General features: G+C 64.3%; 103 protein-coding genes, 1 tRNA gene and 1 pseudogene (2 of these 105 cut by a window edge). 42 read left to right on the forward strand and 63 right to left on the reverse strand.

The window, feature by feature from the left end; all coding sequences use genetic code 11:
• Positions 1-732, forward strand: partial view of a methyl-accepting chemotaxis protein gene (locus MIN45_RS03105; protein ID WP_286293313.1) — the 3' portion only. The gene continues 789 nt to the left of window position 1, outside the view; 732 of the gene's 1,521 nt are visible here — the last part of the coding sequence; the start codon falls outside the window, past its left edge; its stop codon occupies positions 730-732.
• 34 nt (positions 733-766) lie between these two features.
• On the opposite strand, the gene cobO is transcribed toward MIN45_RS03105, so the two are convergent.
• From cobO to rpsB, 10 genes are read right to left on the reverse strand one after another with little or no spacing between them, the layout of a single operon-like run.
• Positions 767-1,303 (reverse strand): cob(I)yrinic acid a,c-diamide adenosyltransferase, encoded by a 537-nt coding sequence (gene cobO, locus MIN45_RS03110; protein ID WP_286293315.1) that lies wholly within the window; start codon positions 1,301-1,303, stop codon positions 767-769.
• Positions 1,300-2,010, reverse strand: coding sequence for a DsbC family protein (locus MIN45_RS03115; protein WP_286293316.1), 711 nt, complete (start codon positions 2,008-2,010; stop codon positions 1,300-1,302). Before MIN45_RS03115 ends, cobO begins: the two co-directional genes overlap by 4 nt.
• A 7-nt stretch (positions 2,011-2,017) precedes the next feature.
• Complete coding sequence (gene rseP, locus MIN45_RS03120; protein ID WP_286293317.1) at positions 2,018-3,379, reverse strand: RIP metalloprotease RseP; 1,362 nt, start codon at positions 3,377-3,379, stop codon at positions 2,018-2,020.
• 21 nt (positions 3,380-3,400) lie between these two features.
• Positions 3,401-4,573, reverse strand: a complete 1,173-nt coding sequence (gene ispC / locus MIN45_RS03125) for a 1-deoxy-D-xylulose-5-phosphate reductoisomerase (protein WP_286293318.1) — start codon at positions 4,571-4,573, stop codon at positions 3,401-3,403.
• Positions 4,570-5,484 carry a phosphatidate cytidylyltransferase gene (locus MIN45_RS03130; protein ID WP_286293319.1) on the reverse strand — a complete coding sequence of 305 codons (915 nt, stop codon included), beginning with the start codon at positions 5,482-5,484 and terminating at the stop codon, positions 4,570-4,572. Before MIN45_RS03130 ends, ispC begins: the two co-directional genes overlap by 4 nt.
• A 34-nt stretch (positions 5,485-5,518) precedes the next feature.
• On the reverse strand, positions 5,519-6,280 hold the full coding sequence (uppS, locus tag MIN45_RS03135; RefSeq protein ID WP_286293321.1) for a polyprenyl diphosphate synthase: 762 nt from the start codon (positions 6,278-6,280) through the stop codon (positions 5,519-5,521).
• 9 nt (positions 6,281-6,289) lie between these two features.
• Positions 6,290-6,847, reverse strand: a complete 558-nt coding sequence (frr, locus tag MIN45_RS03140) for a ribosome recycling factor (protein WP_337250354.1) — start codon at positions 6,845-6,847, stop codon at positions 6,290-6,292.
• Positions 6,847-7,569 carry a UMP kinase gene (gene pyrH / locus MIN45_RS03145; protein ID WP_286293324.1) on the reverse strand — a complete coding sequence of 241 codons (723 nt, stop codon included), beginning with the start codon at positions 7,567-7,569 and terminating at the stop codon, positions 6,847-6,849. The genes frr and pyrH overlap by 1 nt, the downstream gene beginning before the upstream one ends.
• 1 nt (position 7,570) lies before the next feature.
• A complete protein-coding gene (tsf, locus tag MIN45_RS03150; protein ID WP_286293325.1) occupies positions 7,571-8,458 on the reverse strand; it encodes a translation elongation factor Ts in 888 nt (295 codons plus the stop codon).
• Between the two features lie 27 nt (positions 8,459-8,485).
• Positions 8,486-9,247, reverse strand: coding sequence for a 30S ribosomal protein S2 (rpsB, locus tag MIN45_RS03155; RefSeq protein ID WP_286293327.1), 762 nt, complete (start codon positions 9,245-9,247; stop codon positions 8,486-8,488).
• Positions 9,248-9,414: 167 nt separating this feature from the next.
• On the opposite strand from rpsB, the gene map reads away from it, so the two are divergent.
• Both map and glnD read left to right on the forward strand, forming a co-directional pair.
• Positions 9,415-10,233, forward strand: a complete 819-nt coding sequence (gene map, locus MIN45_RS03160; RefSeq protein ID WP_286293328.1) for a type I methionyl aminopeptidase — start codon at positions 9,415-9,417, stop codon at positions 10,231-10,233.
• A complete protein-coding gene (gene glnD, locus MIN45_RS03165) occupies positions 10,230-12,803 on the forward strand; it encodes a [protein-PII] uridylyltransferase (RefSeq protein ID WP_286293330.1) in 2,574 nt (857 codons plus the stop codon). The genes map and glnD overlap by 4 nt, the downstream gene beginning before the upstream one ends.
• Here glnD and MIN45_RS03170 read toward each other — a convergent pair.
• Genes MIN45_RS03170 through MIN45_RS03185 form a run of 4 tightly spaced genes read right to left on the reverse strand, consistent with a single transcriptional unit; the run spans position 12,789 to position 16,312 of the window.
• Positions 12,789-13,166: a PilZ domain-containing protein gene (locus MIN45_RS03170; protein ID WP_286293331.1), complete on the reverse strand. Its 378-nt coding sequence runs from the start codon at positions 13,164-13,166 to the stop codon at positions 12,789-12,791. The two genes, glnD and MIN45_RS03170, sit on opposite strands and share 15 nt — an antisense overlap.
• Before the next feature lie 6 nt (positions 13,167-13,172).
• The gene (locus tag MIN45_RS03175; protein ID WP_286293332.1) at positions 13,173-14,090 is read right to left on the reverse strand and encodes a LysR family transcriptional regulator; all 918 of its coding nucleotides are present in this window, start codon (positions 14,088-14,090) and stop codon (positions 13,173-13,175) included.
• The gene (locus MIN45_RS03180; protein ID WP_422732670.1) at positions 14,083-14,748 is read right to left on the reverse strand and encodes a uracil-DNA glycosylase; all 666 of its coding nucleotides are present in this window, start codon (positions 14,746-14,748) and stop codon (positions 14,083-14,085) included. The genes MIN45_RS03175 and MIN45_RS03180 overlap by 8 nt, the downstream gene beginning before the upstream one ends.
• A 16-nt stretch (positions 14,749-14,764) precedes the next feature.
• Positions 14,765-16,312, reverse strand: a complete 1,548-nt coding sequence (locus tag MIN45_RS03185) for a 2-isopropylmalate synthase (RefSeq protein ID WP_286293333.1) — start codon at positions 16,310-16,312, stop codon at positions 14,765-14,767.
• A 384-nt stretch (positions 16,313-16,696) separates the two neighbouring features.
• Here MIN45_RS03185 and MIN45_RS03190 point away from each other — a divergent pair.
• Positions 16,697-16,852 (forward strand): annotated as a pseudogene (locus MIN45_RS03190) (transposase); the annotation flags it as partial.
• A 164-nt stretch (positions 16,853-17,016) separates the two neighbouring features.
• Here the strand turns inward: MIN45_RS03190 and ruvB are convergent.
• From ruvB to MIN45_RS03220, 6 genes are all read right to left on the reverse strand, one after another.
• Positions 17,017-18,048, reverse strand: a complete 1,032-nt coding sequence (gene ruvB, locus MIN45_RS03195; RefSeq protein WP_286293335.1) for a Holliday junction branch migration DNA helicase RuvB — start codon at positions 18,046-18,048, stop codon at positions 17,017-17,019.
• On the reverse strand, positions 18,045-18,635 hold the full coding sequence (gene ruvA / locus MIN45_RS03200; RefSeq protein WP_286293338.1) for a Holliday junction branch migration protein RuvA: 591 nt from the start codon (positions 18,633-18,635) through the stop codon (positions 18,045-18,047). Before ruvA ends, ruvB begins: the two co-directional genes overlap by 4 nt.
• A 130-nt stretch (positions 18,636-18,765) precedes the next feature.
• Positions 18,766-19,263 (reverse strand): crossover junction endodeoxyribonuclease RuvC, encoded by a 498-nt coding sequence (gene ruvC, locus MIN45_RS03205; RefSeq protein ID WP_286293339.1) that lies wholly within the window; start codon positions 19,261-19,263, stop codon positions 18,766-18,768.
• Entirely contained in the window at positions 19,264-20,010 is a 747-nt protein-coding gene (locus MIN45_RS03210) for a YebC/PmpR family DNA-binding transcriptional regulator (RefSeq protein WP_286293340.1), read from the reverse strand.
• A gap of 42 nt (positions 20,011-20,052) precedes the next feature.
• The gene (locus MIN45_RS03215) at positions 20,053-21,132 is read right to left on the reverse strand and encodes a hypothetical protein (RefSeq protein WP_286293341.1); all 1,080 of its coding nucleotides are present in this window, start codon (positions 21,130-21,132) and stop codon (positions 20,053-20,055) included.
• A complete protein-coding gene (locus MIN45_RS03220) occupies positions 21,129-22,355 on the reverse strand; it encodes a hypothetical protein (protein ID WP_286293342.1) in 1,227 nt (408 codons plus the stop codon). The genes MIN45_RS03215 and MIN45_RS03220 overlap by 4 nt, the downstream gene beginning before the upstream one ends.
• Before the next feature lie 124 nt (positions 22,356-22,479).
• Here MIN45_RS03220 and MIN45_RS03225 point away from each other — a divergent pair, with 124 nt between their 5' ends.
• On the forward strand, positions 22,480-23,247 hold the full coding sequence (locus MIN45_RS03225; RefSeq protein ID WP_286293343.1) for a pentapeptide repeat-containing protein: 768 nt from the start codon (positions 22,480-22,482) through the stop codon (positions 23,245-23,247).
• On the opposite strand, the gene ppk1 is transcribed toward MIN45_RS03225, so the two are convergent.
• From ppk1 to MIN45_RS03240, 3 genes are all read right to left on the reverse strand, one after another.
• Positions 23,241-25,295: a polyphosphate kinase 1 gene (gene ppk1, locus MIN45_RS03230; RefSeq protein WP_286293344.1), complete on the reverse strand. Its 2,055-nt coding sequence runs from the start codon at positions 25,293-25,295 to the stop codon at positions 23,241-23,243. The genes MIN45_RS03225 and ppk1 overlap by 7 nt on opposite strands.
• A 158-nt stretch (positions 25,296-25,453) precedes the next feature.
• Positions 25,454-26,113, reverse strand: coding sequence for a hypothetical protein (locus MIN45_RS03235; protein WP_286293345.1), 660 nt, complete (start codon positions 26,111-26,113; stop codon positions 25,454-25,456).
• Positions 26,114-26,160: 47 nt separating this feature from the next.
• On the reverse strand, positions 26,161-26,784 hold the full coding sequence (locus MIN45_RS03240; RefSeq protein WP_286293347.1) for a hypothetical protein: 624 nt from the start codon (positions 26,782-26,784) through the stop codon (positions 26,161-26,163).
• Positions 26,785-27,047: 263 nt separating this feature from the next.
• Here MIN45_RS03240 and MIN45_RS03245 point away from each other — a divergent pair, with 263 nt between their 5' ends.
• Complete coding sequence (locus MIN45_RS03245; protein WP_286293349.1) at positions 27,048-28,055, forward strand: IS481 family transposase; 1,008 nt, start codon at positions 27,048-27,050, stop codon at positions 28,053-28,055.
• A 3-nt stretch (positions 28,056-28,058) separates the two neighbouring features.
• On the opposite strand, the gene MIN45_RS03250 is transcribed toward MIN45_RS03245, so the two are convergent.
• From MIN45_RS03250 to MIN45_RS03275, 6 genes are all read right to left on the reverse strand, one after another.
• Positions 28,059-29,225 (reverse strand): Wadjet anti-phage system protein JetD domain-containing protein, encoded by a 1,167-nt coding sequence (locus MIN45_RS03250; RefSeq protein WP_286293351.1) that lies wholly within the window; start codon positions 29,223-29,225, stop codon positions 28,059-28,061.
• Entirely contained in the window at positions 29,222-32,602 is a 3,381-nt protein-coding gene (locus tag MIN45_RS03255; protein WP_286293354.1) for an ATP-binding protein, read from the reverse strand. The genes MIN45_RS03250 and MIN45_RS03255 overlap by 4 nt, the downstream gene beginning before the upstream one ends.
• Before the next feature lie 260 nt (positions 32,603-32,862).
• A complete protein-coding gene (locus MIN45_RS03260) occupies positions 32,863-35,361 on the reverse strand; it encodes a S8 family peptidase (protein WP_286293355.1) in 2,499 nt (832 codons plus the stop codon).
• A 6-nt stretch (positions 35,362-35,367) separates the two neighbouring features.
• Complete coding sequence (locus tag MIN45_RS03265) at positions 35,368-36,378, reverse strand: AAA family ATPase (RefSeq protein ID WP_286293356.1); 1,011 nt, start codon at positions 36,376-36,378, stop codon at positions 35,368-35,370.
• A gap of 21 nt (positions 36,379-36,399) precedes the next feature.
• Positions 36,400-39,273 (reverse strand): site-specific DNA-methyltransferase, encoded by a 2,874-nt coding sequence (locus tag MIN45_RS03270; protein WP_286293357.1) that lies wholly within the window; start codon positions 39,271-39,273, stop codon positions 36,400-36,402.
• Complete coding sequence (locus tag MIN45_RS03275) at positions 39,266-42,340, reverse strand: BPTD_3080 family restriction endonuclease (RefSeq protein ID WP_286293359.1); 3,075 nt, start codon at positions 42,338-42,340, stop codon at positions 39,266-39,268. Before MIN45_RS03275 ends, MIN45_RS03270 begins: the two co-directional genes overlap by 8 nt.
• Before the next feature lie 68 nt (positions 42,341-42,408).
• On the opposite strand from MIN45_RS03275, the gene MIN45_RS03280 reads away from it, so the two are divergent.
• Both MIN45_RS03280 and MIN45_RS03285 read left to right on the forward strand, forming a co-directional pair.
• Complete coding sequence (locus MIN45_RS03280) at positions 42,409-42,630, forward strand: hypothetical protein (RefSeq protein ID WP_286293360.1); 222 nt, start codon at positions 42,409-42,411, stop codon at positions 42,628-42,630.
• Positions 42,617-43,234, forward strand: coding sequence for a hypothetical protein (locus tag MIN45_RS03285; RefSeq protein WP_286293361.1), 618 nt, complete (start codon positions 42,617-42,619; stop codon positions 43,232-43,234). The genes MIN45_RS03280 and MIN45_RS03285 overlap by 14 nt, the downstream gene beginning before the upstream one ends.
• A 179-nt stretch (positions 43,235-43,413) precedes the next feature.
• Here MIN45_RS03285 and MIN45_RS03290 read toward each other — a convergent pair whose 3' ends face one another.
• A complete protein-coding gene (locus MIN45_RS03290; RefSeq protein WP_286293362.1) occupies positions 43,414-43,992 on the reverse strand; it encodes a DUF4194 domain-containing protein in 579 nt (192 codons plus the stop codon).
• A gap of 8 nt (positions 43,993-44,000) precedes the next feature.
• A complete protein-coding gene (locus MIN45_RS03295; RefSeq protein WP_286293364.1) occupies positions 44,001-45,461 on the reverse strand; it encodes a DUF3375 domain-containing protein in 1,461 nt (486 codons plus the stop codon).
• A gap of 114 nt (positions 45,462-45,575) precedes the next feature.
• Here MIN45_RS03295 and MIN45_RS03300 point away from each other — a divergent pair, with 114 nt between their 5' ends.
• The 4 genes from MIN45_RS03300 to MIN45_RS03315 are packed head-to-tail and all read left to right on the forward strand — an operon-like array spanning position 45,576 to position 49,034.
• Positions 45,576-46,166, forward strand: coding sequence for a hypothetical protein (locus tag MIN45_RS03300; protein ID WP_286293366.1), 591 nt, complete (start codon positions 45,576-45,578; stop codon positions 46,164-46,166).
• The gene (locus tag MIN45_RS03305) at positions 46,163-46,738 is read left to right on the forward strand and encodes a glycine cleavage system transcriptional repressor (protein ID WP_286293368.1); all 576 of its coding nucleotides are present in this window, start codon (positions 46,163-46,165) and stop codon (positions 46,736-46,738) included. Before MIN45_RS03300 ends, MIN45_RS03305 begins: the two co-directional genes overlap by 4 nt.
• A complete protein-coding gene (locus MIN45_RS03310) occupies positions 46,735-48,102 on the forward strand; it encodes a PFL family protein (protein WP_286293369.1) in 1,368 nt (455 codons plus the stop codon). Before MIN45_RS03305 ends, MIN45_RS03310 begins: the two co-directional genes overlap by 4 nt.
• The gene (locus MIN45_RS03315; protein WP_286293371.1) at positions 48,102-49,034 is read left to right on the forward strand and encodes a CobW family GTP-binding protein; all 933 of its coding nucleotides are present in this window, start codon (positions 48,102-48,104) and stop codon (positions 49,032-49,034) included. The genes MIN45_RS03310 and MIN45_RS03315 overlap by 1 nt, the downstream gene beginning before the upstream one ends.
• Here MIN45_RS03315 and MIN45_RS03320 read toward each other — a convergent pair.
• Positions 49,031-50,215, reverse strand: a complete 1,185-nt coding sequence (locus MIN45_RS03320; RefSeq protein ID WP_286293372.1) for a pyridoxal phosphate-dependent aminotransferase — start codon at positions 50,213-50,215, stop codon at positions 49,031-49,033. The two genes, MIN45_RS03315 and MIN45_RS03320, sit on opposite strands and share 4 nt — an antisense overlap.
• A 113-nt stretch (positions 50,216-50,328) precedes the next feature.
• Here MIN45_RS03320 and uvrB point away from each other — a divergent pair, with 113 nt between their 5' ends.
• The 4 genes from uvrB (at position 50,329) to galU (ending at position 54,343) form a co-directional block, all read left to right on the forward strand.
• Positions 50,329-52,371, forward strand: a complete 2,043-nt coding sequence (uvrB, locus tag MIN45_RS03325) for an excinuclease ABC subunit UvrB (RefSeq protein ID WP_286294111.1) — start codon at positions 50,329-50,331, stop codon at positions 52,369-52,371.
• A gap of 63 nt (positions 52,372-52,434) precedes the next feature.
• Entirely contained in the window at positions 52,435-52,773 is a 339-nt protein-coding gene (locus tag MIN45_RS03330; protein WP_286293373.1) for a hypothetical protein, read from the forward strand.
• Between the two features lie 65 nt (positions 52,774-52,838).
• Positions 52,839-53,474 (forward strand): adenylyl-sulfate kinase, encoded by a 636-nt coding sequence (gene cysC, locus MIN45_RS03335; RefSeq protein WP_286293374.1) that lies wholly within the window; start codon positions 52,839-52,841, stop codon positions 53,472-53,474.
• Positions 53,465-54,343 (forward strand): UTP--glucose-1-phosphate uridylyltransferase GalU, encoded by an 879-nt coding sequence (gene galU / locus MIN45_RS03340; protein WP_286293375.1) that lies wholly within the window; start codon positions 53,465-53,467, stop codon positions 54,341-54,343. Before cysC ends, galU begins: the two co-directional genes overlap by 10 nt.
• 72 nt (positions 54,344-54,415) lie before the next feature.
• Here the strand turns inward: galU and MIN45_RS03345 are convergent, their stop codons facing one another.
• The 8 genes from MIN45_RS03345 to MIN45_RS03380 all read right to left on the reverse strand — a co-directional run bounded on the left by MIN45_RS03345 (position 54,416) and on the right by MIN45_RS03380 (position 64,822).
• On the reverse strand, positions 54,416-54,775 hold the full coding sequence (locus MIN45_RS03345) for a nuclear transport factor 2 family protein (RefSeq protein ID WP_286293376.1): 360 nt from the start codon (positions 54,773-54,775) through the stop codon (positions 54,416-54,418).
• Positions 54,759-55,943 carry a cation diffusion facilitator family transporter gene (locus tag MIN45_RS03350; protein ID WP_286293377.1) on the reverse strand — a complete coding sequence of 395 codons (1,185 nt, stop codon included), beginning with the start codon at positions 55,941-55,943 and terminating at the stop codon, positions 54,759-54,761. Before MIN45_RS03350 ends, MIN45_RS03345 begins: the two co-directional genes overlap by 17 nt.
• Before the next feature lie 146 nt (positions 55,944-56,089).
• Positions 56,090-58,177 (reverse strand): heavy metal translocating P-type ATPase, encoded by a 2,088-nt coding sequence (locus MIN45_RS03355; RefSeq protein WP_286293378.1) that lies wholly within the window; start codon positions 58,175-58,177, stop codon positions 56,090-56,092.
• Positions 58,178-58,283: 106 nt separating this feature from the next.
• Positions 58,284-61,475 carry an efflux RND transporter permease subunit gene (locus MIN45_RS03360; RefSeq protein WP_286293379.1) on the reverse strand — a complete coding sequence of 1,064 codons (3,192 nt, stop codon included), beginning with the start codon at positions 61,473-61,475 and terminating at the stop codon, positions 58,284-58,286.
• Positions 61,476-61,486: 11 nt separating this feature from the next.
• Positions 61,487-62,647 carry an efflux RND transporter periplasmic adaptor subunit gene (locus tag MIN45_RS03365; protein WP_286293380.1) on the reverse strand — a complete coding sequence of 387 codons (1,161 nt, stop codon included), beginning with the start codon at positions 62,645-62,647 and terminating at the stop codon, positions 61,487-61,489.
• A complete protein-coding gene (locus tag MIN45_RS03370; protein ID WP_286293381.1) occupies positions 62,644-63,996 on the reverse strand; it encodes a TolC family protein in 1,353 nt (450 codons plus the stop codon). The genes MIN45_RS03365 and MIN45_RS03370 overlap by 4 nt, the downstream gene beginning before the upstream one ends.
• Before the next feature lie 75 nt (positions 63,997-64,071).
• Positions 64,072-64,410: a hypothetical protein gene (locus tag MIN45_RS03375; RefSeq protein ID WP_286293382.1), complete on the reverse strand. Its 339-nt coding sequence runs from the start codon at positions 64,408-64,410 to the stop codon at positions 64,072-64,074.
• Between the two features lie 25 nt (positions 64,411-64,435).
• Entirely contained in the window at positions 64,436-64,822 is a 387-nt protein-coding gene (locus MIN45_RS03380; RefSeq protein WP_286293383.1) for a hypothetical protein, read from the reverse strand.
• 315 nt (positions 64,823-65,137) lie between these two features.
• On the opposite strand from MIN45_RS03380, the gene MIN45_RS03385 reads away from it, so the two are divergent.
• Positions 65,138-65,548, forward strand: coding sequence for a cupin domain-containing protein (locus MIN45_RS03385; RefSeq protein ID WP_286293384.1), 411 nt, complete (start codon positions 65,138-65,140; stop codon positions 65,546-65,548).
• A 20-nt stretch (positions 65,549-65,568) separates the two neighbouring features.
• Positions 65,569-66,147 carry a beta-class carbonic anhydrase gene (locus MIN45_RS03390; protein ID WP_286293385.1) on the forward strand — a complete coding sequence of 193 codons (579 nt, stop codon included), beginning with the start codon at positions 65,569-65,571 and terminating at the stop codon, positions 66,145-66,147.
• 298 nt (positions 66,148-66,445) lie between these two features.
• On the opposite strand, the gene MIN45_RS03395 is transcribed toward MIN45_RS03390, so the two are convergent.
• Entirely contained in the window at positions 66,446-67,003 is a 558-nt protein-coding gene (locus tag MIN45_RS03395; protein WP_286293386.1) for a hypothetical protein, read from the reverse strand.
• Positions 67,004-67,559: 556 nt separating this feature from the next.
• On the opposite strand from MIN45_RS03395, the gene MIN45_RS03400 reads away from it, so the two are divergent.
• The 6 genes from MIN45_RS03400 (at position 67,560) to MIN45_RS03425 (ending at position 75,625) form a co-directional block, all read left to right on the forward strand.
• Positions 67,560-68,843: a TolC family protein gene (locus tag MIN45_RS03400; RefSeq protein ID WP_286293387.1), complete on the forward strand. Its 1,284-nt coding sequence runs from the start codon at positions 67,560-67,562 to the stop codon at positions 68,841-68,843.
• Complete coding sequence (locus MIN45_RS03405; RefSeq protein ID WP_286293388.1) at positions 68,840-70,174, forward strand: efflux RND transporter periplasmic adaptor subunit; 1,335 nt, start codon at positions 68,840-68,842, stop codon at positions 70,172-70,174. The genes MIN45_RS03400 and MIN45_RS03405 overlap by 4 nt, the downstream gene beginning before the upstream one ends.
• Positions 70,167-73,325 (forward strand): efflux RND transporter permease subunit, encoded by a 3,159-nt coding sequence (locus tag MIN45_RS03410; RefSeq protein ID WP_286293389.1) that lies wholly within the window; start codon positions 70,167-70,169, stop codon positions 73,323-73,325. Before MIN45_RS03405 ends, MIN45_RS03410 begins: the two co-directional genes overlap by 8 nt.
• Before the next feature lie 33 nt (positions 73,326-73,358).
• On the forward strand, positions 73,359-73,721 hold the full coding sequence (locus MIN45_RS03415) for a hypothetical protein (protein WP_286293390.1): 363 nt from the start codon (positions 73,359-73,361) through the stop codon (positions 73,719-73,721).
• A 63-nt stretch (positions 73,722-73,784) separates the two neighbouring features.
• The gene (locus tag MIN45_RS03420; RefSeq protein WP_286293391.1) at positions 73,785-75,059 is read left to right on the forward strand and encodes a TolC family protein; all 1,275 of its coding nucleotides are present in this window, start codon (positions 73,785-73,787) and stop codon (positions 75,057-75,059) included.
• Between the two features lie 110 nt (positions 75,060-75,169).
• The gene (locus tag MIN45_RS03425) at positions 75,170-75,625 is read left to right on the forward strand and encodes an efflux RND transporter permease subunit (RefSeq protein WP_286293392.1); all 456 of its coding nucleotides are present in this window, start codon (positions 75,170-75,172) and stop codon (positions 75,623-75,625) included.
• Between the two features lie 92 nt (positions 75,626-75,717).
• Here the strand turns inward: MIN45_RS03425 and pssA are convergent, their stop codons facing one another.
• From pssA to MIN45_RS03450, 5 genes are all read right to left on the reverse strand, one after another.
• Positions 75,718-76,485, reverse strand: coding sequence for a CDP-diacylglycerol--serine O-phosphatidyltransferase (pssA, locus tag MIN45_RS03430; RefSeq protein WP_286293393.1), 768 nt, complete (start codon positions 76,483-76,485; stop codon positions 75,718-75,720).
• Positions 76,486-76,590: 105 nt separating this feature from the next.
• Positions 76,591-77,607: a ketol-acid reductoisomerase gene (gene ilvC / locus MIN45_RS03435; RefSeq protein ID WP_286293394.1), complete on the reverse strand. Its 1,017-nt coding sequence runs from the start codon at positions 77,605-77,607 to the stop codon at positions 76,591-76,593.
• A gap of 25 nt (positions 77,608-77,632) precedes the next feature.
• On the reverse strand, positions 77,633-78,127 hold the full coding sequence (gene ilvN, locus MIN45_RS03440) for an acetolactate synthase small subunit (RefSeq protein WP_286293395.1): 495 nt from the start codon (positions 78,125-78,127) through the stop codon (positions 77,633-77,635).
• Positions 78,127-79,857, reverse strand: a complete 1,731-nt coding sequence (locus MIN45_RS03445; RefSeq protein WP_286294112.1) for an acetolactate synthase 3 large subunit — start codon at positions 79,855-79,857, stop codon at positions 78,127-78,129. The genes ilvN and MIN45_RS03445 overlap by 1 nt, the downstream gene beginning before the upstream one ends.
• 63 nt (positions 79,858-79,920) lie before the next feature.
• Positions 79,921-81,150, reverse strand: a complete 1,230-nt coding sequence (locus tag MIN45_RS03450; RefSeq protein ID WP_286293396.1) for a YihY family inner membrane protein — start codon at positions 81,148-81,150, stop codon at positions 79,921-79,923.
• Positions 81,151-81,185: 35 nt separating this feature from the next.
• Between MIN45_RS03450 and infA the strand changes: the two genes are divergently transcribed.
• Positions 81,186-81,404 (forward strand): translation initiation factor IF-1, encoded by a 219-nt coding sequence (gene infA, locus MIN45_RS03455; protein ID WP_286293397.1) that lies wholly within the window; start codon positions 81,186-81,188, stop codon positions 81,402-81,404.
• 15 nt (positions 81,405-81,419) lie between these two features.
• Here the strand turns inward: infA and clpA are convergent, their stop codons facing one another.
• The 3 genes from clpA to MIN45_RS03470 all read right to left on the reverse strand — a co-directional run bounded on the left by clpA (position 81,420) and on the right by MIN45_RS03470 (position 84,909).
• Positions 81,420-83,696 carry an ATP-dependent Clp protease ATP-binding subunit ClpA gene (clpA, locus tag MIN45_RS03460; RefSeq protein WP_286293398.1) on the reverse strand — a complete coding sequence of 759 codons (2,277 nt, stop codon included), beginning with the start codon at positions 83,694-83,696 and terminating at the stop codon, positions 81,420-81,422.
• 28 nt (positions 83,697-83,724) lie between these two features.
• The gene (clpS, locus tag MIN45_RS03465; RefSeq protein ID WP_286293399.1) at positions 83,725-84,054 is read right to left on the reverse strand and encodes an ATP-dependent Clp protease adapter ClpS; all 330 of its coding nucleotides are present in this window, start codon (positions 84,052-84,054) and stop codon (positions 83,725-83,727) included.
• 87 nt (positions 84,055-84,141) lie between these two features.
• Complete coding sequence (locus MIN45_RS03470; RefSeq protein WP_286293401.1) at positions 84,142-84,909, reverse strand: elongation factor-1 alpha; 768 nt, start codon at positions 84,907-84,909, stop codon at positions 84,142-84,144.
• A 110-nt stretch (positions 84,910-85,019) separates the two neighbouring features.
• Between MIN45_RS03470 and MIN45_RS03475 the strand changes: the two genes are divergently transcribed.
• From MIN45_RS03475 to mtaB, 4 genes are all read left to right on the forward strand, one after another.
• Complete coding sequence (locus tag MIN45_RS03475) at positions 85,020-85,463, forward strand: NUDIX hydrolase (protein ID WP_286293402.1); 444 nt, start codon at positions 85,020-85,022, stop codon at positions 85,461-85,463.
• Positions 85,460-86,554 (forward strand): tRNA 2-thiouridine(34) synthase MnmA, encoded by a 1,095-nt coding sequence (gene mnmA / locus MIN45_RS03480; protein ID WP_286293403.1) that lies wholly within the window; start codon positions 85,460-85,462, stop codon positions 86,552-86,554. The genes MIN45_RS03475 and mnmA overlap by 4 nt, the downstream gene beginning before the upstream one ends.
• 1 nt (position 86,555) lies before the next feature.
• Positions 86,556-87,920, forward strand: a complete 1,365-nt coding sequence (gene purB, locus MIN45_RS03485) for an adenylosuccinate lyase (protein ID WP_286293404.1) — start codon at positions 86,556-86,558, stop codon at positions 87,918-87,920.
• A gap of 215 nt (positions 87,921-88,135) precedes the next feature.
• Positions 88,136-89,404 carry a tRNA (N(6)-L-threonylcarbamoyladenosine(37)-C(2))-methylthiotransferase MtaB gene (gene mtaB / locus MIN45_RS03490; protein WP_286293405.1) on the forward strand — a complete coding sequence of 423 codons (1,269 nt, stop codon included), beginning with the start codon at positions 88,136-88,138 and terminating at the stop codon, positions 89,402-89,404.
• Position 89,405: 1 nt separating this feature from the next.
• Here mtaB and cysZ read toward each other — a convergent pair whose 3' ends face one another.
• A complete protein-coding gene (gene cysZ / locus MIN45_RS03495) occupies positions 89,406-90,155 on the reverse strand; it encodes a sulfate transporter CysZ (protein WP_286293407.1) in 750 nt (249 codons plus the stop codon).
• 56 nt (positions 90,156-90,211) lie between these two features.
• Complete coding sequence (locus tag MIN45_RS03500) at positions 90,212-90,889, reverse strand: PEP-CTERM/exosortase system-associated acyltransferase (protein WP_286293409.1); 678 nt, start codon at positions 90,887-90,889, stop codon at positions 90,212-90,214.
• Positions 90,890-91,189: 300 nt separating this feature from the next.
• Here MIN45_RS03500 and MIN45_RS03505 point away from each other — a divergent pair, with 300 nt between their 5' ends.
• The 7 genes from MIN45_RS03505 to MIN45_RS03535 all read left to right on the forward strand — a co-directional run bounded on the left by MIN45_RS03505 (position 91,190) and on the right by MIN45_RS03535 (position 99,244).
• On the forward strand, positions 91,190-92,170 hold the full coding sequence (locus MIN45_RS03505; RefSeq protein ID WP_286293410.1) for an NAD(P)H-quinone oxidoreductase: 981 nt from the start codon (positions 91,190-91,192) through the stop codon (positions 92,168-92,170).
• Between the two features lie 77 nt (positions 92,171-92,247).
• Positions 92,248-93,609 carry a hypothetical protein gene (locus tag MIN45_RS03510; protein ID WP_286293411.1) on the forward strand — a complete coding sequence of 454 codons (1,362 nt, stop codon included), beginning with the start codon at positions 92,248-92,250 and terminating at the stop codon, positions 93,607-93,609.
• Between the two features lie 27 nt (positions 93,610-93,636).
• Positions 93,637-94,701, forward strand: a complete 1,065-nt coding sequence (recF, locus tag MIN45_RS03515) for a DNA replication/repair protein RecF (RefSeq protein WP_286293412.1) — start codon at positions 93,637-93,639, stop codon at positions 94,699-94,701.
• A 16-nt stretch (positions 94,702-94,717) separates the two neighbouring features.
• Complete coding sequence (gyrB, locus tag MIN45_RS03520; RefSeq protein WP_286293414.1) at positions 94,718-97,144, forward strand: DNA topoisomerase (ATP-hydrolyzing) subunit B; 2,427 nt, start codon at positions 94,718-94,720, stop codon at positions 97,142-97,144.
• Positions 97,145-97,147: 3 nt separating this feature from the next.
• Positions 97,148-97,942, forward strand: coding sequence for a prolipoprotein diacylglyceryl transferase (gene lgt / locus MIN45_RS03525; protein ID WP_286293415.1), 795 nt, complete (start codon positions 97,148-97,150; stop codon positions 97,940-97,942).
• Positions 97,926-98,720 (forward strand): thymidylate synthase, encoded by a 795-nt coding sequence (thyA, locus tag MIN45_RS03530; RefSeq protein WP_286293416.1) that lies wholly within the window; start codon positions 97,926-97,928, stop codon positions 98,718-98,720. The genes lgt and thyA overlap by 17 nt, the downstream gene beginning before the upstream one ends.
• Positions 98,717-99,244, forward strand: a complete 528-nt coding sequence (locus MIN45_RS03535; RefSeq protein ID WP_286293417.1) for a dihydrofolate reductase — start codon at positions 98,717-98,719, stop codon at positions 99,242-99,244. Before thyA ends, MIN45_RS03535 begins: the two co-directional genes overlap by 4 nt.
• Here the strand turns inward: MIN45_RS03535 and MIN45_RS03540 are convergent.
• Positions 99,207-100,025: a symmetrical bis(5'-nucleosyl)-tetraphosphatase gene (locus MIN45_RS03540; protein WP_286293418.1), complete on the reverse strand. Its 819-nt coding sequence runs from the start codon at positions 100,023-100,025 to the stop codon at positions 99,207-99,209. The two genes, MIN45_RS03535 and MIN45_RS03540, sit on opposite strands and share 38 nt — an antisense overlap.
• Positions 100,026-100,353: 328 nt before the next feature.
• Between MIN45_RS03540 and MIN45_RS03545 the strand changes: the two genes are divergently transcribed.
• From MIN45_RS03545 to mpl, 3 genes are all read left to right on the forward strand, one after another.
• Positions 100,354-100,509 carry a hypothetical protein gene (locus MIN45_RS03545; RefSeq protein WP_286293419.1) on the forward strand — a complete coding sequence of 52 codons (156 nt, stop codon included), beginning with the start codon at positions 100,354-100,356 and terminating at the stop codon, positions 100,507-100,509.
• Positions 100,510-100,607: 98 nt separating this feature from the next.
• Complete coding sequence (locus MIN45_RS03550; protein ID WP_286293420.1) at positions 100,608-101,189, forward strand: ankyrin repeat domain-containing protein; 582 nt, start codon at positions 100,608-100,610, stop codon at positions 101,187-101,189.
• A gap of 20 nt (positions 101,190-101,209) precedes the next feature.
• Positions 101,210-102,601: a UDP-N-acetylmuramate:L-alanyl-gamma-D-glutamyl-meso-diaminopimelate ligase gene (mpl, locus tag MIN45_RS03555; protein ID WP_286293421.1), complete on the forward strand. Its 1,392-nt coding sequence runs from the start codon at positions 101,210-101,212 to the stop codon at positions 102,599-102,601.
• A 113-nt stretch (positions 102,602-102,714) separates the two neighbouring features.
• Here the strand turns inward: mpl and MIN45_RS03560 are convergent, their stop codons facing one another.
• The 3 genes from MIN45_RS03560 to MIN45_RS03570 are packed head-to-tail and all read right to left on the reverse strand — an operon-like array spanning position 102,715 to position 104,931.
• Positions 102,715-103,629, reverse strand: coding sequence for a YfdX family protein (locus MIN45_RS03560; protein ID WP_286293422.1), 915 nt, complete (start codon positions 103,627-103,629; stop codon positions 102,715-102,717).
• A gap of 38 nt (positions 103,630-103,667) precedes the next feature.
• On the reverse strand, positions 103,668-104,360 hold the full coding sequence (locus MIN45_RS03565) for a TIGR00703 family protein (protein ID WP_286293423.1): 693 nt from the start codon (positions 104,358-104,360) through the stop codon (positions 103,668-103,670).
• Between the two features lie 4 nt (positions 104,361-104,364).
• The gene (locus tag MIN45_RS03570; protein ID WP_286293424.1) at positions 104,365-104,931 is read right to left on the reverse strand and encodes an HdeD family acid-resistance protein; all 567 of its coding nucleotides are present in this window, start codon (positions 104,929-104,931) and stop codon (positions 104,365-104,367) included.
• A gap of 146 nt (positions 104,932-105,077) precedes the next feature.
• Here MIN45_RS03570 and MIN45_RS03575 point away from each other — a divergent pair, with 146 nt between their 5' ends.
• On the forward strand, positions 105,078-105,602 hold the full coding sequence (locus MIN45_RS03575) for a DUF1269 domain-containing protein (RefSeq protein WP_286293425.1): 525 nt from the start codon (positions 105,078-105,080) through the stop codon (positions 105,600-105,602).
• Between the two features lie 39 nt (positions 105,603-105,641).
• Here the strand turns inward: MIN45_RS03575 and nqrF are convergent, their stop codons facing one another.
• The 8 genes from nqrF to sbcB all read right to left on the reverse strand — a co-directional run bounded on the left by nqrF (position 105,642) and on the right by sbcB (position 111,611).
• On the reverse strand, positions 105,642-106,904 hold the full coding sequence (nqrF, locus tag MIN45_RS03580; protein WP_286293426.1) for an NADH:ubiquinone reductase (Na(+)-transporting) subunit F: 1,263 nt from the start codon (positions 106,902-106,904) through the stop codon (positions 105,642-105,644).
• Positions 106,901-107,668, reverse strand: coding sequence for an NADH:ubiquinone reductase (Na(+)-transporting) subunit C (gene nqrC / locus MIN45_RS03585; RefSeq protein WP_286293427.1), 768 nt, complete (start codon positions 107,666-107,668; stop codon positions 106,901-106,903). The genes nqrF and nqrC overlap by 4 nt, the downstream gene beginning before the upstream one ends.
• 122 nt (positions 107,669-107,790) lie before the next feature.
• A tRNA-Thr gene (locus MIN45_RS03590) sits at positions 107,791-107,866 on the reverse strand.
• A gap of 44 nt (positions 107,867-107,910) precedes the next feature.
• The gene (locus tag MIN45_RS03595) at positions 107,911-108,207 is read right to left on the reverse strand and encodes a hypothetical protein (RefSeq protein ID WP_286293428.1); all 297 of its coding nucleotides are present in this window, start codon (positions 108,205-108,207) and stop codon (positions 107,911-107,913) included.
• Between the two features lie 2 nt (positions 108,208-108,209).
• Complete coding sequence (locus MIN45_RS03600; protein WP_286293429.1) at positions 108,210-108,542, reverse strand: YqcC family protein; 333 nt, start codon at positions 108,540-108,542, stop codon at positions 108,210-108,212.
• Positions 108,539-109,501, reverse strand: coding sequence for a YVTN family beta-propeller repeat protein (locus MIN45_RS03605; protein WP_286293430.1), 963 nt, complete (start codon positions 109,499-109,501; stop codon positions 108,539-108,541). The genes MIN45_RS03600 and MIN45_RS03605 overlap by 4 nt, the downstream gene beginning before the upstream one ends.
• A gap of 6 nt (positions 109,502-109,507) precedes the next feature.
• Positions 109,508-110,095: an SRPBCC family protein gene (locus MIN45_RS03610; RefSeq protein WP_286293431.1), complete on the reverse strand. Its 588-nt coding sequence runs from the start codon at positions 110,093-110,095 to the stop codon at positions 109,508-109,510.
• A 46-nt stretch (positions 110,096-110,141) separates the two neighbouring features.
• Positions 110,142-111,611: an exodeoxyribonuclease I gene (sbcB, locus tag MIN45_RS03615; RefSeq protein ID WP_286293433.1), complete on the reverse strand. Its 1,470-nt coding sequence runs from the start codon at positions 111,609-111,611 to the stop codon at positions 110,142-110,144.
• A gap of 64 nt (positions 111,612-111,675) precedes the next feature.
• Here sbcB and guaB point away from each other — a divergent pair, with 64 nt between their 5' ends.
• Positions 111,676-113,145: an IMP dehydrogenase gene (gene guaB / locus MIN45_RS03620; protein WP_286293435.1), complete on the forward strand. Its 1,470-nt coding sequence runs from the start codon at positions 111,676-111,678 to the stop codon at positions 113,143-113,145.
• 2 nt (positions 113,146-113,147) lie between these two features.
• Positions 113,148-113,743 carry the start of a glutamine-hydrolyzing GMP synthase gene (gene guaA / locus MIN45_RS03625; protein ID WP_286293437.1) on the forward strand. Its footprint extends 976 nt past the window's final position, so 596 of the gene's 1,572 nt are visible here — the first part of the coding sequence; the start codon lies at positions 113,148-113,150; the stop codon falls past the right edge of the window.

Consider the following 113,743-nt stretch of genomic DNA (forward strand, 5'->3'; position numbering starts at 1 on the left):
GCCGACCAGACCAGCCTGCTGGCCCTCAACGCCTCCATCGAAGCCGCCCGCGCCGGCGAATACGGCCGCGGTTTCGCCGTCGTCGCCGACGAGGTCAAGGCGCTGTCCAACCGCACCAAAGAAGCGGCAGTGGAGATTTCCAAGATCCTGCAGAGCTTCGGCACCAGCGTGGAGGCGATTTCTAGGGAAGCGAGCGAGTCGGTCTCCCTGGCCGAACGAATGCAGCCCTTGGTGGAGGCTTTCAGCACCCGCTTCGGCGAGTTCGAACAAGCCTCGCACCGCACCATCATCCAGGCCACCAACGCCCAGGAAACCGCTTTCAGCACTCTGGTGAAGGTGGACCACATCATCTACAAGCAGAACGCCTACCTTGCCGTCTCCGATCCGGAAACCAACGTCAACGAGTGCAAGGCCATCGCCGTGGACAATCACTCCTGCCGCCTCGGCAAATGGTACTACGAGGGAGTCGGCAAGGAGCGTTTCAGCAGCCTGCCGAGCTACAAGAAGTTGGAAGCGCCCCACGAAGGCGTGCATACCTCCGCCCACCGGGCGCTGGCGCTGGCCCGCCAGGACTGGAAGGCCAATCCTCACCTCATCGACGAGATCACTGCCATGATGGAGAAGATGGAAAAGAGCAGTCTGGGCGTGGTGGAAGTGCTCAATCAGATGAACGCCGAATCCATCGCCCGCCGCGAACAGCAGGAACAACGCCTGCAACAGGAGGCAGCCTGAAGCTCAGGCCGGGCAGGCTGACGCGAATGGGACCTCAAAATTCGATCCCCTGCTCGGCCTCGATTCCCTGACGGTAGGCATGCTTGACCAGCCGCATCTCGGTGACGGTATCGGCCACCTCAATCACCTCGGGAGGGGCGTTGCGGCCGGTGAGGATCAGATGCAGCCAGGCGGGCTTGCGCTCGTGGATGAAGGCGGCGATCTCCTGACCGGAAATCCAGCCGTAACCGCAGCAGTAGTTGATCTCGTCGAGGACGACGAGATCGTATTTTTCGCTGAGGATCTTTTCTTGGGCGAAGTCCCAGGCCGCCCGGGCGACGTCCCGGTCGCGTTGCGGGTTCTTGGTGTCCCAGGTGAAGCCCTCGCCCCTGACGTGCCATTCGATGTTGTCGAAGCGGGCCGCGGCGCGCTGTTCGCCGGTCTGCCAGCGGCCTTTGATGAACTGGATCACGCAGACCTGCATCCCCCAGCCAGCGGCGCGGAACGCCACCCCGAAGGCGCCGGAAGACTTGCCCTTACCCTCGCCGGTGTGTACCAGCACCCGGCCGTGACGACGGTAGCGGGGTTTCATTGCCCCCCGGCTTCCTCCAGATGCCGCGCCAAGGTGTTCGGTGGCACGTAGCCCGGCAGGATCTCGCCGGTTTCGGTGACGATCATGGGCGTGCCGGTGATCCCGAACTGCTGGGCCAGGGCCATATGCTGATCCACCGGATGGTCACAGGTTTTGAGTTCGATTTCCCTGCCCTGCTTGGCCTCCGTCAGTGCCTTGCGGCGGTCCTTGGCGCACCAGACCGCGATGGCCTTGTCGTAGGAATGGGATCCCTTGCCGGCGCGGGGGAAGAACAGGTAGCGCACCCGGATGCCCCTGGCCAGATACTGGTCGATCTGGGAATGGAGGCGGCGGCAGTAGCCGCAGTCAACATCGGTGAACACGGTGATGGTGTGCTTCGGGTGCTCGGGAGCGAAGATGATCATCCTGTCCTCACCCAACGCTTCCAGCGCTTTCAGGCGGGCCTTGGCCTGCTTGGCCTCGGTCAGGTCGGTGCGGGTTTCGAGGTCGATCAGATGGCCGCGCAGGAGATAGCGGCCGTCTTTGGAAACGTAATAAATGTGCGGGCCGATGACCACCTCGTAAAGGCCGGGCACCGGGGTTTCCCGGATGGCGTCGATGGTCGCTCCCGGCAGTTGCCGGCCCAGGGCCTGGCGCAGGGTGTCCGGCGGGGTCTCGGCGCCGGCGGTGACGGCCAACAACAGCAGGGGCAGGAGGATTTTCTTCATGGGAACCTCAGTGGAACAGGCGTTGGATGTCGAGGAAGATCGCCAGGGTCATCAGCGCCAGCAGAATGGCTATACCGATCTGCTGAGCCATCGCCATGGCCTCGTCGGACAGGGGCCGGCCGCGCACCGCTTCGATCAGGTAGAACAGCAGGTGGCCACCGTCGAGCACCGGGATCGGCAGCAGGTTCAACACCCCCAGGCTGATGCTGACGATGGCGATGAACTTGAGGAAGGCGTCCATCCCCAACGCCGCCGACTGGCCCGCATACTGAGCGATGCTGATGGGGCCGGACAGATTCTTGACCGAAGCCTGGCCCACCAGCATCTTGCCGATCATCTTCAGGGTCAGCCAGGCGTATTCGAAGGTCTTGCCGACGGCGGCCGGAATCGCCGCCAGCGGCCCGAGGCGATAGGTGACCTTGAGGCGCTCGAAGGCTTCGGCGGGGATTTTGACCCCGGCGCCGATCCTGCCGAGCTGCTTGCCATCCGCTCCCGGCGTCGATTCGGGAATGACCGTGACCTCGACCTCCAGACCGGCGCGCTCGAGCGTCAGGGTCAAGGGTTTTCCGGGGCTGTCGCGCACGAGCTCGACCAGCTCGCGCCAGTCGTCGATGGGCCGGCCGTTGACGGCCACGATCCGGTCCCCCGGCTGGAGGCCGGCCTGGTCCGCCGGGCTGCCCGGCTGGACGGTGGCGATGACCGGCGGAATCGGCGGCTGCCAGGGAACCAGGCCGAGCTTTCCGCCGAGTTGATTGGGATTCTGCGCCAGTTCCTCGGGAATCTCCAGAATGCGGATCTCGCGGTCGCCGCCGGGACGGCGCACCTCGATGCGCAGCTTGCGCTTTTCCAGCATCTCCGCCGTCAGCTTGCTGATGACCAGGCTCCAGGTGGGCGTGCGTTCGCCCTCCACGGCGATGATCTCGTCCCCGGGCTCGAAGCCGGCGGCAGCCGCCAGGGTGTCGGGGGGCACCTCGCCCACGACGGGTTTGAGGCCGGTCTCCCCGGTCACCAGCACCACCCAGTAGAGAAGCACCGCCAGCAGCAGATTGAACAGCGGCCCGGCGGCGACGATGGCGATCCGCTTGGCGAGCGGCTGCCGGTTGAAGGCGCGGGGCAGATCTTCCGGTTTCACCTCACCCTCGCGCTCGTCCACCATCTTGACGTACCCCCCCAGGGGCAGGGCGCAGATGACGAACTCGGTGTCCTCCGGGGAACGTCGCCAGCGCCACAGCGGGGGGCCGAAGCCCACGGCGAAGCGGATCACCTTGACCCCCACGCGGCGGGCGACCCAGAAGTGGCCGAATTCGTGGAAGGTGATCAGGACCCCGATGGCGACGATGAAGAAGAAAATGTTATGGGCGATGTCCATGATCCACCTCGGCGGATTGGGTTAGCGGGCGATCAGGCTTTCCGCATGACGGCGCGCCTCGGCGTCGGCCGCCAGGACGCTGTCGAGATCGGTGGCGGTGCTGGCGGGGATGGCGTCCAGGGTGTCGGCGATGACCTCGGCGATGGCGGTGAAAGGGATGCGGCGCTCCAGGAAGGCGGCCACCGCCACCTCGTTGGCGGCGTTGAGCAGGGCCGGGGCGGTGCCGCCGGCGCGGGCGGCCTCGAAGGCCAGTCTGAGACAGGGGAAACGGCCGAAATCCGGCTCGCGGAAGTCCAGCCGCGCCACCTCGAACAGATCCAGCGGCTCGACCCCGGAATCGATCCGCTCCGGCCAGGCCAAACCGTAGGCGATGGGGATGCGCATGTCGGGGTTGCCCAGCTCGGCCAGCACCGAGCCGTCGTCGTAATCCACCAGGGAGTGGATCACGCTCTGGGGGTGGATCACCACCTGGATGCGCTCCGGGGGCAGGTCGAAAAGCAGACAGGCCTCGATGACCTCCAGGCCCTTGTTCATCATGGTGGCCGAATCCACCGAGATTTTCCTGCCCATGTCCCACTTGGGATGGGCCACCGCCTGTTCCGGGGTGACGTGGGCCAGGCGCTCCAGCGGGGTGTCGAGGAACGGCCCGCCCGAAGCGGTCAGCAGGATCCGGCGCACCGCCGCCGGGGGATGTCCGGCGCGGTAGCCAGCGGGCATGCACTGGAAGATGGCGTTGTGCTCGCTGTCGATGGGCAGCAGCTCCGCGTCCGCCTCCCGCACCGCCTCCATGAACACCGGCCCGGAAACCACCAGCGCCTCCTTGTTGGCCAGCAGAACGCGCTTGCCGGCCCGGGCCGCCGCCAGCGTCGGCAGCAAGCCAGCGGCGCCGACGATGGCGGCCATGACGTAATCGACCTCGGGCAGGGTGGCCACGGCGGTCAGCCCCACCTGACCGTGCAACACTTGGGTGTCCAGCCCGGCCTCACCTAAACGCTGCCGCAGCGCGGCGGCATCGTCTTCCTCGCCTACCACGGCATAGGCGGGGCGGTGCTGCAGGCACTGGTGGTAAAGGTCTTCGACACGGCGGTGGCCGGTCAACGCCACCACCCGGTAACGCTCCGGATGGCGTGCCACCACGTCGAGGGTGCTGACCCCGATCGAGCCGGTGGCGCCAAGGATGCACAACCCTTTCACCAGAACATCTCCCGTCCGTAGAAACCGGCATAGAGTACACAGCCGGCCGCCAGCAGGCTGTCGATGCGGTCGAGCAACCCACCGTGTCCCGGCAGCAACCGGCCGGAATCCTTGACCCCGGCCCAGCGCTTGTACAGGCTCACCAGCAGGTCACCGCAGATGGAAACCAGCACCACGATCAGCGCCAGCAGGGTGAAGTCGAGCACATCCTTGATGGAAAACTCTAGGAAGAAATAGCCGATCCCGGCGGCGAACAGGGCGCAGGCCAACAGGGCGCCATAGACGCCTTCCAGGGTCTTGCCCGGGCTGATGGCCGGGGCCAGCGCCGTCCGCCCCCACTTGCGGCCGGCGAAATAGGCGGCGCTGTCGGCGATCCACACCAGCAGCAGCAGATAGAGGATGGACGCGTTGCCGAAATTGGCCCGCAGGCGCGCCATGATCAGCCAGGCGGTACAGAGGACGAACCAGGCGACGAAGACCCGCAGCCCACGGGACCAGACCTGTTTCACCAGCCGCTCCGGCCAGGTGCGCAGATAGAAACCGAACCCGAGCCAGAACAGCAGCGTCGGCCAGACGATGTGATCGAGGGCCAGCACCGCCTTCATCAGCCACGGCTGCCCCGTGGTCGCCGCCAGCCAGCCGACCAGTCTGGGCCAGTACCAGGCCAATATCTGGAACGCCAGCACCAAGGCGACGAAAACGATCCTTCCCGGAACTTTGCGGATTCCCGCCAGGGCGCTCCATTCCCAAGCGGCGGCGAGGATGACCACGCCCCAGGCGATGAGAAAGCCTTTGACCGGCAGATAGTAGACCGCCCCCAGCACTAGGGGAATCAGCACCGCGGCGGTGGCGAGCCGCAACGTCAGATTGCGGTTCCAGAGGGGGGATGGGGAGGTGGTGGTTTCAGCCATGGGCTCGTATCTTGGTTTTCGTTATCGTTGTGGTTCAGGCGCTCGATGCCGACAGCCTGCGCGCCAGTTGTTCGCTGGTGTGACCGAAACGGCGCTCGCGGCGGGCGTATTCGGCCAGGGCCTTGTCCAGTTCGGCCTCGTCGAAGTCCGGCCACAGCACCTTGGTGAAGTACAGTTCGGTGTAGGCCAGCTGCCACAGCAGGAAATTGCTGATCCGCAGCTCGCCCCCGGTGCGGATGAACAGGTCCGGCTCCGGCAGACCGGCGAAGGACAGATGGGCGGCCAGCTTCTCCTCGTCGATCTCGTCGGGCGCGAGCCGACCTGCCGCCACCTCGCGGGCCAGCTTCCGGGCCGCCTGGGCGATGTCCCAGCGGCCGCCGTAGTTAGCGGCGATGAGCAGGGTCATGCGGTCGTTGCCTGCAGTCAGCGCCTCGGCCTCGGCGATCTTCGCCTGCAGCGCGGGGGAAAAGGCGCTACGGTCACCGATGATGCGCAGGCGGATGCCGTTCTCGTCGAGCTTGCGGGCCTCGCGGGCCAGGGTCATTTCGAACAGCCGCATCAGGACGCTGACCTCCTCCGCAGGCCGGCGCCAGTTCTCGCTGCTGAAGGCGAACAGGGTCAGGGCTTGGATGCCGCGCCTGGCGCAATACTCCACCGTCTTGCGGACCGCAGTCACCCCTGCTTGGTGGCCGGCGGTCCGGGGCAGATGGCGGCGGCGCGCCCAGCGGCCGTTGCCATCCATGATGATGGCGACATGGCGGGGCAGCGTGGATTCCTCTGGCAGGGGTTGGGTCATGCAGAATGGCTACAGCGACAGCAGGTCTTTTTCCTTCTCCGCCAGGATGGCGTCGATCTTCTTGATGTAGTCGTCGGTCAGCTTCTGGATCTGCTCTTCGGCGCGGCGCGCCTCGTCCTCGGTGACGAGCTTTTCCTTGAGCGCTTCTTTCAGTTCCTGATTGGCCTCGCGGCGGATGTTGCGGATGGCGATGCGGCCCTGTTCGGCCTCGTGTCGGGCGACCTTGACCAGCTCCTTGCGGCGCTCCTCGGTCAGCGCCGGCAGCGGCACCCGGATGACGGTTCCGGCGGTCATGGGGTTGATACCCAGATCCGATTCCATGATCGCCTTCTCGATCACCGCCACCATGTTGCGCTCCCATGGCGTGATGGTCAGGGTGCGGGCATCCTCCACGGCGACGTTGGCCACCTGGCTGATGGGCACCTCGCTGCCGTAGTAGCTCACCTTGATGTGATCGAGCAGGCTGGGATGGGCGCGGCCGGTGCGGATCTTGGCCAGCTCCTGCTTGATGGCCGCGACGGTCTTCTCCATCTTGGCCTTGGCTTCTTTGCGTATGTCCTCAATCATCAATGCCTCCCCGTATCGATGAGTGAACCGATGTCCTCGCCTTGGACCAGCCGCAGGATCGCCCCCGGTTCGAACACGTTCATCACCCGCAGGGGCAGGTCGTGATCGCGGCACAGCACCAGCGCGGTGGTGTCCATCACCGCCAGCCGGCGCTGGAGAGCCTCGTCGTAGGTCAGATAGGGAATCTTCTCCGCGGCCGGATCCTTGAAAGGATCGGCGCTATAGACGCCGTCCACCTTGGTGGCCTTGATCAGCAGATCGGCGTCGATCTCGATGGCCCGCAGGCTGGCGGCAGAATCGGTGGTGAAGAAGGGATTGCCGAGTCCGGCGGCGAAGATCACCACCCGCCCTTTTTCCAGATGGCGCACGGCGCGGCGGCGGATGTAGTCCTCGCACACCTGGTTGATCTTCAGGGCCGACATCACCCGCACCGGCTGCCCCAGATGCTCGATGGCGTCCTGCATCGCCAGGGCGTTGATGACCGTAGCCAGCATGCCCATGTGGTCGCCGGTGACCCGATCGAGCCCCTCGGAGGCCAGCTGGGCGCCGCGGATGATGTTGCCGCCGCCGATCACCAGGCCGATTTCGACGCCGATGCCGCGCAGCTGCACGATTTCCCTGGCCAGACGGTGGACGGGGCCGGCATCGAGGCCGGACTCCCGTTCCCCCATCAGCGCTTCACCGCTGAGCTTCAGTAAGATCCGGCGGTAGCGCGGTTCCATGTCAGTCGCCGCGAACCTGGGCCATCACTTCCTCGGCGAAGTCGGCCTGCTGCTTCTCGATGCCTTCGCCGACCTCGAAGCGGACGAAACGGACCACCCTGGCACCCTTCTGCTTCAGAAGCTGGGCGACGCTCAGATCCGTGTCCTTGACGAAAGGCTGGCCCAACAGGGTGATTTCCTTGAGGAACTTGCGCAGGCGGCCTTCCACCATCTTCTCGACGATGTTGGCCGGCTTGCCACTGGCCTCGGCTTGGGCGGTGAAGATTTCCTTTTCCTTCTCCAGGGTTTCGGCCGGCACGTCCTGCTCTTCCACGCACACCGGCTTGCTGGCGGCGATGTGCATGGCGATGTCCTTGGCCAATTCGTCGTCGCCGCCTTCCATCTCCACTACTACGCCGATGCGGTTGCCGTGGAGATAGCAGGCCAGCTTGCCGGCCTCGGTCTCGAACTTCATCAGGCGGCGGATGGCGATGTTCTCGCCCAGCTTGGCCACTAGCTCGCGACGGGACTCCTCGATGGTGGGACCGCCTTCCTCGATCGGGGTTTCGAGCAGTTGCTCGACGGTTTCGACGCCGGTTTCCAGGGCGCGCTGGGCAACCTTGTCGACGAACTTGAGGAAATCCTCGTTCTTGGCGACGAAATCGGTTTCGCTGTTGACCTCCAGGATCACGGCGCGCTTGCCGTCGTCGGACACCTTGATGGCGATCTTGCCTTCGGCGGCGGTGCGGCCGGCCTTCTTGTCGGCCTTGGCCAACCCGGCCTTGCGCATGTGTTCGATGGCGGCCTCGATGTCGCCGCCGGTTTCCACCAGGGCCTTCTTGCATTCCATCATGCCGGCGCCGGTACGCTCACGCAGCGCCTTGACCATGGCAGCGGTAATATTGCTCATCTCTCGCTTCTACCTCTTGCTTGGATTTCAGTCCTGAGCGGCGGTTTCCGCCGCGTTTTCTTCCGGCGCCTCGACGAACTCGTCGGCGGCTGCGACCATCTCCACCTGACTGGCCTTGCCTTCCAGGATCGCCGTCGCCGCCAGACGGCAGTACAGCTGAAGGGCGCGGATGGAGTCGTCGTTGCCGGGAATGATGTAATCGATGCCGGTGGGATCGTTGTTGGTGTCCACCACGCCGACCACCGGAATGCCCAGCTTCTTCGCCTCCTTGACGGCGATGTACTCCTGGCCGACGTCGAGGACGAACAGCACGTCGGGCAGGTCGTTCATGTCCTTGATGCCGCCGAGGCTGCGCTCGAGCTTCTCCAGCTCCCGCATCAGCTCCAGGGCCTCACGTTTGCTGAAGCGCTGCAGACTGCCGTCGTCACGCATGGCCTCCAGCTCTTTCAGGCGCTTGACCGACTGGCGAATGGTCTTGAAATTGGTCAGGGTGCCGCCGAGCCAGCGGTGGTTCACGTAGGGCATGCCGCAGCGCGTCGCCTCTTCCTGCACCGCCTTCTGGGCGGTCTTCTTGGTGCCCACGAACAGCACCACGCCCTTGTTGGCGGCGGTGTCCTCGAGGAAGTTCATCGCCTGCCTGAGCAGCGGCAGGGTCTTTTCCAGGTTGATGATGTGGATGCCGGCGCGGACCCCATAGATGTAGGGGGCCATTTTGGGGTTCCAATAGCGCTTTTGATGGCCGAAATGCACGCCTGCCTCGAGCAGCTCGCGCATGGTGACGTCTACCATGGATTCACTCCTGATTGTCGGTTGGGGTTAAGCCTCCACCCATCCCGCCCGGCGACCCGTCCCGTCTGTCGGAACGAGCACCCCGCCGGCCGTGTCGATAGGTGTGTGGATTGCTGTTAAAATAGCCGAAGTTTATATCACGAAACCCGATCTCACGACAACGCCTTATGCAACACGGACCCCTGCGCCGCCGGCGCCGCGACTTTCACCTCAAGACCCCGGAAGAGCTGGAAAAGATGCGCGTCGCGGGCCGACTCGCCGCCGAGGTGCTCGATTTCATCGCCCCCTACGTCAAACCCGGGGTGACCACGGAGAAACTGGACCGGCTGTGCCACGAATACATCGTCGAAGCGCAGAAAGCGATCCCGGCGCCGCTCAACTACCGCGGCTTTCCCAAGTCCATCTGCACCTCGGTGAACCACCAGGTGTGCCACGGCATCCCCGGCAACAAACGGCTCAAGAACGGCGACATCGTCAATATCGACATCACCGTCATCAAGGACGGCTGGCACGGGGACACCAGCAAGATGTTCTTCGTCGGCGAGCCCTCGCTGAAGGCCAGAAGACTGGTGAACGTGGCCCAGGAGGCGCTGTACCGCGGCATCCGCGAGGTCCGTCCCGGCGTGGACCTGGGCCAGATCGGCCACGTGATCCAGAAATACGTCGAGTCCCAGGGCTATTCGGTGGTGCGGGAGTTCTGCGGCCACGGCATCGGCCGCGAGTTCCACGAGGAGCCCCAGGTGCTCCACTACGGCAAGCCGGATACCGGCATCATCCTGGAGCCGGGCATGACCTTCACCATCGAACCGATGGTCAACGCCGGCAAGCGCCAGGTGAAGGTGCTGCCCGACGGCTGGACCGTGGTGACCAAGGACCGCAGCCTCTCGGCCCAGTGGGAGCACACTCTGGCGGTGACCGAAGACGGGGTCGAGGTCCTGACCCTGCGCGACGAGGAGGACTTCCCCCGCACCCTACGCGGCGAATGACCGATCTGGCCGCGCTGAAACATGCCCTGCAGGCCTTTCACGACGAGCTGGCCCAGCGCTTCCGGGCCGGCGCCCCCATCGAATCCCTGATCCACGCCCGCGCCGATTTCGTCGATGCCCTGCTGCGCGGCTGCTGGCGGCGTCTGGGCGATCATGCTGCCACCGCCGCCCTGGTGGCGGTGGGCGGCTATGGGCGCCGGGAACTCCATCCGCATTCGGACATCGACCTGCTGGTGCTGGTGCCGGAGGCGCCGCCGCCGGCGCTGACGGAAAAGCTCGGCCGCCTGTTCACCCTGCTGTGGGACATCGGCCTCAAACCAGGCCACAGCGTGCGCACCGTGCCCCAGTGCCTGGAAGCGGCCGCCACCGACCAGACCGTGGTCACCAATCTGATGGACGCCCGCCGTCTCGACGGCGACCCCGACTTGTTCGCCGCCATGAAAGCAGGCATCGCCCCGCAACGTCTGTGGCCTTCTGACGCTTTCTTCCGTGCCAAGCTCGCCGAACAGGAAGCCCGCTACGCCAAGTACCACGACACCGCCTACAACCTCGAACCCAACCTCAAGGAAGGCCCCGGCGGCCTGCGCGACATCCAGACCGTCGCCTGGGTCATCAAGCGCCATTTCGACACCGCCACCCTGCGGGAGCTGGTGGCGCGCGGTTTCCTCGACGAGGCCGAATACGCCGAACTGCGACGCGCCCTGCATCATCTTTGGCGGGTCCGCTTCGCCCTCCATCTGCTCGCCGGCCGCTGCGAGGACCGGCTGCTGTTCGACTACCAGCGTGATCTGGCCCGTCAGTTCGGCCACCGGGGCGACGGCAACGCGCCGGTAGAAGCGTTCATGCAGGATTACTTCCGCACCGCCCGCAGCGTCCAGTGTCTCAACGAGATCCTGCTGCAGCGGCTGGGCGAGGCGCTGAACCCCGGTTTCCGGGCCGAAGCGCAAATCCTCGACGACCGTTTCCAGATCGTCAACGGCTATCTGGAGATCCGCCGTCCCGAGCTTTTCCGGCAAGACCCCCTGACACTGCTGGAAGTCTTCCTGCAGCTGCAGCGCCACCCCGAGCTCAAGGGCATCCGTGCCGATACCGTCCGCGCCATCCGCCGCCACCTGCATCTGATCGACGACCGTTTCCGCGCCGATCCCAAAGCCTGCCGTTTGTTTCTGGAAATCTTCCGCCAGCCCGCCGGGGTCACCCACCAACTGCGGCGCATGAACCGCTACGGCGTGCTGGCGGCCTATCTGCCGGAATTCGCTCGCATCGTCGGCAGGATGCAGTACGATCTGTTCCACAGTTATACCGTGGATGCGCACATCCTCTTCACCGTCCGCAATCTGCGCCGCCTGGGGCTGCCCCGGCACCGCGACGAGGTGCCCTTCGCCGCCGCCGTGTTTCCCCAGCTTTCCAGGCCGGAGATCCTCTATCTGGCCGGACTGTACCACGATATGGGCAAGGGCTGGGGAGGCGATCATTCCGTGATCGGCGAGCGGCTGGCGCGCGCCTTCTGCCGCCGCCACGGGTTGGATGAACACGACACCGAGCTGATCTGCTGGCTGGTGCGCCATCATCTGCTGATGTCGGTCACCGCCCAGCGCAAGGACATCCAGGATCCGGACGTGGTGGCGGAATTCGCCTGCCAGGTGGGCAACGAGGAACGTCTCGACCACCTGTACCTGCTGACCGTGGCCGACATCCGTGCCACCAATCCCACCCTGTGGAACTCGTGGCGCGACAGTCTGTTGCAGGAGCTTTACCTAGCCACCCGCCGAGTCCTGCGCCAGGGAAAACAGCCAATCGACGCACGGGCCCGCATCGACGGACGGCGGGAAGCCGCCATCGAGCAGCTGCGACAGCTGGGATTGGATACCGAAGCCGTGCGGCCTGTCTGGAACACCTTCAGCCACGACTATTTCCTCCGCTGCCACCCGGACGAGTGCGTCTGGCACACCGTCGCCATCGCCGCCACTGCGGATGACGATCTGCCTCTGGTGATGATCCGCCCCCACGACCACCGCGGCAGCACCGACGTCTTCATCTACATGCGTGACCGGGACGGCATCTTCGCTCACACCGTCGCCCTGCTCGACCGCCTGGGGCTCACCATTCTCACCGCCCGCCTCGACACCACCGACGACGGCTACGCGGTCAACAGCTTTCGGGTGCTGGAACGGGACGGCACCCCCATCACCGAGCTGGCGCGGGAACAACAGATCGCGCAGCAGCTGAAACGCTGCCTCAAGACCCCTACCCCCCATTGTTTCCGGATCACCCGCAGGCCGGGGCGCCAGTTGCGTCATTTCAGCCTGCCCACCCAGGTCCGCTTCAGCGAGGACGCCAAGGGACATACGGTGATGGAACTGGTCGCCGCCGACCGTCCCGGCCTGCTGGCGGCGGTGGCCAAGGTATTCGACGAATTCGGCCTGCGCCTGCACGAGGCCCGGATCTCGACCCTGGGACAGCGGGCCGAAGACGTCTTCCATCTGACCGACCGCTGCAACCTGCCCCTGGCCGAAGACCGTCGCCGGCAACTGGCGGCGCGCCTGACTGCAGCGTTAGGGGGGAGTTGAGGGTCTGGCGGCGGTGTTGAGGAGCACGCGCTCGACCTCGACCACGTCGCTCTGCAGCGGATCGGCGTAGCTGAGACCGATACAGTAGCGGTCGCGCGAGAGACGGCGCACGAAGACGATGCGGCAGCGAAGCTGCAGCGGCTGGCTTTCCGGCTGAAAGCAGACATCCACCTCGATCGGACGCCCGTGGCGGTCGAGACAGTCCCCGCCTGGGGCGATGATCTCGCTGTCCAGGGCGTCGCAGTGGATTTGTAACCCCCCGCCGGAGACGTCGAACACCCGTACCGGCAGCTCCATCCCCGAGGCCAGCTTGACGGTTCCGGGCAAATCGACGTGAATGCGAAGAAAACGCCTGCGATCCATAACCATTCAGGCCGCGCGCCACTTTTCCCAATAGGGCACAGGGTGCAACCGTTCGGCGAGAAAATCAAGAAAAGTGCGCACCTTGGCCGACAGATGGCGGCGGTGAGGATAGACCGCGTAGATATCCATCGGCGCCATTTCGTAATCTTCCAATACCGTCTCCAAGCGCTTCTTCTCCAGATCCTGGCCGACGATGTAGGTGGGCAGCACTACCAGCCCCAGGCCGTGGATCGCCGCCAGGCGCAGAGGATCGGCGGTATTGGCTTGAAGATTGCCGGCGACCTTGACGGTGATGGTTTCACCGTCAGGATCGGTGAAACGCCAATAGTCGTGAGGCTCGAAACCCCAGTTGACGAGGCAGTTGTGCTGTCTGAGGTCATGGGGATGACGCGGCCAACCGTGTTTTTTGAAGTATTCCGGAGCGCCGCACACCACCCGCGGCGAACTGGCGAGCCGCCGGGCGATGAGACTGGAATCAGGCTGCTCCCCCAGCCGGATCGCCAGATCCAGTCCTTCCGCCACCACGTCCACCAGGCCACCGCGCACCACCAGATCGACCCGCACCTTGGGATACTGTTTCAGGTAGGCGGCGATGGTGGGGGCTAGATGGAAGGTGCCGAAAAAAGGCGGCGTGGAGATGCGCAGCAGGCCCTGGGGCTCGGTGTGGAGCTGGCTCACCGCCAGCTCGGTTTCCTCGATGTCCTCGAGAATCTGCTGGCAGCGTTCCAGATAGGCGGCACCCGCCTCGGTGAGGCTGATCTTGCGGGTGGTGCGGTTGAGCAACCGCACCCCCAAGCTGTTTTCCAGGTGCATCACATGCTTGGTGGCCATCGCCCGGGAGATGCCCAGTTCCTTGGCGGCGGCGGCGAAGCTGCCGTGCTTGGCCACCCTGGCGAACACCTTCATGCTGGTGAGTTTATCCATCGGTCTCCTGGAGTCGTTGGTGATAGACCCGCCAAGCGAATTTCAGATCCTCCCACGCCTGGCGCTTGGCCGCCGGGTTGCGCAGCAGATAGGCCGGATGATAGATCACGATCAGGGGAATGCCGTCGTAATCGTGCACCTTGCCCCTGAGACGCGCCAGCGGTGCCTTGGTCCTGAGCAGGGCCTGGGCGGCGATCCGCCCCACCGCCAGGATGATTCTGGGCCGGACCAAGGCGATCTGGCGCTGCAGGAACGGCTCACAGGCGGCCACCTCCTCCGGCCTGGGATCGCGGTTGCCGGGAGGGCGGCATTTCACGACATTACAGAGATACACCTGCTCGCGCCGGTAACCCAGAGCCCGGATCATCTCGTCGAGCAGCTTGCCGGCGCGGCCGACGAAGGGCTCGCCCTTCAGGTCTTCCTGCTCTCCCGGCCCCTCACCGATGAGCATCCAGTCGGCGTGGCGGTCGCCGGTGCCGGGGACGGTGTGGGTGCGGGTCTTGTGCAGGTCGCAGGCGGTGCAGCGGGCGATCTCGTCGATCAACCGACGCCACAGTTCGTCCTCGTCCGCCGGGGCGGCGTTCGAATCGGCCTCGCCCACGGGCTGGCGCAACTCCCATGCCTCGATGCCCATCGCCTGCAGGTATCTGAGCCGCACCGGGTCCACCGCCGTCTCAGACGTCCGCCGCCTGCGGATGTTTGCGGGCCTCGGGGCTCAGCAGACGGTTGACCGCATGGACGTAGGCCTTGGCCGAGGCGATGACGATGTCGGTGTCGGCCCCCTGGCCGTTGACGATACGGCCGGCCTTCTCCAGACGCACGGTCACCTCCCCCTGGGCGTCGGTGCCGGTGGTGATGGCGTTGACCGAATACAGCAGCAAGGTCGCGCCGGTGTTCAGAACCGACTCGATCGCCTTGAAGGTGGCGTCCACCACCCCGCTGCCCTCGGCCTCACCGGTCTTTTCCTCACCGTCGACCTTGAGGACCACCTTCGCCCTGGGGGTTTCCCCGGTGTCGGCGCAGACGTGCAGGGCGATCAGCTTCACCCGTTCCGCCTCGGCGTCGAGGATCTGTTCGGAGATCAGCGCCTGTAGGTCCTCGTCGAAGATCTCGTGTTTCTTGTCCGCCAGATCCTTGAAGCGGGCGAAGGCTTCATTGAGGGCTTCCTCGGTGTCGAATTCGATGCCCAGCTCCTTCATGCGGGTGCGGAAGGCGTTGCGTCCCGAATGCTTGCCCAGCACCATGCGGTTGGCTTTCCAACCCACGTCCTCGGCGCGCATGATCTCGTAGGTCTCGCGGTGCTTGAGGACACCGTCCTGATGGATGCCGGACTCGTGGGCGAAGGCATTGGCGCCGACGATGGCCTTGTTGGGCTGCACCGGAAAACCGGTGATCGAGGCCACCAGCTTGGAACAGGGCACGATTTCACGAGTGTTGATGCGGGTGTCGCAGGGGAACACGTCCTGGCGGGTGCGCACCGCCATCACCACCTCCTCCAGCGCCGCATTGCCGGCCCGTTCCCCCAGGCCGTTGATGGTGCATTCCACCTGACGGGCGCCCCCCAGAACCGCCGCCAGGGAATTGGCCACCGCCAGCCCCAGGTCGTTGTGGCAGTGGACCGAAAAGACGGCCCGGTCGGCATTGGGGATGCGCTCGATCAAGCGGGCGATCAGAGCGCCGAACTCGTGCGGCAGGGTATAACCGACGGTATCGGGGATGTTGATGGTGGTAGCCCCGGCGGCGATCACCGCCTCGATGACGCGGCAGAGAAAATCCTCCTCGCTGCGGCCGGCGTCCTCGGGGGAAAATTCCACGTCGTCGGTGTAGCGGCGGGCGTGTTTGACCGCCGCCACCGCCCGTTCCACCACCTGGTCCGGGGTCATGCGCAGCTTGCGCTCCATGTGGATCGGCGAGGTGGCGATGAAGGTATGGATGCGCGGCTGCCTGGCAGCCTTCAGGGCTTCGCCGGCGCGGTCGATGTCCTGCTCCAGCGCCCGGGCCAAACCGCAAACGCGACAGTCGTCCACGGCGCTTGCCACCGCCTGCACCGCCTCGAAATCGCCGGGGCTGGCGGCGGGGAAACCGGCTTCGATCACGTCCACCCGCAGGCGCTCGAGGGCCTTGGCGATGCGGACCTTCTCCTCACGGTTCATGGAAGCGCCCGGACTCTGCTCGCCGTCGCGCAGGGTGGTGTCGAAGATTATCAACGGGTCTTTGTTCATGCTGCTGGCTCCTGAAAAGTGTCGCGGTGACTGCGGGTACGGAATGGAGGATGATGGTTCATGCCCCTAACGGGGCAGACGCAGTACCGCTAGCCGGCAGGAACGGAAACCGGGGGACGGGAAGGGAATGGTCTTGGATTTTCTATCTTGAATGTTCATGGCCTTGAAACAATCCGTTCCGACGGGGAAATATACCCTGAGACGGCGCAATTGCCAAGCTGCAGGCTAGGACGATCAGCCACGCCAGGGATCGATCACCGGTACCGGCAATCCCCGGAAGTCTCTGGCATTCCAGGTGACGACCGTCAGTCCGGGCATGATGGCAGTGGAGTTGCCCCGTTCGTTTTCGCGGACACCTGAAGATTCGAGAGGAGGTGTCTGGAAATGGGCAAGATGAGAAAACCGTATCCGCCGGAGTTCCGGCAACAGATGGTCGAGCTGGTGCGGGCTGGACGGACGCCGGAGTCGCTGGCCCGCCAATTTGAACCGACGGCGGAAAACATCCGCAACTGGGTCAGGCAGGCTGATCGCAACGAGGCCGGCCGGCGCCGGACCTGGTGAAGCAGGATTTACCACCGAGCCCCCGAACCGAATGTGGAACTGTCCACTGAAGCGGGGTAACTCCACTCCCACAGCTTACTTTCGAAGCCCAGGTTGGCGCCGTTGTTGGTTTTCGCCATGTTGCCTCCCGAGACAGGTCATTTTCAGGGGGTGTCGAACAAATCCGGCGTCGTGTTTTCCGGCGGCGTCAGGCCGAAATGCAGATACGCCCGGGGGGTCGCCATGCGCCCGCGGGGGGTGCGCATCAGGTAACCCTGCTGGATCAGGTAGGGTTCGAGCACGTCCTCGATGGTGCCGCGTTCCTCGCCGATGGCGGCGGCGAGGCTGTCGAGGCCGACGGGGCCGCCGTCGAACTTGCCGATCAGGGTCTTGAGGAGCTGGCGGTCGAGGGGATCGAAGCCGCAGGGATCGACCTTGAGCATTTCCAGGGCGGCGGCGGCGATCTCGCGGCTGACCCGGCCGTCGCTTTTCACCTGGGCGTAGTCGCGCACCCGCCGCAGCAGGCGGTTGGCGATGCGGGGCGTGCCGCGGGCACGGCGGGCGATCTCCTCGGCGCCGCCCGCGTCGATCTCCAACCCCAGGATGCGGGCGGAACGGGTGACGATTCTGCCCAGATCGGCGACCGAATAGAACTCCAGACGCTGGACGATGCCGAAGCGGTCGCGCAGGGGCGAGGTCAGCAATCCGGCGCGAGTGGTGGCGCCCACCAGGGTGAAGGGCGGCAGATCCAGCTTGATGGAACGGGCCGCCGGGCCCTCGCCGATGACGATGTCGAGCTGGAAGTCCTCCATCGCCGGATACAGCACTTCCTCCACCACCGGGCTGAGGCGGTGGATCTCGTCGATGAACAGCACGTCGTGGGATTCCAGGTTGGTGAGAATGGCGGCCAGATCGCCGGGTTTCTCCAGCACCGGCCCGGAGGTCTGGCGCAGGTTGACCCCCATCTCGGCGGCGATGATGTGGGCCAGGGTGGTCTTGCCCAGCCCCGGCGGGCCGAAGATCAGCACGTGGTCGAGGGCCTCGCCGCGCCCCCGGGCGGCCTCGATGAAGATCGCCAGCTGCTCCTTGAGCTGGGGCTGGCCGATGTAGTCTTCCAGCCGGCGGGGGCGGATGGCACGGTCGAGGGCAGCCTCGTCGCGGCTTTGGACGGGGGTGACGAGGCGCTCCGCGGTCATCGGCTCCCCACCTGCTTCAACGCCAACCGGATCAGTTCCTCCACCGAATCGGCCTCGCCTGCCACCTGCTTCAGCAACCGCCCGGCTTCGGCAGGTTTGAAGCCGAGGGCCACCAGCGCCTCGATGGCCTCGGCCACCGGATCGGCGGCTGTGCCGGCGGGCAGGGTGACGATGGCGTCGGACGGTTGCGGGAGGCGGTCGCGCATTTCGACGATGAGGCGCTCGGCGGTCTTCTTGCCGATGCCGGGAAGGCGCTGGAGGGTGGCGGCGTCGCCGAATTCGATGCAGCGGTGGAAGTCCTCGCAGCTCAAACCGGAGAGGATCGCCAGGGCCATCTTGGCACCCACGCCGTTGACCCGGATCAGGGCGCGGAACAGGGCACGTTCGGCCTCGGTGGCGAAACCGAACAGGGTGTGGGCCTCCTCGCGCACCACCAGATGGGTGTAGAGCATCACCTCTTCGCCGGTTTCCGGCAACTGGTAGAAAGTGGACATGGGGGCGTCCACCTCGTAACCCACGCCGCCCACGTCGAGCAGCAGGGAGGGCGGTTGCTTGAGGGCCAGACGGCCACGGAGGAAACCGATCATGGGGATGGGCTCCAAAAAAGGCGGAGGGGATGTCCAGCTGCAGGGCGTACCCGGCCTGGATGGCCGGGTATCGAGCTTACAGGGACGTACTGGCAGCGTCCCGGAAGCTGGACATTCCCTCCGCCTTTCCTCATCGTTCCGACACCGCCAGCCGCTGCCGGGTCTGTTGATAATGGGCGTGGCACAGAGCCACGGCCAGAGCGTCGCTGGCGTCCAGGGCCAGTTCGCCGCGGAAGTTGAGCAGCAGCTTCACCATGTACTGCACCTGCTGCTTGTCCGCCCCGCCCCTGCCCACCACCGCCTGCTTGACCTGGCGGGTGGCGTATTCGTGCACCGGCAGGCTCCTTGCCAGACCGGCGCAAATGGCCGCCCCGCGGGCCTGGCCCAGCTTCAGGGCGGAATCGGCGTTCTTGTGCATGAAGACCTGCTCCACCGCCACCACCTCCGGCCGCCAGGTCTCCACCACCTCCAGGATGCCGTCGTAGATCGCCTTGAGGCGGGCGGGAAAATGCCTGGCTGCTGTGGTCACACAGCCGGCCGCCACCAATCGCAGCCGGGCGCCTTCGGCGTCGACGATGCCGTAGCCGGTGATCCGGGAGCCGGGATCGACGCCGAGAATCCGTACCATCTAGGCGATCTTTTCCAGCACGTCCTCGCTGATGTCGGCGTTGGAATAGACCTGCTGCACGTCGTCCAGATCCTCCAGCCGCTCCAGCAGGCGGATCATCTTCTCCGCATCCCCGGCATCGAGGTGAACGGTGGTGCTGGCGCGCATGGTCACTTCCGCCGACTCCGGCTTCAGACCGGCGTTTTCCAAGGCTTTTTTGACCGCCTCGAAGTCTTCCGGCGCGGTCAACACTTCGATGCTACCATCGTCGTGGGTGATGACATCCTCGGCCCCGGCCTCCAGCGCCGCTTCCATGATGGCGTCCTCGTCGCTGCCGGCGGGAAAGTTGATCACCCCGGCCTTGCTGAACAGATAAGCCACCGAACCGTCGGTGCCCAGATTGCCGCCCGCCTTGGTAAAGGCGTGGCGCACCTCGGCCACGGTGCGGTTGCGGTTGTCGGTCAGGCAATCGACCATCACCGCCACCCCGCCGGGCCCGTAACCCTCGTAGCGGACCTCTTCGTAGTTGCTGTCGTCACCGGCGCCGGTGCCCTTGTTGATGGCCCGCTGGATGGTGTCCTTGGGCATGTTGTGGGACAGGGCCTTGTCGATGGCGGCGCGAAGGCGCGGATTGTTGGCCGGATCGCCCCCGCCCATGCGGGCGGCCACGGTCAGCTCGCGGATCAGCTTGGTGAAGATCTTGCCGCGCTTGGCGTCCTGCGCGCTCTTGCGATGGCGAATGTTCGCCCATTTGCTGTGTCCTGCCATAGTCTCTCGTCACGGTTGGTCAAATCGCTTCATTATACCCACTCAGCCGAGCCAGTGACCGAAGCGGTCGCGCCAGCGCGTCAGCCACCGGGCCAGATTGCGAGGCCAGAGGCGGATGGCGGCGGGACCGTCGCGCACCACCAGATCACCGCCGTACAACGGCCCCTGATGCCGCCCCAGATAGGCTTCCAGGGACCACAGCAGCTGATCCTTCTCGCGCCCGGAAAGGCCGCCGAGGGGATCGGGGCGATCTTCCGCCTGAGCGGTTTCGGGATCGCGCATCGCCGCCACCTCGGCCTCCCGCCGTGCCTCGGCCGCTTCTCTGAGACGGGCCTGACGGGCCAGACGTTCCTGCTCCAGTTCCGCCTCCCGGCGCTGGCGCTCGGCCCGCAGGGCCAGTTCCGCCTCCCAGGCGCGGCGGCTGTCCTCGGTTTCGGCCGCGGTCCGCGCCTGTTCCGCCTCCCGCCGCAGCTGCCACACGTTTCGTTCGTGCTCCAGACGCGCCTCTTCCAGAGCCTGGCGCCGGGCGTCGTGTTGCCGCTGGGCGGCCAGACGGCGCTGATGCAGTATCTGGCAGACCCGCTCGTACAGCATTCCCGTCTGAGCCGGCACGTCCTCGGTGAACCGCAGTTGCAGGCGGCACAGGGCGCGGCACTGAAGATGATGGCGGGTCAGGGTTTCGTTGACGGCGGCGGCGATGGCTCCGGCGGCCTTGCCCGGCGCCTCCCCCAGCCATTCCTGCGCCTCCAGGGCGAAAACCTCACGCTCGACCACGTCGGTGACGAGCGTCATCAGCTGCTCCGGGACATGGGCATCCGGCGCCGCCAGAAATTCGGGATGACGGCGCACGTATTCGAGCGTGACCTGATAATGCAGCGTCAGCCGCACCCCCAGGCGGCACAAACCGTCGTACAGCGCATGTTCGAACGCGGTGGACCAGCGGCATACCGGCAGCGGCTGAAGGCGGTGATAGAAGCGCGGGCGGAATCCGGGCGGCCGCAGATACAGCCGCTCCCAGGGACCGACCCGCACCCGGACCAGACAACGGCCGGGTTCGAAATCCGGCTCCCATACCGCCGGCTCCGGGTCTTCCCGCGTCAGCTGATCGAACCAATCGCTCATGAAGGCTCCCCGGTATCCGCTTTCTCCTTGTGGCGGTGTTTCTTCAGGTGGCGGGACAGCTCTTCCGCCAGCAGCGAATACAGCCCCGGAGCGAACTCCACCCGCTGACGGTCCACTCGCCGCAGCAGTCCGCGCTGGAGCAGCAGGCCGATGGCGAACAGCCGCGGGCCGTCGTCGATCCGGCGCGCCCGGGCGACCGGATCCTGGCGCAGATCCAGCTCCAGCTCCCCGTTGCGGTTGATTCGAAAGCCGCGGAACTGGGTCAGGAGGCGCAGCGCCAGATGCTTCTCGTCCTCGCTCATGGGCGCCGGCACGCTCAATTCCAGCCGGTAGGACAACAGCACGGTGAACAGGTCCACCATCGCCGCGCACAGAAACGCGAACCAGGAAAACGACTGCCACATCGCCAGCGACGGCTGCGGCTTCTCCGTGATGCGGCTGAAGGGCGGCAGATGCGGTTCGGCCAGGGTCCGGCCGCCGAAACGGGCGGAGACGGCGTTGAACCGCACCTGCAACTGGTGCAGCCGGTCCATCACCTGGCGGTAAACATTCCGGTCGGGACGGTCACCGTCGAGCCGGCCGAGCAGCGTCTGTAACCGGACGATGGCAGCCTGAACCGGCTCCAGCGCCTGCTGCAACGATTGCAGCCGCGCCTGCTGGCGGTCGGCCGCCGCCTGATACTGACGCCAGAACGGTCCCTTGCCGACGAGCCCCCGGTAGCGCGGCGGGATCACCGGGTGGGTGCCGAAATAGGCCGCCCGCGCTTCCTCCTCCGCCCGGGCCACGGCCTGGCGCTGTTTCTCCAGCAGGGCTCCCGAAGCCTGCTGCAATCCCGCCAGCCAGTCCTCCACCTGGCGCCGCACCTGATCGAGGCGTTCGGTGCGGAGACGGCTCTGATGGGCGATCTCGTAAAATTTGAAGTAGGAGAAGGAAACCGACACCGCCAGGGCGATAAGCAGCGACAGGCCGATCGCCAGGGCCCGCAGGGGATCGGCGCGCCAATGCACCGAGGCCAGCTCCAGGGAACAGATGACGACGATGGACTGCACCGCCACGGTGATGATGAAGGCGATCCAGGGGGTGATGAACCCCGCCATGCCGTAATAGGTGGTGAACCCGGATGCCAGACTCAGCCCCAGAACGATGGGGATGGTCCACAGGCGCAGCAGGCTGACGAACACCGTCTGGGTCTGATCGATCTTGTGGGCGAGCCAGCCGGTCATGATGCAACCGTGAGGCAATGAAACGGAAATCCATTCTACCCCGCACCGATTGCGCTTGCATGTCACCTGCCGATGGGCTATCAATCCCGAAACCGAAGCCAATTTCCGACTGAAGGAGTCCGTTATGCGCATCTGGCCATTGTTCCTGTTGCTGCTCGCCGTGCTGAGCCCGGCGCTGCCGGCCGCCGATCTGACCCGCCAGCAGGTCATCGCCCTGCTGCGCCAGGCCACGCCCGACAGACCGGCGGACCTGCGGCGCAAGGATCTGAAGAATGTCGATCTTTCCAGCCTGGATCTACGCCATGCCGATCTGTGGGGGGCCGATCTGCGTTACGCCGATCTGTCCCACGCCAACCTCCAGGGCCAGAACCTGGATCTGACGGTGATGCGCGGGACCAAGCTGGTGGGCGCCAATCTGGAGGGGGCGAGCATCTTCGGCGTCATCATGATCGACGCCGATCTTACCGGGGCCAACCTGAGGAACACCCGGGTCGTGGCCACCCTGGACCGGGCCAAGCTGGTGGAGGCGGACCTCGAAAACGCCTACTGGGGTGCCGACATGAAAAACCAGAGCATGGGCCTGATGCGCGCCAGCTGCAACAAGGCGGATTTCACCGGCGCCAATCTCAAAAACGCCGACTTCAACCGCGTCCTGCTGCGCTTCGCCAGACTCGACAAGGCCGGAATGGAAAACATCGATCTATTCCGCGCCGATCTTTCCGGCGCCAGCCTGCGCCAGGCCCGCCTCCAAAATGCCGACCTGCGCGAGGCCCACCTGGACAACGCCGACTTCACCGGGGCGGATCTGCACGGCGCCAGACTCGACGGCGCCCTGGGGCTGGACAGCGCCGCCGGCCTGAAACGGCCGTTTCCGAAAATCGTGATTCACTGACCCTGCCGATCCGCCAGCAGCTGCGCCTGGGCTGAGAACGGCCTGCCCCGGCGCCGCACCCGGCGGTATTCGCCATCGGAACGCAGCTCCCAGGCGCCGGCGGTGTCACGCAGGTAATAGCGCAGCGCCTCGCGGATCGCCTGGCGCTTGAGGGGGCGGGGCTGGATGGGGAAGGCAACCTCGACCCGGCGGTGCAGGTTGCGGATCAGCCAGTCGGCGCTGGAGCCGTACACCACCGGATCGCCGTCGTTGCCGAAGTAAAACACCCGGCTGTGCTCCAGGAAGCGGCCGAGGACCGAGCGCACCCGGATGTTCTCCGACAGTCCCTCGACGCCGGGCCGCAGGCAACAGATGCCACGGACGATGAGGTCGATGCGCACCCCCGCCTGAGAGGCGGCGTAGAGGGCGTCGATGAGCTCCGGGTCCTCCAGACCGTTCATGCGCGCGATGATGCGCCCCTTGCGGCCTTGGCGCGCCAGATCCGTTTCCTGTTGGATGCGGTCGAGGAGGAAGCGGTGGAGGCCGAAAGGCGCCTGGACCAGCTTGTTGAGCGCCACCGCGTGGCCCAGACCGGTGAGCTGGAGAAACACCCGCTGCACGTCCTCGGCCAGCACCGGATCGGCGCTGAGCAGGCCGATGTCGGTGTAGAAACGGGCGGTGATCTCGTGATAGTTGCCGGTGCCCAAATGGATGTAACGGCGTACCCCCTCCCCTTCGCGGCGCACGATCAGCAGCATCTTGGCGTGGGTCTTGTAACCCACCACTCCGTAAACCACGTGGACACCGGCCTGATACAGGCGTTCGGCGAGACGGATGTTGTCGGCCTCGTCGAAGCGGGCCCGCAGCTCGATCACCGCGGTCACCTCCTTGCCGTTCCCGGCCGCCTGCACCAGGGCGTCGGCGATGGCCGAGCGTGAGGCGGTGCGGTACAGGGTCTGGCGGATGGCGAGCACGTCCGGATCGGCGGCGGCCTGGCGCAGCAGATCCACCACTGGGGTGAAGGCGTCGTAAGGATGGTGCAGCAGCACCTCGCCGCGGCGCAGGACGGCGAAATAATCCTCCTCGTCTTCCAATCGCGCCGGCAGCGCCGGGGTGAAATCGGGAAACTTGAGATCGGGACGGGGAACCTCGTCATAGACCGATTCGAGCCGGTGCAGATTGACCGGCCCGTTGACCCGGTACAGGTCTTCCGCTTCCACCTGCAGCTGACGGCACAGGTATTCCGCCACGGCCTCGGGGCAGTTGTCCGCCACCTCCAGGCGCACCGCACGGCCGAAGCGGCGCTGCTGTTCCAGCCGTCCCTGGAGCTCGCGCTTGAGGTCCTCCATTTCCTCCTCGTCGATGTAAAGCTCGGTGTCGCGGGTGACGCGGAACTGATAGCAGCCTTCCACCGTCAGCCCTGGAAACAGCTCGCCGACGAAGGCGTGGATCACCGAGGACAGGAACACGAAGGCGATGCCCTCTTCGGCCACCTCGTCAGGCAGCTTCACCAGCCGCGGCAGGGTGCGGGGAATGGGAATCAAAGCGTAGCGGTGGCTGCGCCCGAAGGCGTCCTTGCCGTGGAGGCTGACGATGAAATGCAGGTTCTTGTTGGCGATGCGCGGGAACGGATGGGCCGGATCGATGCTCAGGGGCGTCACCACCGGCAGCACCCACTGGCGCATGTAATCGGCCAGCCAGGCGCGCTGCCGCTCGTTCCAGTGGTCCCGGCGGAGGAAGTAAATGTCCTCGCCGGCCAGGGCTGGAATCAAATCCGCATTGAGTAGGCGATACTGGTCGTCGATCATCGCCCGCACCCGGGAGCGCAATGCTTGCAGCAAGGCGACCGGATCGGCCTTGTCCACCCCGGTTTCGCGCACCTTGAGCGCGATCTTCTGCTTCACCGCGGCCACCCGCACCTCGAAGAACTCGTCCAGATTGGAGCTGGAGATACACAGAAAGCGCAGCCGCTCCAGCAGCGGCAGGGACTCATCCTCGGCCATCGCCAGCACCCGGCGATGGAAGGCCAGCAGGCTCAGCTCACGGTTGAGATAGCGGGGTTCGGACATCGGGGCTCCTGGTTGCGGTGGACGGCGCCAAGTTTAACCGATGTTGGCGAACCTCTCCGTTTCCTGGTTTGCCAGACGGGTGTCATAGTAACGACTTGTCCATGAGTGACGACAATCCGCGCTGGATACAGAACCTTCCCTACAAATCAACCTACAAATCAATGCTTTATGTGTTTAAGTTGGTGCTTATACGGCACGAATCCCCACAGGGAAAGACGAAAGCGGTTTTCCAATACTGGGTCCATACAGAATCCAGCATGAACGCTTTTGACCGGTGGAGAAACATCAGCCTGGATTTGGGAACGAAACAGATCTATGGCTTCCTGGAGGGAAAAACCGGCACCCACTGTATCCAAAACCGTTGTAAACAGTTCGACGTCAAGGCCAGCAATATCGGTTGAAATCACATAATAGGCAGATTGAAATGCGGCGACATCATAACCACAGTCTTTAATATGGGGCAAAACGGTGGTTTCCCAAAAATCCGGAAAAGATTGCCCTACTTCACTGAGACAAGAAACATAAGCCAATCCGAAAGGCATGGAAGGGATTCCATCAAAGAAGAAATCCGGATTTGAATTTAGGAAATATGTTCCCAGAGTCACCGGTTCATATTGGACCTTCACCATATCGAGCAGCGTTTGCATCAGCTCGGTAGGGCGTTCGTACTGTCCTGACAATTCGAAACCGACCTTGGGTTCCGAGTCATCCGACTTAGAATCAAGGTCGGCCAGAAAACAATAAATAGCACTAAGCAGATGTTCTATATGCGACTTGAATGTGTTAGGATCTCTTGTAAGAGGTTTTTTATTTTTCATGCGATCTTTACATAATTTATTTTATGGTTTTTGCATTCCCTCTTTATTCAATTGTTTATTATTTTCAACCCTTTATCAGCAGAAAACCGCCAAATAATAATATCCACCACATGTCTTGAAAGATTATATCTTTCACTTAAAAAACCCACTAATTCATTTACTGTCGTATCACAATTTCTAGCTGCGCGCTCCAACCAAACATCCGGTTTTGCAGAATCCAATAGACCTATATTTTTAGCCAAATGGTACTTGGTTATCTTTCCTATGCCAGGAAGATGTTCTAAGATATCAACACCTTCTTCCTTTAGACGCTTCTTAAAATTAGAAAATCCCTCTTCATATACCATCTTAGCCCCGGATAAAAAATTTCTTGCCTTTCTCTCATTATTAAAAACTCGCAGTACTGGCTTAATAGAACGCATCCTATATAATCTATCGGGGTCAAAATTCTTGAAAGCGCGAGCTAAGCTTTCAAACCTACCGTCCAGAACGTCTGCACTAAAACCACTCGTATAAACAACCCAACAATACTCAGATAAAAATCTTTTGAATCTCAAGTTTCTAAATGTTTGACTATCTATTGAAGAAGCCCACTCAATTAAATCTGGGTATTTATCTTCACAGTATGCTCTTGCCACTTCAAACAACTCTATAGCTTTATCCTGGCGCATTAGCTTCCCCATAGATAATCCTGATCATCAAGCCCCGTGAGTTATATAAAATTTCTTTGGAAACTCCTGGATAGGAGTCATATAACCCACATCCACACGATACTATCTATCTGCAATCATAGAATCTCTACCTGTTGGGTCCCGTGTGATCATATCCCCAAAAGGAGCTATCCTTTGTTCCGTGCCTGGGATGTTCTGAACGAGCTGATGGCAGAGGCTCAGGCCGGAAAGAAGGTTCAAGTTTGACGGAGAAGGAGGAAGCCATGGTCATCCGTCTTCACAAGAAAGCCCGCACCACCCCTGAGATCCGCCGGGAGATCCAGAATTCCGATCTGCCGGCCACGGTCCTGGCCAAGAAATACGGCGTTCATCGTCACACCATCCGCAAGTGGCGCCAGCGCGATTCGGTCGAGGACGCCTCGCACCGGCCCCATCGCATCCATGCCACCCTGACCCCGCAGCAGGAAGCGATCGTCGTCTGTCTGCGCGAAACCCTGCTGTTGCCCCTGGATGACCTGCTGGCGGTCGTTCATCGCTTCATCTATCCCGAGATGTCCCGCTCGGCTCTGGACCGGCTGCTGCGCCGCCATGGGGTCTCCAATCTCAAGGCCCTGATCGCCGCCCGGGAAGGGGAAGATGCCCCCTCCAAGGGCAAAAAGAAGGGTTTCAAGGACTACGAGCCCGGGTTTGTCCACATCGACATCAAGTACCTGCCCAAGATGCCCGATGAGAGCCGGGGCCGTTACCTCTTCGTCGCCATCGACCGGGCCAGTCGTTGGGTCTACCTGGAGATCCATCCCACCAAGGAAGCCAAGGTCGCTGCCGGCTTCCTGAACCGCCTGATCGCCAAGGCTCCCTTCAAAATCACCAAGGTCCTGACCGACAACGGCAAAGAGTTCACCGACCGCTTCTGCGCCACCGGGGAGCGCGAACCGACCGGCCGTCACCTTTTCGACCAGGGCTGCCAACGCCATGGCATCGAGCACCGCCTCATCCCACCCAAACGCCCGCAGACCAACGGCATGGTCGAACGTTTCAACGGTCGGATCGCCGAGATCCTCAAAACCACCCGCTTCCAAAGCAGCCAGGATCTGGAACGGACCTTGATGCAGTATGCCAGTGTCTACAACCATCAGATCCCCCAGAAGGCCCTGGGACACATCTCACCAGTACAGGCCCTCAAAGACTGGCAGAAGAAACGACCGGAACTCTTCAAAAAACGTGTACATAATCTCACGGGGCTTGACATCTACCGGGCAGATTCAACCTAGCCGTCAGAGTCCTTCAAGATAACGCCGAACCCAACCGTACCCCACCCGCTCCTGCTCCAGCCGCACCCGTTTGCCGAGGCGGTCGCGGCGCAGATCTTCGTAAAGGGCGCATTCCTCCGGCGTCAGCCGCGCCAGCGCCGCTGCCGTCGGGCTCAGTTCTTCCACCCAGGCGTGGCGGTAGGCCAGCAGGGTGGCGCGATCCATGAGCAGGCTGTGGACCTGGGGCAGGTGGGCGCGCAGCCGGTTGAGGATGGCAAAACCGTGGGTGTCAATGTCGCCCCAGTAGAAGAGGTCCCGCCGCCGCAGCCAGGGGATTTCCCCCAGCACCGCGACGTTGAAGCCGCGACCAAAGATCACCAGCCCCCGCGCGACCGGCGGGAAGGCGAGGAAGTTGACCTCGTTCTCGGTGACGAATATCCGTTCCGCCCGAAGTTCCAGCCGGGCGAATTCCGCCAGGGGCACGGACAGATCGGACAGGCCGTGCAAATACAAAGCCGGATCCAGCAACCGGAAACGGAGCAGGACCGGCTTGGGACGCAGGCCGTAACGGGCCTCGAAGGCGGCGGCGCCGCGATGGCGCTCGTCGATGGCTTCCGACAGCAGCACCTGGTCGAGCAGGTCCATGAACAGCTTCCTGCGGGATTCGATGAACTTGGTGTCCGCTCCGGCGATGTCGAGCTGGCGCAGGTACAGGCCGCTACGGGGATGGCTCTTGAACCAGTCGAGGACGGCGAGCACTTTGTCCCAGTGCGCCGCCTCTTTGAGGACGGTGAACGGATGGCGCTGGAGCCAGTCGGCCAGCTCGGGGAAACGCGCCAGGGTTTCGGCCCTCAAAGCCTCGAAACGGCGGGTGTCCTGCTCCGCCTGCCGCCCCAGGAAACGGAGCAGCCGCACCCGGTCGGCGAACACCACCGCCGTCGGCAGCCTTTGGCTTCCGATGGCGGCACGGACGCTGCGCCATTCCAGTTCCAGGCGCCCTTCCTGCGCCTGCCAAGCCCGCACCCAGGCGCGCACCGCCTCGAACTGTCCGGTCACCGCCGCCGCCGGCGGCCCTTTCAGGGGCAGGCGCAGGGGGAAGGCTACCGCGCCGGCGAGAAAATCCCCCCGCCGCCAGCGTTTTTGCAGGCGCTGGCGCAGATTGGCGGGGGTGGTCCAGGATGCTGCCGTCATTCTCCTATCGATTGCCGAGCGTCACGCTCGGCCCGGTAGGCCTCCACCGTCAGCTGGCGCAGCAGCGACTGGCGGCCCTCGCGGTTGAAGACGAAACCCACCGCCGCCACGTAGGGTTCGATGACGTGGATCTTCTGCAGCGGGGTGACGATCAAAAGCTGCAGCCCGAGGCGCTGGAACAGCGCCAGGCCGTAGCGGGCCGACTCGTCGGAGCCGCGGCCGAAGGCCTCGTCGATGACCACCAGGCGGAAACTGCGGGGGCGGTGGGGATCGGTGGCCAAGCCGAACTGATAGGCGAGGCTGGCGGCGAGGACGGTGTAGGCGAGCTTCTCCTTCTGGCCGCCGGACTTGCCGCTGGAGTCGGCGTAGTGCTCGTGTTCGCTGTCGTCCTCGCGCCAGCGCTCGGAGGCGGCGAACACGAACCAGTTGCGCACGTCGGTGACCTGGGCGGTCCAACGGCGGTCGCTCTCGGCGCTGCCCTCACGCCCACGGAAGCGCTCGATCAGGGCCTTGACCCGCAGGAAACGCGCCTCGGCCTCGGCGGGATCATCGCCGGCGGTGAGGGCCCCTTCGGTGCACAGGCGCAGCTCGCGGCGGAAATCGCGAATGTCGGGATCGACATTGTCGCGGGCCTCGAGGCGGATGTAGCGGCCGGGATTGTAGTCGATGCCGTGGAGGGCCTGGTTGATGGCGTCGATGCGCTCGCGGATGGCCTGGCGCTCCTTGTATAGATGGGCCTGGAAGTTGGCCACCTCGCGCAGGGTGTTCTCGTTGAGCAGGGCGCGGAAGCGGGCCTCGAAGCGCGGCAGGTCGTCCCGCTCCAGGGTTTCCAGCATGGCCCGGTAGTCGGCGGCGGCGGCCGGGTCGGCGTCCACCTCCCGGGTGTCGGCGGGATAGGCGTGGCGGTAGTCGGTCATGGCGCGGACGATGCGCTCGCGCAGGCGGCCGATCCGCTTGTCGAGGCGGTCGATGGCGGCCCCGAGCCAGGCGCGGTAGTCGCGCTCGCGGGCATCGCAGGTTTCCAGGATCAGGCGGGCGTCCCCAAGGGCCTCGGCCTGCCACTGGCGCAGGTCGGCCAGGGCGGCCTCGGTTTCCGCAGGACAGTCGGCCAGCAGCGTCTCGCACTCGGCCAGCTGCGCCCGGCACTGGTCGATCTGCACCGCCTTGGCCTGGATGTCGCCAAGGCAGTCGTCGCGCTGCTTCTCCACCGCCTTCAGTTCCGCCTCCAGCGCTTCCAGCTGGGCCTGGAGGGTGCGGAGCACGTCCGAGGCGGCCTTCAAGGCCTCGAACTGGCGTTGCAGCGCTTCGAGCTCCAGGGCCAGGGGCTGCCAGTCCAGAAGCTGGAAGTCGTCAAACTGGGCCAGCCGGGTCAAGGCATCCTGGCGCGTCTCCAGATCACGCCGTTCCCGCTCCAGGGCGGCGATATTGTCGGCGGTCTGCTGGATCTGGGTTTCCAGGGCCTCACGGTCCTGACGCAGGGCGGCGAGCTTGGCGGCGTTGCTCCAGCCCAGGACGTAGTGGCGGCGGTCGCCGATGCGGTGGCGGTCGTCCTTCTCGTGGCGGTCGCCGCCGCTTTTGATCTGGCCGCTGACCGTAACGGCGCGGTCGGCGCGGCGGAAGTCCGCCAGATCGTCGCAGCAGCGGTAGTCGAAGCGGTGGGACAGTTCCCGCTCCAGCCAGGGGTAGAAGGCCGAGTCGGGCTTGATCTCCAGCTTGTCCACCAGGCTGTCGGGCTGGGTCCGTTTGCGGGGGCCGACCTGCTCCCGCACCCGGTAATAGACCAGACGCCCGTCCAGGTGGGTGCGGTCCACCCAGGCGCTGACCGCCGCATAATGGGCGTCGGGCACCAGCAGGGAAAGGCCGAACTGGTGCAGCAGTCGCTCGGCGGCGCCCTCCCAGGCGCGCTCGTCCTCGCGCACCTGGAGCAGCTCGCCGGCGAAGGGCAGTTCGTCCTCGGCCAGTTCCAGTGCCTGGCACAACGCCTGACGCAGCCGCTGCATCCGCGCCGGGATGTTGGAGCGGCGCTGTTCCAGGGATTCGATCTCCGCGCTCAGCTCCCGGTGTCGTTCGTTGAGACGGCGGAATTCGACGCTGGCGTCGGTATAGCGGTTCTGCAATTCGGCGCGGCGGTCCTCCAGCGCTTCGCGTTCGGCCGCGACGGCTTTGCGGTTGGCGACGAAAGTAGCCGCATCCAGCCGGGACGGCAGCCCTAGGGCGGCGGCCAGCTTGGCGTAGTTTTCGGACTGCCTGCGGCGCTGTTGGCATTCCCGCTCTTTCTGACCGATGTCGTGTTCCAGGCGCGCCAGCCGGTCGCCGCCCTGCGCGGCAATGGCTTGGCGCAGTTCGTCGCGGCGGGCCTGCAATTCGCCGCGGCGGCGGTCGAACTCCGCCAGCTGCAGCTGGCACCGGTCGCGTTCACCCGCCAGTTTCTCCAGGCGCTTCGCCAGTAGCTCGCGCTTGAGGGCGGCGAAATGGAAACCCAACGCCTCGCGGGCCTGGCGCAGCCGGTCGGCCTCAACTTCCAGCTGCTGGTGGCGGTCGCAGTCGGCCACCAGGGGCTTGAGGCGCCCGATCTGGTCCCGGGCCTTGAGGATGGCCTGGTGGGCGCGGGTGAGGTCGTCGAAGTGGGCGACCAAAGCTTCGATGCGGCGCTGCACCTGGGGCGGTTCCAGCATGTGGCGACGGACGAAGCCGGTCAGGTTGCCCACCGATTTCATCGACACGGTCTGGTGGAACAGCTCCAGGGCCAGCTCCGAGGGGATGCCGAGGCGGCGGCGGAAGGCCCCGGCATAGGCGCTGAAGCTGTCGAACAGCTCGCAGCCGGACTGGCGCAGGCGCTTTTTGAGACGGCCGATCTCGCCGCCGAATCCGCCGAAATGTTCGGCGATGGCGAGCGCCCGCTCGGCCAGGACGTAGAAACGCGCCGGCTGGCCCGCCGGATCGCGGAACCAGAACACCTGCGCCAGGGTGAGATCCTGGTCCAGATCCTCGCTGCGGAAGTGGGCGAGAATGACGCTGTAGCAGCTGGCGTCGCGCAGCGAAACCGGTTTGGCCCCTCTGGCCCCGGTCTCCTCCTCGCTGCGGGCCGACTTGTAGTAGCCGAGCACGTAGCTTCTGAAATCGCGCTCCCTGGCCTCGGCCCCGGCGGCACGGTTGTAGGCCAGCTTCTGGGGCGGCACCAGCAGGGTGGTCAGGGCGTCCACCAGGGTGGACTTGCCGGAACCGATATCGCCGGTGAGCAGCAGATCGGCCCCGGCCGGTTCCAGTTTCCAGACCTTGTCGTGGAAGGTGCCCCAGTTGCACACCTCCAGGCGGTGGAGCCGGAAACCGGGGCGGTCGCCGGCGGCGAAGGGAAGGAGTTCGATTTGAGCGGCCATGGTGGTTTTGCCTCGCTCAAGGAAAATTGAAGTATCTGCAAATCATCATATTCTGGATAATTATGTGGATCACTGATGGTACGCGGCTGCCGACAGATGCGCACGGACTTACACAATCCCTGGCTGTCATTTCGACCGCAGGGAGAAATCTTCATGTCTTGGTTTCGATCGGGCTCAATCGCAAGATTTCTCGCTACGCCCGAAATGACAAGGGCAGCGGTTTGAAATGACAGTGCGTAACATCAGTGGATCACATATATTCAGGTCTCAACGGCGATCTTGATCTGGCTCTCAATGGGGGTATAGAGGTCAATATTAACTTGTGGTGCGCGAATGGAAACCAGCAGCGAATAAGGTGCCCGCTGCTTGTATCGCTCCAAGCTTGGCCGAGTCTTCCACCAGCCACTCACCGGATAGACCGCCAACACGCCCCGGCTGGCCAGATCAGCGGCAGGGCCTTTCCAAATGTCAGAATGCACGCTGCCCCGGTGGCGATTTTGGGTACCCAAGACCCAGTGTGGATCGTTACCGGTATGGGCACTGGTGCCCTCTTCTGCGTCTCTGGCGGCGAGATTTACTCGATGACGAAACTCCTCATCCGACTCGTGCGGGCGTTTCACATCGAAACGCAACCCGTGTGACTCATAGCGATAACGGGATTTGACACCGCGCGCAGAGGGATTCGGCTCGATGAAGTAGGACAGCGTGACCCGCATTTCCACCTCGGTCTCACCCAGCGTTTCCAGTTCCTCCAGGGGCCAGGGCAATCGATGCAGGTTCATATCACGGAGCTTTGGCTCTTTACCCTGCTCCCGCATGAACGGCTGCAGACTGTCCTCGCAGATCAGGGTCAGCGAGTTCTCGACACTCCATAATGCTCGGGAAAGATCCGGCTGCCCAAAGCCGCAGTGACGGACCAGACACGCCACCTCGCTCTTGCTGGGATTGGCCGGATTGGAAAGAAACTGCTGTTTCATGGCCGGCGTCCACTCTGCGGAATGGACCATCAGGCCGCGGATCGTCTCCGACCGCAGCTCTGGATAGGCAGCCATCAGCTGCGCCGTCATGCGGGCGGCCAGTGCAGAGGCGGCACTGGTGGCATTGGTTGTCGTGAACAGCCGACTGGTTATGTCCGCATTTGTTGTCAGCAGACTGAGACTGGGCATCCACACCGCACCTGTCTCATCCTTAGCGGCATTGCCCCCTTCAAAAACCACATCAGGCTTGAATGGCCAATGGCCTTGCCAAGTTTGCGACGTCGTGCTGAAAGGACTTAAGCCACCAGCCGGAGCGACAGGTTGATAATCACCTGTATCCGGTTCGGTGATATGCACCAGCTCCGTGCTGGCACCCACAGTCAGCACATTCCATGCCTGGCCTGGATCATGGATTCCATCCGAGGTATTACTGGCAGGATACTCCGCCCAGGCATTGGGGTCATCGACATTGCCCGCAGCGACCACAAACAACCTTGGCGTTTCACCCTGGTTTTCGTAATCGACCGCCAATCGATCCAGCGTGGCCGACCAGGCGGAAGGCCTGCCCCGGTCCCTGGCATCCCGCGCCGTGATCGCCATGCTGAACACCCGTCGACGTTCGGGCGCGGTGATCTCTGGGTGGCTCACCGCCTGAATGGTGAGATAGCCGTGGTGCTCAGGATCGCTAGTGTTCCCGTGATTGCGGTGCAGCAGTTTCACCGACTCCAAACGGTGACCCACCGCGACAGGTCCTGAACCATCGAGAAGGGACGTCAGGTTGCCCAATAGCGCCAGCCCCGCCATTTCGGTGCCGTGCCCTTCCTGGTCATTGGTTCCCCAGACCGGATCCACCGTGTGGGTGTCCTTTGCCCGAATGGCCGGAGCAAGCAGCGGATGCGCAATGTTGACGCCGGTGTCCAACAAGCAGACGTGCGGCACTGCCGTCCCTTCGTTTGGTAGTGTCATGCGCTGAAGCAGTTCATCTGCCCATTCCGGCTGCTCCTCCGGCGGCAGCGAATCGAAGAAATCGGCGGTTTCCTTTGCACGTCGCAGTTCGGCGATGCTGTTCAAGGTCAGCACCGAACGCTGCATCTGATCCAGGGTGCCGTAGACCAACAGAACCGTGCGTTCCGGGAATTCGATCCAACCTTCGGCCACGCGAAAATCCAGCCCTTTGGCCATTTGCCTGAACTGCTCGACCACTTTCAACCGGTCGCCGCGCACCGGCAGCCACACTTCCCACCAGAAGGCCTCGTTGGGTTCGGAGGGAAAGACTTCGGGGTCGTCGGTCCAAAGGGAACGGATACTGGCCACCCGTATGCTGCGGATGGCATCGATCAGCTTCTGGTGTTTTGGTTCACCCTTGGGTGTGTCCTTTTCCAGATAAGCCTTGATCTTATTTTCAAGGATATGCAGTTTACCGTCGGGTACAAACACAGAAGCCAAGGTCTTGTTCTCTTCATGCCGCACATTCAGCAGCTCGATACCTGAGCGCTCCGCGGCCAGTGATTCGAAGGCCAGCTCGATGTCTGGAAAGCTTTCGAATTCGATCTGCAAGCCGAACCCTTCTTCCATTCCGTTTTGTTGCTGAATGGTCTTGGCCTGTTCCAGGTCTGACTTCAGCCCTTCGACCTGTTGCAGTAGTGCGCTGCCATGCGCTTGCCGGTTTCGGTGTGGCACTGCCTGGCCACCGCCGCCAGCGCCCGGGCGTCGAAACGGCTCCGGGGTGGCCGTGTCGCTGAGAATGAAGTGTCGTTTGGGCTGAGAGACTTCTTCTGCCATGAGTGATCAGGCCCTGCCAGCTCGTTTATCGAAATGCGCCTTGGCGTAGGCGCGTTCTTCTATGGCGCGCCGAATATCGGATTCGCCGAGAGACTCCTTTTGATCGATCACCGCCTCTTTCAGGGCCTCGTCACAGACACGCACGATCTCGGCATAACTCAGTCCGTTTGCTTTCGCGGCCAGCCGCTTCCAGGACACCCCTTTGCGCGCCTTGCGACCCAGGCGGGCCTTCAGCAAGGCGGCGATCTGCACCTCATCAGGCAGACCATAGTGCAGGATGTCATCGAAGCGGCGGAACAGAGCCTGGTCGAGTATCTCGGGGTGATTGGTGGCCGCCACGATCAGGCTATGGGACTCGTCCTGCTCGATCATCTGCAGGAAGCTGTTGAGAATGCGCCGCACCTCGCCCACGTCGTTGGCCAAGCCGCGCTGCGAACCGATGGCATCGAACTCGTCGAAGAAATAGACGCCCCTTGTGCGCTCGGTAGCTTCGAACACTTGGCGCAGCTTGGCGGCGGTCTCGCCCATGTACTTGGTGATCAGGCCGTCCAGCCGCACCTGAAACAGCGGCAGCCCCAGTTCACCGGCCAGCACCGCTGCCGTCAGGGTCTTGCCGGTGCCCGGCGGCCCCACCAGCAGCAGCTTACGCCGGGGAGCAAGGCCATGAGAGAGCAAGCGCCCGGCTTGGCGTTGCTCCCGAATCACCCGCTTGAGCTGATACTCGAGGTTCCCATCCAGCACCATCTCGCCCAACCGGTTCTTGGGGAAAGAGCCTCCCAGCAGCTCGGCCAGCTCGCCCCGTGGCCGCCCAATGGGCACGGCCTTTTCGGTATCCTTGGGCGGCAGCCCGCGCCGTGCTTTGGCCTGGCCCACCAGCGCCCGCAGCTCCTCCGCCAATTTGCCGTGGCCGATCTTTGCTTCGTGGGCAGCCAGCTGCATGGCGACGGAGTAGAACCGCTCATCATCCCCTTCTAGATGGGATTTCAATAAGGCGATCAACTGGTTAGCGCTGGCCATAGTGGTCTCCTCCGGCGCTCATCATACCCTGAACACCTTCATCACCTCATCCCCCAGGTGGTTGATGACCTTCACGGCAATGCGACCGGAGGCGGGCTTGGGGAAGGGGCGGGAGACATTGCTGTTGAGGCTGGCCCAGGCTTCTTCGTCGATCTCGGCTTTGAGGGTGGTCTTGAGGGCTTTGTAAGGATCGCCGGCGCCGAGGAAGTAGGCGTGGCGGACGAAGAAGGATTCCTGATTGTAGTCGGTGTCGATGAACCAGCAGGCGATGCCCTCGGGGCCGTCGGAGCGGACTTCGCCGGTCTGGGGGTGGAAGACGTCCACGCCGTTGATCCTGACCTGAATCCTGCCGTCGCCGGTTTCGAGGATGTCGATGTCGGGCTCGCCGAAGATGACGAACAGGTTGCCCTTGCCGGTGTTCTTGAGGTCGGCAGCCATGTGCAGGTCGGCGTTCATCCGCGCCTGGAGTATGGGCAGCCTGCCCAGCTTGTTCAGCCCGCCGCACTGGGCGTCGTAGCTGAAGGCGCAGGCGATGAGCACGTCGAAGCCGGCATCGGCGGCCTCGCGGGCGGCTTCGACCAGATCGGGGCGGGAGACGGTGCCGAACTCGGGGCCGACGAAGATGGCGGCGCGGACTTCCTTGCCGGCCTCGTCCTCGTACTTGCCCTCGGCGCAGATGAGATCGCCGGGCCAGGGCACGAGGGAGACGAAGTCGATCTTGTCCTCCTTGTGGGCCTGCTGCACGCCGGCGGTGCGCAGATGATCGAGGATCATCTCGACGAAGCCCACCTCCTCGCCGTAGGCGCCGCGCCCTTCGCAGGTCTGATCCACCAACTCGTCGTTTTCGTCCACCGTCAGCACCCGGTGGGGCGAGAGGCTCTCCACGGTGAAAGGCCCGGCCACGCGCACCCTGGACTTGTCCTCGTAGGGTTTGTCGTAGAGGTACTCGAAATCGGCCTTGGCGGCGATGGAGGCGTCGATCTCCTTCTGGCGGGCGATGCGCAGTTCCCAGAACTGCTCGTGCAACGCCCTGGCTGCTTCCGACCAGCTCTCGGGGAACTCGCGCGGGATTTCCCACTCCTGAATCTCCGGCGGCACTTCCACGTCGTACTGCTGCCTCTTGCGGTAGTCGGCCAGCCAGCCGTCGGGCAGGTGCCGGGTCAGTTCCTCGCGCAGGGGCTTGAGCTGCGCCTCGAAGCGCTCCCAGATGACGTCGATCTCGGCGTTGTTGGCGATGGATTTGAGGGTGATATGGGGAACGCGCTGATAGACGAAGCCGTGGCGGATGTCGCCGTGGGTGGGCTTGCTGGAGGGCGCGCTGCGGGTGATCTCCGCCTCCTTCCGCTGCCCCTCGGGGCTGTCGGCCAGCAGGTAGTAGGGATAGCGGGCGCCCATGATGCGGGCGCGGGCCAGGGCCAGGGCGACGCGGGAGGTGTCGATGGTGATCCAGCGTCGACCCCACTGCTCGGCCACGTAGGCGGTGGTGCCGGACCCGCAGGTGGGGTCCAGGACCAGGTCGCCGGGGTCGGTGGTCATGAGCAGGCATCTTTCGATGACCCGTCTTGCAGTTTGAACGACATAGACCTTATATTCACTCCAACCAGCAATTGCGGTGTCATCCCAATAGTTACCCAGCGGGATTGCAGGGTAATCTTTCAGAAATCGAACATAATTCAGAGACGTGCGGCGAATATAGAGGCGATCCGCCTTTTCCAACCGCTCCATGCCAACTCGATTCGTCTTCCAACCACCAGATCCCGGCCAAAACCGACGGCCTTGATGCTCGTAACGGAAACGTGTCGTTTCACCACCAGACTGTGATGTCAGATTATCGATCCGCAAAGTGGCATTGGTTTTCTTCTCGTCAGACAAATCCGTCTTCGTAAGCCTAAACACATCTCCTGGAAACCTTCGAGTATACATATACTCTCCAGCTCCCTGAGTCTGATGAGACTTCTCTCGCATGAGCTGTCTGTACTTTAGAGAGCTTTGATTCCTGGCGTACCAAAGTACGATGTCATAAATGCTTGGGATGTACGCAGAGGTCGCGCTTGATGTTTTCGCAAATGCGATTTCGCCAATAAAATTCTCATCCCCAAACACCTCATCCATCAGCGCCCGCACTCGGTGCACATTCTCATCCCCGATCTGCACGAAGATGGAACCGGAGTCGGTCAGTAAGTCGCGGCACACGGTGAGCCTGTCACGCAAGTAGGTCAAATAAGAATGAATACCGTCGCGCCAGGTGTCGCGGAAGGCTTTGACCTGCTCCGGCTCGCGGGTGATGTGTTCGGGCTTGCCGTCCTTGACGTCGCGGCTGGTGGTGGACCACTGGAAGTTGGAGTTGAACTTGATGCCGTAGGGCGGGTCGAGGTAGATGCACTGCACCTTGCCGCGCAGCCCCTCGCGCTCGGCCAGACTGGCCATCACCTGTAATGAATCGCCCAGGATCAGGCGGTTGGTCCAGTGGGCCTCGTGCTGGTAGAACTCGGTTTTGGCCGCTTCGTTGTCGATGCCGTTGAAGTCGGCGAACAGGTCAGGCTGCGGATCGGCTGACTGCTCCCTGGCCTCGGTGCGGCGCATCAGATCGTCGATCAACGCCTTGGGGTGAATCTTCTCCTGGATGTAGAGCGGCGGGGCCTGCACCACCAGGTCGGACCAGTCCTGCTCGTCCTTGCCGCGCCACACCAGTTGCGGGTCGAGATCACGGTTGCGGTTGGCTTTTTCTTCCTCCAGGCCGCTCACGCCGCGCGGGTAGCGCACCGCCTTGGGCTTCTCCACCTCCTCCGGCACCACCGACTGATACTCGGCGGTGGGGATGTTCTTGCGCGTGGCCTCGTCGTGGGTGAAGGTTTCAATGCGCTTGTGAATGGACTTTTTGGTGCGTTTAGCCATGCCGTTTCTCCATTGCTTCCACCGCGCCCGTTACCGCATCGAGCATCCTGTTGAACGCCTCTTCCACTTTTTCTTCGAAGTCGTCCTGCATTTCATACACGTCGGTGAACTCGGCAAAGGCCCAGCGGCCATACTGGCCGTGGTTGTTGACGCCGGGCACCCAGTAGTTCTCCATGGTGGCTTTCTTTTCTTTGGCGTCTTCGCGGCGGTAGCCCTTGATTTCTACGATCAGATTGAGGGGATCGTCCGGGCCGCGGCCATCGTCGATTCTCACGATGAAGTCCGGGAGGTAGGTGCGGGTTTCGGATCCATAGCGATAAGGCACCTCCAGCCCCAGGCCGTGGTTCTTCACGTAGGCGAGCACCTGCGGGTGGCACTCGGCCACGCGGCAGAATTCGGCCTCCCAGCCGGAATCGAGGATCACCCAGTTGATATGGCATTTCTCGGGATCGGTCTCCCAGCGGAGGGTCTTCGAGGTGGTGAAGTTGACATGGGCGGTGGAGCCCACCGGGTTGTAGGGGTCGAACACCGCCTTGACCGGACGCTCGCCCACCAGGGCGCGGGTGATGGCGGCGGTGATACGCTCGCAGGCCATGTCGGCCAGCTCTGGGTACATGAGCTGGGCGGGCCAGGTGCCGCCCTTGCAGACCAGGCACTCGTCCAGCCACTTCCGGGTGATGCGCTTGAGCTGGCCGAACAGGTGCAGGGGCGGATCGGCGCCGGGGTCGCGCCATTTGGTGTAGAGCAGGCGCTGGGTGAGCTGGAAAACCAGCGAGGCGCGGCGCATGTCCTTGAGGTGTTCCAGGCTCAGGTCCACCCCTTCGCCGATGATGCCCTGATTCCGGGTGATGGAGGGGCCGACCAGCTCGGGGGTGAGCTCCAGCACCGAATCCTCGTTGAACCGGGCGGTGAGGCGCTCCTGCGGCAGCTCCACCCGATAGCCGGCGACGCGGGGGAAGCGGATCTCCAGATGGTCGCGCTCGGGGCGCACGGCCTTGACCTGCACCGTCTCGCGCGGCGGCTGGGGCGGCGAGACCACCGGCTTGGCGGTGAAGTCGAAGGGGATGCCGAGCACGTCGGCGTATTCGACGTTGAACAGGCCTTCCTCGTTGAGATCGTAGGACTGGCGGCGCAGGGCGCGACCGATCACCTGTTCGCAGAGCAGTTGGGTGCCGAAGGCGCGGACGCCCAGCACGTGGGTGACGGTGTTGGCGTCCCAGCCTTCGGTGAGCATGGAGACCGAGACCACGCAGCGCACCGACTCGCCTAGCGTTCCGGGCTTGCCGACGGTGTTCATCACCTCGCGTAGCAGGGTGGCGTCGTCGATCTCCTTGCCGGCGCGGATTTGGTCGGCCAGCGCGCCGCCGCGTTCGAGGGCTTCGCGCTTGAAGCGCTCGATCTCGTCGGCGGCCATTTCGCGGAAATTCTTGTCCAGGGCCTCGCCGGATTCCAGCTGCTCGCTGTCGATCAGCAGGGTGCGCGGGCGGGGCAAGGGGTCGCCGTGGTCGTCGAAATTGCGAAACAGCGGCAGGCGGCCGTTTATCAGGGTGGTGGAACCGTCCTCGTTCTCGCGGTGGAAACCGGAGATGTAGTCGTAAACCAGTTTGGAGGTGGCGGTGTTGTTGCAGACCACGATGAAGCAGGGCGGAATGCGCAGGCCCGCCTGCTTCCACAGTTCGAAGGTCTTTTCGTAGTGGCCGTAGAGGGCTTCGAGGGCGGTCTTGAGGGGGGCGGGCAGCGCCAGCGGGTCGAGGGTCTTGGCCTTGCCCCGCCCCTTCTTAGGCATGTCCTTGCGGATGTGCTCCCAGAGATTGCGGAACATGGGCATTTCGTTGCCGGGGATGTTGTCGGCCACCGGCACGCGCGGCAGCTTGACGATGCCGCACTCGATGGCGTCCATCAGCGAAAAGTCGCTCATGGTCCAGGGAAACAGGGTGCCCTCGGCGTAGCCTGAGCCGCTGAGGAAAAAAGGCGTGGCGGAAAGGTCGATCACCCGTGCCACGCCCAGCTTGCGGTTGGCCGCCTCCAGGCCGGAGATCCATAGCCGGGCCGCCTCCCGGTTCTTCTCGGCCTCTTTTCTGTCGTCGCCGGTCTTTTTCTCTTCGTCCGGCTCGCCAGGCTTTTCCCGGTAGCAGTGGTGGGCCTCGTCGTTGATGACCAGAATGCGCTTCATGCCCATCAGCTCGGGCATCACCCGCTGCAGCATCTGGCCCTCGGATTCGGTAGTCTGCAGCGGCTCGCCATGGCCTTGCAGCAGGGCGCGCCCGCCCTTGGAAAGCTCCAGGCGCTCGCGCCGCTTGAAGGCGTGGTAGTTGGTGATGACGATCTTGGCCCGCTCCAGGTCTGGAAGCATGTCGGCAGGCGCCAGCTCGCGGCTCTGGTAGTAGCTGTCGGGATCGTTGGGCTGCAGCACCCGCAGGCGGTCGCGGATGGTGAGGCCGGGCGTCACGACCAAAAAGCCCCGGGTGAAACGCTTGCTCTGGGGATGACGGACGGCGTTGACGGTCTGCCAGGCGATGAGCATCGCCATGACGGTGGTCTTGCCCGCGCCGGTGGCGAGCTTGAGGGCAAGGCGCATCAGCTCCGGGTTGGCCTCGGCGTTGGCGTTGGCCAGGTGGTCCAGATATTTCTGGCCGGTCTTGCCCAGCTGCGGGGCGACCTCGGTCAGCCAGATGGCGGTCTCGACCGCTTCGACCTGACAAAAGAACGGGCGGATGCCGCTGAAATCGTGGCAGCGCCAGTGTCGCAGCAGCCGAGCGGTCTCCGGCGTGACCCGCCATTGGGATTGGGGAAGCGCCCGCCACCGAGTCACTTCCTCGCGCACGCCGTTGATGATGGAAGCGTGGTATTGCTGCGCCTGAGTGGATAGATCGTCGAACAACAGCGCGTCCTGCGTGGGCGCGCCTTTGCGCTGTTTGGGTCTGGGGATGGGGGTGAGGAACTGGGCCGGTCTGCGCGATTCGACGATCTTCCCGGTCGGCTGGCCGTTTTCGTCCAGTTCCCAATGGCGCGCCGGATAGGCGTAAGGAGAATTGAGGATCGGGCGGTCGAAAAAGGGGTTGGCCATGGGCGTCGTTTTCGCTAGGGAATTTGCGATTTATGATAACGGTTCAGAGGCCGATAATGGTGAAATCCATGCCCGAGAATGCGCCCTGTCCGCCCTTAGGCAGTTGGCCCGAGGAAAAGCCGGTGCCGCTCGATCATCCCGAACTGCCCGGGCCGGTGCGGGAAGCGGTCCAAGCGCTCTGGCAGCCCGGCGACTCGCTGCACCGCGTCCCTTGCCGAAGGGTAGTCGAATGGTGGCTGCTCGACGTCGATGGCAACTTGGTGGAGGCGTTCTGGCTTGAAGACCGCTGAGCTGCTCCCGCTCCCCCTGCAGGAGGAACGTTACGCCTTTGCCTCGTGGCCGGCGGGGCTGCATTGCTTCCGTATCGTGGGGGAGGACCGTCCGCCGCGGCGGGTGTGTTTCTCCAAACTGCTGCTCGACCCCAAGCCGCCCCACGGGCTGTCGTCGATTCTCGAAACCGTGCTTGAAATCGCGGGCGACCAGCAGGACATCCGTCGTCAGATCGCCCGCCGCGACCGCATCCCACCGCCTCCGGCGGTGGATTATGCGGCGCTGATCGAAGCGTGGCATGCGTGGGCGGACGGCATTCCCGCATCCTGCCGCCATCTCGCCGCCGTTTTGCCCAAGCGTTACCAATACGCCGCCCTGGAAAGCATGCGCCACGTGCCGGAATTTCGTGAATTTCTGGCCCAGGAGCAGGACAGCGGCGGTTTGTGGTTTCCGGTGATCCTTTGGGCCTTGGGGCGGGTGACACAGCGTTCTTTTGCAGAACGGCTGGAACTGAGCCGGCGCTGTTGCGGCACCTGCGGCGCTTCGCCCTGGAAGACCTCGACAGCGAGGTCTTCTGGATGCTGGTGGAGGTGCTCGCCCATCCCCCGGGGCCGACGGCGCTAGCCACTGTGGAACGGCTGGATCCGCCGTTGCTGCGCGCGCTGCACGCATTGCCCGCGTGGCTGTTTTCTACCGGTCTTGCCTGCGCGCTGGCGCAGATCATCGACAAGGACACCCCCCCTGCAAGTGGGAGATCGAAATCTTCGTCGCCCGCGACGCTCCCTGAGCGCTTTCCTTATCTTTCAAGCGCCGCCGTCTTCCTCCAAATGCTTGCGGTACGCCGCCAGCCGTTCATTGAACTCCCCCAGCCACTGGGCATCGACGAAGCTCTTGAGAATCCGCTGCACCTCGAACAGGTGCTCCTGCCCCTTGAGGCGGCGCAGGAAGCCCAGTTCCTCGATGCGCTTGAGGTCGCGGTCGAGGCGGTCGAGCAGTTTGGCCTCGTTGCTGGATTCGGGCAGGAACACCCGCACCATTTCGGCGATGTCGTCGCGGTGCAGCACCAGGCGGGTGTCGCCGCCGCTCTGGTCGAATTCCAGCAGGCGGCGGCGCAGCAGTGCCAACAGCAGGCTCACCAGAAAGCTCAGGGGCCGGCGCGGCACCAAGCGCGGCAGCGGCGTTTCCTCCGCGGCGAATTCCCGCTGGCGCAGGAAGGCGTGGCCCTCGGCCTCGTCGATGATCAGCTCCAGGCCCATGAGGGCCGCCACCTCGCGGATCCTCGCCTGGAGATCCAAAAGCTTCTGCCAGCGGGGCGGGTCGGCTTCGGCATAGATCACCCCCTTGAGCAGCGGGATCAGCACCTGGGGCAACGGGTCTTCCATTCGCTTCCTCAGCGGCAGTACAGAATCAAAGGTACACGGGCGCGGCGGACGACGCCGTCGCTGCCGGTCCATTCGATGGTTTCGCTGCGGGCATCGTCCACCACCGCCCTGGGATCGGCCTCGGCCAGTTCCAGATAGGTCAGCAGTTCCGCCAATCCTTCCGCCAGGGGACGGGCCGCCACCACCCGCGCCAGGGAGACCTGGGGCTGGGACCGGAGCAGGTGGCGGATGTGGTCCGCCAGCGCCTCGCGATCGACGAAGCGCTGCTTGAACAGGGCCTCGTCGAGGGTTTTGGCCTCCCCTTCCACCACCACCCGGTCCTCGATGCGGATGCGGGCGGAAGGCTGGAACAGGGGGCGCTCCATCACCAGTTCGATGGCCGGGGCGGTGGCGTCCACGGTCATGAAATCCCCCGGGGGCAGGCGGTCGCGGACGGCGATGGCGTGCTGCTCGATGTCGCGCAGCAGGGCCATGATGCGGCGGTTCTCCAGCCAGGTCTGGTCGTCGAGCCAGCGGCGCAGCTGCTGGGACAGCCGGGCGACGGTACGCTGGGTGGCCTCGCCGGCTTCGAGCCAGTCGTAGTGGATGCGGCGCAGGCGCGGGTCGGGGCGAAGCTGGCGGACCGGTTCCAGCGCCAGGATCTTTTCCAGCAGGCCGGTCAGCTCCTCCTGGCGCCGCGGGTCCATGAGGAAATCCCAGAAGGCGCGGAAGCTGCGGCCCTCGTCGGAATCGGCGATAGCGTCGGTGTGGCCAAACACTTCCGCCAACAGCTCCCCCTTGCCGCCCTCCCAGGTGGCGATGCGCTCGCGCACCCGGCGGTCGAGGTCGCGGAAGTTCTGTTCCACGGCACGGAAATCGGCCAGCAGGCGGCGGGCGGTGTCCTGCATCTGCAGGAAGCGGTCGCGCAGGCGGGTCGGGTCCATCAGTTCCAATTCGCCGCCGCGGATGCGCGCGATCTCAGCATCGATTTCGCCCCGGCGGCGTTCCAGCTCGGCGATGCGGGCCTCCGGGTCGGTCTCGCTGCCCTCGGCCATCTGCCGCAGCAGCTCGAAGACCAGCAGCAGACGCGATTCGGTGCCGACGAACTCGCGCCGCTGCAACCCGGTCACCCACTCCAGCGCCTGCACCGCCGCCGGGGTCAGATCGTAGTGGGGCTCATCGCTGTCCTCCGGATAGTACTTGCGCAGCCAGCCCTTATCGTCGCCGGCCCAGTCGTCCAGATAGGCGGCCGCCGGTTTGGGAAAGGCGTCCCCGCCCTCCTGCTGGCGCAGGTCGAAAAGCAGGTCGTCGAGGATGGCGATCAACTGCTGGCGGGGCAGGGCGCGGCGGTTGGGGGCGATGAAGACGGCGTGCAGCAGGGTGAGCACCAGGGGCGCGTGGGCGGCGGCCAGCAGGCGCCAGGCCGGATGCTGCTGGCGCAGCAGAACCAGGTCGTGGTAATCGGGAAAACGGCTGAAATCGGGTGACAAAGGCGGAAGACTGAAACCGGTGAAATCGGCATTCTACCCGAATCCCCTAGCGGGCGACAGCTCACCCTTGTGCTACCATACGGAGTCGAATCTCTAAAAATAGCAGCGGCCGTCATGCCTTCCGTCATCGATCTTTACGAGCGCCTTTCCAGCGCGCCGGACGACAAAACCCGCGCCAAGATCATCGCCGAGGCGTTCGAGGCGCTGGAGGAACGCTATCCCAACCTGGGGGACATGGCCACCCGCCAGGATCTGCGGGAAACCGAATTGAAGCTGATCAAGGAAATCGAGCAGGTCAAGGCGGAGCTCCGAGTGGAAATCGAACAAGTCCGCACCGACCTCACCAAAGAGATCGAGAAAGTCCGCGCCGATCTCACCAAGGAAATCGAACAAGTCCGGGCCGATCTCAAAGTGGAGATTGAACAGGTCCGCGCCGATCTCACCAAGGAAATCGAGCAAGTTCGGGCCGATCTCAAGGTGGAAATCGAACAGGTGCGGGCCGATCTCACCAAGGAAATCGAAAAAGTCCGGTTGGAGACCGAAAAGGTGAGGTCCGAGCTCAAAGTGGAAATCGCCCGGCTGCGGGTGGATTTGAATTCCGACATCTCCCGGGCTCAGCTCACCTGGCTCAAATGGAGCTTTGTGTTCTGGATCTCCCAGCTCGGCGCCATTTTGCTGCTGCTGTGGCGGGTGTGGCCGAGATGAAGACCGAAGCCTTCGTCCTCGCGGTCACCGCCAGAGACCGTCCCGGCATCATCGCCGCCATCACCGAAGCGGTGTTCGCGCTGGGCGGCAACGTCACCGAGCTGAGCCAGACGGTAATGGGCGGCTACTTCACCCTGATCCTGCGCGCCGACCTGCCGGCGGGGCTGGACCCGGCCCGAATCAAGCAGGCCGTGGAACAGGCAAGGCCGGAACTGGGACTTGCGGTCCACGTGCGCCGCTATCGGCCCGAACCGCTGTTCCGGCCGGCAGAGGGCGCCCAAGTCTACTTCCTCACCGTCCAGGGACCGGACCGGCCGGGGCTGATCGCCGCGGTCACCCGGTTTCTGGCCGAGCATGACGTCAACATCGAGGATCTCTACACCCGCAGCGAGACTGGGAACATCACCATGATCTTCCAGATCCATCCCCGCGATGCCGGTGCCCTCGAGGGCCTGCGCGCCGGGTTGCCGGCACTGGCGGAACGGCTCGGTGTCGATCTCCACCTGCTCCACCGGGACATCCTCCGCACCACCAGCGAGGTGGGCGCCATCCGCCGCCTGGTGCAGCCATGATGCGCATCGAGGACATCCTCATGACCCTGCGCATGTTCCAGGACGAGAACTGCGACGTGCGCACCGTGACCTTGGGGATCAACCTGATGGACTGCGCCGATCCGGACGTGGCCGCCTGCTGCGGCAAGGTCCGGGACAAGCTCCAGCGCCTCGCCGGCCGGCTGGTGACGGAGGGACGGGCGGTCTCGGCCCGCTACGGCATCCCCATCGTCAACTACCGCATCGCCGTCACCCCGGTGGCCTGGTGGGCCGCCGGTCACGACCACAACGGGCTGGTGCGCATCGCCCGGACGCTGGACCAGGTGGCGGCGGACATCGGCGTCGATTTCATCGGCGGCTTCTCCGCCCTGGTGGAAAAGGGGGAAACCGAGGCCGACCGCCGCCTCATCGCCGCCCTTCCCGAGGCCCTGGGGACCACCTCGCGGGTGTGCGGCTCGGTCAACGTGGCCTCCTCGCGCGCCGGCATCAACATGGATGCGATCCTGGCGGTCAGCCGTTCGCTTCTGGAACTGGCCCGGCGCACCGCCGAGGCCGACGGCTTCGGCTGCGCCAAGCTGGTGGTGTTCGCCAACGTCCCCGACGACAATCCTTTCATGGCCGGGGCCTTGCACGGGGCCGGAGAGCCGGAATGCGTCGTCAACGTCGGCGTCTCCGGTCCCGGCGTGGTCAAGCGGGCGGTGGAGCGGTTGCGGGCGCATACCGCGCACCCCGATCTGGGGGAAATCGCCGAGGAGATCAAGCACACCGCCTTCCGCATCACCCGCATCGGCGAGCTCATCGGCACCGCCCTGGCCCAGCGCCTGGAGGTGTCTTTCGGCATCGTCGATCTGTCCCTGGCGCCGACCCCCAAGATCGGCGACTCGGTGGGGGAGATTCTCCAGGCCATGGGAATCGAAAACATCGGCGCCGCCGGCTCCACCGCCGCCCTGGCCCTGCTCACCGACGCGGTCAAGAAGGGCGGGGCCTTCGCCTCCTCGTCGGTGGGCGGGCTGTCGGGGGCCTTCATTCCGGTGAGCGAGGACACGGTGCTGGCCCAGGCGGCCGCCGCCGGTCATCTCTCCATCGAGAAGCTGGAGGCCATAACCGCCATCTGCTCGGTGGGGCTGGACATGGTGTGCATCCCCGGCGACACCGCCGCCGAAACCCTCGCCGGCGTCATCGCCGACGAATGCGCCATCGGGGTCATGAACCACAAGACCACCGCCTGCCGCCTGATCCCCGTCCCCGGCAAGGGGCCGGGGGAGGTGGCGGTGTTCGGCGGCCTGTTCGGCGAGGCGCCGGTGATGCCGGTGCGCGCTGGCGGCGAGGGCTTCATCCGCCTCGGCGGGCGCATCCCGGCGCCGATCCACGCCCTGCGCAACTGATGCCGCGGACCGCGCTGCGCGCCATTCCCACCAATCTGGTCATGGGATTTCTGGGAGTGGGCAAGACCACCGCCATCCTGCACCTTCTGGCCCACAAACCGGAAAACGAGCGCTGGGCGGTACTGGTGAACGAGTTCGGTGCCGTGGGGATCGATGGCGCCATCCTCGGCGGATGCGGGGCCGTGGTCCGGGAGGTGCCCGGCGGGTGCATGTGTTGTGCCGCAGGCGTCCCCCTGCAGGTAGCGGTAAACCGGCTGCTGCGGTCAGCCCGGCCGGACCGGTTGCTGATCGAGCCTTCCGGGCTGGGCCATCCGCGCCGGGTACTGGCCACGCTAGCAGGCGAGCATTTCCGCACCGTCCTCGATCTACGCGCCGCCTTGTGCCTGGTCGATCCCCGCAAGCTGGCCGATCCCCGTTACCGGGAGCACGAACATTTCGTGGATCAGATCCAGCTGGCGGACGTGCTGGTCGCCAACAAGACCGACCTGGCCGACGCCGAGGATTTGCGGCGTTTCGCGCGTTGGGCCAACCGCTGCACGCCCGCCAAGGCCGTGGTCGCCCACGTCACCCACGGGCGGGTCGATCCCGCCTGGATCGATCTGCCCCGCCATCCCCACCGCCCCCCCGTCACCACGGCGGCGCCCGAAGACAGCGGCTATCACAGTCAGGGCTGGACCTTTCCGGCCGCTGCCGTCTTCGACCACAGCCGCCTGTGCGCCTGGATCGGGGAAACGGCGCCGCAGCGGCTCAAGGGGGTGGTCCGGACCGAGCAGGGCTGGTTCGTGTTCAATTACAGCGACGGCCGTCTGCACGTCACCGCAACCCGACCCCGGGACGACAGCCGGCTCGAGCGGCTAGACCGCACGGAACCCGCCGCCTCCTTCGAGGCAGGACTGCTGGCGTGCCGTCGAGACGCTCCCGGCACCGACTAGGCTGCGACGCCGGCGATCCGCTCCAGCGCCTTTTCCAGATTCTCCATGCTGGTGGCGATGGAAATGCGCACGTGCCCCGGCGCCCCGAAGGCCGAGCCGGGCACCAGGGCCACACCCGCCTGCTCGATCAGGTATTCCGCCAGGGCCACGTCGTCCTCGACGCCGTCGAGAGCGGCGATCATGCCTTCCACATTGGGGAAGACGTAGAAGGTGCCGTCGGTGGCCAGACAGTCGATGCCGGGGATGCGGTTGAGTCGTTCCACCACGAAGTCGTGGCGCTGTTTGAAGGCCTTAAGCATTTCCGCGATGCAGGACTGATCGCCCTCCAGGGCCGCCTGGGCGGCGGCCTGGGAGATGGAGGTGGGATTGGAGGTGCTCTGGGACTGGATCTTCTTCATCGCCTGGATGACTTCCTTAGGTCCCCCGGCGTAGCCGATGCGCCAGCCGGTCATGGAATAAGCCTTGGAGACGCCATTGAGCACCAGGGTACGGTCGTACAGCTCGGGGCAGACGTTGAGGATGTTACAGAAGCTGCCCTCCTCCCAGACGATGTGCTCGTACATATCGTCGCTGGCGATGACCACCTGGGGATGCCGCAGCAGCACTTCGGCCAGCCCCTTAAGCTCCTCGCGGCTGTAGGCCTGGCCTGTGGGATTGGAGGGGCTGTTGAGGACGAACAGGCAGGTTTTCGGGGTGATGGCCGCCTCCAGCTGGGCGGGGGTGATCTTGAACTTCTGGTCCTGTCCTGCGGCGACGATCACCGGCTTGGCGTCGGCCAGCAGCACCATGTCGGGATAGGACACCCAATAGGGGGCGGGGATGATCACCTCGTCGCCCGCATCCAGCAGCGCCTGGGCCAGGTTGTAGAAGCTCTGCTTGCCGCCGCAGGACACCAGAATCTGATCCGGCTGGTATTCCAGGCCGTTGTTGCGGCGGAACTTGGCGATCACCGCCTGTTTCAAAGAGGGAATCCCGTCCACGGGAGTATACTTGGTCATCCCCGCCCTGATGGCCTCGATGGCCGCCCGCTTGATATGCTCGGGGGTGTCGAAATCCGGCTCCCCGGCCCCGAGGCCGATGACGTCTCTGCCTGCGGCGCGCATGGCCGCAGCGCGGGCGGTGACGGCGAGAGTGGGTGACGGCTTGATCCGCTGGACACGCTGGGACAGTGGGATGGTCATAGGCTTGGCCCTGAATCGTGACTGGAGTTGAACAGATGAAATCCCCGGAAATCGGTTCCCGCCGCTCGGTTTACCGCAAGGTACTGGATAAAACGCGGGAACAAAGCGACAACATGATACCCGATGACGCTCGGGTGCTGAATCCCAAAACCGGCAAGTCCTTCAAACTCCACAGTCCCTACCAGCCGGCTGGCGATCAGCCCGAGGCGATCCGCCGGCTGGTGGCGGGACTGCGCCACGGCGAGCTGCATCAGACCCTGTTAGGAGTCACGGGATCGGGGAAAACGCACACCATGGCCAGAGTCATCGCCGAGATGCAGCGCCCGGCCCTGATCCTGGCCCCCAACAAGACCCTGGCGGCCCAGCTCTACGGGGAGATGAAGCAGTTCTTCCCGGAGAACGCGGTGGAGTACTTCGTCTCCTACTACGACTACTACCAGCCGGAGGCGTATCTGCCGGCCTCGGACACCTACATCGAAAAGGACGCCTCCCTCAACGAGCACATCGAGCAGATGCGCCTGTCGGCCACCAAGGCGCTGCTGGAGCGGCGCGACGTGGTCATCGTCGCCACCGTCTCCTCCATCTACGGCCTGGGGGAACCGGCGGCCTACTTCGAGATGGTGCTGCACCTGCGCCGCGGCGACCTCATCGACCAGCGTTCGATCCTGCGCCGCCTGGCGGAAATGCAGTACACCCGCAATGACACGGAGCTTAGGCGCGGCACCTTCCGGGTCCGCGGCGACGTCATCGACATCTTCCCGGCCGAATCCGAAACCGAAGCCCTGCGGGTGGAGCTGTTCGACGACGAGGTCGAACGCCTGAGCCTGTTCGATCCTTTGACCGGCGAGGTGCTGAGTCCGGTGGCGCGCTACACCGTCTATCCCAAGACCCACTACGTCACCCCGCGCCAGACCCTGCTCAAGGCCGTGGACGCCATCAAGGCCGAACTGCACCAGCGCCTCGAGGAACTGCGCCGCGACGGCAAGCTGGTGGAGGCCCAGCGCCTGGAGCAGCGCACCCGCTTCGACCTGGAGATGATCCTGGAGGTGGGCTACTGCTCCGGGATCGAGAACTACTCCCGTCACCTGTCCGGGCGCAAACCCGGCGAGCCGCCCCCCACCCTGTTCGACTACCTGCCCGACGACGGCATCGTCTTCATCGACGAAAGCCATGTCACCATTCCCCAGCTGCGCGCCATGTACCGCGGCGACCGCTCCCGCAAGGAGACCCTGGTAAGCTACGGCTTCCGCCTGCCCTCGGCCCTGGACAACCGCCCCCTCACCTTCGAGGAGTTCGAGGCCCGCGCCCCCCAGCGCATCTACGTCTCCGCCACCCCCGGCCCTTACGAGCAGGAACATTCAGGCACCGTGGTCGAACAGGTGGTGCGCCCCACCGGCCTGGTGGACCCGGAGGTGGAAGTGCGCCCGGCCCTGACCCAGGTGGACGACCTGCTGTCGGAGATCAACCGGCGGGCGGCGCGGGACGAGCGCATCCTGGTCACCACCCTCACCAAACGCATGGCCGAGGATCTCACCGACTACCTGATGGAGCACGGCGTGCGGGTGCGCTATCTGCACTCGGACATCGACACCGTCGAGCGGGTGGAGATCATCCAGGACCTGCGCAGGGGGGCGTTCGACGTACTGGTGGGCATCAACCTGCTGCGCGAGGGGCTGGACATGCCGGAGGTGTCGCTGGTGGCGATCCTAGACGCCGACAAGGAGGGCTTCCTGCGTTCCACCGTGTCCCTGATCCAGACCATCGGCCGCGCCGCCCGCAACGTCCACGGCAAGGCCATCCTCTATGCCGACACCGTCACCGAGGCTATGCGCCGCGCCATCGAGGAGACCGGGCGCCGCCGCGCCAAGCAGATCGCCTACAACGAGAAGCACGGCATCACCCCCAGGAGCGCGGTCCGCTCCCTGGGCGATATCCTGGAGCTGCCGGTTCCCGGCGCCGGCGGTAAAAGATCCCGCAAGGTGGCCGAATCCCAGGGGGACTACGAGGCGCTGCCCAGATCCCCCAAGGAAACCGCCCGCCTCATCAAGCAACTGGAGGAACAGATGTACCGCCACGCCCGGAATCTGGAGTTCGAGGAGGCCGCCAGAGTGCGCGACCGCATCGCGGCCCTGAAAGCCAGCCTGACGGCAGGCTGACGCTGATCCAAAAACCAGACCTGTGCTAGACTTCGGTTCCAATTCCCTTTCCATCCGACTGACATGGCCCTGGCCGAAGAAGACCTGGAACAGATCCGCCGCCTGATCCGCAAGGAAGTGGCTGCCCAGACCGCACCCTCAGTGGGACTGGTGCGCTACGATCTGGAGCTGCGCGAGCGCATCGTGCGGGTGGAGGAGGAGCTCAAACACCAGCGTGAGCTCATGGAGCAGGGCTTTCGCCTAATGGACAAGCGCTTCGAGCAGGTGGATAAACGCTTCGAACAAGTGGACAAACATCTGGAGGCACTGACCAACCGCCTCGACCGTTTCATGCGCTGGTCCTTCGCCGTCACCCTGACCGTCGGGGGGCTGGTGGTGACTGCGATCAAGTATTTGCCTTAAGATTACTGGAAACCGAAGCCGATCCAAGGTTAAATCGCCCCTACCAACCATCAACTTAGTCCACCATGCACAAAAACATCCGCTGGCACAACGCCACCGTCACCCGGCGCGACCGCGAACGCCTCAACGGCCACCGAAGTTTCATCCTATGGTTCACCGGGCTTTCCGGCGCCGGCAAATCCACCTTGGCCCACCGAGTCGAGGAACTGCTGTTCCTGCGCGGCTGCCGCACCTACGTCTTCGACGGCGACAACGTCCGCCACGGCCTCTGCAGCGATTTGGGCTTTAGCGCCGAGGACCGTCACGAGAACATCCGCCGCATCGGCGAGATGAGCAAGCTGTTCGTGGACGCCGGGGTCATCGCCCTGACCGCCTTCATCTCCCCCTTCCGCCGGGACCGGGAGATGGTGCGCAGGCTGGTGGAGCCGGGCGACTTCATCGAGATCTACTGCAACACCCCGCTGGAGATCTGCGAGCAGCGTGACGTCAAGGGGCTGTACCAGAAGGCCCGCCGCGGCGAAATCAAGGATTTCACCGGCATCTCCTCTCCTTACGAGCCGCCGGAAAATCCGGAAATCGTGGTCAACACCGGCAACGATCCCCTCGACGAGTGCGCCCGCCAGATCCTCGATTACCTGGAAAAAAACGGCAAGATCGCCGCCATCCCCGAAGAACTCAAACAATGGGAGAAATGTCCGTGAAGCTCAGGAAAGCCGTCTTCCCCGTCGCCGGCCTCGGCACCCGTTTCCTGCCGGCCACCAAGGCCAGCCCCAAGGAAATGCTGCCGGTGGTGGACAAACCCCTGATCCAGTACAGCGTCGAGGAGGCCCATGAAGCTGGCGCGGATCTGATGGTGTTCGTCACCGGCCGCAACAAGCGCAACATCCCCGATCACTTCGACAAAGCCTTCGAGCTGGAAATCGAGCTGGAACGGCGCGGCAAGGCCCGTCTTTTGGAAATGGTGCGCAGCATCCCGCCGGCCGGCGTCCGCTGCGCCTACACCCGCCAACCGGAGGCGCTGGGACTGGGCCATGCGGTCCTCTGCGCTCACCCCCTGGTGGGGGACGAGCCCTTCGCGGTGCTGCTGGCCGACGATCTCATCGCCAACAACGGCGGTCCCGGTTGCCTGAAACAGATGGCGGACATCTACGACCGCCACAAGGGGTCGGTGCTGGCGGTGCAGGAGGTCCCCCGGGAGGCTACCGCCAGTTACGGCATCGTCGCCATCGAACCGGTGGACGACCGTCTCGGCCGCATCACCCACATCGTGGAAAAACCCAAGCCGGAAGACGCTCCCTCCAACCTGGCCGTGGTCGGCCGCTACATCCTCACCCCTCGGATCTTCGAACTGCTGGAAACCACCCCCCGTGGCGCCGGCGGCGAGATCCAGCTGACCGACGCCATCGCCCGGCTGCTGGAGAAGGAGCCGGTCTATGCCTACCGGTTCGAAGGCAAGCGTTACGACTGCGGCTCCAAGGTGGGGTATCTGGAAGCTACAGTAGACTATGCCCTGCATCATCCCGAGGTGGCCGGGGCATTCAGAAACTATCTTGCCAAATTGAAATTCTAGAGCCAGCAGACGGTGACGAAGCGGGTGGATAACGACCTCATGACTTCATGATGCCAGATGGCCCGCGGCGCTTCACGCCGCAGCGTAATGAGCGATCATCCGCACCACTTGTCCCCGCTCATCCAGACGCATGAATTCGGCCGCATGGACGGCGTCCTGGTTGACATAGCCGAGCACCAGACTGGCGTCACCCCAAAACACGTGCTCCAGGCGGAAATGCAGGTTGGGATAATGCGCCAGTCCTATCCGGAAATAGGCGGCCAGCGCCGGCTTGCCGTGGACATCCGCCCGCCCGGTCAGATGGGCGGCGACCGGGGAGGTGACGTGCACGTCCTCGGCGTAATGGCACAGGATGCGCGCCAGATCGCGGGCGTTCCAAGCAGCGATCCAGTCACGGGCGAAAGCGGTGGCGGTTTCAGGAGTGAGCGTCATGGGGGCGCCTCCTGCCTGTCCACCAGGCGGCCAGAACGGCGATCAGGGCCAGGCTGTAGGCCGTCCATTCGTGATGGGACCATCGCCGCGGGGTCTTCAGGTCCGCCAGCCAGGTCTGCCAGTCGCCGCTGAGATGATAGCGCCACGCCAGTCCTGCCGTCAGCGCCAGCAGCGCCAAGACCCATCCCAGCACCGCCCAGGGGAAATGCGCCCGAGTGTGGCCGTGATCCCGAACATGGTTGGGTTGACCGCAGGCTTCGTGATTGGCCAGACAGGCCGATACCGTCTCCGGCGTCGCCAGCTCGAACTCCAGGGTGGAATGGCCGATGTGGTAACGTTCCTCCAGTCGCCGTTTGAGCCGCTGCTTGATCGCCTCGATGTGGGCGGCGTCGTCGGGATCGATGACCACGTGGGCCTCCAGGGAGCGGCGGTGCTCATCGATTTCCCAGACGTGGACGTGGTGCACGCCGCAGACGCCTTCCACGCTCTCCAGGGTATGGATCAGTTCCGCCAGATCGATGTCGGCCGGGGTGCTCTGCATCAGGATGCGGATGGTGTGTTTCATCTCCACCCAGCCGTGGCGCAGCACGTAAGCGGCGATCAGCACGGTACAGAGGGGATCGGCCAGATGCCAGCCGTAGCGGATCACCAGGGTGCCGGCGACGATCACCGCCACAGAGCCCAGCGCGTCGGCGACGTTGTGCAGAAAAGCGGCGCGGATGTTGGCGCTGTATCTGGAGCCTGCATAGGTGAGCAGGGCCGTGGCCACGTCCACCACCAGAGCGAAGGCGCCCACGTACACCACCGTCCAGCCCTCGATGGGCTGGGGATTGACGAAGCGCAGCAGCGCCTCGTAGATCAGATACAGACCGATGAGCAGCAGTGTGGTCAGATTGATGAGCGCCCCGATCAGCTCGGCGCGCTGATAACCGAAGGTACGCCACTGATCCGCCGGCCGCCTGGCGATCCGCCGCGCCACCAGCGCCACTGCCAGAGAACCGGCGTCCGACAGGTTGTGCAGGGCGTCGGCCACCAGCGCCAGGCTGCCCGAGAGCACGCCCCCCACCACCTGCACCGCCGTGAGCAGCACGTTGACCAGCAGCGCCCAGATCAGGCGGGTTTCGTGGACGTCGCCGTGGTGGTGATGGTGAGCGTGATGATGTGCCATTTCAACTCTGCGCGGGCCGTCTTGGGAACGACGATTTGACTTTAACCATCAGAACCACTTTACCACCGCCGCATGCGCCGGCAAACCTCGGCACGGCGAGGTCAAGGCGGCATGTCCAGAAGGTGTCTGGCCTGATCCGTGCGTCATCACCGCCGCAACAATCGCAAGCCGTTGGCCACCACCAGCAGCGATGCGCCCATGTCGGCCGCCACCGCCATCCACAAGGTCGCCTGTCCCAGCATCGCCAGCAACGCGAACACGGCCTTCACGCCCAGGGCGAAGGTGATGTTCTCGCGCACGATCCACAGGGTGCGACGGGCGTGGCGCACCAGCCAGGGCAGATGACGCAGATCGTCGCTCATGAGGGCGATGTCGGCGGCCTCGATGGCGGCATCGGAGCCGATGGCCCCCATGGCGATGCCGACATCCGCGCGCGCCAGAGCCGGGGCGTCGTTGATGCCGTCGCCGACCATGGCGACGCTTCGATATTCCCGGGCCAGTTGTTCGACGACCCGGACCTTGTCCTCCGGCAGCAGCTCGGCATGGACTTCCTCGATACCGAGATCGCGGGCGATATGCTCGGCGACGCAGCGATGGTCCCCGGTGAGCATGGCGCAGCGGATGCCGAGGCGATGGAGCGCATCGACGACCTGCACGGCTTCGGGGCGCGGGCGGTCGCTGAGGACGACCAGCCCCAGCAGCCGGTCCTCCCGGCCAAGCGCAACGACGGTACCGGCCTCGGCCTGGGGCGGCAACGTCAGCTCCTGCGGCCAGCGGGTCACCCGCTCCCGCGCCAGCCGCAGGGAACCGAGCCAGTAAGCCCGGCCGTCAATGCTCCCGCTAATGCCACGCCCCGGCAGCACCTGGAGTCTCTCGACGGGCAGAGGAGAAATTCGCCGCGCCTCGGCATAACGGCAGATCGCCTGGGCCAGCGGATGGGTGCTGCCGGATTCCAGCGCTGCCGCCAAGGCCAGCAATTCCGCATCATCGATGGCCAGGGGAATGACCTGCACCACCTGGGGTTCACCCAGGGTCAGAGTGCCGGTCTTGTCGAAAGCCATCAGCGCCACGCCGGCCGACCGTTCCAGAAAGACGCCTCCCTTGACCAGCACCCCTTCCCGGGCAGCCCGGGCCAGGGCAGCGACCAAACTGACCGGGGTGGAAATCACCAGGGCGCAGGGACAGGCGATCACCAGCAGCACCAAAGCACGGTAGAACCAAGGCGTCCAGGGCATCCCCAGCGCCAACGGCGGCACGGTCCAAACCAGCAGCGCCGCAAGAAACACCGCCGGGGTGTAGCGGCGGGCAAAGCGCTCCACCCACTGCTCCACACCGGCCTTGCGTTCCTGGGCTTCGGCCACCAGGCGGATGATCCGAGCCAGAGTCGTGTCCCCAGCCGGTTTTTCCACCGCCACTTCCAGAAGACCCTCGCCGTTGAGAGTACCGGCGAACACCTCGTCTCCAGGCGCCTTGGGCACCGGCAGGCTCTCACCGGTAATGGGCGCCTGATTGACGCTGCTGTGGCCGGCAACCACCCGGCCGTCCACCGGGATCTTCTCTCCCGGCGGCACCACCACCCGCATGCCGACCTGGACTTCCTCCACCGGTATCACCTGGATGCGCCCATCCGCCGCCCTGACCCGGGCGGTCTCCGGCGCCGTTTCCAGCAGAGCGGTGACCGCCCGCCGTGCCCGCTCGACGCTCCAGCGTTCCAGAGTGAGGGCCAAAGCGAACAGAAACGTCACCGTGGCCGCTTCGAACCATTCCCCAAGCACCAGGGCACCGGCGACCGCCATCGTCATCAGCAGGTTCATGTCCGGCCGCAGACGGAGCAGGGCATAACCGGCCCTCACCGCGACCCAGGGGATGCCAAAGGCAATGGCCAGGCCGAAGGCGATGCGTTCGTCCAGGGGAACCCCCTCCACATGGCCGGCGAACAGGGACAGCAGCGCCTGCGGGCCGCCGGCATGCCAAAGGTGCAGCCCCATGCCCGCCAGCAGCGCCACACCGGACAACAGCGTGAAAAGTCCCTGCCAGCGCCGTCCTGCTCTCTCCGTCATGCCGGCCCGCCAGGGAACGGCCTTGAGCCCGGTACGAGCCACCGCCTGCTGAATTTCCCGGTCGCTCACCGGCCTGGCCCCCGGCAGGATGCGCATCCGCCCGCGCAACAGGTCGAAGGCCAGATAGTCCTCGCCGCCCACCAGGGGACCGACAGCCTGTTTCAGCAGAGACACTTCTTCGGCGCAATCGAGCCCTTCGATCTGAAAAACCCGACCGTCGCCGTTTTTTCCACCGCCACCGGATGACGGGCTGCTTCCGCCTTCGCAACCACACCCCATGTCAATGACTCTCTTCTGCTTCGATGGCGAACCAGCGGTACAACGCTGGCAGCACCAGCAGCGTCAGCACCGTGGAAGTGACCAGACCGCCGATCACCACCGTCGCCAGGGGGCGCTGCACCTCGGAACCGGTGCCGCTGGAAACCAGCAGCGGGATCAGACCCAGAGCGGTGGTGACCGCGGTCATCAGCACCGGCCGCAGGCGCAGGCAGGCGCCACGGACCGAAGCCTCTGTCAGGGACAATCCCTCGCGCACCAACTGGTTCAGATAGGTCACCAGCACCATGCCGTTCTCCAGGGCGATGCCGAACAGGGCGATGAAGCCCACCGAAGACGGCACCGACAGATGCTGGCCGGTCAGTCCCAGGGCCAGCACGCCACCCACCAGGGCCAGGGGGATGTTGAGCAGGATCAGGGCGGTGTTTTTGACCGAGCCGAAGCTGCTGTAGAGCAGCAACGCCACCCCCAGCAGAGTGATCGGCACCACCACCGCCAGGCGCTTGTTGGCCTCCTGCTGGAGACGGAACTGACCGCCCCAGGTCACCAGATAGCCCGGCGGCAGCTTGATTCGGGCATCGATGGCTTCCTGGGCCTCGGCGACGAAGGAGCCGATGTCGCGGCCCACCACATTGGCCTGGATGGTGATGAAGCGCTGATTGTTCTCCCGGGTGATCTGGCGCGGGCCGACCACGGGACGGATTTCGGCCACCTGGGACAGGGGCACGCGGATGCCGCCGGGCCCCGGCACCAGCAGCTCGGCGATGGCCGCCGGGGTGTCGCGGGCGTCCTTGCGGTAGCGCACGTAGATGTCGAAGCGGCGGATGCCTTCGAACACCTGACCGGCGGTTTCGCCGCCCACGGCGGTCCGCAACGTGGCCTGCACGTCCTCGATGTTAAGGCCATAGCGGGCCACTTTCTCCCGGTCCGGGCGGATCAGGAGCTGCGGCGTGCCACTCACCTGGGCCACCTGCACGTCGGCGGCGCCCTGGACCTGGCGCACCACGGCGGCGATCTCATCAGCCTTGGCCTTGAGGACGTCGAGGTTATCGCCGAACAGCTTGATCGCAAGCTCGGCCCGCACCCCTTCGAGCAGTTCGTCCACGGTCATCTCGATGGGCTGGGTCAGGTTGACCAGAATGCCGGGCATCCCCTGGAGCTTCTTTCGCACTTCGGCCTCGACGAATTCCTGGTCCCCGGGCCGGCGCCACTGGTCCTTGGGTTTGAGCAGCACGTACATCTCCGCCGAGTTGACCGGATCGGTGTGGGCCCCTACTTCGCCGCGGCCGATGCGGCTGGTGACCCCGACCACTTCGGGAATGCCCATCAGCCGCCGTTCGGCGATCAGGGTCAGGCGTTTGCTTTCCTCCAGCGCAATGGAGGGCGCCATGGTCAGACGCACCACCAGGGTGCCCTCACGCAGCTTGGGGGTGAACTCGGAACCGAGAAAGGGAAACACCGCCGATCCTACCACGAACAGACCCAGCGCCAGTCCGATCGCCGCCTTGGGATGGTGGACGAACCAGGCGACCCAGGGGCGGTAGAAAGCCAGCAGCTTGCGGACCAGCCAGACTTCCTGGGAAGCGGAGGGGACAGACTCGCCGGGAGACGCCGTGAACCCTTCCCTGGGGGCTTGAGGATGGCCGTCCGGGCCATCCACACTCCCGGCAAGCCTGTCCCCTCCACTTTGGGCACGCTTGCGCCGCAACAACAGATCACTCACCATCGGCGCCGCCAACAGGGCGTAGATCAGCGACCCCAGCATCGCCAGAGCCACGGTGTAGGCCAAGGGACGGAAGGTCTTGCCTTCCACGCCCTGCAAGGTGAACAGGGGCAGGAACACCACGATGATGATGGCGATGGCGAAGACGATGGGCCGGCCCACCTCCAGACAGGCACGCCGCACCACGTGCCAGCGGGGTTCGTCGGCGGGCGCCAGGGCCAGATGGCGGTCCACGTTCTCCACCATGACGATGGTGCCGTCCACCATCATGCCGATGGCGATGGCCAGTCCGCCCAGGGACATCAGGTTGGCCGACATGCCGAGCCACTTCATGGCGATGAAAGCGAACAGCACCGAAAACGGGATCGCCACCGCCACCACCAGACTGGGGCGGAAACCGCCCATGAAAACCAGCAGCACCAGAGCCACCAGGACGATGCCCTGGACCAGGGCCGAAGTGACGGTGTGCACCGCTGCCTCGACGATGTCCTTCTGTTGGTAGTACGGCTTGATCCGGACCCCTTCCGGCAGGGCGCGGTTGATCTCGGCGATTTTCTTCTCCACCCGCTCGATCACGGTGGAGGCGTTGCTGCCGTAGAGCTTGATCACCATGCCGGCGACCACCTCGCCTTCGCCATTGCGGGTCTGAAGCCCGTAGCGGATCGCCCCGCCAATGCGGATGTCGGCCACTTGGCGCAGATAGACCGGGCGGCCATCCACGGTCTTGACCACGATGTTGCCCAGATCGTCGATGCCCTTGGCCAATCCGACGGAACGGACGATGAGCTGTTCTCCCCCCATCACCAGATACTGGGCGCCGACGTTGAGATTGTTGGCTTCGATGCGGTGGACCAGTTCCGCCAGGGTGAGATCGTAGCTCAACAGGGCGTCGGGATCGACCACCACCTGGTACTGCTTCTCGAAGCCGCCGATGCCGAGCACTTCGGTGACCCCGGGCACGGTCTGGAGGTTGAACTTGACCACCCAGTCCTGCAGGGTGCGCAGCTCTTCCAGGGAATAACGTCCGGTGCTGTCCTCCAGATAGTAGAACAACACCAGCCCCATACCGGTGGAAATGGGCCCCATCTGCGGATTGCCGAAGCCGGGCGGGATCTGCTCGCGGGCCTCCTGCAGACGCTCGTTGACCAGCTGGCGGGCGAAGTAGATGTCCATGTCGTCCTTGAAATAGACGTTCACCACCGACAGACCGAAGTTGGACACCGAGCGGATCTTCTCGATGCCCGGCAAGCCGGTCATGGCTGCCTCCACCGGATAGGTGACGTACATCTCCACCTCGTTGGGGGCCAGTCCCTCGGTGAGGGTGAACACCTGGACCAGGTTGGGCGAGACGTCGGGAAAGGCGTCTACCGGCAGTTGCCGATAGCTGTGGAATCCGGCCGCCATCACCAATACCAGCAGCACACCGATCAGCAGGCGGTTTTTGAGGGAAAATTCGATGAGTCGTTCGATCATGTCTGCCTCCCTCAGTGGTGATGACCGGCGTCCATTTCGCCCTTGCCGAGTTCGGCCTTGAGCAGAAAGGCGTGACGGGCCACGTAGGTCTCACCGGGCCGCAGACCGGAAAGAATTTCCACCTGCCAGGGGTTGCGCCGGCCCAGCCGGACCGGACGCGGCTCGAAACGGTCGTCCTCGCGCACGAACACCATCGGCTGCATCTCGATCGCCACCACCGCTTCGGCCGGGACCACCAGTCCCTCGACCTCAGCCACGGTCACCTCGGCCCCCACGAACATCCCCGGCCGCCACAGCCGCCCGGGATTGTCCAGAATCACCCGAGCCTGGGCGGTGCGGGTGGCTTCGTCGAGCACGGGGCTGACGTAGTCGATCGTACCTTCGGCTGGCTCGAACCCTTCCGCCCCGATGCGCACCGGCTGGCCGGGACGCACGTCGGGCAGGTCTTTCTGATACACCGTCAGCAAGACCCAGACCCGACTCAGATCAGCGAGCACGAAGGCGCTGCGGTCACTGCGAAGGAACTCCCCCAGAGCCGCGTGCTTCTCGATCACCTGACCGGTCGCAGGCGCCCGCAGCAGATAGCGGGACAGGTCCACCTCCTGGTGGTTCTCAAGCAGACGGTCGATCTCCGCCCGGGTCAGCCCAAGGGCCTGGAGGCGGTGGCGGGCCGCGTCCAGGGCGACGGCGGCGGCGATCTGGGCCTGTTGGGTCTGCAGGAATTCCCGTCTGGAGGTGATCCCCTTGCGGTACAGTTGCCTTTCGCGGGCCAGATTGGCATTGGCCAGATCCAACCGGCTCTTGGCAATCAGCAGCTCGGCCCGGGCCTGGGCCAGTTCCCGGCTGCTGAGCTGCGCCAGCGGCTCGCCGGCTTCGGCCCGGTCCCCCACTTCTTTGAACACCTGCCGGACGATGCCGGCTACCTGGGGCACCACATGATAGAGACGATCGGGAGCGGCCACCACTTCGCCGCTGAGATGACGAGTCAGCGCCAGCCTGCCGCGGGCGGCGGTGGCCAGCTCGATACCGAACTCCTTCAGCACCGCCGGCGCCAAATGCAGCGCTTCGTGTTCGTGCTCATGTTCATGGTCTTCGTGCTGTGGTTCTCCGGCGGCCGGTGCCCGTGCGAGCAGCAGGCCGGTCAACAATACGATCCAAAGGGAAATTTTCATGACGATGCCTCGTGAACAGGTAGGGTGGAATCCTGCGGCAGACTGCCGAGCAGACGCTCGACCGCCGCTTGCCAGAGATGCCAGGCCATCCAGGCCGCCAGCTGGCGGCGCCTGGCGGTGAACAGGGTGCGCTGGGCGTCGATCAGGTCGAGAACGCCGACCTTACCGAGACGGTAGGCGTCCCGGATCGCCGTGAACGCCGCCTCGGCGTTGGGCAGCACCTCGTCGCGCAGCAATCGGGCCTGCACGTCTGCCCGGCGCCAGCGCTGATAGGCGGCGACCAGCTGGCGGCGGGCTTCCACCAGGGCGGCACGGCGGCGCTGTTCGGCCTGTCCCAGTCCGGCCCGGGCCTCCGTCACCTGTGTGCGCTGATCGTTGAACAGAAACAAAGGCACCTGAAACACGGCGACCGCTGCCACATCACCGTTTTCGGCATATTGGCGGACACCGCCCCGGACCGTCAGGTCGGGAATCGTCAATGCCCGCGCCAATTCCAGCTGGCGCTGACGCCGTACCATCTCGGTGGCCCAACGGGCCACATCAGGATTCTGCGCCAGCCGGGCGACCAGCGTTTCCAGCGGGGGAAGGGAGGCCAGCCGGCTCAGATCGCCGACGGCGCGATCGAAGCGCGGGACCAGATCCCCCCAGGAGGCAGCCAGGCGCTGGCGGGCATCCGCCAGCCGAGTGCGGGCCTCGGCGCTGGCCAGACGGGCCTGGGCCAGTTCCACCCGCGCCTTGTAACGTTGCAGGCGCGACACTTCACCGGCCCGCACCCGGGCGTCGACAGTAGCGTACAGCCGCTCCGCCAGAGCCTCCATACGCTGGGACAGCGCCAGTTCCTCCTGGGCGGCGAGCACCTCGATGAACGCCTGACGGGTGCTCAGAGCAGTCTGCAGCCGCCGGGCCTCGTAGTCCCAGATCGCCAGGTCGCGTTCACTGCTGGCGAGACGGTGGCGCTTGCCGCGCTTGCCCCCCAGCTCGATCAGCTGACTCAGCATCAAGGTGGTTTCGGCGACGTTGTAGCCGCGATGGCTGCCGGACCCCCCGAAATCCTCCACGGCGATTCTGAGACGCGGGTTGGGCAACAGTCCGGCCCGAATCCTGCGCGCTTCGCGGACCTGGATTTCCCAGGTGGCGGCGTTGAGGCGGGGGTTGTGGCGCAGGCTCAGGGCCAGAGCCGTTCTCAGGTTAAGGATCTTGGGGACCGGCGCTTCGGCCCCGGAAGACTCTGCCGCAGGGGGCGGCGGTTCCGGGACCGCCGCCTGTCCGGGCATGGTGACGATCAAAGCGGCCAGCAAAAACGATCGGCCGCCGGTGGCGAATACGGTTCCGCCAGGGAATACCTGCATGAAATTTCCTCCACGAATCGAGCGGGCACGAACGGACAACCAGCGCGCAGGGCGCCGGCTGGAAGACAGCGCGCCTCAGACGATGGGAGGGCGGGGTGTGGGCGGGCGGATCAGGGGAGAGAAATGGGAACGGTAAGGCGGCGGCCAGCTGTCGGGAGGCGTGAGGACGGCGACGGTGAAGTCAGGCGGTAAGGCCATCCCTCCCACATGACCGCCGTGATCGTAACTGCAGAAATGACAGGAATCGTCTCCCGGATCGCCGTGAACCGCCTCTTTTCCCGCTTCCGGCTGCATCGAAAACAGCGGGTGAAGCTGATGATCACCGGCTGCGTGCACCACATGGACGTCGGTCAGCAGCCAGGTGGCCATCCACAGGGTCGTGAAAATCAACAGGCAGCAAAGGAGACGATTCATGTTTTTATCATAGCATGCCCCGAACTCAGGGCAGATACTTGATGGCGGCCACCACCAGACCGCCGACGGTGAGCGTGAGAGCGAAGGACCAGCGCATGAAACGGTCGATGCGTTCGGTCAGCCGTTCGAAGCGGGTATCGATCTGGGCAAAACGGGCATCGATCTGGGCGAAACGCTTCTCGTTGTACTCGAGCATCTGCTCGAAGCGCTTGTCCACTTGCTCGAAACGCTTCTCCATCAGGTGGAAGCCCTGCTCCATCAACTCCCGCTGGTGCTTGAGCTCCTCCTCGACCCGGACGATCCGCTCTCTCAGTTCCAGATCGTAGCGCACCGTTCCGGCTGGAAGGCGGGCGTCCACTTCCTCGCGGATCAGGCGGCGCAGCTGTTCGAGATCTTCTTCGGCAAAGGGCATGGCGGGTGGACTCTTCGGAATTCGCTAAACCTTATAAGATCAGAAGTATATCAGAGCCATAACCCGATCAATGCGGTTACCTTGATGGGGCGGCACGATAACCGGCCGGATTCAGCCGATGACGCTTGAGCTTGTGATAGACCGCCCGGGGAGTCAGCCCCATGGCAGCACAAGACGGTTTCCGGGGTGATAGGCGAACCGCCTCTGGGCAGCTGCCGGTGCTGCGACCACCCGGCTGGCAGGACGGCCTGGGACTAGGAGGTGGTAATCTGGGCGCTGTTGACGGGAAACGCCTTACTAGAGGAAAATTTCGCGATGAAACGCATACTGACACTGACCAGTCTGGTCCTACTGATCGCCACGAAGGCATGGGCGACCGGCATGCTTCAACGGGACGTATTGCTGGCCCGTCCCGTGACCCTGCCGGACGCCCATATCGTCACCCGGGTGATCCGGGTCACCTTCCCGCCCGGCTTCCGCACCCCTAAGCACATCCACAAGGGCCCCGGGCCCCGCTACGTGCTCTCGGGAGAAATCCGCATCATCGACAAGGAAGGCGCCAAAATCTACCGCCAGGGACAGGTGTTCTGGGAAACCGGCGAGCCGATGGTGGCGGAAAACGCCGCCGCCGGCGAGACGGTACTGTTGATCTTCGAGATGACGCCCGAAAAGCAAGCAGAATCCACGCCGCGCCGCCGCAAGATCGTCATTCGACCACAACGTTAACTCACCAGAGGAGAACCGACATGAGCAAGATCGTCGAAGAAGTCCTGAAAGCCAACGAACAGTATGCCGCCACCTTCGACAAGGGCGACCTGCCGATGCCGCCGGCGCGGCACTTCGCCATCCTCACCTGCATGGACGCCCGCCTCGATCCGGCCAAGTACGCCGGCCTGTCCGAGGGAGACGCCCACGTGATCCGCAACGCCGGAGGGCGGGCCAGCGACGACGCCATCCGCTCCCTGGTGATCTCCTACAAGCTGTTGGGCACCCGGGAATGGTTCGTGATCCATCACACCGACTGCGGCATGGAGACTTTCACCGATCAGATCATGGAGAACCTGCTCGCCAGCAGCCTCAAGACCGCTCAGCTGACCGGGGAAGGCTGGAAGGACGTGGGCGAAGGTCCCGGCTCGCCCTGGGGCAAGTACATCCGCTGGCTCACCATCGAAAACCAGAAACAGAGCGTGGTCGATGACGTGGTGCGGATCAAATCCCACCCGCTGGTACCGGCGGAGATTCCGGTCTACGGTTACATCTACGACTGCAAGACCGGCCGCCTGATCGAAGTGCCCGAAGCCACCGAGGCCGGCCGGGCCCGGTAAGCGGAAGGCACCATAAGACGGGAAAAGGCCGGGAAACACCCGGCCTTTTTCCTTTCCACCGCCGGTTGGCGCAAAACTGCAACTTCGGATTCGACCACCCCTTGGTGGGACCGGCTGCTGGGTACTTACCGCGATCAACCCCGCCGCGGTCACGAGATCATGACCCTCGGGATTCACGACATCCGCCAGCGGTGCCAAGTCCTGCGGTCCTCAGGGATGCTGCTGTTGCCTTTTACCGCACCGGTGGATGGCTATGTCCTCAACCGGAGGACTGGAAACCCGTCCGGACGGCGAAAATTCAAGGCAGATATTTGATGGTGGCCACCACCAGGCCGCCGACGGTGAGCGTAAGTGCGAAAGACCAGCGCATGAAGCGATCGATGCGCTCGGTCAGGCGTTCGAAGCGGGTATCGATCTGGGCAAAGCGCTTCTCGCTGTACTCGATTATCTGTTCGAAACGCTTGTCCATTTGCTCGAAGCGTTTATCCACCAATTCAAAGCGCTTTTCTACTTGCTCGAAGCGTTTGTCCACTTGCTCAAAGCGCTTGTTCATGTCCTCGCGCATCTCTTCGAAACGCTTGTCCACCTGCTCGAAGCGCTTTTCTACCTGCTCCAAACGCTTGTCCACCTGCTCGAAGCGCTTGTTCATGTCCTCGCGCATCTCTTCGAAGCGCTTGTCCATGAGGCGGAAACCCTGTTCCATCAGCTCCCGTTGATGCTTGAGTTCCTCCTCCACACGGAGGATGCGGTCCCGCAATTCCAGATCGTAACGGACCGTTCCGGCCGGAAGGCGGGCATCCACCTCCTCGCGGATCAGGCGGCGAAGCTGTTCGAGGTCTTCCTGGGCAAAGGGCATGGCGGACGAAATATCAGGTCAAGCGCTTGAAGTTGAAAGTATATCAGAACCAAAATCCCCGGACAGGATGTCCGACCCCTGGTTTTCAGGACGCCACTGCGCTATATTTCAGTCATCCAAAATCAAAATCCAGTACGGTGATTTCAAGGACGCTGTTCTATCTGTTGTTGGTTTGTTCCGCCTTCCTGGCCTCGGCCGGAGAGGGGAAGCAGCCTGTGGCCTCATCCGCAGAAATCACCGCCACCCGTTCGGCCAGCGTAACCGCAGCCCCGGAATCTGCCGTACGCTGCGTTCACCACTGTCAGCGCTGTCGCACGGCCCTGTCCACCTGCGGCTGTGGGGCCACGGCGTTGCCGGCAGAGACGGGCCTCGTCGTCGCCGGCGGGACAGAAGCCCTGCCCGGGATCGGCTCCCTTCCGGCATTCCTTAGTCACACCTTCCCGCCCCCTGGAAAACCACCCCGAATCCTCGCTTGACGACGACACCGGCCCTGCGCCGGTGACAGGCCGGTTCGCGCCCGCGAACCCCGATTTCGTTCCCCAAGCGAGGAGACCGCATGAAATCCTATTGGTGGCTTGGCCTGATGCTGATCTTCGGTATCGCCCAGGCCGAAACGACCGATCAACTGACCCTGGAACAAGCCCTGGCGCAGGCGGAACGCCGCAACCCGTCCCTGGCGGCGATCCGCGCCCGCTATGAGGCGCTTCGGACCCTCCCGGATCAGGCCGGCAGCCTGCCGGACCCGGAGATCAGCTTCAACGCCCTCAATCTGCCGGTCGATACCTTCGACATCCCCCAGGAGGCCATGACCCAGTTGCAGCTGGGGCTGAGCCAGAAGTTCCCTTTCCCCGGCAAACTGAGACTCAAGGCCGAGGCGGCCGAATGGGAGGCGCGGGCCGCCGGCGACGACGTCGAGGAATGGCGGCTGCGCCTGCGGCGCGACGTGGAAGGTCTGTGGTGGCGGCTGTTCTATCTCGATCGTGCCCTGGAGATCGTCTCCCTCAACCAGAACCTTTTGCGCCAGTTCGTCGAGATCGCCCAGACCAAGTACAAAGTGGGCCAGGGGTTGCAGCAGGACGTCCTGCTGGCCCAGCTGGAACTGTCGCGCCTCATCGACCGGGAACTGCAGCTGCAGGGGCTGCGGGCGCAGGAAGCGGCCCGGATCAACGCATTGCTCGACCGCCCGGCGGACACTCCGGTGACCCTGCCCCGCAGCACCCCCCGGCAACTGCCGGAACCGGCTGCGGAAGCCCGGCTGTTCACCTTGGCGGCGCATAACCGCCCTCTGCTGGCGCGGGTGCGTAAACAGATAGAGGCCGCCAAGACCCGGGTCGCGCTCGCCAAGAAAGACTTCTTCCCGGACTTCAAACTGGGAGCAGCCCACGGATTCCGCAGCGGCCGCAATCCGGATGGCTCCAGCCGCACCGATTTCCTGAGCTTGAAGCTGAGCATGAGCGTGCCCCTGTATTTCGCCACCAAGCAGGCCCGGGCGGTGGACCAGCGCCAGAGCGAACTGATCCGCGAGCGGTTCCAGTGGCAAGACACCTGGAACCGGGTCCGCGCCGAGATCGCCTCGGCCCTGGCCGACTACCGCCGTGCCCGCAACCAGGTGGTGCTGTTCGACCGGGGCATCATCCCCCAGGCCCGCCAGACGGTGGCATCGATGCTGGCCGGGTATCAGGTGGGCAAAGTGGACTTCCTCAACCTGGTCAGCGCCCAGATCACCCTCTACAACTACGAAATCCAGTACTGGAAGACCCTGGCCGAAGCGCGCCAGGCGCTGGCGAAGCTGGAAGCTGCCGTCGGCAAACCTGTCACAAGCCAAAAAGGAGCCAAATGATGCCGTGGAAATGGATCGTGATCGTGCTGATCGCCTTGAGTGTGGGTCTGGGGTCCGGCTACTGGCTGGCCAGCCGTCAGGTTGGGCCAAAGCCCTCTGCCGTCAGCGCCGGCGGCTGTGATGAGCCCATGTTCTACCGCCACCCCATGAACCCGGCCATCACTTCCAAGACGCCCGCCAAGGACGAGATGGGCATGGACTACATCCCCGTCTATCCGCCCGGCTGTCCCGGCGCCACAGAGGCCGGCGGCCCGCCGGGGACGGTGGTGATCGATCCCACCGTGGTCCAGACCATCGGTGTGCGCACCGCCAAGGTGGTTCGCCGCGACTTTTCCCACCCCATCCACACCGTCGGCCGGGTCAGCTACGACGAAGACCTGCTCGCCCGCCTCCATCCCAAGACCGAGGGCTGGATCGAAAAGCTCTATATCAGCGAAACCGGTGAATTCGTCGCCCGCAATGCCGAGCTGCTGAGCCTCTACTCCCCCCAGCTGGTTTCCAGCGAGCAGGAATACCTGCTGGCGCTCAAGAGCCTGCGCCTGCTGAAAGACAGCCCCTTCGAGGACATCAGCCATGGCGCCCGGGAGATGGTCAAAAGCGCCCGCGAGCGGCTGGAGCTGCTGGACGTGCCGGAACACCAGATCCGCGAACTGGAGCAGACCGGCCGGATCATGAAAAGCCTCCATATCCATTCGCCCTTCGACGGCTATGTGGTCCACATAGGGGTACGCGAGGGCCAGTACGTCACCCCCCAGACCGAGCTGTATCTGATAGCGGATCTGAGCAAGGTCTGGGTCTATGCCGACATCTACGAATACGAACTGCCCTGGGTGCGGGTGGGCGATCCGGCGGAGATCACCCTGACCGCCGTCCCCGGGCGGGTGTTCCGGGGGCAGGTGGTCTACGTCTACCCTTACGCCGATCCCAAGACCCGCACCATCAAGGTCCGCCTAGAGTTCGACAATCCCGACCTGATCCTGAAGCCGGAACTGTTCGCCAACGCCACCCTCCACACCCGCCCCAAAACCGGCGTGCTAACCATCCCCAGCGAGGCGGTGGTGCGCACCGGTCTCAAGGAGCATGTTTTCGTGGTCAAGGGTCCGGGCCGGTTCGAACCGCGCATCGTCGAGCTGGGCGTTCCCGCCGACGGCTGGGTTGAGGTCCTGGCGGGGCTTTCCGAAGGCGAGGAGGTGGTAGTTTCCAGCCAGTTCCTGATCGATTCCGAATCCAGGCTGCAAGAGGCGCTGTCCAAGTTCACCGAGCCGGCGAAGCAGAAAATGCCGGGAATGAAGCATATGGACGGCATGCAGCACGGAGGCGGCCATGATTGAGAAAATCATCTCCCTGTCCCTGCGCGAGCGATTTCTGGTGCTGCTTTCGACCGTGCTCCTCCTGGGGGCTGGGATTTGGGCCTGGAGGACCACCCCCCTGGACGCCATTCCCGACCTTTCCGACGTGCAGGTGATCATCTTCACCGAATACCCAGGGCAGGCGCCCCAGGTAGTGGAGGACCAGGTCACCTATCCCCTGACCACGGCGATGCTGGCAGTGCCCAAAGCCAAGGTGGTGCGCGGTTATTCCTTCTTCGGCTACTCCTTCGTCTACATCATCTTCGAAGACGACACCGATCTGTATTGGGCCCGCTCGCGGGTGCTGGAATATCTCAACTATGCCAGCAAGCGACTGCCTCCGGGCGTGACGCCCTCCCTGGGCCCGGATGCCACCGGGGTCGGGTGGATCTATGAATACGCCCTGGTGGACAAGAGCGGCAAACACGATCTAGCAGACTTGCGCTCGCTCCAGGACTGGACCCTGCGCTATCCCCTCCAGACCGTCCCCGGGGTGTCTGAGGTGGCCTCCATCGGCGGCCACGTCAAGCAGTACCAGGTGGAGGTCGATCCCAACGCCCTGTTGGCTTATAACCTGCCCCTGACCAAGGTCAAACAGGCCATTGCCCGCTCCAACAACGACGTCGGCGGCAGGCTGATCGAGATGTCCGAGACTGAGTACATGGTGCGCGGTCTGGGTTACATCAAGACCCTGGATGATCTGAAAAGCGTGCCGGTGGGGGTGGATGAGAACGGCACCCCGATCCGCCTCAAGGATGTGGCCGACATCCATCTCGGGCCGGAGCTGCGGCGGGGACTGGCGGAGCTGAACGGTGAGGGGGAAGTGGCCGGCGGCATCGTGGTGATGCGCTCCGGCGAGAACGCCCTGGAGACCATCCGTCGGGTCCGGGAAAAGCTCGAGGAGCTCAAAGCCGCTCTGCCGGAGGGGGTGGAGATCGTGCCGGTGTACGACCGTGGTGACCTGATCGAGCGGGCGGTGGCCACCCTCGAAACCGCGGTGAGCCAGCAGCTGGTCATCGTCAGCCTGGTCATCGGCCTGTTTCTGCTCCACGCCCGATCCACCCTGGTGGCGGCCATCAGTCTGCCCCTGGGCGTCCTGGGGGCATTCGTGCTGATGCGCTGGCAGGGGATCAGCGCCAACATCATGTCCCTGGGGGGAATCGCCGTGGCTATCGGCGACATGGTGGACGGCGCCATAGTCATGGTGGAAAACGCCCACAAGCATCTGGAGCGGGCCGAACGGGAAAAGGGCGCGCCTTTGACCGGCACCGAGCGCTGGCAGGCGATCGGGGCGGCGGCGCGCGAGGTAGGGCCGGCGTTGTTCTTTTCCCTGCTGGTGATCATGGTGGCGTTTCTGCCGATCCTGGCGCTCCAGGCTCAGGAGGGCCGGCTGTTCCGACCGCTGGCCTTCACCAAGTCCTACGCCATGCTGGCGGCGGCGGTCCTGACCGTGACGGTGGTGCCGGTGCTGCTCGGTTATTTCGTCCGTGGCCGCATTCTACCGGAGGCACAAAATCCGGTGGCCCGCGCGCTCCATGCCCTCCACCGGCCGCTCCTGCGCGGGGCGATGCGCTGGCGGGGCCTCACCCTGGCGCTGCTTGCCGGAGTGCTGGCCTCCACCCTGTATCCCTTTTCCCGCCTGGGGAGCGAGTTCATGCCGCCTTTGGACGAGGGCGACATCCTCTACATGCCCACCACGTTCCCCGGCATTTCCATCACCAAGGCCCGTGAACTCCTGCAACAGACCGACAAGATCCTCAAGACCTTTCCCGAGGTCCATCACGTCTTCGGCAAGGTGGGACGGGCCGAGACCGCCACCGACCCGGCCCCCCTGTCGATGATCGAGACCACGGTCAGGCTCAAACCCCGGGACCAATGGCCCGATCCGGCCAAGACCACCCGAGAGCTGATGGCGGAGATGGACAGGGCGATCCGCTTTCCCGGCCTGGCCAACGCCTGGACCATGCCGATCAAGACCCGCATCGACATGCTCTCGACCGGCATCAAGACGCCGGTCGGCATCAAAGTCTCCGGCCCGGACCTGAACGAACTGCAGCGGCTTTCCGAGGCCATCGAGCAGGCCATGAAGACGCTGCCGGAGACTCTCTCGGCTTTCGGCGACCGGGCCGTGGGCGGCTACTACGTGGATTTCGACATCGACCGCTTCGAAGCGGCCCGCTACGGCCTTACCGTCGGCGACGTCCAGGACGTGATCCAGAGCGCCATCGGTGGCATGAACGTCACCTGGACCGTGGAAGGGCTGGAGCGCTATCCGGTCAACCTGCGCTACCCCAGAGCCTTCCGCGACAACCTGGAGATGCTCAAGCGAGTTTTGATCCCCACTCCCACCGGCGCCCAGATCCCCCTGTCCCAGGTGGCAGACCTGAAACTGCGGCGCGGCCCGCCGTCGATCAAAAGCGAGGACTCGCGCCCCAATGCTTGGATCTACGTGGACATCAAGACTTCGGACATCGGCGGCTTCGTGGCCAAGGCCAAGCGGGTGCTGGCCGAACAGGTGAAAATCCCACCCGGCTATACGGTGAGCTGGTCGGGCCAGTTCGAATACATGGAGCGGGCCGCCAAAAGGCTTAGGGTCATCATTCCAGTCACCCTGGGGCTGATCTTCCTGCTGCTCTATTTCACCTTCGGCAACTTCACCGAACCGCTGCTGGTGATGCTGACCGTTCCCGTCGGTCTGGTGGGCGGCATCTGGCTGTGCTGGTGGTACGACTTCAACCTGTCGGTGGCGGTGGTGGCAGGTTTCATCGCCCTGGCCGGAACCGCCGCCGAAACCGGTGCGGTCCTGCTCAAATACATCGACGTGGAGGTGGAATCCCGGCGTCGGGCCAAGGGAGCGCCCCTGGATCGGGAGGAAATCCTGGCGGCGGTGGAGGAAGCCACCTCGCTCCGGGTACGGCCGGTGGTCATGACCGCCGTCACCACCATCCTGGGGCTGGCGCCGATCTTCTGGAGCACCGGCACCGGAAGCGACGTGGCCCGCCCCATCGCCATGCCGGTCTTCGGCGGCATGACCACAGTCATGATCGCCACCCTGCTGGTGTTTCCGGTGCTCTACAGCTTGGTGTTGCAGTGGCAGGAACGGCGGCTTGTTCCCACCTCCAAGCGATGCTAAGCTTTCCGGAATCAATCTTGACCGGCCCGTAAATTGAGCCTGCTGCGCCTTTACGTCACTCTGTTTTTCTGCCTGCTGCAGGTGTTCGCGCCCCTGCTGCACGCCTATGTGGGAGCGGACGCTTCGCCGACGGCGGTTCACCTGCCCGGCCTGGAGCAGGTCGCCACCGACGGGCAACCGGCCGCCCCGGCCGAGGGGGTGCTGGTGTGCGCGGCCAAAGGCGTACGCCCCGGGGCGGTGGTGTTTTCCTGCGAAGCGGGCCCCGTTCCCGGCCAGTGCCCACTCCCCGATTCGCCGCGGATCGAGACGAGCCTGCCGCCCTGGGAGCGGACCTGCCGTCGTATCTTTTATCCTCCTTCCCCTCCGAGCCGCGCCTCGCCCACACGGGTGTCCTGATACCCTTGCGGCTTTCCGGCCCGCTTCGCCGGAAACGATTCAACTTCTCGACAGGTAAGAACCGTGCGCAAACTGTGTCACTGGCTGTTTTGCGCCTGTCTGCTGGTCCAGGCAGCTGGCGGACAGGCCCAGGAGGATCTGCTGGCCCCCCACCGGGACGAACTCCGTTACGATCCCGAACTGACCCTGGCCCAGGTGGTGGAAACCGCCCTGGCCAACTTCCCTCGCAGCCGGCTGGCGGCTGCTTTCCGCGAGGATGCGCGGGCCTGGGAGCGGCGCTCCGGCGGGATTCTGGCAGGCCCCGTGATGTTCGGCACCACCTACAGCGGCGACCAGGTGGGCGACGACACCGGCGCCTGGGAAATCGACAACGATCTCACCTTCATGCTGTGGAAGTGGGGCCAGCGCAGCGCCGCCCGCGAGGTGGCCGACCACGCCGCCAAACACGCCGCTTCCTATCGGCGGGCCCTGGCGTTGCAGGTGGCGGGGCTGGTGCGTGAGGCCCTGTGGGATCTGCGTCTCAAGCGCAGTGCCTACGAAACCGCACGCCAGCTGCTGGCGGTGGACGAGAAACTGGCGGATGCCGTGCGCAAACGGGTCGAGGCCGGCGACTTGGCCCGCACCGATCTGCTGCTGGCCCAGACCGAGGTGCTCAACCGCCGGACCGAAGCTACGACCTTGGAGGCCGAATGGATGCACGCCCGCCGCCGTTATCTGAACTTGGTGCGCCTGGAGCGGGCGCCGCAGAACTTCCGGGAAACCCGGGCCCCTGTCGCCGCCATCCCTTCCGATCATCCTCTGCTGGCCGCCGCCAGCGCCCGCATCGACCAGCTCAAGGCCAAGGTGCGCTGGACCCGTTTCGAATCCGACACCGGCAACCAGCAGGTCTATCTCACCGTCGGCGGCACCCACGCCAAAGCGGCACGGGGCGGGCCCACCACCCACGGGCTGATGGCCAACCTGACGATCCCCTTCGGCGGCGGCCGCTATCAGGCCCCCAACGTCGCCGCCGAAGCCGTCGCCCTGGCGGAGGCGGAAAGCCAGCGGGGCGAACTGCAACGGCGTCTGGAGCGGGACCTGCACGAAGCCGAACACGCGCTCCTGGTGGACCGGCTCCAGCTGGAAGCGGCCGAATCCCGTCACCGGCTGGCCCGGGAGAACCTGAAACTGGCCCGCCAGGCCTTCGCCGCCGGGGAGATGGACCTGATCGACCTGCTGCGCATCCAGAAACTGGATCGGGAAGCCCTGCGCGACGCCCGCCAGTGGCGCCTCCGCCGAGACCGCGACATCGCCCGTTACAACCAGGTCGTGGGCGTATTGCCATGCGACGCTTGCTGATTCCATTGCTGTTTCTGACCACCGCGGCGCTCGCCGACGAAGTGCGCCTCTCCGCCGACCGATAGCAGCGCCTGGGACTGAAAGTCGCCTCCGTGCGCAAGGCGGAGCGGATGCCCCTGGGCAGAGCGCCGGCGCAGGTGACGGTGCCGCCGGAGAACGACCGGCTGGCCGCCGCCCTGGAAAGCAACAACCGCAACGACGGCACCGGGTGCCTGGAAACCGGAGAGGAATCCCTGATCGTCCGCAGCCACATCCAGACCCTGGAAGACGTGCGCCACATCGTCGTGGCCGAACGCAGCGGAATGCCGATGCGCGTCGGTGACGTGGCCGAGGTCCGCATCGGCGCCCTGACCCGCTACGGCGCCCTGAGTGCCGATGGTGAGGGCGAGACGGTCGAGGGCCTGGCGTTGAGCCTACGGGGCACCAACGCCGGCCAGGTGGTGAAAGCGGTGCAGGCCAAGCTCGGGCAGCTGGAGGCCGGCCTGCCACCGGGGGCGCGCATCCGGGTGCTGTACGACCGCGGCAAGCTGGTGACGGTCAGTGTGCGTGGACCAAACGCGCCTTGACGACCTGCTGGCCGATCTGGCGCGCCATTTCGGTGGCAGCGGAATCCGTTATTGGGTGGTACCAGTGGTGCGGGAAGGAGAAGTTTGAACTGCTACGACCGCTCCCGACGCCGCTTGAGACGCTGGCGGACAGCACGGCGGCGGCGGCGCAGTTCGATGAAAGTCCACACAGGCCCAGAAACGGCGTAAGCGGCGAAAGCCAAAAACAGCACCAGCTGGGGCTGGGTGGCGACGACCGCCAGTGCCAGGACGATGGCGATGATGACCACGAAGGGCACCCGGCGGCGGATGTCGAATTCCTTGAAGCTGTAGTAGCGGAAGTTGCTGACCATCAGCAGACCGGCGGCCAGGGTGATGAGCGTCGCCACGTAGCGCATCGCCTCGCCCTGCAGGCCATAGGTCTCCCCGACCCAGATGAACCCGGTGACGATGGCGGCGGCCGAGGGGCTGGGCAGTCCCTGGAAGTAGCGTTTGTCCTCGACCCCGATCTGGGTGTTGAAGCGCGCCAGCCGCAGCGCGGTGGCGGCGGCGTAGACGAAGGCGGCGAACCAGCCAAGCTTGGCCAGGCTCGACAGGGACCACAGGTACATCACCAACGCCGGCGCCACGCCGAAGGACACCATGTCCGACAGGCTGTCGTATTCGGCGCCGAACGCGGTTTGGGTGTGGGTGAGGCGCGCGACCCGGCCGTCGAGCCCGTCCATGATCATGGCGGCGAAGATGGCCGTCGCCGCCAGCGCAAAATGGCCGTTCATAGCCGCGGTGATGCCATAGAAGCCGCCGAACAGGCAGCCGGTGGTGAACAGATTCGGCAGCAGATAAATGCCGCGGCGGCGTCTGCCGGAATGGGAAGTGGCCATAGCCTCTACCACCGCTTCATCGGTTGCTCATCCTGCAAGGCGCGGCGGGGACGCCCCACAGGTCCGTCCCCGCCGCCCAGCATCGTCATGCCACTGCCGCCGGAATCAGTTCTTTTCCTGATCCACCAGCCGGTTGGCCTTGATCCAGGGCATCATCGCCCGCAGCTTCTCGCCCACCTCCTCGATGGGATGTTCCTTGCCCAGCCGACGTTTGGCCTTGAGGGTGGGGCAGCCGGCCTGGTTCTCAAGGATGAATTCCCGGGCGAATTCACCGTTCTGGATTTCCTTGAGGATACGCTTCATCTCCTCCTTGGTCTGCGCGTTGATGACGCGCGGGCCGCGGGTCAGGTCGCCGTACTCGGCGGTGTTGGAGATGGAATAGCGCATGTTGGCGATGCCGCCCTCATACATCAGATCGACGATCAGCTTGAGTTCGTGGAGGCACTCGAAGTAGGCCATCTCCGGGGCGTAACCCGCCTCGGTCAGCACCTCGAAGCCGGCCTGCACCAGGGCAGTGGCGCCGCCGCACAGCACCGCCTGTTCTCCGAACAGGTCGGTCTCGGTTTCCTCGCGGAAGCTGGTTTCGATGATGCCGGCCCGTCCCCCGCCGTTGGCGGAGGCATAGGACAGGGCGATGTCCTTAGCCCGGCCGCTGGCGTCCTGGTACACCGCGATCAGCGTCGGCACCCCGCCGCCCTGGGTGTAGGTGGCGCGCACCAGATGGCCGGGGCCCTTGGGGGCGATCATGATGACGTCGAGGTCGGCACGCGGCTCGATCAGCTGGAAGTGGATGTTGAAGCCGTGGGCGAAGGCCAGCGCCGCCCCCTGCTTGATGTTGGGCTTGATCTGTTCCTGATACAGTTTGGGTTGGTGCTCGTCCGGCGCCAGCACCATGACCACGTCGGCCCCCTGGACCGCTTCCGCCACCGGCTTGACGGTCAGACCCGCCTTCTCCGCCTTGGCCCAGGACTGGGAGCCGGGACGCAGGCCGATGGTGACGTCCACGCCGGAGTCCTTGAGATTGTTGGCGTGGGCGTGGCCCTGGGAGCCGTAACCGATGATGGTGACCTTTTTGGAACGGATGATGGAAAGATCGGCGTCTTTGTCGTAGTAAACCTGCATGGGAGTCCCCTGTTCGTTGATATGGTTATAGATGCAAGCCGCGCTCGCCGCGCAGGATGCCCGTCGGCCCCGAGCGCACCACCTCGACGATCTGAGCCGGCGACAGGTTGCTCAGGAAGGCGTCGAGCTTGGCGCTGTCGCCGGTCATTTCGACGACGTAGGAACGGGGGGTGACGTCGACGATGCGGGCGCGGAAGATGTCGGCGAGGCGTTTGAGCTCTTCGCGGTCGTGGCCGTTGTGAGTGCGGACCTTGAGCAGCATCAGCTCGCGCTCGATATGGCCGGATTCGGAGATGTCGAGCAGCTTGATGACGTCGATGAGCTTGTTGAGCTGCTTGGTGATCTGCTCGATGATACGCTCGTCGCCGCGGGTGACGATGGTCATGCGTGACACCGTGGGGTCCTCGGTGGGCGCCACGGTGAGGGCCTCGATGTTGTAACCGCGGGCGGCGAACAATCCGGCGACCCGCGCCAGGGCGCCGGCTTCGTTTTCCAACAGCAGGGAAATGATGTGACGCATCAGGCCAGCTCCCGGTCCACGTTGATCCACGGCGGCAGGCGCATCTGGTGCTGGGCCTTGCCGGCCTCCACCATCGGATAGACGTTCTCGGTGCGGTCGGTGATGAAGTCCAGGAACACCAGCCGGTCGCGGTGGCGCATCGCCTCCTCCAACGCCGGGCGCACGTCCTCGGGCTTTTCGATCCGCATGCCGACATGGCCGTAGGCCTCGGCCAGGCGCACGAAGTCGGGGATGGTGTCCATGTAGGAATGGGAATAGCGGCTCTCGTAGGTGAATTCCTGCCACTGCCGCACCATGCCCATGTAACGGTTGTTGAGATTGACGATCTTGATCGGAGTCTTGTACTGGAGGGCGGTGGACAGTTCCTGGATGCACATCTGGATGCTGGCCTCGCCGGTGACGCAGACCACGTCGCTGTCGGGATGGGCCAGCTTGACCCCGATGGCCGCCGGCATGCCGAAGCCCATCGTTCCCAGACCGCCGGAATTGATCCAGCGGCGCGGCTTGTCGAATTTGTAGTACTGGGCCGTCCACATCTGATGCTGGCCCACGTCGGAGGTGACATAGGCCTCGCCCCGGGTCACCTCCCACAGTTGTTCGATGACGTACTGGGGCTTGATCAGCGGGCTTTTTCGGTCGTAACGCAGACAATCGACGGCGCGCCAGCGTTCGATCTGCTCCCACCAGGCCGCCAGGGCCTCCGCGTCCGGCTGCTTGCCACTGGCCCGGAGGGCGGCGATGAGGTCGGCCAGGACCGGCTTCACGTGGCCGACGATGGGAATGTCCACCGGCACGTTCTTGGCGATGGAGGCCGGGTCCACGTCGATGTGGATGACCTTGGCGTAGGGGCAGAATTCGTCCAGTTTGCCGGTGACGCGGTCGTCGAAACGGGCGCCGATGGCGATGAGCACGTCGCACTCGTGCATGGCCATGTTAGCCTCGTAGGTGCCGTGCATCCCCAGCATCCCGAGGAACTGGCGGTCGGTGCCCGGATAGGCGCCCAGCCCCATCAGCGTCAGGGTGATGGGGAAACCGAGCAGGCGGGTGAATTCGGTCAGCTCCGCCGCCGCCTCGCCCAGAATCACGCCCCCGCCGGCATAGATCATGGGGCGTTTGGCCTCGAGGATCAGCTCCGCCGCTTTTCGGATCTGGCGCGGATTGCCATGCAGTTTCGGCTTGTAGGAGCGCAGCGAGACGGACTGCGGGTAATGATACGGAATCCTGACGTTCGGGTCGGTGATGTCCTTGGGGATGTCCACCAGCACCGGGCCGGGGCGGCCGGTGGTAGCGATGTGAAACGCCTTTTTGATGGTTTCGGCCAGCTTGCGGCGGTCTTTCACCAGGAAATTGTGCTTGACGCACGGGCGGGTGATGCCGACGGTGTCGCATTCCTGGAAGGCGTCGCTGCCGATCACCGGCGTCGGCACCTGGCCGGTGAGCACCACCATCGGGATCGAGTCCATGTAGGCGGTGGCGATCCCGGTCACCAGGTTGGTGGCCCCGGGACCGGAGGTGGCCAGCACCACGCCGGGCTTGCCGGTGGCGCGGGCGTAACCGTCGGCCATGTGGGTGGCGCCCTGCTCGTGGCGCACCAGCACGTGCTTGACGTCTTCCTGGCCGAACAGGGCGTCGTAGATGTGCAATACCGCCCCGCCGGGATAGCCGAAGATGTATTCGACCCCCTCGTCCTTCAAGGCCTGGACCACGATTTGCGCGCCGCTCAGTTCCACCGCTGACACCTGGTTACCTATGGAGAAATAGCCAAGTAATCTACTGTATTGATTGGCTTGCCGTCAAGGCGGCGCCTCGAACAGGCGCGCCAGGGGAACGTTGAAGCTGCGCTCAAGCGCTTCGCTCACCGGTGTCAGCAACGGCCGCAGCTCGGCCTGCGCCCGGGTCGGCGACGGCAGGAGGTAGGGATGGCTGCGGTACAGGTCCCCCAGCGAATGCAGATGGGGATCGCGCCGCAGCAGCCAGGCGCCGCTTTCGTCACGGGCGAGCCAGCCATTGCCCTGGAGGATCTGCAGGACCCGGTCCAGCGCCGCTGGACTCAAGGCCGGCCAGTGACGGGCCAGATCCGCCTCGGTGAGCAAACGGTCGTCGCGCTGGCCCAGCCAGATCCGCTTGAGCAAGCCGTAAGCCAGATCGAGATCGTGCTCAGGCACGGGAATGGCGTTCTCCTCCGCGCCTTCCCGGAAGGTATGCAGACAGAAGGTGAACTGGGCCCCCACCAGGGTCACCATCCACGACAGGTACAGCCATACCAGGAAGATCGGCACCGCCGCCAGCGCCCCGTAAATGGCCTCGTAGGTGGGAAAACGGGTGATGTAAGCGGTGAATCCAGCCTTGGCCAGTTCGAACAGGGCAGCGCTCAAAGCGCCGCCGGCGACAGCCAGCCTGACTTTGACCCGGGCATTGGGCACCACCAGATACAGCAGGGTGAAAGCGACGGTCTCGAACAGGAAGGGCAGCAGTTTCAGCAACCCGAAGGCCGGCCCGGTTTCCCCCCAATGGGCCTGGGCCATCAGCCTGGAAGTGACCGCCACCGCCGCCCCCAGCAGCAGCGGCCCCAGGGTCAGCACCGACCAGTACACCAGCAGCCGGCGATGAATCGCCCGGTAAGGCGGCGCCCGCCAGATCTCGTTGAGCGACTTTTCGATGGTGATCATCAGCATCAGGGCGGTGACGATCAGGAACAGAATGCCGGGGCCGGTGAGCTTCTTGGCTTTGTCGGCGAAGGTGTAAACGTACTGCTGGATCGTCTCCCGCGCCGCCGGCACCAGCTGCTCGAACAAAGCGTCCATCAGCCGGTCGCTGATCTCGTGGAAAGCGGGGAAGGCGGTGAAGATCGCCAAGGACAGCGCCAGCAGCGGCACCAGCGCCAGCAGGGTGGTATAGGAAAGGGCGGCGGCGCTGTGGGTGCAGTGGCTCTCGCCGAAGCGGTGCCAGAAATAGCGCCAGAAGGCGGCTGTGCAGCGGAGGACGTTGGCCGCCCGTCGGCAACCGTGGTAAGATTCGGGCACTTTACCCTAACCGGAACGAGCAACAGACAAGGTTTATGGCCAAAGAAGACGTCATCGAAATGGAAGGTACCGTGATCGAGACCCTACCGAACACCATGTTCCGGGTCAAGCTCGACAACGGTCACGTGATCACCGCCCACATCTCCGGCAAGATGCGCAAGCATTACATCCGCATCCTCACCGGCGACCGGGTCAAAGTGGAAATGACGCCTTACGACCTGACCAAGGGCCGGATCACCTTCCGCCTCAAATGAGCCAAGCCACCCGCCTCAGGCGGGGGTGACCGGCTTGCCGCTCTCCACCGAGAATTTCAATTCGCCGCCCTGCACGAAGAATTTGACGTGCCCGCCTTCGGTCAGACGGCCGAACAGCAGATCCTCCGCCAACGGCTTTTTGACGTATTCCTGAATCACCCGCGCCATCGGCCGCGCCCCCATCTTGGGATCATAACCGCGCTCGGCCAGCCATTCGCGCGCTTGCGGAGTCAGCTGCAGGGTGACGCCGCGCTCGGCCAGCTGTGACTCCAGCTCGAAGATGAACTTGTCCACCACCTGGCCGATAACCTTGCGGCCCAGCGGGCGGAACTGGACGATGGCGTCGAGGCGGTTGCGGAATTCCGGGGTGAAGGTCTTTTCGATCACCTGCATGCTGTCGCTGGCGTGGTCCTGCGGCGTGAAGCCGATGGACGCCCGGCTGGTTTCCGCCGCCCCGGCATTGGTGGTCATCACCAGGATGATGTTGCGGAAATCCGCCTTGCGGCCGTTGTTGTCGGTCAAGGTGCCGTGATCCATCACCTGCAGCAGCAGGTTGAAGACGTCCGGGTGGGCCTTTTCGATCTCGTCCAGCAGCAGCACCGCGTGGGGATGCTTGTTGACCTCCTCGGTCAGCAGCCCGCCCTGGTCGTAGCCGACGTAACCGGGAGGCGCGCCGATCAGGCGCGATACCGTATGCCGCTCCATGTATTCGGACATGTCGAAGCGAATCAGCTCCAGACCGAGCAACCTGGCCAGCTGGCGGGTGACCTCGGTCTTGCCGACACCGGTGGGCCCGGCGAGGAGAAAGGCGCCGATGGGCTTGCTCTCGGTGCGCAACCCGGCGCGGGCGAGCTTGATCGCCGTCGCCAGCGCCTCGATAGCCTCGTCCTGACCGTACACCAGCATCTTGAGATTCTTTTCCAGATCGCGCAGCTTTTCCTTGTCGTTGGCCGACACCGTGCGCGGCGGAATACGGGCGATCTTGGCGACGATGTGCTCGATTTCCCCGGTGTCGATCACCGCCTTGCGCACGTTCTCGTCGAGCAGGCGCTGGCGGGCTCCGGCCTCGTCGATGACATCGATGGCCTTGTCCGGCAGATGGCGGTCGGTGATATAACGGGCCGCCAGCTGCGCCGCCGCCTTCAGGGCCTCCTCGGTGTACTTGACCTGATGGTGCTCCTCGAAGCGGGTCTTGAGCCCCTTGAGGATCTCGAAGGTTTCCTCCACGCTGGGTTCGTGGACGTCGATCTTCTGGAAGCGCCGCGCCAGGGCCCGGTCCTTCTCGAAGATGCCGCGATATTCCTGATAGGTGGTCGAACCGATGCAGCGCAGCTCGCCGGAGGCCAGCATCGGCTTGATGAGGTTGGAGGCATCCATCACCCCCCCGGAGGCGGAACCGGCGCCGATGATGGTGTGGATTTCGTCGATGAACAGAATCGCCTCCGGCTGCTTCCTCAGCTGGGCCAGCAGGGCCTTGAGACGCTTCTCGAAGTCGCCGCGGTACTTGGTGCCGGCCACCAGGGCGCCAAGGTCGAGGGAATAGATGACCGCATCCCTGAGCACCTCGGGCACCTCCTCCTCGACGATCTTTTTCGCCAGCCCTTCGGCGATGGCGGTCTTGCCGACCCCGGCCTCGCCCACCAGCAGCGGGTTGTTCTTGCGCCGGCGGCACAGCACCTGGATGGTGCGCTCGATCTCCGCCTCGCGGCCGATGAGTGGGTCGATGCGCCCTTCCCGGGCGGCCTCGTTGAGGTTGGTGGCGTACTTGGTCAAGGGATTGGTGGCGTTGGCCGGCTGGGCCTCGTCGCCGTTCTCGTCCATACCGGAGGCGGAAGGCTCGTTGTCTTCGCTTTCGTCCTTCACCTTGGAGATGCCGTGGGCCATGTAGTTCACCACGTCGAGACGGGTGATGTCCTGCTTGTGAAGCAGATAGACAGCGTGGGAATCCTGTTCGCTGAAGATCGCCACCAGAATGTTGGCGCCGGTGACTTCCTTCTTGCCGGAGGACTGGACGTGGAAGACCGCCCGCTGCAACACCCGCTGGAAACCCAGGGTCGGCTGGGTTTCCCGGTTGACCCCGGGCGGAATCAGCGGAGTGGTCTCGTCGAGAAACTGGACCAGCTCCTCGCGCAACTGCTCGACGTTGCCACCGCAGGCACGCAACACCTCGACCGCGCTGGCGTTGTCGAGCATCGCCAGCAACAGATGTTCCACGGTGATGTATTCGTGACGTTTGTTGTGCGCGTATTTGAAAGCGGCGTTGAGGGACTGTTCCAGCTCTTTGCTTAACATGACGGGACCCGTTCGGTCTGTTGATCTCTTAGGCTTCTTCCATCGTACACAACAACGGATGCTGGTGGCGACGGGAATATTCGTTGACCTGTTGCACCTTGGTCTCGGCCACGTCGCGGGTGAACACGCCGCACACCCCGACACCGCGAGTGTGGACATGGAGCATGATCTGAGTGGCCTTCTCCTCGCTCATGGCGAAAAACCGCATCAGCACCTCGACGACGAAATCCATCGGCGTGAAATCGTCGTTAAGGAGGATCACCTTGTACAGTGGCGGCCGTTTGAGTTTCGGGCGCGCAGTCTGAACCGCAGTGCCGGTACCGCCGTCCTCGGGCTGATCGTCATTATATTGCGACATCGCTCGCTCTGGATATCTCCCTGTTGTCAGTCGCCGGATATCGTGCATCGTCAACCTCCGCATTCGACAGGTCAAGCGCTGCAGGGTTCAATGCCGCGGCCGCAGATAACGGCTGTAGGATTCGGTACGGATGGTTCCACCCCGGTCCAGCAGCGGCACGATCCACATCTCGTACATGGACACGATCCACATGAACACGAACGACATCGCCATCCCCGCCCCGCCGGCCACCACCAGCCAGGCGAAATGGGGCGACAGCTTGGTGAGCCACCAGGAAACGATGTCGGTCATCTGGAAAATGAACGGCATCGCCACCGCGACCGCCTTAAGGTATTCCGGCACGCCGGAGGCGAAGCAGAAGATGATCCCCACGAACATGAAGATGAAGGAAATGCCGAAGAGGTGAATGTGGGACACCCGCACCAAAGACTGGATGGTGGCGCCGGTGTCGGTTTCGGCCCGCTTCTTCAGTTCTTCGTAGCGGTGGAAATCGGGCAGGGAGGAGTTGGCGTTGTGGCACATCACGCAGCGCTTCTCCACGATCGGCTTGATGGTCTTCTCATACACGTCCTGCGGGGCACCGTCCCGCGCCCACTGGATGATCTGGAAGCGTTCCTGGGGTGGAGCGTAAGGCTTCATCGGACCGTTGAGCATCACCTCGAGCTTGGAACCGGAGCGGTTGCCGTAATAGCTGTAGACGATGTCCTCGATGGAGAGGCCGAACTTGCCGTCCGCCAGGCCGTGGGTGAACAGAATCTGCAGCATCGCCACGAAATAGCCGATGGCGATGATGATGAGATAGGAAGAGAACAGCACCTTGGCGGAAAACGGCAGATTGCGCAATTCGTAGGTCATAACCAAGTACACAGCCCGATGGAAAATCGAGTTTCAATTATTTGTCGCCGGCCCCGGTTTGGCAAGACAAAATCCAGTAAAATGGTTGGGTTTACATCCATGGAACTTTTATGATCTGGAAACCCAACGTCACCGTCGCCGCCGTCGTCGAGCGCGACGGCCGCTATCTGCTGGTCGAGGAGGTCGTCGAAGGTCGCCGTGTCTTTAACCAGCCCGCCGGTCACCTGGAGCCGGACGAATCATTGCCGAATGCGGCCCGCCGCGAGGTGCGCGAGGAAACCGGCTGGGCCTTCGAACCCGAAGCGCTGGTGGCGGTGCAGCTGCTGCCGGTGTCAGACGCGCTGACCTTCCTGCGCTTCACCTTTTACGGCCAGGTGTGCGACCACCGCCCGGAGCAGCCGTTGGACGAGGGCATCGTCGCCACCCACTGGCTCACCCGGGCCGAAATCGAGGACCGGAGGGAACGGCTGCGCAGCCCTTTGGTCCTCGATTCCATCCATGCGTATGAATCCGGACAACGCTGCCCCTTGAGCCTGTTGCGACATTACCCATGACCAAAGTCATCGTCGGCCTGTCCGGCGGGGTCGATTCCTCGGTCACCGCCCTGAAACTGTTGGAGGAAGGCTTTGAGGTCACCGGCCTGTTCATGAAGAACTGGGACGAGGACGACGGCACCGAATACTGTACCGCCCTGCGCGACCTGGAAGACGCCCAGAAGGTGTGCGACCGGCTCGGCATCGCGCTTTATGCAGTCAACTTCGCCGCCGAGTACTGGGACCGGGTCTTCACCCACTTCCTGGAGGAATACGGTGCCGGCCGCACCCCCAACCCGGACATCCTCTGCAACAAGCACATCAAGTTCAAGGCATTTCTCGACTACGCCCTGGACCTGGGCGCCGAAGTCATCGCCACCGGCCACTATGCCCGGGTGCGCCGGCATCTGGGCCGCTATCAACTGCTGCGCGGATGTGATGCCAACAAGGATCAGAGCTATTTCCTCTACGCCATGGGCCAGGAGGCCTTGGCGCGCACCTGGTTTCCCATCGGCCACCTGGAGAAAAGCGAGGTGCGCCGCATCGCCGCCGCGGCCGGCTTCCCCAACCACGCCAAGAAGGACAGCACCGGCATCTGCTTCATCGGCGAACGCAAGTTCCGCGACTTCCTGCAGCGTTACCTGCCGGCCCGCCCCGGCCCCATCGTCACCCCGGAGGGTGAGGTGATCGGCGAACACCAGGGACTGATGTACTACACCCTGGGCCAGCGCCAGGGTCTCGGCATCGGCGGCCGCGCCGGCAGCGCCGGCCAGCCCTGGTACGTGGCCGACAAAGATCTGGAAAACAACGCCCTGATCGTGGTCCAGGGCCACGACCATCCGCTGCTGTTCCACCGCAGTCTGGAAGCGGCGCAGCTGGAATGGCTGGAAGGCCGTCCTCCTACGGGCGACTTCCGCTGCACCGCCAAGATCCGCTACCGCCAGCCGGACCAGCCCTGCCGTGTCGAGCGCCTCGACGACGACCGCGTGCGCGTCATCTTCGACCAGCCCCAGCGGGCCATCACCCCGGGGCAGTCGGTGGTGTTCTACGACGGCGAGGTCTGTCTCGGCGGCGGCGTCATCGAAACCCTGTCCAACGAGAGGAACCCCTGACATGCACACCCCGCTGACCGCCATTTCCCCCATCGACGGCCGCTACGCCGACAAGAACGAAGCCCTGCGGCCCGTCTTCAGCGAATACGGACTGATCCGCCACCGGGTGCTGGTGGAGGTGCGCTGGCTCCAGGCCCTGGCGGACGAGCCGGCCATCGCCGAGGTGCCGCCCCTGTCACCCGAGGCACGCCGGTTCCTGGAGGAGATCCTGGAAACCTTCAGCGAGGCCGACGCCGAGCGGGTCAAAGCCATCGAGCGCACCACCAACCACGACGTCAAGGCCATCGAATACTTTCTCAAGGAAAAGGTGGCAGATCAGGCGGAACTGGCCAAAATCGCCGAATTCATCCACTTCGCCTGCACCTCCGAGGACATCAACAACCTGGCCTACGCCCTGATGGTCAAGTCCGGCCGCGACGAGACCCTGCTGCCCTTGATCGACGAGGTGAGCGAGGAAATCCGCACCCTGGCCCACCGCACCGCCGCCGTGCCGATGCTGTCGCGCACCCACGGCCAGCCCGCCAGCCCCACCACCCTGGGCAAGGAGATGGCCAATTTCGTCCACCGCCTGTACCGTCAGCGCCGCCAGCTGGCCGGGGTGGAGATCCTGGGCAAGATCAACGGCGCCGTGGGCAACTACAACGCCCATACCATCGCCTATCCGGAGGTGGACTGGCCGGCCCTGTCCAAACGTTTCGTCGAAGGGCTGGGGCTGACCTGGAACCCGTACACCACCCAGATCGAACCCCACGACTGGATCGCCGAATTCTTCGACGCCCTCGCCCGCCTCAACACCGTCCTCATCGACTTCGACCGCGACGTGTGGGGCTACATCAGTCTGGGCTATTTCAAACAGAAGACCGTCGCCGGCGAGGTGGGCTCCTCCACCATGCCCCACAAGGTCAATCCCATCGATTTCGAAAACGCCGAGGGCAATCTGGGGGTCGCCAACGCCGTCGCCCGCCATCTGGCGGAGAAGCTGCCTGTCTCCCGCTGGCAGCGGGATCTGACCGACTCCACCGTGCTGCGCAACCTCGGCGTGGCGGTGGCCCACACCCGCATCGCCCTGCAGAGCACTCTCAAGGGCATCGCCAAGCTGGAGGTGGACGAGGCCCGGCTGAGCGAAGACCTGGACGCCAACTGGGAGGTGCTGGGAGAGGCGGTGCAGACGGTGATGCGCCGCTACGGCATCGAGCAGCCCTACGAGAAGCTCAAGGAACTGACCCGCGGCCGCCGCATCGATGCCGAAAGCCTCAAGCATTTCATCGCCAAACTGGACATTCCCGACGCGGCCAAACAGCGCCTCCTGGCGCTGACGCCGGCGGATTACACCGGTCTGGCACGGCAGCTGGCGGAGCAAATCTGAAATCTGTGACCCGGGTCACAACCCGATCCTGTTTCTATGCCACACTTAAGACCATGGTTGTCGTACGGATGGCGGTGAATCTGCCCTCTATCCCCTCCTCCCTCCACCGCCGTCGCCGCAACCTAACCCCGGGAGCCGCCAGGACGGTAGCTTCCGGGGTTTTTTGTTGATCCTTGTTAAAATAATCGGTTACCGATCAACCTGTGGATGAGGGGATGCAAGTCGCGTTTCAAACCCTAGGATGCCGTCTCAACGAAGCCGAAACCGAGGCTTGGTCGCGCCAGTTCCGCGCCGCCGGCGCCCGGGTGGTGCCGGCGGACCGGGCCGACGTGGTGGTGCTCAACACCTGTGCGGTGACCGGCGAGGCGGCCCGCAAATCCCGGCAGTGGATCCGCCGCCTCAGGCGCGCCAATCCCGACGCCCGCCTGGTGGTCAGCGGCTGCTATGCCAGCCTGCGACCGGAACAGGTAGCCCGGGAGTTGGGGGTGGACCTGGTCGTCCCCAATCGCGACAAGGACCGGCTGGTGGAGCTGGCCCGGCAGCTGCTGCCCGCCCCTGCGACCGCAGCGCACGAGGCGCCGGTCTTCACCCGCAGCCGCCAGCGGGCTTTCGTCAAGGTTCAGGACGGCTGCCGTCATCGCTGCACCTTCTGCATCGTCACCGTGGCCCGGGGGGAGGAACGCAGCCGCCCGGTGGACGAGGTGGTTGCGGAAATCCAGGCGCTGCGCCGGGAGGGCGTGCAGGAGGCGGTCCTCAGCGGCATCCATCTGGGCGGCTACGGCAGCGATCTGGGAAGCTCGCTCACCGCACTGCTCCGCGCCGTCCTGGAACGGACCGATCTGCCGCGCCTGCGCCTGGGTTCGCTGGAGCCCTGGGAGCTGGGCGAGGACTTCTTCGCCCTGTTTCGCGACCCGCGGTTGATGCCCCATCTGCACCTGCCGCTGCAGAGCGGCTCCGATGCCGTGCTCAAACGCATGGCGCGGCGCTGCCGGGTGGCGGACTTCCGCACGCTGGCCCTGACGGCGCGCCGCCACCGCCCCGATCTGGTGCTGACCACCGACATCATCGTCGGCTTTCCCGGCGAGACCGAAGCCGACTTTCAACAGACGCTGGCGCTGGTGGAGGAAATCGGCTTCGCCCACGTGCACATCTTCCCCTATTCCCCCCGCGAGGGGACGGCGGCGGCGGCCTTTCCCCATCAGGTGGACGAAAAAACCAAGAAGGACCGCAGCCGCCGCCTCCACCGACTGGCAGCCACGCTGCGGCACCAGGTTCTGGAAGCCTGGGTCGGAAAGACGGCGGCGGTGCTGTGGGAAAGGGGCGAATGGCATGACGGGCGGCGCTGGTTCAGCGGCTACACCCCCCACTACCTGCGGGTGCAGATGCCGGCGCCGGAGGGAACCGATCTCAGCAACCGGATCCAGACCGTCAGGCTCGCCGCGGTGGCTCCGGAAGGCGACCGGCTCGTGGCCGAGCCGGTTTGAGTCAGTTCTGGCCCTTGCGGGCGCCGACGAAATAGACCGTGGCCGCAATCACCGCCGCCGGCGGCACGAGGATGTTGAGCAGCGGCACGCCGATTCCGAACATCACCACCCCGCCCAGGGTCAGATTGCCCAGCTTGGCCCGGGCCAGCAAGCGGCGCTGCTCGGGGAACAGAATGTCGTGATTGGCCAACGGATAGGCGGTGTATTCCAAACCCATGAACCAGGCATTGAACAGCAGCCACAGGAACGGCGCGGCCAGATTGAGCCCCGGAATGACCGAGATGACGGCCAGCGGAATCGCCCGGGTGACGAAATACCACAGCCGCCTCAATTCCGCCCCCATTTCCCGCATCACCGCCCGGGTCAGGCTGGTTTCCGGCGGCTGGGGCGCGGTTCCGGTGAGCAGTTCCTCGGTGCGCTCGGCCAGCTTGTCGTAGAAGGGGGAGGCCAGCAGGTTGGCCACCAGGGTGAAACTGAAGAAGGTGATGAGGATGAAGGCCAGCCCGAACAGGGGCCAGAGCAGCCATTCCAGCCAGTCGAGCCAGGACGGAATCAGCCAGGCGAGAAAATCGGCGAAGTAGTAGCTCGCCAGGGCGAAAGCGCCGGCATAGAGCAGGAAATTGATCGCCAGCGGGATGAGGACGAAGCGGCGCAGGCTCGGCCTGGGTAACAGGACGAGCCCTTGCCACAGGCACCGCAGGGCGTAGACAGGATTGTTGAGCTTACGGGTATCGTAACGGTCGATGGCCATGGCGGTTTGTGGTTCCGGTTTGCAAAGGATACCATTGTACCGCCTTCCCCACCCGGTCAGGCGGCCATCATCGGACAATCGACCGGGTACAACTGCGAATAACGCAACAGGGTGTTTTGGCGGCTGAACATGGCGTGGACCTCCCGGGAACGCTCGGGAATGCCGTCGAACGCCGTCGCCAGCTTCGCCAGATAAGGATAACGGGTTCCCCGATGCTCACAGGGATCTCCGATGATGTCCATATGCATCCCCAGGTTGCCGACGATACGCATGATCGAGCGCCGGCATAGAAACAACCAGTAGTCAAGCCCGACCTGGGCGCTGTAATCGCGGGCGGCACGGATCAAGCCCAACAGCACTTCCGGCTCGCTGACCTGCTGGCGCTCACCGTGACGACGGTAGGATTTCAGAATGGAAAGACGGGACAATTCCGCAAAATACCTGCCCCCCGTCTCGACCCCTTCAAGGGAAAAACGGGCGACCCGGGCCATCGGCAGGCTTTCCGGCTTACCGAATACCAGACGGGCGGTCCCGACCCACTCGCCGCTGTCGAGGTGCTGGATCAACAAATGCGCGGAATGGTTATCATAGGCGTCGATTTCCTGTTGGTCGCAGAAACGTTCGACCGGTTCGAAACGCTTTTCCAGGCAATAGACCTGATAGCGCAAACGATAGTGGATGGATTTGCCTTCCTTGGTATCGGCAAGGACCGCCCGGTAGCGTCTATCAAACATCCTAGCTCCTCCCTCTTATCATCTATAGTTCTATTTATCTAACGAAATTTATCTGCCCCTCGTATTTGTGAGCAAAAAACATACCATTAGGGCGAAAACGATTACGTGGCAGAATCTAAGGGATTCTGTGAAACCGTAAGTGACGCCAAAATGCGACATTCCATACGATTCGATGCCAAACATTTTGGTCAAAAATGAAAGATAAGACTTTGACATTCAATGAAACTGAACATGTCGCTAATTAGCGACACATCAGCATCCAGATGAACAATTGTGCGACATGAACAACCTGAATCCAGCATGAAGGCGATAGAAATCACCCATCCCGGCGGTCCGGAGGTTCTGCAGCTGACGGAAAGGCCGGCCCCCCGGCCGGGACCGGGAGAAGTCCTCATCCAGGTCAAGGCGGCCGGAGTCAACCGGCCCGACGTGGTTCAGCGTCAGGGGCTTTATCCACCGCCCCCCGGCGCCTCCGACATCCCCGGCCTGGAGGTCGCCGGCATCATCACGGCCGTTGGCCCTGAGGTGTCACAGTGGCAGCACGGGGATGCGGTCTGTGCCCTACTGACCGGCGGCGGTTACGCCGAATACTGCATCGCTGCGGCGGACCTGTGTCTGCCGATCCCCAAAGGTCTGGATTTCGTCCAGGCCGCCGCCATCCCAGAAACCTTCTTCACCGTCTGGCACAACGTGTTCGAGCGTGGCCAGCTGCGCCGGGGAGAAAATTTCCTGGTTCACGGCGGCGCCGGCGGGATCGGCACCACCGCGATCCAGCTCGCCCGCGCACTGCGCCAGGCGGAGGTCTATACCACCTGCGGCACCCCGGAAAAATGCCATTTCTGCGAAGACCTCGGCGCCCGGGCCGCGATCTGCTACCGCCGCGAAGATTTCGCCGCCCGCATCGCCGAACTGACCGCCGGCCGGGGGGTCGATCTGATTCTCGACATCGTCGGCGCCCCCTATTTGCCCCACAACCTGCGGTCCCTGGCGGAGGATGGGCGCTTGGTCATCATCGCCGTGCAGGGCGGCCCCAAGGGGGAGATCAATCTGCTGCCGGTCTTCCTCAAACGGCTGACCATCACCGGCTCCACCCTGCGCCCGCGACCGCCCGCAGTGAAGGCCGCCATCGCCCGGCAACTGCGCCAGCACGTCTGGCCCCTGCTGGAAAGCGGCCAGGTACGGCCGATCATCCACAGGGTATTGCCCCTGGCTCAGGCCGCCGAAGCCCACCGCCTGCTGGAAGCAGGTGAAGTCATCGGCAAAATCGTGCTCGTCCCCTGAAGAGGCCGCCGAAGTGATCTATCTTTAGACTTTAGAAAGGGACTTTCCGCGCTTGGCCAAGCGGCGAACATCTACAAATGACGACAGCGGTTTCAACTTTCGATCCGGCGACCATCTCGGCGTGGCTCATCGAACTGGAGGACAGCAAACCCAGGAAACGCGCCAGCGCGCTCTATCAGCGCCTCCAGCAACTCAATGGCGCACACCTCGAGGCCGATTCCAGCCTTCAGCAGCTGGAACGCCTGCGGGGACCGGTGTTCGCCGCCGCACAGGCATTGGCCGGGGTGTTCCTTCAAGAAATGAAGGACTCATACCTGGCGGCCCGCAAAACGGCCAAGCTCTGTATTTTCCTGCAGCATCAACTGGCCAGCGGCTACGAACACTTGTCCGGCCCTTTGGCGCACCAGCGCGTCCTGGCCTCGCTCGGGCAAATGCTGTTGCACTTTCATCAATTGGGCGAGCCTCCCGGCACCGCCTTCTGGCGCCGCATCTACCACGGGATGGGGGACGGCCAGGCGAACGGTGAACTCGATCACCACGTCGACGACCCGGTTCAAGGAACCTGCCTGAGCCCACGGGAACAACTGTATCGAATCCTCACCTTCGCCGCCCTGCCCGCAAGCCGCTTCGAGGCGTCCGATCTCCACACGCTGTACCAACACCTGCAAAGGAGCGACGGCCTGGAGATCCGGGGTAACCCGACTGAACCTCGATGGGTCTTCGATCCCGGCCAACCGGCCCCGCCCCGGCATCCCGACGCCGACCCTCCCACCTGGCCGTGGCACGGTTTCAGCGCCCGTCTCCGAAAGGAGGAAGGACTGCCCCACCGCGTCGCGGCCCGGCTGCAGCATCATCTGGGACAACCGCCTGCCGAAGTTTTGTCCGCCGGATGCCGGGTGGAAGAGATTTGGACGGGGCATGCCAGGATCGCTGAAGAACTGCAGCACCGCCACCAAGGCACCGAAACCCTGAACTGGCTCGAAGTCCCCTCCCTGGAGCTGGTGACCGCCGCAGACCCGGTCCCGATGGAGCAAAAGGGCATCCACCGTTATCTCCAGGCCAAACTGACCCACCACCCCCAGGACTCGTTGGCAGTGCTGGAGGTGGACAGGACGCTTCCTTTCGACCGGCTGCTGGCCCTGAAAGGCTTCGACGGGCAGCTGACCCTGGCCGTTGCCCGCTGGTGCGTCGCCGGCAAGTTCGGCAAACCCCACCGTTACGGCCTGGACCTTTACCAGGGACAACCGCGCTGCGGCCTGGCGCTGATTCCGGATCGGGGCCCACAGCCGGCAATCCGCTTGCCGGACACGAACTTCGTGTTCCTGCCTCCGGTCAGATTGAAGCTCGGCACCGAGATTCTCATCGATGCGGCCCCTACGAAAAGCGGCCGGTTGCTCGAATGGAGCGGGGATTTCTGCGCCTATGCGCTCCAGCCATGAACGGCGCCGATCCGTTATCATGAACGGATGCACCTGTCCCATCTTACGCTTGCCAATCTTCGCAACCTGCATCCGGCACGGCTGGAATTCGACCCGTCCCTGAACCTGATCGTCGGCCCCAACGCCAGCGGCAAGACCTCGCTGCTGGAGGCGATCTATCTGCTGGGCCGGGCGCAATCCTTCCGCACCCCCCATCCCCGGCCACTGATTCAAAACGGGCGGTCGGCCCTGACCGTCTCGGGGTGTCTCCTCGTGGACGGGCGCGAACACCGCCTGGGCGTCGGCTTCGAAGGCGGCCGGCGGCGCCTGCGCTTCGACGGCCGCGAACTGGATTCCCGTGCCGAACTGCTGCGGCTGATGCCGGTGAGGATCATCGATCCCACTCTTTACGATCTGCCCGAGACCTCCCCCCACCGGCGGCGCCGTTTTCTCGACTGGGGCGTCTTCTACTTCGATCCCGACTACCTGACGGCCTGGCGCACCTACCGCCGTGCCCTACAACAGCGCAACGCCGCCCTCAAGGCTGGGGATGCCGAAGGCGCCACCCTGTGGGGGCAAAGCCTGGGGAAATACGGTAAAATGGTGAGCCGCAGCCGGCAACGCTATTTGCAGGCATTCTCCGCCCAGCTGCGGCCGCTGGCCGAGGAACTGGGTCTGGGAAAGGATGCCGGCATACGTTACCTGCCCGGATGGCGCACGGGCGCCGACCTGGACACCGTTCTCAGGGAAGATCTGCCCCGGGATCTGCGCCATGGCTGCACCCACAGCGGCTCACACCGCGACGACTTTCGCATCGTAATCGAAGGACACGACGTGCGCCAACGCCTTTCCCGCGGCCAGATGAAGTTGCTGGCACATGCCTTGATCTCGATCCAGGGAACGCTGCTGGAACGCCCGGGGATTCTCCTGATCGACGACCTGGCATCCGAATTAGACCAAGAAAATCAGGCACTTTTGAGCGAATTGAGCGTCCAAACCCAAGAGCAGATCTTCATTACGGCCACCCGGTCAGCGGCGCTGACCGCCCTGACTTCCCATCCGCACCACATGTTTCACGTGGAACATGGGCGCATCAGTCCCGCCGAACCTTAGGAAATCACCTTATCTGATGAACAAAGCAAACGTACAAGCCTACGACAGTTCCAGCATCCAGGTCCTCAAGGGTTTGGAGGCGGTCCGCAAACGCCCCGGCATGTACATCGGTGACACCGATGACGGCACCGGCCTGCATCACATGGTGTTCGAGGTGGTGGACAACGCCATCGACGAAGCCCTGGCCGGCTACTGCAAGAACATCGTCGTCACCCTCCACGCCGACGGTTCGGTGTCGGTGGAGGACGACGGCCGCGGTATCCCGGTGGACATCCTGGAGGAGGAAGGCCGGCCGGCGGCGGAAGTGATCATGACCGTGCTCCACGCCGGCGGCAAGTTCGACGACAACGCCTACAAAGTCTCCGGCGGCCTCCACGGCGTGGGGGTGTCGGTGGTCAACGCCCTGTCGGAAGAACTGATCCTGGAGATCAAGCGCGACGGCAAGCATTACCGCCAGGTCTACCGCATGGGCGACCCGGTCACCCCTCTGGAGGTGATCGGCAAATCCAAACACACCGGCACCAAGGTGCGTTTCAAACCCAGCCCGGAGATCTTCAGCGACACCGAATTTCACTACGACATTCTCGCCAAGCGCCTGCGGGAGCTGTCGTTCCTCAACTCCGGCGTGCGCATCGTCCTGCGCGACGAACGCACCGACCGTGAGGACGTGTTCCAGTTCGAGGGCGGCATCAAGGCCTTCGTCGAGCACCTGGCCCGCAACAAGACCCCCTTGTTCGACAAAGTGTTCTACTGCCAGGGGGAACGCGACGGCATCAGCGTGGAGACGGCCATGGTGTGGACCGACAGCTACCAGGAGAACGTCTTCTGCTACACCAACAACATCCCCCAGAAGGACGGCGGCACCCACTTGGCCGGTTTCCGCAGCGCCCTGACCCGGACCCTGAACCAGTACATGGAATCCCAAGGGCTGCTGAAGAAGCACAAGATCCACCCGGAAGGGGCTGACATCCGCGAGGGGCTGACCGCGGTGCTGTCGGTCAAGGTGCCGGACCCCAAATTCTCCTCCCAGACCAAGGAGAAGCTGGTGTCTTCGGAGGTCAAGCCGGTGGTGGAATCCATCGTCGCCGAGAAGTTCCAGGAGTTCCTGCTGGAGAACCCCCAGGCGGCCAAGGCCATCGTCGGCAAGATCATCGACGCCGCCCGCGCCCGCGAGGCGGCGCGCAAGGCCCGGGAGATGACCCGGCGCAAGACCGCCCTCGACATGGGCGGCCTGCCCGGCAAACTGGCCGACTGCCAGGAGAAGGATCCGGCCCATTCCGAACTGTTCATCGTCGAGGGGGATTCCGCCGGCGGCAGCGCCAAACAGGGGCGCGACCGCCGCACCCAGGCGATCCTGCCGCTGAAGGGCAAGATCCTCAACGTGGAGCGGGCCCGCTTCGACAAGATGCTGTCGTCGGACGAGATCGCCACCCTCATCACCGCCCTCGGCTGCGGCATCGGCCAGGAGGACTACGATCCGGACAAGCTCCGCTACCACCGCATCATCGTCATGACCGATGCCGACGTGGACGGCGCCCACATCCGCACCCTGCTTCTGACCTTCTTCTACCGCCAGATGCCGGAGTTGATCGAGCGCGGCCACGTGTACATCGCCCAGCCGCCGCTGTACAAGGTCAAGAAGGGCAAACAGGAACATTACGTCAAGGACGACGACGAACTGAACGAATACCTGTTGCAGCAGGCATTGGACAGAGCTGTCCTGCTGCCTGACGCGACCACCCCGCCGATCCGCGGCAGCGGCCTGGAACGGCTGGTGCGCGACTGGCTGGCGGCGGCCGACGCGATCCGCCGCCACGGTATCCACTACGACGAGGCTTTTCTCGAGGCCCTGGTGGAACTGCCGGCGTTCGAGGAAAGCCTGCTGACCGACGCGTCCGCCTGCCGGCGCTGGTTCGAAGCCTTAGAGGCCCATCTCAACCGCGACCCCACTAGACCCACCCGCTTTCACATCGAAGTGGAATTTTTCGAGGACAACGGCACCGCCTTCAAGGCGACCGTCACCAAGCGCCTGTACGGGGTTTCCAAGAGCTTCGAGGTCACACCAGTGTTCTTCCAGTCGGCCGACTATCACAAGCTGGCCAGGTTCGGCACGGAAACCCGCGGTCTGTTCGGCGGGGACACCGTGCTGCAGCTGGGAGAGAAGCGGATCGGCGTGCGCGACTTCAAACAGGTGTTCGAGGCGCTGATGGCCGACGCCCGCAGGGGGCAGCAGATCCAGCGCTACAAGGGGCTCGGGGAGATGAACCCGGAGCAGCTGTGGGAGACTACCATGGATCCGGACAGCCGCCGTCTGCTCCAGGTCACCATCGAAGACGCGGTGGCTGCCGACGAGGTCTTCTCCACCCTGATGGGCGACCAGGTGGAGCCGCGGCGGCGCTTCATCGAGGACAACGCCCTGGCCGTCGAAAACCTGGACGTGTAGGCCATGCTGCCCTACCCCCGCATCGACCCGGTCGCCGTCCGCCTGGGACCGCTCAAGGTCCACTGGTACGGCCTGATGTACGTCTTCGGCCTACTGGGCGCCTGGTGGCTGGCGCGGTGGCGGGGGCCGAGGTTCGGCTGGCGCAAGGAGGAGATCGACGATCTGGTCTATTACGCCGCCTTCGGGGTGGTGCTGGGCGGGCGCACCGGCTACATGCTGTTCTACAACCTGCCAACCCTGCTCCACGACCCGCTGAGTTTCTTCCGGGTCTGGGAAGGCGGGATGTCGTTCCACGGTGGCCTGCTGGGTGTCCTGGCGGCCGTGGCGCTGTTCGGCCGCAAGTACGGCCGCGCCTTCTGGGAGGTGACCGACTTCATCGCCCCCTTCGTCCCCATCGGACTGTTCTTCGGCCGTATCGGCAATTTCATCAACGGCGAACTGTGGGGCAAGGTCAGCGATGTCCCCTGGGCCATGGTGTTCCCCACCGGCGGCCCGCTGCCGCGCCATCCCTCCCAGCTTTACGAAACCGCTCTCGAAGGGATCGCCCTGTTCGCGATCCTGTGGTGGTACTCCGCCAAGCTTCGGCCGAGGATGGCGGTTTCCGGCCTGTTTCTGCTGGGCTACGGCACTTTCCGTTTTCTGGTGGAGTTCATTCGCGAGCCCGACGCCCACATCGGCTATCTGGCCTTCGGCTGGGTGACCATGGGCCAAGTACTGTCGCTGCCGATGATCGTGGCCGGAACCTTGCTGCTGTGGTGGGCCCATCGCCGGGAGAACGCCCATGCGTCCTTATCTTGAACTCCTCCAGGACATCCTCGACCACGGGACTCCTAAGGACGACCGCACCGGCACCGGCACCCTGAGCGTGTTCGGCCGCCAGCTGCGCTTCGATCTTACCCAGGGCTTCCCCCTCCTGACCACCAAGAAACTGCACTGGCCTTCCATCGTCCACGAGTTGCTGTGGTTCCTGTCCGGCAGCACCAACATCCGCTATCTGCACGAGCACAAGATCACCATCTGGGACGAATGGGCCGACGACAACGGCGAGCTGGGCCCGGTTTACGGCAAGCAGTGGCGCGCCTGGGAGACGCCGGACGGTCGCACCATCGACCAGCTCGCCGAAGTGGTGGCGACAATCCGCCGCGATCCCGACTCGCGCCGCCTGCTGGTGAGCGCCTGGAACGTGGCCGACGTAGGACGCATGGCGCTGCCGCCGTGTCATTACAGCTTCCAGTTCTACGTCGCCGCAGGGAGGCTCTCGTGCCTGTTCAACATGCGTTCGGTGGACGTCTTTCTGGGGCTGCCCTTCAACATCGCCAGCTATGCCCTGCTGACCCACATGGTGGCCCAGCAGTGCGACCTGGCGCCGGGGGAGCTGATCTGGAGCGGCGGCGACGTCCACCTCTACCGCAACCACCTGGAACAGGCCCGTCAGCAGCTGGGCCGCCAGCCTTACCCGCCGCCGCGGCTGGAGATCCTGCGCCGACCGCCAAGCCTGTTCGCTTACCGCTTCGAGGATTTCCGCCTCCACGACTATCAGGCCCATCCCCATATCAAGGCGCCGGTGGCGGTATGAGCAGGCCGAGCCGCATCAGCCTGATCGTCGCCATGGCCCGGGGACGGGTCATCGGCCACCGGGGGCGGATGCCCTGGCATTTGTCCGAGGACCTCAGACGCTTCCGCCGCATCACCTGGGGCAAACCCATCCTGATGGGGCGGCGCACCTTCGAAGCCATCGGCCGGCCCCTGCCGGGGCGGGTCAACATCGTGCTGTCGCGCTCGCCGGATTTCCGTCCCGACGGCTGCCAAGTGGCGAGCTCTCTGGAAGCAGCGCTGGAACTGGCCGGCGGCCAGGAACTGATGGTCATCGGTGGCAGCCACGTCTACCGTCATCTGCTACCGCAGGCGGATCTGCTCTATCTCACCCTGATCGACGCCGATTTTCCCGGCGACACCTTCTTTCCCCCGTGGGAGGCGGCGCAGTGGCAGGAAATCGAGCGGGAGGAACGGGCGGCGGGGGCCGCTTTCCCCCACCCTTACCGCTTCGTGACCCTGCGGCGGATCAGCCCGGCTTGCGGTAGCAGGGACAATCGATACTGATTCGGTACATCTCCCCGTCCAGGCGCAGTGCGGTCAGCTGCCCGCCCCAGAGGCAGCCAGTGTCGATACCGTAGCATCCCCGCTCGGCCACGAATCCCAGCGTGGACCAGTGACCGAAGACGATTTCCTGCCCCTCGCTGCGCCGCCCCGGCACCTGGAACCAGGGCAGCAGCCCTTGCGGCTGGCTTCCCGGCGGCCCGGAGAATCTGAGCGCCAGGCGCCCTTCACGGTCGCAATAACGCAGCCGGGTGAAGCAGTTGACGATGAAACGCAGCCGGTCCCAGCCCTGCAAGTCCTCGGACCACACATCCGGTTGATCGCCGTACATGTGTTTGAGGAATTCCTCCAGCCGGTCGCTCTGGAGCACCGACTCCGCTTCCCGGGCGCAGCGGCTGGCGGTGTCGATGTCCCACTGGGGCGGCAGGCCGGCATGGAGCAGGCAGAAACGCTGGTCGCGGTGGAACAGCGGCCGGTGACGGAGCCAGTCTAGCAGCACGTCCCGGTCGTCCGCCTCGAGCACGTCGGCCAGGTCCTGGCGGTGCTTGTAATCCTGACCGTGGGCCACCGCCAGCAGATGCAGGTCGTGATTGCCCAGGACGGTCACCGCCCGGTCTCCCAGGGCCTTGATGAAACGCAGGGTCTCCAGCGAATGGGGCCCGCGGTTGACCAGATCGCCAGTGAACCAGAGCAAGTCCGCCGCCGGATCGAAATTGATCTTGTCCAGCAGCTGCTGCAGTTCGAAAAAACAACCCTGAATGTCCCCGATCGCGTAATGCGCCATGGGTACGAGACTCCGGAAAGGGTTCGATGGAAAGGGCGCCACTTTGTACCCCAGCGGGAGAGAGATTGCAAGTTGGGCGTTGAATCCGCTTGGCACCCGTCCATTGGCGCTTCTGGGGACTGGAAAGGGTCTGCCGGGCAGAAATTCGTCCGTGAATTTAGGCCCGGCGCGGCCCTCCCTGGCCGCTGCAGACCCTTCCCAGCCCCCTCCGGCAGAAGTGGCGGATCGAGACCGCGGGGAATTTACGAAATTGCCAACGGCTTCAAAGTTTTCCCACCGGCGGCGGCCTATGCTTGTTCCTGAAAGCAAGCAACCGGGAGAGAAAACCATGACCACCTTCCTCAACGAAAAACTGGAACTGAGTCTCATCGGCTTTGCCACCCTGGTGTACAGCGCCGGCTTCATGGCCATCGCCTCTGTCGGCTATCTGCTCGACGAGATCCGGCACCTGCTGACCGCACCGCCGGAACCGCAAAGGCATTGACCTTCCATCCGTATCCTCTCCTTGAATCCGGCAGCCGCCGGATTTCTTTTATGCGGCTATACTGATTCCCAGACACCATCCATCGGGAATCTACCGCCATGCGTCTGCTGTATCTCGCGCTGCTGTTGTCTTTCAGCCTTGCCTGCCGGGCCGAACCGGCGGCGGAGCTGTTCTCCGCCGCCGCCCGGGGGCGGATCAGCCAGGTGGAATCGTTGCTGCGTCAGGGAGTCGCGGTGGACAGCCGGACCGCGACCAGGCGCACGCCGTTGATGATCGCCGCCTATTTCGGCAACGAGCGCATCGTCCGCCTGCTGCTGGGTTACGGCGCCGACGTCAATGCCACCGACAACCGTGGGGTGACGCCGCTGATGGAGGCGGTGGCCGGCGGCTGGCCCAGAGTGGTTCGATGGCTGCTGGCTTCCGGCGCCGATGTCGGAGCCAAGGATCAAAGCGGCCTGACCGCCCTCGACCGTGCCCACCAGAAAGACCATGCCGATCTCGTCCAACTGCTGCAGGGCGATGAGAACAAAGACGAAAATGCGGCCGACGGCGACACAGCTGATAAAGACGCCCAAACCCAGCAGAAAGACGGCACCGATAAAAAGGAAGGCGACAAGAAACAGGAAGCCGCTCCAAAAGCCGATGCTGCGAAAACCAAGGCGGAGGAAAAATCCGGTTGAATCCGGTACCATAGCCGCCCATGCACATCCACATCCTCGGCATCTGCGGCACTTTCATGGGCGGGCTGGCCCTGCTGGCTCGTGAATTGGGGCTGAGCGTCAGTGGTTCGGACCAGAACGTCTACCCCCCCATGAGCACCCAACTGGAGGCGGCGGGCATCCGTCTTTCGCCCTACGATCCCGCCAACCTGCACCCCCGTCCCGATCAGGTGATCATCGGCAACGCCCTGTCGCGGGGCAACCCGGAGGTGGAAACGGTGCTGAACCGGCGCCTGCCCTACACTTCCGGCCCCCAGTGGCTGGCCGAGACGATATTGCAATCGCGACGGGTGATCGGCATCGCCGGCACCCACGGCAAGACTACCACGACCGCCATGGTGGCCTGGATTCTGGAGGCCGCAGGTTTAGCGCCCGGTTTTCTGATCGGCGGCGTCCCCAAGAATTTCGGCCGCTCAGCCCGGCTGGGTAGCGGCGAATGGTTCGTCATCGAGGCCGACGAATACGACACCGCCTTTTTCGACAAGCGTTCCAAATTCGTCCATTACCGGCCCTGGATCGCCGTGCTCAACAACCTGGAATACGATCACGCCGACATCTTCCCCGACCTGGCGGCGATCCAGACCCAGTTCCACCACTTGGTCCGCACCGTACCCGGCCAGGGACAGCTGCTGGTCGCTTCCGGTGACGAGAATCTGGAGGCGGTGCTGGCCCGGGGCTGCTGGAGCCTGGTGGAACGCTTCGGGATTCAGGCCGGAGACTGGCAGGCGCAGCTGCAGCGCGAAGACGGCAGCCGTTTCCGGGTGAGCCGCCGGGGAGAGATGCTCGGCGAGGTCGCCTGGGAACTGAGCGGCCGCCACAACGTCGCCAACGCCCTGGGAGCTATCGCCGCCGCCGTCCACGCCGGCATTCCGGCATCCGACGCCATCGAAGCCCTGGGAAGTTTTGCCGGGGTCAAACGCCGCCTGGAACTGCGCGGCGAGGCCGCTGGCGTACGGATTTACGACGATTTCGCCCACCACCCGACAGCGATCGCCACCACCCTTGACGGATTGCGGGCCCGTATCGGTGACGAGCGGCTGGTGGCGATTCTGGAACCGCGCTCCAACACCATGCGCATGGGTGTCCACAGCGAGCGCTTGGGACCGTCTTTGGCCGCGGCCGACGTGGTCTATCTCTACAGGCCACCCGACCTGGGCTGGGATCCCCGCCTCCTGACCCGAACGCATCCGCACCTGTACTGCTTCGAAGATCTGGACGCGCTGCTGGATCGCCTCCTTGCCGACAGCCGCCACGGCGACCACTGGGTTTTCATGAGCAACGGCGGCTTCGGCAACATCCATCAACGGGCCCTGGAAGGACTGCGGAAACAGAGCGGAATGTTCCACGTGGAACATTCCCAGATCGCTACCTGAGCGATGTTCCACGTGGAACATTGCCACGGCAGACCATCACGGAGAGAAAATGTTCCACGTGAAACAAAAGGGGGCGCTGAGCGCCCCCTTTTGTTCTGCGACGATGTCCCGTCTTATTCCGCCTTGTGCGGCTTGGAGACCTCGGTACGGAAGCCACCTACCGCCTTGCGCAGCTTGGCCATCATCTGGTTCAGGCGTTCGCCCCATTTCTGACGCTTGACCTGTTTTTCCAGGTCTTCGATCTGCTTGTACAGGGGTTTGTAGTCCTTGTCGATGTCGCCGTAACCCAGCGCCTGGGCGACACGCAGCTGGTATTTGGCGTTTTCCAGATAGCGCAGAATTTCATCCTCCTGCGGCTGCTTGGCATGGGCCAGTTCGTCCGCCTTGCGCAGCATCGCCTCAGCCCGCAGGACCGGAATCGGAATCACCGATTCGGTGATCACCAGAGTATTGAGCGCTTCGATCAGGGTTTCCTTGGCTTCCTTGACCTTGCCCTGATCGATCAGCGGGGCCACTTTTTTGATGATCTCCGGATACAGCGCCAGCGGCAGGTTGGTGGTGGTGATGCGGATTTCGCTGGCCAGCGGCGTGAGCAAAGCACGGGCATCCTGCACCTTGCCATCGTCCAGCAGATCCTCGGCCTCATCGACGATCTTCTTGATCGCCTTCAGGTCTCCCTTGAAGTCGATGATGATCGCTTCGCTGTCGACAGGAATCAGTCCCAGTTCCGGACGGCGGGCGATGAGCAACGCCAGTTTGCCGTTGGCGATTTCCAGATGGGCCAGGGCCTCCTCGGTCCTGCCTGCTTCCAAAGCGGCCAGAGCGGCTCTGGTGGCCAGTACCGCCTCGGCGGCCTCCTTGACCACCGCATCCTCACCGCGACTGATCGCTTTCTGTTGTTCCGCACGCACCTGCGGCTGGACTTCCTGGCGGGTGGCTTGATGGTCCTTGCCTGCCGCCTGTGCCGGTGCGGTCACGATCAGAAGCAGAAACAACCCTGCAAGATGCCAAAACGTTTTCAAACGCATTACAAATCCTCCTATGGATGTTTTCAGGTCAGTTAAAGTCATTTAAAGGTGGCCAACAGCTTGTCGACCTTTTCCGCGATGTCGATTTCGAACAGCGCGATCGTCGGAACTAGCCAAGACAGCCGGAAGCGGGCGTCCTTGTCCTTGTTTTCACCGAAGTACGCGAGCGCCACCCGACCGAAGCCCATTTCCTTCTCCACTTTCTTGGCCTCGCGTAGGAAACGCCGCGGGACGTTGGGCAGCCGGCCGAAGGGAACCGGCTTGCCTTCCTGCCCCCGGTGTTTGACCAGTTCCGTCGCCGTCCCTACGCTCCGAATGGCCTCGGCCACCTGAGGCAGACGCTGCTTCTTGCAATAGGCCATGAGCAGGGAAGCGGCCGGCAGACGCAGAATCTCGATGTTCTCGTCTCCCTCGCGCAGCTGCCCGATCAGCAGGGCGGTTCCCTCCGCCATGGCGATATGGGCATACAGCTTCTTGTTTTCGGGAAGCTCCGTCAGGATCTCCTCCACCTCGAAGCGGCTGCCGTCTTCCTCGTACACATCCTGGGCACGATGCCGATCGGCGGCACCGGTGAAGAAAGTCGTTTCACCGTCGCGACGGCCGGCGATCAGATCCAGCCCCCACCGTTTGAGCGACTTGAACCGGAATTCCCGTTCCTTCTCCGGCTGCCCCAGGGTTTCGAAGACCAGGGTGTTGAGCGCAATCAGTTCACGCAGTTCCTGTGGCGTCATGATCTCAGGCTCCCTGCTGGGATTCCTGCTTGCGCTTTTCCAGCGCCACTGCAACCAGCATGGCACCGTTCATGACCAGCTCGATGGCGATCAGCAGCCCCAGCACCCAAAGGGCCGTCCACGGCATTCCCATCATGATGATGGTCGCCATCAGGATGTCAGCGATACCGACGGCCGCCAGAGTTCCCCAGGGCTGGCCCTGCTTGCGCAGTTCCACGGCGACATAGACGCGATAGACACCCATCGCCAGGAAGACGCCGGCCAGCATCGCCGTCAGTACGAAGGAACCGGCAATCGGATTGAACACCGTCAGCAGGCCGCCGATGATGTAGAAAATGGCGATCAAGGTGTGCATCGCCTTGCCCTTCCAGTCCTGGATCTCCTTACCAAACAGGGCGTGAGCCAGCTGCATACAGCCGCTGACCAGCATGAAGGCCCCGAAGAACACCACCGTGGTGATGGTCAGGGTGAAACTCATCCCCATGCCGATCACCCCGAGGACCACCATCACGATCCCCAGTGCCAGCATGGTCTTCCAGGATTTGGGCAGGTTCTCCAGATTTTCAGACATTTCAGCGTTCATGGCATTTACCTCTCAGATTGTTGATTGTTAACGGCGGTTTTTTTGCCGCGCCTTGGGTATATGGGGCAGGATGATTGGAAATCAACGGGCCGAGGCTTTATGATGAAGAAAAACAACTAAACGGAGGATGAGCCGTGATCAGACTGGTTTTGCTGGTTCCCGAAGTCGAGACCGCCAAAAAGATCGTCGCCGACCTGCTGCTGGCGGGCTTGGACAAGGACGAAATCCACATCATCGCCAAAGAGGGGGTTCCCCTCGACGGCCTGCCCGAAGCGGGCCTGACGGAAAAGACGGACCTGATCCCCGCCATGAAACGGGGCCTTGCGGCCGGTTCCGCCACCGGCCTGCTGGCGGGTCTGGCGGCGGTGCTGCTGCCGACGGGCCTGGTCGCCGCCGGCGGTGCCGTGATTCTGGCGGCCACGCTGGCGGGGGCGGCCATCGGCGCCTGGTCGGCAGCCCTGGTGGGGGTCTCGATCCCCAGTGAGGAGGTGCGCAAGTACGAGCAGGCGATCGAGCAGGGGCAGCTGCTCATGCTCATCGACATTCCCAAGTCCCGCGCCCAGGAGATCTGCGAGATCATCCGCAGGCATCATCCCGAAGCGGACATCAGGGAAGCCGAATACATCCCGCCGCCGCTGCCGGAAATGCCCGACGAATAAGTCCTTCGAGAACACCCCCGCTCCGGGGGCGTTCTCGTATCAGCCGCCGAAATCGTCGAAGAAGATATTGTCGCGCTCGACCCCTAGCTCATCCAGCATCTGCAGTACCGCTTTAAGCATCGGCGGCGGGCCGCAGAGGTAGTAATCGCATTCCTCCGGCGCCGGATGATCCTTGAGATACAGGTCGTAGAGCACCTGGTGGATGAAACCGGTCGGCCCCTGCCAGTCGTCCTCCGGGCGCGGCTCCGACAGCGCCACCTGCCAGCGGAAATTGTCGTGCGCGCGCGCCAGGCGCTCGAATTCCTCGGCGTAGAACAGCTCCCGCAAGCTGCGGGCGCCGTACCAGAACGAGATCTTCCGCGACGTCCGGACCCGCTCGAGCTGATCGACGATCATCGAGCGCAACGGCGCCATACCGGCCCCACCGCCGATAAAGATCATCTCGGTGTCGCGCTCGCGCACGTAGAACTCCCCGAACGGGCCGGTCAGCTTCACTTGGTCGCCCGGTTTGAGGGAAAACACGTAAGAGGAGACCCGCCCCGGCGGCGCCTCCGGTTTGTCCTGAGGCGGCAACTGCAGGCGGACGTTGAGACGGACCCGGTTGCCCTCCGCCGGGGCGTTGGCCATGGAATAGGCGCGGCTGGAGGGCTTGTCGATCGTCACCTGATAACGCCACCAATCGAAGCGGTCCCAGTCTTCACGGAAGCGGGGATCGATATCGAAGTCCGCAAAACGGATCCTCGCCCTCGGCGCTTCCAGGAGAATGAACTGGCCGGCGCGGAAACGCAGGGGCGGCAGGGGGAGCTCGATGACCGGCTCCTTGATCAGCGGCGTCAGGTTGCGGTTGGAAACCACCGTGCCGATCCAGGTGTGGGAGCCCAGCACCTCCGGCGGCACCCTGACCTTCAAGGGACGTTTGACCGGAATCTGGCAGCTCAGCCGCCACCCTTCCCTGAGAAGGCGCGCGGGCAGCCTGGCGCGCTCGGTCGGCAGCACCGGCCCCACCCCCTCGACGATCAGACGGCACTGGCCACAGGTCCCCTGCCCGCCGCAGGCCGAAGGGACGTGGATGCCGTGCTCCACCAAGGCCCACATCAGCTTGGTCCCGGCAGGCACCTTGAGGGTTAGTTCGTCGTTGACCACCACCGGAACCTCCCCCTCCGGGACCAACCAGAGCTTCGCCAGCAACACCAACAGGCTCAGCACCAGCACCAGGCCGACGAAGACACCGACCCCTAGCAGGATCAGATCCCCCTTCTGCGCCCATACCTCGGCGGCCTGGGCCAACCATTCGCGCGTCATCGCTCACCCTCCCGACGCAGACGGGCCAGATAGGGACCATACCCCTCCGGCCCCAGCCAATACCGCACCAGACGGTCCACCGCCCGGGTCGTCAGCGTCGCCCCGCTCAAGCCGTCAACCTGATACGCGGCGGCCGGCGATCTCGGCGGGACCGAACCCTTGACCACCCGGATCGCCACATTCCCGCTTTCATCGTAGGCCAGTTTGCCGCGCCACAGTGCCTGCCAGCGGGGATTGGCGATCTCACCACCCAGTCCCGGCGTTTCCTTCTGTTGGAAAAACGTGATGCCGGCGATGTGACGCAGGTCGTTCTCCAGCGCCAGATAACCGTACAGGGTGGACCACAGCCCCTTGCCGACGATCAGCAGTGCCACCCTTCCTGTACCTTTGACGACATAGAGCGGCATCAGCCTGGGTCTGCGCCGGAGGCCGATGCGTTCCGGTGGAATCGGCTTGCTGTAACGGGGATCGCGGGCGGCCCTGTCGAAATCGAAAGCATCGGGCTGTAGATAGCGCGGCAACCCCTGAAACGACACCGGCTCGGCCCGGTGCAAGTCGATCAGGCGCGCATCGATCGCTTCACGGTAGGCGCTGAGCGGTTCGGTCGCCTCGATGCCGACAACCGCCAGGATATGACGAATCCGCTCCAGACGCAGATTCCTCTCCTGCCGCTCCGCCAGCAACACCGCCGCCGCGGTGACCATGAACGAACACACCAGCGCGACGCTCAGCACCACCGTCAAGGCACCCAGAACCTTACGCATGGTGTTCCATCCTATATGGTTTGTGTCGCCACAATATGCGGGCCGGGAGGGTGGATTGCAAGGGCAGGTGGGCAAGCAAAAAGGCCGGCATACAGCCGACCTTTTAATTTTTCGGGGAGGATTGGAGCCGGTGAGCGGAATCGAACCGCTGACCTACTGATTACGAATCAGTTGCTCTACCGACTGAGCTACACCGGCTGCGAAGAAATGGGAATTATACGACCAAACGATGCAAATTTGAATCAGTCGGCAGACTCCTCTTCCAGCCAGGATTGCAGGGCCTTGACGATGTTTTTGGCCTGATCACGGCTGGAGATGTTGAACTTGGAACGCTGCTGGTACTGGCCGTCGCGCTTCTGGTAGCGGCGAATGGTGTATTTTTCCGGACCGTATTCGCCTTTACGGGCGTCCCATTCCTGATAGCGGAACAGGATGGTGGTCCAGGCGCCCTTGGAGAGGATGACCTTGTCCAGTTCCTTGACGGTCTGGAGGTCACCTTCGTAATAGTTGACGGTCAGCTCTTCGGGTTTTTCGGCCATGCTCAGTCCTGGGTCAGTAATTCGTCGAAGTCGCGCAGCAGGCGGAGGAGGCGTTTGCTTTCGATCCCGGAGCCGGCGAACCACTCCTCGGCCATGGGGGCGATGCCGCATTGGCCGGGCAGCGGGCCGCCGGCTTCGATCAGGGGTTTCATGCGCTCCAGAAACACGAACTGCAGCCACTGGGGAAAGGATAACGTATCGCAACAAAAGGGCAACGGACTGGCGAGCGCCTCGTCGCTGGGACGCGCCTCTTCCCACAGTCCCAGACGGCGCAGCTCCGCCTCCAGTTCCAGCAGCAGATCGGCGGCGCGGTCGATACGCTCGGGATCGCTCATGGGCCGATGAAGTTGCCGAAGCCCCGACTGCCTTCGCCTGTCGGGATGGTCTTCAAGGGCTTCAGGTCATGCATGTCGAGGACCGACACTGAATTGCTGAACCAGTTGACCACATACACCCGCCGGTCGTCCGGATGGGTATCGATGCCTTCCGGGTATTCTCCCACCGCCAGGGTGTCGATGATCTTGAGGGCGTCGGCGTCGATGACCGACACGGTGTCGTCGTACTGATTGGTCACCACCACCCGGCTGCCGCCCTGGGCCAGGGTGATGGCGTAGGGACGGTCCCCCACCTTGACGGTGGCGACGGGTTTGAGGGTTTCGGCATCGAGCACGCTGACATCGTTGCTGATCACGTTGGCGGTATAGAGACGGCCGCGTTTCTCGTCGAGGGCGATGCCGAAGGGATGGGAGCCCACCTTGCCGGTGGCGAGGGTTTTGAAGGCCCGGGTGTCGACCAGCGCGACCGCATCGTCATCGCGATTGGCGACATAGAGGCGTTTGCCGTCGCGGCTCACCGCCATGCCGGCCGGGGACTTGCCCACCGCCACCTTGGCGATGACCTTGCGCCGATCGAGATCGATGACGCTGACGCGGTGCTCGTACCAGTCGGCCACGTAACCGCGCCGGCCTGCCGCATCCACGGCCACCCCGACCGGCCCTTCCCCCACCGGGATCGCATCCAGCACTTCCAGGCGCTCGCCGTCGATCACGGTCACGTCCCGGCTCTGCGGATTGGTGATCAGCACCCGGCGGCCGTCGCGGCTGACCGCAACGCCGGCCGGCTTTTTCCCCACCTTGAGGGTCTTGACGACCCAATCGGTGGCGGTGTCGATCACCGAGACGCTGTCGGCGCCCTGGTTGGTGATGAAGGCGTAGGGCTTGGCGCTGGCGGCACCAAAAAAGAAGGCGGCTGACGCCGCCAAAATCAGGGTGGATAGCAATGGAGAACGGAGCATATCGCGTTACTGGCTTTCGGCGATCTGTTTCAGATGATCGAGTCCCTGGCGGTAGAATTCGGTCACGGCCTTGATGGCGGCTTCCTCGTTCATCTCCGGCGGCGGGTTGTTGTTCATGTAGGCACGGTAGAAGGCGCCGCGCCAGACGACTTTGGTCTTGCCGTTGGCCTCTTTGACCTCGAAGATGCTGGAATAGTTCGCCACCGGAATGACCGGCACCTTCACCTCGGCACCGGACCAGGTAATGGTCTTGGCGGTGCTGATTTCCTCGTCCGGGGTGCAGCCGCAGAAGGTCTTGTACATCCGCTTCTTGGGATCGTACTTCTTCAGCTCCTCGACGATCCAGCCGCCACCCGCCAAAGTCACTTTGCGCTTGGCGCCCTTCTTGGTGCCGTCGCCTTCCAGGGTGCAGGACTTGACCTGCGGGTGCCATTTCTCGATGCTGCAGAAATCCTTGACGATCTCCCAGACCTTGGCCGCCGGGGCGTCGATCACGACCTCTTCGGCCACTTTCTGCCGGCTCGGACCGTGGGCCTCGGCGCTGACGGCCCATACCAGGGCCAGCAGGGAAAACAGGGGGATGAGTTTACGCATCAGCTCCTCCAACGATGGGGTTGCAAGGTTCGACCAAAATCATAAATCATGACAGCGTTTTCTCCAGAAGGCAACGGCCGGCAACCGGGAGAATTTCCCGGGCGTATTCCTCTAGCGCCTCCAGTATTGCCGCATCGCCCTGAACCGCCTCTGAACGCAAACGCGCCAGTTCCCGCCAGAAATCCTCCCACACGATCGAGGCCCCCCGTTCCGGGCACGTCAGGCGCTCGATACGGAAGCGTTCCCAACGCGCCCGCTCCTCGGCCGACAGGGTTTCGGGCCAGTTGCGGGCCCGGAACCGGAACAGCAGCTCCGGCAGGCGGGGATCGTCGAAATCCGCTTCGAAATGACGCAACCGCTCAGGGTCGAGGCGATGCACCTGGGCCATCAGCGCCCGGTCCCTGGCGCTGAAGAAGCCGCCGCGGTAGAGCGCCAGTTCCGGGTCCAAGGGCGCCTCTTCCGCCTCGGGCCATTGCAGCAATTCCGGCAGCACCGTCTCGACCGCCCGCCGGTGCCGGCGCAACCAGGCCAGATGGCGCTCGCAGGCGGCCAGATCGATTCCCAGGCGCTCGGCGTCTTGCGAACGCAGCGCGTTAGGCGGCGCCAGTACCGGGCAGCGGTTCAGGCGAACGGTCTTGAGCGCCGGCCGGGTCTCGTCCTCTGCCAGTTCCCTCGAGGGCGTGTAAAGCAGCCGCCGCAGCTGTTCTGTCTCCAGCTCCAGCAGCATGGCCGGATCGACGCTCAGGTCCCAGACCGCCACCCCGTTGGGATTGCCCGGGTCCCACCCCACGGGGGCGACCAGCGCCAGGCAGCCGCGGCGGGCGGGGTACTTCTCCGACACGTGCAGCAACGGTTTCAGCGTCTCCAGATCGATCAGCCGCCGCAGCGCGTCCTTGCGGCGATGGTCGAAGCAATAGGCATAGAGCCTGGGTTGGCGCGCACGGACCAGCCGCGCCAGGGCGATGGTGGCACGCACGTCGGCCAGGGCGTCGTGGGCTTCTGCATGGGCGATGCCGTTGGCGGCGGTCAGGCGCTCGAGGCGGAAGCTGGGCGCCCCGTCCTCGCGCTCGGGCCAGACGATCCCTTCCGGGCGCAGGGCATAGGTGAGGCGGACCACGTCGATCAGATCCCAGCGGGAGTTGCCGCCCCGCCATTCCCGGGCATAGGGATCGTAGAGATTGCGGTAGAGGGTGTGGCGGGTGACCTCGTCGTCGAAGCGGATGTTGTTGTAACCGGCCACGCAGGTTTCCGGCCGGGAGAACTCGGCGTTGATGCGGGCGATGAATTCGTCCTCGCACACGCCTTTCTCCCACGCCAGCTGCGGGGTGATGCCGGTCACCAGACAGGCGGCCGGCTGGGGCAGGAAATCGGGGGCCGGGCGACAGTACAGCACCAGCGGCTCGCCGACGGGGTCGAGATCCTCGTCGGTGCGGATACCGGCGAACTGGGCCGGGCGGTCGCGCACCGGATCGGCGCCGAAGGTCTCGTAGTCGTACCAGTACAGGCTCGGGGGCATGACGCGGGATACAGGTAAATTCAAGGTATAATAACGCAATTTACTCAGCGATCACGGTAGCACCATGCGCATTCTGGAAGAGGCCATCACCTTCGATGACGTTCTCCTGGTCCCCGCCCATTCCACGGTTCTGCCCAAAGAGGCGGATCTCCGCACCCGGCTGACGCGGGAAATCACCCTCAACATCCCCCTGGTGTCGGCGGCGATGGACACGGTCACCGAAGCCCGTCTGGCCATCACCCTGGCCCAGGAAGGCGGCATCGGCATCATCCACAAGAACATGACGGCCGAGCGCCAGGCCCAGGAAGTGGCCAAGGTGAAGAAATACGAAAGCGGGGTCATCAAGGAACCGATCACCGTCACCCCCGACACCACCATCGGCGAAGTCATCCGTCTGACGCGGGAGAAAAACATCTCCGGCGTGCCGGTGGTGGAAAACGGCAACCGGCTGGTGGGCATCGTCACCAACCGTGACCTGCGCTTCGAAACCCGTTTCGACGCCCCGGTGTCGGCGGTCATGACTCCCAGGGAGCGGTTGGTGACGGTCAAGGAAGGGGCGCCCAAGGAGGAGATCGTCCGCCTGCTGCACCAGCACCGGATCGAGAAGATCCTGGTGGTGGACGACGACTTCCACCTGCGCGGCTTGATCACCGTCAAGGACATCCAGAAGGCCAAGGACTATCCCAACGCCTGCAAGGACGAGCAGGAACGCCTGCGGGTCGGCGCGGCGGTCGGCGTCGGGGCCGGCACCGACGAGCGGGTCGCCGCCCTGGTGGAAGCCGGCGTGGACGTGATCGTGGTCGATACCGCCCACGGCCATTCCCAGGGGGTGATCGACCGGGTCCGCTGGATCAAGCGTCACTACCCCGACATCCAGGTGATCGGCGGCAACATCGCCACCGGCGAGGCGGCCGTGGCCCTGCTGGAAGCGGGCGCCGACGCGGTCAAGGTCGGCATCGGCCCGGGCTCCATCTGCACCACCCGGGTGGTAGCCGGCGTCGGCGTGCCCCAGATCACCGCGGTCGCCAACGTCGCCCAGGCATTGAAGGACACGGGGCTGCCGCTGATCGCCGACGGCGGCATCCGCTATTCCGGCGACGTGGCCAAGGCCCTGGCCGCCGGGGCCCACAGCGTCATGCTCGGCAGCCTGTTCGCCGGCACCGAGGAAGCCCCCGGCGAGGTGGAACTGTACCAGGGCCGCTCCTACAAAACCTACCGCGGCATGGGCTCTCTGGGTGCCATGTCCCAGCAGCAGGGCTCCAGCGACCGTTACTTCCAGGAGGATACCGACGCCATTGAGAAGCTGGTGCCAGAGGGCATCGAGGGCCGGGTGCCCTACAAGGGCAGCGTGGTGGCCATCATCCATCAGCTCCTCGGCGGTATCCGCGCCAGCATGGGCTACACCGGCTGCCGCACCATCGCCGAACTGCACGAGAAAGCCCGGTTCGTGCGCATCACCGGCGCCGGCGTACGGGAAAGCCACGTCCACGACGTGGCCATCGTCAAGGAAGCTCCCAACTACCGTCTGGACTGAGCATGGACATTCACGCCCACAAGATCCTGATCCTCGACTTCGGCTCCCAGTACACCCAGCTCATCGGTCGGCGCGTGCGCGAGCTGGGGGTGTACTGCGAGATCCATCCTTTCGACTGGACCGAAGCGCAGATCCGCAACTTCTCCCCCCGCGGCATCATTCTCTCCGGCGGGCCCCGAACCGTGACCGCCGACTTCACCCCCCGCGCCCCCCAGGTGGCGTTCGAGCTGGGAGTGCCGGTGCTGGGAATCTGCTACGGCATGCAGACCATGGCGGCCCAGCTGGGCGGCAGAGTGGAACCGGCGTTGAAGCGCGAGTTCGGCTACGCCCAGGTCAAGATCCGGGGCCATTCGCGCCTGCTCGAAGGCATCGAGGATCACACCACCCCGGACGGCGAGGCCCTGCTCGACGTGTGGATGAGCCACGGCGACCGGGTGGTGGAAGTGCCGCCCGGCTTCAAGGTCATCTGCCTGACCGAGGACGCCCCCATCGCCGGCATGGCCGACGAGGCACGGCGGTTTTACGGCCTTCAGTTCCATCCCGAAGTCACCCACACCCGGCAGGGCCAGCGCATCCTGGGCCGTTTCGTCCACGACAT

The organism is Methylomarinovum tepidoasis (assembly GCF_030294985.1).
GTDB lineage: Bacteria > Pseudomonadota > Gammaproteobacteria > Methylococcales > Methylothermaceae > Methylohalobius > Methylohalobius tepidoasis.

Bases quoted from the DNA above. Each gene is read 5' to 3' on its own strand.
- cobO (WP_286293315.1), bottom strand. From the start codon at position 1,303: ATGAAACCCCGCTACCGTCGTCACGGCCGGGTGCTGGTACACACCGGC.
- MIN45_RS03115 (WP_286293316.1), bottom strand. From the start codon at position 2,010: ATGAAGAAAATCCTCCTGCCCCTGCTGTTGTTGGCCGTCACCGCCGGC.
- rseP (WP_286293317.1), bottom strand. From the start codon at position 3,379: ATGGACATCGCCCATAACATTTTCTTCTTCATCGTCGCCATCGGGGTC.
- MIN45_RS03130 (WP_286293319.1), bottom strand. From the start codon at position 5,484: ATGGCTGAAACCACCACCTCCCCATCCCCCCTCTGGAACCGCAATCTG.
- uppS (WP_286293321.1), bottom strand. From the start codon at position 6,280: ATGACCCAACCCCTGCCAGAGGAATCCACGCTGCCCCGCCATGTCGCC.
- frr (WP_337250354.1), bottom strand. From the start codon at position 6,847: ATGATTGAGGACATACGCAAAGAAGCCAAGGCCAAGATGGAGAAGACC.
- pyrH (WP_286293324.1), bottom strand. From the start codon at position 7,569: ATGGAACCGCGCTACCGCCGGATCTTACTGAAGCTCAGCGGTGAAGCG.
- tsf (WP_286293325.1), bottom strand. From the start codon at position 8,458: ATGAGCAATATTACCGCTGCCATGGTCAAGGCGCTGCGTGAGCGTACC.
- rpsB (WP_286293327.1), bottom strand. From the start codon at position 9,247: ATGGTAGACGTCACCATGCGCGAGCTGCTCGAGGCAGGCGTGCATTTC.
- map (WP_286293328.1), top strand. From the start codon at position 9,415: ATGCAACACGGACCCCTGCGCCGCCGGCGCCGCGACTTTCACCTCAAG.
- glnD (WP_286293330.1), top strand. From the start codon at position 10,230: ATGACCGATCTGGCCGCGCTGAAACATGCCCTGCAGGCCTTTCACGAC.
- MIN45_RS03170 (WP_286293331.1), bottom strand. From the start codon at position 13,166: ATGGATCGCAGGCGTTTTCTTCGCATTCACGTCGATTTGCCCGGAACC.
- MIN45_RS03175 (WP_286293332.1), bottom strand. From the start codon at position 14,090: ATGGATAAACTCACCAGCATGAAGGTGTTCGCCAGGGTGGCCAAGCAC.
- MIN45_RS03185 (WP_286293333.1), bottom strand. From the start codon at position 16,312: ATGAACAAAGACCCGTTGATAATCTTCGACACCACCCTGCGCGACGGC.
- ruvB (WP_286293335.1), bottom strand. From the start codon at position 18,048: ATGACCGCGGAGCGCCTCGTCACCCCCGTCCAAAGCCGCGACGAGGCT.
- ruvA (WP_286293338.1), bottom strand. From the start codon at position 18,635: ATGATCGGTTTCCTCCGTGGCCGTCTGGCCCTCAAGCAACCGCCCTCC.
- ruvC (WP_286293339.1), bottom strand. From the start codon at position 19,263: ATGGTACGGATTCTCGGCGTCGATCCCGGCTCCCGGATCACCGGCTAC.
- MIN45_RS03210 (WP_286293340.1), bottom strand. From the start codon at position 20,010: ATGGCAGGACACAGCAAATGGGCGAACATTCGCCATCGCAAGAGCGCG.
- MIN45_RS03215 (WP_286293341.1), bottom strand. From the start codon at position 21,132: ATGAGCGATTGGTTCGATCAGCTGACGCGGGAAGACCCGGAGCCGGCG.
- MIN45_RS03220 (WP_286293342.1), bottom strand. From the start codon at position 22,355: ATGACCGGCTGGCTCGCCCACAAGATCGATCAGACCCAGACGGTGTTC.
- MIN45_RS03225 (WP_286293343.1), top strand. From the start codon at position 22,480: ATGCGCATCTGGCCATTGTTCCTGTTGCTGCTCGCCGTGCTGAGCCCG.
- ppk1 (WP_286293344.1), bottom strand. From the start codon at position 25,295: ATGTCCGAACCCCGCTATCTCAACCGTGAGCTGAGCCTGCTGGCCTTC.
- MIN45_RS03235 (WP_286293345.1), bottom strand. From the start codon at position 26,113: ATGAAAAATAAAAAACCTCTTACAAGAGATCCTAACACATTCAAGTCG.
- MIN45_RS03240 (WP_286293347.1), bottom strand. From the start codon at position 26,784: ATGCGCCAGGATAAAGCTATAGAGTTGTTTGAAGTGGCAAGAGCATAC.
- MIN45_RS03245 (WP_286293349.1), top strand. From the start codon at position 27,048: ATGGTCATCCGTCTTCACAAGAAAGCCCGCACCACCCCTGAGATCCGC.
- MIN45_RS03250 (WP_286293351.1), bottom strand. From the start codon at position 29,225: ATGACGGCAGCATCCTGGACCACCCCCGCCAATCTGCGCCAGCGCCTG.
- MIN45_RS03255 (WP_286293354.1), bottom strand. From the start codon at position 32,602: ATGGCCGCTCAAATCGAACTCCTTCCCTTCGCCGCCGGCGACCGCCCC.
- MIN45_RS03260 (WP_286293355.1), bottom strand. From the start codon at position 35,361: ATGGCAGAAGAAGTCTCTCAGCCCAAACGACACTTCATTCTCAGCGAC.
- MIN45_RS03265 (WP_286293356.1), bottom strand. From the start codon at position 36,378: ATGGCCAGCGCTAACCAGTTGATCGCCTTATTGAAATCCCATCTAGAA.
- MIN45_RS03270 (WP_286293357.1), bottom strand. From the start codon at position 39,273: ATGGCTAAACGCACCAAAAAGTCCATTCACAAGCGCATTGAAACCTTC.
- MIN45_RS03275 (WP_286293359.1), bottom strand. From the start codon at position 42,340: ATGGCCAACCCCTTTTTCGACCGCCCGATCCTCAATTCTCCTTACGCC.
- MIN45_RS03280 (WP_286293360.1), top strand. From the start codon at position 42,409: ATGCCCGAGAATGCGCCCTGTCCGCCCTTAGGCAGTTGGCCCGAGGAA.
- MIN45_RS03290 (WP_286293362.1), bottom strand. From the start codon at position 43,992: ATGGAAGACCCGTTGCCCCAGGTGCTGATCCCGCTGCTCAAGGGGGTG.
- MIN45_RS03300 (WP_286293366.1), top strand. From the start codon at position 45,576: ATGCCTTCCGTCATCGATCTTTACGAGCGCCTTTCCAGCGCGCCGGAC.
- MIN45_RS03305 (WP_286293368.1), top strand. From the start codon at position 46,163: ATGAAGACCGAAGCCTTCGTCCTCGCGGTCACCGCCAGAGACCGTCCC.
- MIN45_RS03310 (WP_286293369.1), top strand. From the start codon at position 46,735: ATGATGCGCATCGAGGACATCCTCATGACCCTGCGCATGTTCCAGGAC.
- MIN45_RS03315 (WP_286293371.1), top strand. From the start codon at position 48,102: ATGCCGCGGACCGCGCTGCGCGCCATTCCCACCAATCTGGTCATGGGA.
- MIN45_RS03320 (WP_286293372.1), bottom strand. From the start codon at position 50,215: ATGACCATCCCACTGTCCCAGCGTGTCCAGCGGATCAAGCCGTCACCC.
- uvrB (WP_286294111.1), top strand. From the start codon at position 50,329: ATGATACCCGATGACGCTCGGGTGCTGAATCCCAAAACCGGCAAGTCC.
- MIN45_RS03330 (WP_286293373.1), top strand. From the start codon at position 52,435: ATGGCCCTGGCCGAAGAAGACCTGGAACAGATCCGCCGCCTGATCCGC.
- cysC (WP_286293374.1), top strand. From the start codon at position 52,839: ATGCACAAAAACATCCGCTGGCACAACGCCACCGTCACCCGGCGCGAC.
- galU (WP_286293375.1), top strand. From the start codon at position 53,465: ATGTCCGTGAAGCTCAGGAAAGCCGTCTTCCCCGTCGCCGGCCTCGGC.
- MIN45_RS03345 (WP_286293376.1), bottom strand. From the start codon at position 54,775: ATGACGCTCACTCCTGAAACCGCCACCGCTTTCGCCCGTGACTGGATC.
- MIN45_RS03350 (WP_286293377.1), bottom strand. From the start codon at position 55,943: ATGGCACATCATCACGCTCACCATCACCACCACGGCGACGTCCACGAA.
- MIN45_RS03360 (WP_286293379.1), bottom strand. From the start codon at position 61,475: ATGATCGAACGACTCATCGAATTTTCCCTCAAAAACCGCCTGCTGATC.
- MIN45_RS03365 (WP_286293380.1), bottom strand. From the start codon at position 62,647: ATGAAAATTTCCCTTTGGATCGTATTGTTGACCGGCCTGCTGCTCGCA.
- MIN45_RS03370 (WP_286293381.1), bottom strand. From the start codon at position 63,996: ATGCAGGTATTCCCTGGCGGAACCGTATTCGCCACCGGCGGCCGATCG.
- MIN45_RS03375 (WP_286293382.1), bottom strand. From the start codon at position 64,410: ATGAATCGTCTCCTTTGCTGCCTGTTGATTTTCACGACCCTGTGGATG.
- MIN45_RS03380 (WP_286293383.1), bottom strand. From the start codon at position 64,822: ATGCCCTTTGCCGAAGAAGATCTCGAACAGCTGCGCCGCCTGATCCGC.
- MIN45_RS03385 (WP_286293384.1), top strand. From the start codon at position 65,138: ATGAAACGCATACTGACACTGACCAGTCTGGTCCTACTGATCGCCACG.
- MIN45_RS03390 (WP_286293385.1), top strand. From the start codon at position 65,569: ATGAGCAAGATCGTCGAAGAAGTCCTGAAAGCCAACGAACAGTATGCC.
- MIN45_RS03395 (WP_286293386.1), bottom strand. From the start codon at position 67,003: ATGCCCTTTGCCCAGGAAGACCTCGAACAGCTTCGCCGCCTGATCCGC.
- MIN45_RS03400 (WP_286293387.1), top strand. From the start codon at position 67,560: ATGAAATCCTATTGGTGGCTTGGCCTGATGCTGATCTTCGGTATCGCC.
- MIN45_RS03405 (WP_286293388.1), top strand. From the start codon at position 68,840: ATGATGCCGTGGAAATGGATCGTGATCGTGCTGATCGCCTTGAGTGTG.
- MIN45_RS03410 (WP_286293389.1), top strand. From the start codon at position 70,167: ATGATTGAGAAAATCATCTCCCTGTCCCTGCGCGAGCGATTTCTGGTG.
- MIN45_RS03425 (WP_286293392.1), top strand. From the start codon at position 75,170: ATGCCCCTGGGCAGAGCGCCGGCGCAGGTGACGGTGCCGCCGGAGAAC.
- pssA (WP_286293393.1), bottom strand. From the start codon at position 76,485: ATGGCCACTTCCCATTCCGGCAGACGCCGCCGCGGCATTTATCTGCTG.
- ilvC (WP_286293394.1), bottom strand. From the start codon at position 77,607: ATGCAGGTTTACTACGACAAAGACGCCGATCTTTCCATCATCCGTTCC.
- ilvN (WP_286293395.1), bottom strand. From the start codon at position 78,127: ATGCGTCACATCATTTCCCTGCTGTTGGAAAACGAAGCCGGCGCCCTG.
- infA (WP_286293397.1), top strand. From the start codon at position 81,186: ATGGCCAAAGAAGACGTCATCGAAATGGAAGGTACCGTGATCGAGACC.
- clpA (WP_286293398.1), bottom strand. From the start codon at position 83,696: ATGTTAAGCAAAGAGCTGGAACAGTCCCTCAACGCCGCTTTCAAATAC.
- clpS (WP_286293399.1), bottom strand. From the start codon at position 84,054: ATGTCGCAATATAATGACGATCAGCCCGAGGACGGCGGTACCGGCACT.
- MIN45_RS03470 (WP_286293401.1), bottom strand. From the start codon at position 84,909: ATGACCTACGAATTGCGCAATCTGCCGTTTTCCGCCAAGGTGCTGTTC.
- MIN45_RS03475 (WP_286293402.1), top strand. From the start codon at position 85,020: ATGATCTGGAAACCCAACGTCACCGTCGCCGCCGTCGTCGAGCGCGAC.
- mnmA (WP_286293403.1), top strand. From the start codon at position 85,460: ATGACCAAAGTCATCGTCGGCCTGTCCGGCGGGGTCGATTCCTCGGTC.
- purB (WP_286293404.1), top strand. From the start codon at position 86,556: ATGCACACCCCGCTGACCGCCATTTCCCCCATCGACGGCCGCTACGCC.
- mtaB (WP_286293405.1), top strand. From the start codon at position 88,136: ATGCAAGTCGCGTTTCAAACCCTAGGATGCCGTCTCAACGAAGCCGAA.
- cysZ (WP_286293407.1), bottom strand. From the start codon at position 90,155: ATGGCCATCGACCGTTACGATACCCGTAAGCTCAACAATCCTGTCTAC.
- MIN45_RS03500 (WP_286293409.1), bottom strand. From the start codon at position 90,889: ATGTTTGATAGACGCTACCGGGCGGTCCTTGCCGATACCAAGGAAGGC.
- MIN45_RS03505 (WP_286293410.1), top strand. From the start codon at position 91,190: ATGAAGGCGATAGAAATCACCCATCCCGGCGGTCCGGAGGTTCTGCAG.
- MIN45_RS03510 (WP_286293411.1), top strand. From the start codon at position 92,248: ATGACGACAGCGGTTTCAACTTTCGATCCGGCGACCATCTCGGCGTGG.
- recF (WP_286293412.1), top strand. From the start codon at position 93,637: ATGCACCTGTCCCATCTTACGCTTGCCAATCTTCGCAACCTGCATCCG.
- gyrB (WP_286293414.1), top strand. From the start codon at position 94,718: ATGAACAAAGCAAACGTACAAGCCTACGACAGTTCCAGCATCCAGGTC.
- lgt (WP_286293415.1), top strand. From the start codon at position 97,148: ATGCTGCCCTACCCCCGCATCGACCCGGTCGCCGTCCGCCTGGGACCG.
- thyA (WP_286293416.1), top strand. From the start codon at position 97,926: ATGCGTCCTTATCTTGAACTCCTCCAGGACATCCTCGACCACGGGACT.
- MIN45_RS03535 (WP_286293417.1), top strand. From the start codon at position 98,717: ATGAGCAGGCCGAGCCGCATCAGCCTGATCGTCGCCATGGCCCGGGGA.
- MIN45_RS03540 (WP_286293418.1), bottom strand. From the start codon at position 100,025: ATGGCGCATTACGCGATCGGGGACATTCAGGGTTGTTTTTTCGAACTG.
- MIN45_RS03545 (WP_286293419.1), top strand. From the start codon at position 100,354: ATGACCACCTTCCTCAACGAAAAACTGGAACTGAGTCTCATCGGCTTT.
- MIN45_RS03550 (WP_286293420.1), top strand. From the start codon at position 100,608: ATGCGTCTGCTGTATCTCGCGCTGCTGTTGTCTTTCAGCCTTGCCTGC.
- mpl (WP_286293421.1), top strand. From the start codon at position 101,210: ATGCACATCCACATCCTCGGCATCTGCGGCACTTTCATGGGCGGGCTG.
- MIN45_RS03560 (WP_286293422.1), bottom strand. From the start codon at position 103,629: ATGCGTTTGAAAACGTTTTGGCATCTTGCAGGGTTGTTTCTGCTTCTG.
- MIN45_RS03565 (WP_286293423.1), bottom strand. From the start codon at position 104,360: ATGACGCCACAGGAACTGCGTGAACTGATTGCGCTCAACACCCTGGTC.
- MIN45_RS03570 (WP_286293424.1), bottom strand. From the start codon at position 104,931: ATGTCTGAAAATCTGGAGAACCTGCCCAAATCCTGGAAGACCATGCTG.
- nqrF (WP_286293426.1), bottom strand. From the start codon at position 106,904: ATGACGCGCGAATGGTTGGCCCAGGCCGCCGAGGTATGGGCGCAGAAG.
- nqrC (WP_286293427.1), bottom strand. From the start codon at position 107,668: ATGCGTAAGGTTCTGGGTGCCTTGACGGTGGTGCTGAGCGTCGCGCTG.
- MIN45_RS03595 (WP_286293428.1), bottom strand. From the start codon at position 108,207: ATGGCCGAAAAACCCGAAGAGCTGACCGTCAACTATTACGAAGGTGAC.
- MIN45_RS03600 (WP_286293429.1), bottom strand. From the start codon at position 108,542: ATGAGCGATCCCGAGCGTATCGACCGCGCCGCCGATCTGCTGCTGGAA.
- MIN45_RS03605 (WP_286293430.1), bottom strand. From the start codon at position 109,501: ATGCTCCGTTCTCCATTGCTATCCACCCTGATTTTGGCGGCGTCAGCC.
- MIN45_RS03610 (WP_286293431.1), bottom strand. From the start codon at position 110,095: ATGCGTAAACTCATCCCCCTGTTTTCCCTGCTGGCCCTGGTATGGGCC.
- sbcB (WP_286293433.1), bottom strand. From the start codon at position 111,611: ATGCCCCCGAGCCTGTACTGGTACGACTACGAGACCTTCGGCGCCGAT.
- guaB (WP_286293435.1), top strand. From the start codon at position 111,676: ATGCGCATTCTGGAAGAGGCCATCACCTTCGATGACGTTCTCCTGGTC.